This is a genomic window from Pseudomonas sp. GW821-FHT01A09 (assembly GCF_058986725.1).
In genome coordinates this window covers 264,101-379,016 of sequence record NZ_JBYSWB010000001.1, presented here as the reverse complement: position 1 = coordinate 379,016, position 114,916 = coordinate 264,101, and the positions used below count along the sequence as shown (strand labels likewise).

At 61.4% G+C, this 114,916-nt stretch carries 101 protein-coding genes, 2 tRNA genes and 7 pseudogenes (2 of these 110 cut by a window edge); 43 read left to right on the top strand and 67 right to left on the bottom strand.

Features of this window, described 5'->3' with window-relative positions; all coding sequences use genetic code 11:
- Positions 1-337, bottom strand: partial view of a DNA-binding protein gene (locus AC3WJP_RS01695; protein WP_493719493.1) — the 5' end (the start) only. Its footprint begins 731 nt before the window's first position; the window shows 337 of its 1,068 coding nt (coding positions 1-337); it begins with the start codon at positions 335-337; its stop codon lies off the left edge, out of view.
- Between the two features lie 196 nt (positions 338-533).
- Between AC3WJP_RS01695 and AC3WJP_RS01690 the strand changes: the two genes are divergently transcribed.
- Together AC3WJP_RS01690 and AC3WJP_RS01685 are read left to right on the top strand one after the other, a co-directional pair.
- Positions 534-1,487: a tyrosine-type recombinase/integrase gene (locus AC3WJP_RS01690; protein ID WP_493719492.1), complete on the top strand. Its 954-nt coding sequence runs from the start codon at positions 534-536 to the stop codon at positions 1,485-1,487.
- 85 nt (positions 1,488-1,572) lie between these two features.
- The gene (locus AC3WJP_RS01685; protein WP_493719491.1) at positions 1,573-2,466 is read left to right on the top strand and encodes an alpha/beta fold hydrolase; all 894 of its coding nucleotides are present in this window, start codon (positions 1,573-1,575) and stop codon (positions 2,464-2,466) included.
- 239 nt (positions 2,467-2,705) lie between these two features.
- Here the strand turns inward: AC3WJP_RS01685 and AC3WJP_RS01680 are convergent.
- Positions 2,706-3,480 (bottom strand): annotated as a pseudogene (locus tag AC3WJP_RS01680) (L-iditol 2-dehydrogenase).
- 28 nt (positions 3,481-3,508) lie between these two features.
- Positions 3,509-4,180 (bottom strand): annotated as a pseudogene (locus AC3WJP_RS01675) (extracellular solute-binding protein); the annotation flags it as partial.
- On the opposite strand from AC3WJP_RS01675, the pseudogene AC3WJP_RS01670 reads away from it, so the two are divergent.
- Positions 4,178-4,780 (top strand): annotated as a pseudogene (locus tag AC3WJP_RS01670) (helix-turn-helix domain-containing protein); the annotation flags it as partial. The pseudogenes AC3WJP_RS01675 and AC3WJP_RS01670 overlap by 3 nt on opposite strands.
- A 76-nt stretch (positions 4,781-4,856) precedes the next feature.
- On the opposite strand, the gene AC3WJP_RS01665 reads toward AC3WJP_RS01670, so the two are convergent.
- From AC3WJP_RS01665 to AC3WJP_RS01585, 17 genes and pseudogenes are all read right to left on the bottom strand, one after another.
- A complete protein-coding gene (locus tag AC3WJP_RS01665) occupies positions 4,857-6,215 on the bottom strand; it encodes a carbohydrate porin (RefSeq protein WP_493719490.1) in 1,359 nt (452 codons plus the stop codon).
- 332 nt (positions 6,216-6,547) lie between these two features.
- Positions 6,548-8,251: an AMP-binding protein gene (locus tag AC3WJP_RS01660; RefSeq protein ID WP_493719489.1), complete on the bottom strand. Its 1,704-nt coding sequence runs from the start codon at positions 8,249-8,251 to the stop codon at positions 6,548-6,550.
- A 71-nt stretch (positions 8,252-8,322) separates the two neighbouring features.
- The gene (locus AC3WJP_RS01655) at positions 8,323-9,219 is read right to left on the bottom strand and encodes a hydroxymethylglutaryl-CoA lyase (RefSeq protein WP_493719488.1); all 897 of its coding nucleotides are present in this window, start codon (positions 9,217-9,219) and stop codon (positions 8,323-8,325) included.
- Entirely contained in the window at positions 9,206-11,131 is a 1,926-nt protein-coding gene (locus AC3WJP_RS01650; protein ID WP_493719487.1) for an acetyl/propionyl/methylcrotonyl-CoA carboxylase subunit alpha, read from the bottom strand. Before AC3WJP_RS01650 ends, AC3WJP_RS01655 begins: the two co-directional genes overlap by 14 nt.
- Complete coding sequence (locus AC3WJP_RS01645) at positions 11,128-11,928, bottom strand: enoyl-CoA hydratase-related protein (RefSeq protein WP_493719486.1); 801 nt, start codon at positions 11,926-11,928, stop codon at positions 11,128-11,130. Before AC3WJP_RS01645 ends, AC3WJP_RS01650 begins: the two co-directional genes overlap by 4 nt.
- 29 nt (positions 11,929-11,957) lie before the next feature.
- Positions 11,958-13,565 carry a carboxyl transferase domain-containing protein gene (locus AC3WJP_RS01640; protein WP_493719485.1) on the bottom strand — a complete coding sequence of 536 codons (1,608 nt, stop codon included), beginning with the start codon at positions 13,563-13,565 and terminating at the stop codon, positions 11,958-11,960.
- A 36-nt stretch (positions 13,566-13,601) separates the two neighbouring features.
- Positions 13,602-14,783: an isovaleryl-CoA dehydrogenase gene (locus AC3WJP_RS01635; RefSeq protein ID WP_493719484.1), complete on the bottom strand. Its 1,182-nt coding sequence runs from the start codon at positions 14,781-14,783 to the stop codon at positions 13,602-13,604.
- A 56-nt stretch (positions 14,784-14,839) separates the two neighbouring features.
- Positions 14,840-15,211 carry a MerR family transcriptional regulator gene (locus tag AC3WJP_RS01630; protein WP_296252810.1) on the bottom strand — a complete coding sequence of 124 codons (372 nt, stop codon included), beginning with the start codon at positions 15,209-15,211 and terminating at the stop codon, positions 14,840-14,842.
- 213 nt (positions 15,212-15,424) lie between these two features.
- Positions 15,425-16,648: an MFS transporter gene (locus tag AC3WJP_RS01625; RefSeq protein WP_493719483.1), complete on the bottom strand. Its 1,224-nt coding sequence runs from the start codon at positions 16,646-16,648 to the stop codon at positions 15,425-15,427.
- A gap of 74 nt (positions 16,649-16,722) precedes the next feature.
- Complete coding sequence (locus AC3WJP_RS01620) at positions 16,723-17,403, bottom strand: RraA family protein (protein ID WP_493719482.1); 681 nt, start codon at positions 17,401-17,403, stop codon at positions 16,723-16,725.
- Positions 17,404-17,569: 166 nt separating this feature from the next.
- Positions 17,570-17,953: pseudogene (locus AC3WJP_RS01615) on the bottom strand (OprD family outer membrane porin); the annotation flags it as partial.
- A gap of 181 nt (positions 17,954-18,134) precedes the next feature.
- Entirely contained in the window at positions 18,135-19,184 is a 1,050-nt protein-coding gene (locus AC3WJP_RS01610) for an amidohydrolase family protein (protein WP_493719481.1), read from the bottom strand.
- Positions 19,184-19,912 carry an amino acid ABC transporter ATP-binding protein gene (locus AC3WJP_RS01605; RefSeq protein ID WP_493719480.1) on the bottom strand — a complete coding sequence of 243 codons (729 nt, stop codon included), beginning with the start codon at positions 19,910-19,912 and terminating at the stop codon, positions 19,184-19,186. Before AC3WJP_RS01605 ends, AC3WJP_RS01610 begins: the two co-directional genes overlap by 1 nt.
- Positions 19,909-20,655: an amino acid ABC transporter permease gene (locus AC3WJP_RS01600; RefSeq protein ID WP_493719479.1), complete on the bottom strand. Its 747-nt coding sequence runs from the start codon at positions 20,653-20,655 to the stop codon at positions 19,909-19,911. Before AC3WJP_RS01600 ends, AC3WJP_RS01605 begins: the two co-directional genes overlap by 4 nt.
- Before the next feature lie 2 nt (positions 20,656-20,657).
- A complete protein-coding gene (locus tag AC3WJP_RS01595; RefSeq protein WP_493719478.1) occupies positions 20,658-21,359 on the bottom strand; it encodes an amino acid ABC transporter permease in 702 nt (233 codons plus the stop codon).
- 40 nt (positions 21,360-21,399) lie between these two features.
- Complete coding sequence (locus AC3WJP_RS01590; protein WP_493719477.1) at positions 21,400-22,206, bottom strand: ABC transporter substrate-binding protein; 807 nt, start codon at positions 22,204-22,206, stop codon at positions 21,400-21,402.
- A gap of 83 nt (positions 22,207-22,289) precedes the next feature.
- Positions 22,290-23,495 carry an aminotransferase class I/II-fold pyridoxal phosphate-dependent enzyme gene (locus AC3WJP_RS01585; protein ID WP_493719476.1) on the bottom strand — a complete coding sequence of 402 codons (1,206 nt, stop codon included), beginning with the start codon at positions 23,493-23,495 and terminating at the stop codon, positions 22,290-22,292.
- A gap of 131 nt (positions 23,496-23,626) precedes the next feature.
- On the opposite strand from AC3WJP_RS01585, the gene AC3WJP_RS01580 reads away from it, so the two are divergent.
- Positions 23,627-24,523 carry a LysR family transcriptional regulator gene (locus tag AC3WJP_RS01580; protein ID WP_493719475.1) on the top strand — a complete coding sequence of 299 codons (897 nt, stop codon included), beginning with the start codon at positions 23,627-23,629 and terminating at the stop codon, positions 24,521-24,523.
- 170 nt (positions 24,524-24,693) lie between these two features.
- On the opposite strand, the gene AC3WJP_RS01575 is transcribed toward AC3WJP_RS01580, so the two are convergent.
- The 6 genes from AC3WJP_RS01575 to AC3WJP_RS01550 form a co-directional block, all read right to left on the bottom strand.
- On the bottom strand, positions 24,694-25,371 hold the full coding sequence (locus AC3WJP_RS01575; protein ID WP_493735663.1) for a lipopolysaccharide kinase InaA family protein: 678 nt from the start codon (positions 25,369-25,371) through the stop codon (positions 24,694-24,696).
- Between the two features lie 226 nt (positions 25,372-25,597).
- Positions 25,598-25,837 carry a DUF1272 domain-containing protein gene (locus AC3WJP_RS01570; protein WP_493719473.1) on the bottom strand — a complete coding sequence of 80 codons (240 nt, stop codon included), beginning with the start codon at positions 25,835-25,837 and terminating at the stop codon, positions 25,598-25,600.
- Between the two features lie 52 nt (positions 25,838-25,889).
- Positions 25,890-27,947, bottom strand: coding sequence for a pyridoxamine 5'-phosphate oxidase family protein (locus AC3WJP_RS01565; RefSeq protein ID WP_493719472.1), 2,058 nt, complete (start codon positions 27,945-27,947; stop codon positions 25,890-25,892).
- A gap of 49 nt (positions 27,948-27,996) precedes the next feature.
- The gene (locus AC3WJP_RS01560; RefSeq protein ID WP_493719471.1) at positions 27,997-28,626 is read right to left on the bottom strand and encodes a glutathione S-transferase family protein; all 630 of its coding nucleotides are present in this window, start codon (positions 28,624-28,626) and stop codon (positions 27,997-27,999) included.
- Between the two features lie 170 nt (positions 28,627-28,796).
- A complete protein-coding gene (locus AC3WJP_RS01555) occupies positions 28,797-29,699 on the bottom strand; it encodes a LysR family transcriptional regulator (RefSeq protein ID WP_493719470.1) in 903 nt (300 codons plus the stop codon).
- Between the two features lie 3 nt (positions 29,700-29,702).
- The gene (locus tag AC3WJP_RS01550; RefSeq protein ID WP_493719469.1) at positions 29,703-30,599 is read right to left on the bottom strand and encodes a LysR family transcriptional regulator; all 897 of its coding nucleotides are present in this window, start codon (positions 30,597-30,599) and stop codon (positions 29,703-29,705) included.
- Positions 30,600-30,730: 131 nt separating this feature from the next.
- Between AC3WJP_RS01550 and AC3WJP_RS01545 the strand changes: the two genes are divergently transcribed.
- Positions 30,731-30,940, top strand: coding sequence for a hypervirulence associated TUDOR domain-containing protein (locus AC3WJP_RS01545; protein ID WP_493719468.1), 210 nt, complete (start codon positions 30,731-30,733; stop codon positions 30,938-30,940).
- Positions 30,941-31,001: 61 nt separating this feature from the next.
- Here AC3WJP_RS01545 and AC3WJP_RS01540 read toward each other — a convergent pair whose 3' ends face one another.
- The 6 genes from AC3WJP_RS01540 to AC3WJP_RS01515 are packed head-to-tail and all read right to left on the bottom strand — an operon-like array spanning position 31,002 to position 35,614.
- On the bottom strand, positions 31,002-31,895 hold the full coding sequence (locus AC3WJP_RS01540; RefSeq protein ID WP_493719467.1) for a dienelactone hydrolase family protein: 894 nt from the start codon (positions 31,893-31,895) through the stop codon (positions 31,002-31,004).
- 13 nt (positions 31,896-31,908) lie between these two features.
- Positions 31,909-32,592 (bottom strand): RraA family protein, encoded by a 684-nt coding sequence (locus AC3WJP_RS01535; protein ID WP_493719466.1) that lies wholly within the window; start codon positions 32,590-32,592, stop codon positions 31,909-31,911.
- 40 nt (positions 32,593-32,632) lie between these two features.
- Complete coding sequence (locus AC3WJP_RS01530) at positions 32,633-33,412, bottom strand: amino acid ABC transporter ATP-binding protein (protein WP_493719465.1); 780 nt, start codon at positions 33,410-33,412, stop codon at positions 32,633-32,635.
- Complete coding sequence (locus tag AC3WJP_RS01525; protein WP_493719464.1) at positions 33,409-34,086, bottom strand: amino acid ABC transporter permease; 678 nt, start codon at positions 34,084-34,086, stop codon at positions 33,409-33,411. Before AC3WJP_RS01525 ends, AC3WJP_RS01530 begins: the two co-directional genes overlap by 4 nt.
- A gap of 4 nt (positions 34,087-34,090) precedes the next feature.
- The gene (locus AC3WJP_RS01520; RefSeq protein ID WP_493719463.1) at positions 34,091-34,738 is read right to left on the bottom strand and encodes an amino acid ABC transporter permease; all 648 of its coding nucleotides are present in this window, start codon (positions 34,736-34,738) and stop codon (positions 34,091-34,093) included.
- A 24-nt stretch (positions 34,739-34,762) separates the two neighbouring features.
- Positions 34,763-35,614, bottom strand: coding sequence for a transporter substrate-binding domain-containing protein (locus AC3WJP_RS01515; RefSeq protein ID WP_493719462.1), 852 nt, complete (start codon positions 35,612-35,614; stop codon positions 34,763-34,765).
- 159 nt (positions 35,615-35,773) lie between these two features.
- On the opposite strand from AC3WJP_RS01515, the gene hutC reads away from it, so the two are divergent.
- On the top strand, positions 35,774-36,604 hold the full coding sequence (gene hutC, locus AC3WJP_RS01510; protein WP_493719461.1) for a histidine utilization transcriptional repressor HutC: 831 nt from the start codon (positions 35,774-35,776) through the stop codon (positions 36,602-36,604).
- Between the two features lie 57 nt (positions 36,605-36,661).
- Here the strand turns inward: hutC and nfsA are convergent, their stop codons facing one another.
- A complete protein-coding gene (nfsA, locus tag AC3WJP_RS01505) occupies positions 36,662-37,483 on the bottom strand; it encodes an oxygen-insensitive NADPH nitroreductase (RefSeq protein WP_493719460.1) in 822 nt (273 codons plus the stop codon).
- 320 nt (positions 37,484-37,803) lie between these two features.
- Between nfsA and AC3WJP_RS01500 the strand changes: the two genes are divergently transcribed.
- From AC3WJP_RS01500 to AC3WJP_RS01470, 7 genes are all read left to right on the top strand, one after another.
- Positions 37,804-39,021 (top strand): NAD(P)/FAD-dependent oxidoreductase, encoded by a 1,218-nt coding sequence (locus tag AC3WJP_RS01500; protein WP_493719459.1) that lies wholly within the window; start codon positions 37,804-37,806, stop codon positions 39,019-39,021.
- Positions 39,018-39,926, top strand: coding sequence for an ABC transporter permease (locus AC3WJP_RS01495; RefSeq protein ID WP_493719458.1), 909 nt, complete (start codon positions 39,018-39,020; stop codon positions 39,924-39,926). The genes AC3WJP_RS01500 and AC3WJP_RS01495 overlap by 4 nt, the downstream gene beginning before the upstream one ends.
- Positions 39,923-40,741 (top strand): ABC transporter permease, encoded by an 819-nt coding sequence (locus AC3WJP_RS01490; RefSeq protein WP_493719457.1) that lies wholly within the window; start codon positions 39,923-39,925, stop codon positions 40,739-40,741. Before AC3WJP_RS01495 ends, AC3WJP_RS01490 begins: the two co-directional genes overlap by 4 nt.
- Before the next feature lie 54 nt (positions 40,742-40,795).
- On the top strand, positions 40,796-41,872 hold the full coding sequence (locus tag AC3WJP_RS01485; RefSeq protein WP_493719456.1) for an ABC transporter substrate-binding protein: 1,077 nt from the start codon (positions 40,796-40,798) through the stop codon (positions 41,870-41,872).
- A 57-nt stretch (positions 41,873-41,929) separates the two neighbouring features.
- Positions 41,930-43,027: an ABC transporter ATP-binding protein gene (locus tag AC3WJP_RS01480; protein ID WP_493719455.1), complete on the top strand. Its 1,098-nt coding sequence runs from the start codon at positions 41,930-41,932 to the stop codon at positions 43,025-43,027.
- A 14-nt stretch (positions 43,028-43,041) separates the two neighbouring features.
- Entirely contained in the window at positions 43,042-44,565 is a 1,524-nt protein-coding gene (locus AC3WJP_RS01475) for an aldehyde dehydrogenase (RefSeq protein ID WP_493719454.1), read from the top strand.
- 102 nt (positions 44,566-44,667) lie between these two features.
- Entirely contained in the window at positions 44,668-45,465 is a 798-nt protein-coding gene (locus AC3WJP_RS01470) for an IclR family transcriptional regulator (RefSeq protein ID WP_493719453.1), read from the top strand.
- A 66-nt stretch (positions 45,466-45,531) separates the two neighbouring features.
- Here the strand turns inward: AC3WJP_RS01470 and AC3WJP_RS01465 are convergent, their stop codons facing one another.
- Positions 45,532-46,170 carry a dTMP kinase gene (locus AC3WJP_RS01465; RefSeq protein ID WP_493719452.1) on the bottom strand — a complete coding sequence of 213 codons (639 nt, stop codon included), beginning with the start codon at positions 46,168-46,170 and terminating at the stop codon, positions 45,532-45,534.
- Positions 46,171-46,452: 282 nt separating this feature from the next.
- On the opposite strand from AC3WJP_RS01465, the gene AC3WJP_RS01460 reads away from it, so the two are divergent.
- Entirely contained in the window at positions 46,453-46,707 is a 255-nt protein-coding gene (locus AC3WJP_RS01460) for a hypothetical protein (RefSeq protein WP_493719451.1), read from the top strand.
- Between the two features lie 111 nt (positions 46,708-46,818).
- Here AC3WJP_RS01460 and arnT read toward each other — a convergent pair whose 3' ends face one another.
- A complete protein-coding gene (gene arnT / locus AC3WJP_RS01455; RefSeq protein ID WP_493719450.1) occupies positions 46,819-48,465 on the bottom strand; it encodes a lipid IV(A) 4-amino-4-deoxy-L-arabinosyltransferase in 1,647 nt (548 codons plus the stop codon).
- A gap of 432 nt (positions 48,466-48,897) precedes the next feature.
- Between arnT and AC3WJP_RS01450 the strand changes: the two genes are divergently transcribed.
- Both AC3WJP_RS01450 and AC3WJP_RS01445 read left to right on the top strand, forming a co-directional pair.
- Positions 48,898-49,572 carry an HAD family hydrolase gene (locus AC3WJP_RS01450; protein WP_493719449.1) on the top strand — a complete coding sequence of 225 codons (675 nt, stop codon included), beginning with the start codon at positions 48,898-48,900 and terminating at the stop codon, positions 49,570-49,572.
- 98 nt (positions 49,573-49,670) lie between these two features.
- A complete protein-coding gene (locus AC3WJP_RS01445; RefSeq protein WP_493719448.1) occupies positions 49,671-50,132 on the top strand; it encodes a YbaK/EbsC family protein in 462 nt (153 codons plus the stop codon).
- 7 nt (positions 50,133-50,139) lie between these two features.
- Here the strand turns inward: AC3WJP_RS01445 and AC3WJP_RS01440 are convergent.
- Positions 50,140-50,466 (bottom strand): annotated as a pseudogene (locus AC3WJP_RS01440) (hypothetical protein); the annotation flags it as partial.
- Between the two features lie 187 nt (positions 50,467-50,653).
- On the opposite strand from AC3WJP_RS01440, the gene AC3WJP_RS01435 reads away from it, so the two are divergent.
- Positions 50,654-51,562: a LysR family transcriptional regulator gene (locus tag AC3WJP_RS01435; RefSeq protein WP_493719447.1), complete on the top strand. Its 909-nt coding sequence runs from the start codon at positions 50,654-50,656 to the stop codon at positions 51,560-51,562.
- Between the two features lie 9 nt (positions 51,563-51,571).
- Here the strand turns inward: AC3WJP_RS01435 and AC3WJP_RS01430 are convergent, their stop codons facing one another.
- Complete coding sequence (locus AC3WJP_RS01430; RefSeq protein ID WP_493719446.1) at positions 51,572-52,510, bottom strand: cupin; 939 nt, start codon at positions 52,508-52,510, stop codon at positions 51,572-51,574.
- A gap of 141 nt (positions 52,511-52,651) precedes the next feature.
- Entirely contained in the window at positions 52,652-54,370 is a 1,719-nt protein-coding gene (poxB, locus tag AC3WJP_RS01425) for a ubiquinone-dependent pyruvate dehydrogenase (protein WP_493719445.1), read from the bottom strand.
- A gap of 353 nt (positions 54,371-54,723) precedes the next feature.
- Here poxB and AC3WJP_RS01420 point away from each other — a divergent pair, with 353 nt between their 5' ends.
- Positions 54,724-56,298, top strand: a complete 1,575-nt coding sequence (locus AC3WJP_RS01420; RefSeq protein ID WP_493719444.1) for a hypothetical protein — start codon at positions 54,724-54,726, stop codon at positions 56,296-56,298.
- Positions 56,295-57,407, top strand: coding sequence for an HlyD family secretion protein (locus tag AC3WJP_RS01415; protein WP_493719443.1), 1,113 nt, complete (start codon positions 56,295-56,297; stop codon positions 57,405-57,407). Before AC3WJP_RS01420 ends, AC3WJP_RS01415 begins: the two co-directional genes overlap by 4 nt.
- Before the next feature lie 12 nt (positions 57,408-57,419).
- Here the strand turns inward: AC3WJP_RS01415 and AC3WJP_RS01410 are convergent, their stop codons facing one another.
- Positions 57,420-58,859, bottom strand: coding sequence for an alginate export family protein (locus AC3WJP_RS01410; RefSeq protein WP_493719442.1), 1,440 nt, complete (start codon positions 58,857-58,859; stop codon positions 57,420-57,422).
- A gap of 14 nt (positions 58,860-58,873) precedes the next feature.
- Entirely contained in the window at positions 58,874-59,773 is a 900-nt protein-coding gene (locus tag AC3WJP_RS01405; RefSeq protein ID WP_493719441.1) for a glyoxalase, read from the bottom strand.
- A gap of 227 nt (positions 59,774-60,000) precedes the next feature.
- Between AC3WJP_RS01405 and AC3WJP_RS01400 the strand changes: the two genes are divergently transcribed.
- The 6 genes from AC3WJP_RS01400 (at position 60,001) to AC3WJP_RS01375 (ending at position 69,169) form a co-directional block, all read left to right on the top strand.
- On the top strand, positions 60,001-60,507 hold the full coding sequence (locus tag AC3WJP_RS01400; RefSeq protein ID WP_493719440.1) for a DUF4142 domain-containing protein: 507 nt from the start codon (positions 60,001-60,003) through the stop codon (positions 60,505-60,507).
- 316 nt (positions 60,508-60,823) lie between these two features.
- Positions 60,824-61,783, top strand: coding sequence for a D-isomer specific 2-hydroxyacid dehydrogenase family protein (locus AC3WJP_RS01395; RefSeq protein WP_493719439.1), 960 nt, complete (start codon positions 60,824-60,826; stop codon positions 61,781-61,783).
- Positions 61,784-62,018: 235 nt separating this feature from the next.
- Positions 62,019-62,705 carry a peroxiredoxin-like family protein gene (locus AC3WJP_RS01390; protein WP_493719438.1) on the top strand — a complete coding sequence of 229 codons (687 nt, stop codon included), beginning with the start codon at positions 62,019-62,021 and terminating at the stop codon, positions 62,703-62,705.
- A gap of 566 nt (positions 62,706-63,271) precedes the next feature.
- The gene (locus tag AC3WJP_RS01385) at positions 63,272-65,719 is read left to right on the top strand and encodes a TonB-dependent receptor plug domain-containing protein (RefSeq protein ID WP_493719437.1); all 2,448 of its coding nucleotides are present in this window, start codon (positions 63,272-63,274) and stop codon (positions 65,717-65,719) included.
- Positions 65,720-65,876: 157 nt separating this feature from the next.
- Positions 65,877-67,877 carry a peptidase U32 family protein gene (locus AC3WJP_RS01380; protein ID WP_493719436.1) on the top strand — a complete coding sequence of 667 codons (2,001 nt, stop codon included), beginning with the start codon at positions 65,877-65,879 and terminating at the stop codon, positions 67,875-67,877.
- A gap of 320 nt (positions 67,878-68,197) precedes the next feature.
- Positions 68,198-69,169, top strand: coding sequence for an aliphatic sulfonate ABC transporter substrate-binding protein (locus tag AC3WJP_RS01375; RefSeq protein ID WP_493719435.1), 972 nt, complete (start codon positions 68,198-68,200; stop codon positions 69,167-69,169).
- Positions 69,170-69,276: 107 nt separating this feature from the next.
- Here the strand turns inward: AC3WJP_RS01375 and AC3WJP_RS01370 are convergent, their stop codons facing one another.
- Both AC3WJP_RS01370 and AC3WJP_RS01365 read right to left on the bottom strand, forming a co-directional pair.
- Positions 69,277-69,942, bottom strand: a complete 666-nt coding sequence (locus tag AC3WJP_RS01370; protein WP_493719434.1) for a polysaccharide lyase family 7 protein — start codon at positions 69,940-69,942, stop codon at positions 69,277-69,279.
- A 281-nt stretch (positions 69,943-70,223) separates the two neighbouring features.
- On the bottom strand, positions 70,224-71,081 hold the full coding sequence (locus AC3WJP_RS01365; RefSeq protein WP_493719433.1) for an SDR family oxidoreductase: 858 nt from the start codon (positions 71,079-71,081) through the stop codon (positions 70,224-70,226).
- 86 nt (positions 71,082-71,167) lie between these two features.
- On the opposite strand from AC3WJP_RS01365, the gene AC3WJP_RS01360 reads away from it, so the two are divergent.
- The 7 genes from AC3WJP_RS01360 (at position 71,168) to AC3WJP_RS01330 (ending at position 77,916) form a co-directional block, all read left to right on the top strand.
- The gene (locus AC3WJP_RS01360) at positions 71,168-71,575 is read left to right on the top strand and encodes a winged helix-turn-helix transcriptional regulator (protein ID WP_493719432.1); all 408 of its coding nucleotides are present in this window, start codon (positions 71,168-71,170) and stop codon (positions 71,573-71,575) included.
- Entirely contained in the window at positions 71,575-72,777 is a 1,203-nt protein-coding gene (locus AC3WJP_RS01355; RefSeq protein WP_493719431.1) for a DUF8534 domain-containing protein, read from the top strand. The genes AC3WJP_RS01360 and AC3WJP_RS01355 overlap by 1 nt, the downstream gene beginning before the upstream one ends.
- A gap of 162 nt (positions 72,778-72,939) precedes the next feature.
- Positions 72,940-73,581 (top strand): DUF1345 domain-containing protein, encoded by a 642-nt coding sequence (locus AC3WJP_RS01350; protein ID WP_493719604.1) that lies wholly within the window; start codon positions 72,940-72,942, stop codon positions 73,579-73,581.
- Between the two features lie 99 nt (positions 73,582-73,680).
- Positions 73,681-74,703 (top strand): LacI family DNA-binding transcriptional regulator, encoded by a 1,023-nt coding sequence (locus AC3WJP_RS01345; RefSeq protein WP_493719430.1) that lies wholly within the window; start codon positions 73,681-73,683, stop codon positions 74,701-74,703.
- 84 nt (positions 74,704-74,787) lie between these two features.
- Positions 74,788-75,585 (top strand): AP endonuclease, encoded by a 798-nt coding sequence (locus tag AC3WJP_RS01340; RefSeq protein ID WP_493719429.1) that lies wholly within the window; start codon positions 74,788-74,790, stop codon positions 75,583-75,585.
- Positions 75,578-76,531, top strand: a complete 954-nt coding sequence (locus AC3WJP_RS01335; protein WP_493719428.1) for a sugar kinase — start codon at positions 75,578-75,580, stop codon at positions 76,529-76,531. The genes AC3WJP_RS01340 and AC3WJP_RS01335 overlap by 8 nt, the downstream gene beginning before the upstream one ends.
- A gap of 83 nt (positions 76,532-76,614) precedes the next feature.
- Positions 76,615-77,916: an MFS transporter gene (locus AC3WJP_RS01330; RefSeq protein ID WP_493719427.1), complete on the top strand. Its 1,302-nt coding sequence runs from the start codon at positions 76,615-76,617 to the stop codon at positions 77,914-77,916.
- A gap of 9 nt (positions 77,917-77,925) precedes the next feature.
- On the opposite strand, the gene AC3WJP_RS01325 is transcribed toward AC3WJP_RS01330, so the two are convergent.
- The 3 genes from AC3WJP_RS01325 to AC3WJP_RS01315 all read right to left on the bottom strand — a co-directional run bounded on the left by AC3WJP_RS01325 (position 77,926) and on the right by AC3WJP_RS01315 (position 83,133).
- Positions 77,926-80,304 carry a response regulator gene (locus AC3WJP_RS01325; RefSeq protein WP_493719426.1) on the bottom strand — a complete coding sequence of 793 codons (2,379 nt, stop codon included), beginning with the start codon at positions 80,302-80,304 and terminating at the stop codon, positions 77,926-77,928.
- A 71-nt stretch (positions 80,305-80,375) separates the two neighbouring features.
- Complete coding sequence (locus AC3WJP_RS01320; protein ID WP_493719425.1) at positions 80,376-80,837, bottom strand: response regulator; 462 nt, start codon at positions 80,835-80,837, stop codon at positions 80,376-80,378.
- A gap of 49 nt (positions 80,838-80,886) precedes the next feature.
- Entirely contained in the window at positions 80,887-83,133 is a 2,247-nt protein-coding gene (locus tag AC3WJP_RS01315) for an ATP-binding protein (RefSeq protein ID WP_493719424.1), read from the bottom strand.
- Positions 83,134-83,339: 206 nt separating this feature from the next.
- Between AC3WJP_RS01315 and AC3WJP_RS01310 the strand changes: the two genes are divergently transcribed.
- From AC3WJP_RS01310 to AC3WJP_RS01290, 5 genes are all read left to right on the top strand, one after another.
- On the top strand, positions 83,340-83,573 hold the full coding sequence (locus AC3WJP_RS01310; protein ID WP_493719423.1) for a DUF6555 family protein: 234 nt from the start codon (positions 83,340-83,342) through the stop codon (positions 83,571-83,573).
- Positions 83,574-83,713: 140 nt separating this feature from the next.
- Positions 83,714-83,965, top strand: a complete 252-nt coding sequence (locus AC3WJP_RS01305) for a hypothetical protein (protein ID WP_493719422.1) — start codon at positions 83,714-83,716, stop codon at positions 83,963-83,965.
- 117 nt (positions 83,966-84,082) lie between these two features.
- Complete coding sequence (locus tag AC3WJP_RS01300) at positions 84,083-85,804, top strand: ATP-binding protein (protein ID WP_493719421.1); 1,722 nt, start codon at positions 84,083-84,085, stop codon at positions 85,802-85,804.
- A 309-nt stretch (positions 85,805-86,113) separates the two neighbouring features.
- A complete protein-coding gene (locus AC3WJP_RS01295; protein ID WP_493719420.1) occupies positions 86,114-86,443 on the top strand; it encodes a hypothetical protein in 330 nt (109 codons plus the stop codon).
- Positions 86,444-86,446: 3 nt separating this feature from the next.
- On the top strand, positions 86,447-87,142 hold the full coding sequence (locus tag AC3WJP_RS01290; RefSeq protein WP_493719419.1) for an SOS response-associated peptidase family protein: 696 nt from the start codon (positions 86,447-86,449) through the stop codon (positions 87,140-87,142).
- A gap of 457 nt (positions 87,143-87,599) precedes the next feature.
- Here AC3WJP_RS01290 and AC3WJP_RS01285 read toward each other — a convergent pair.
- A pseudogene (locus AC3WJP_RS01285) lies at positions 87,600-87,827 on the bottom strand (chemotaxis protein); the annotation flags it as partial.
- Between the two features lie 99 nt (positions 87,828-87,926).
- On the opposite strand from AC3WJP_RS01285, the gene AC3WJP_RS01280 reads away from it, so the two are divergent.
- Positions 87,927-88,244, top strand: coding sequence for a DUF6555 family protein (locus AC3WJP_RS01280; RefSeq protein WP_493719418.1), 318 nt, complete (start codon positions 87,927-87,929; stop codon positions 88,242-88,244).
- A 198-nt stretch (positions 88,245-88,442) separates the two neighbouring features.
- Here AC3WJP_RS01280 and AC3WJP_RS01275 read toward each other — a convergent pair.
- The 18 genes from AC3WJP_RS01275 to AC3WJP_RS01190 all read right to left on the bottom strand — a co-directional run bounded on the left by AC3WJP_RS01275 (position 88,443) and on the right by AC3WJP_RS01190 (position 106,592).
- A tRNA-Leu gene (locus AC3WJP_RS01275) sits at positions 88,443-88,529 on the bottom strand.
- 234 nt (positions 88,530-88,763) lie between these two features.
- The gene (locus AC3WJP_RS01270; RefSeq protein WP_493719417.1) at positions 88,764-89,150 is read right to left on the bottom strand and encodes a DUF4124 domain-containing protein; all 387 of its coding nucleotides are present in this window, start codon (positions 89,148-89,150) and stop codon (positions 88,764-88,766) included.
- A gap of 262 nt (positions 89,151-89,412) precedes the next feature.
- Positions 89,413-89,486 (bottom strand) — tRNA-Cys (locus AC3WJP_RS01265).
- A 408-nt stretch (positions 89,487-89,894) separates the two neighbouring features.
- Positions 89,895-90,752 (bottom strand): cache domain-containing protein, encoded by an 858-nt coding sequence (locus tag AC3WJP_RS01260; RefSeq protein WP_493719416.1) that lies wholly within the window; start codon positions 90,750-90,752, stop codon positions 89,895-89,897.
- Complete coding sequence (locus AC3WJP_RS01255) at positions 90,749-91,549, bottom strand: cyclase family protein (protein ID WP_493719415.1); 801 nt, start codon at positions 91,547-91,549, stop codon at positions 90,749-90,751. Before AC3WJP_RS01255 ends, AC3WJP_RS01260 begins: the two co-directional genes overlap by 4 nt.
- Positions 91,546-92,511 (bottom strand): NAD-dependent epimerase/dehydratase family protein, encoded by a 966-nt coding sequence (locus AC3WJP_RS01250; RefSeq protein ID WP_493719414.1) that lies wholly within the window; start codon positions 92,509-92,511, stop codon positions 91,546-91,548. Before AC3WJP_RS01250 ends, AC3WJP_RS01255 begins: the two co-directional genes overlap by 4 nt.
- Positions 92,512-92,520: 9 nt before the next feature.
- The gene (locus AC3WJP_RS01245) at positions 92,521-93,498 is read right to left on the bottom strand and encodes a fumarylacetoacetate hydrolase family protein (RefSeq protein WP_493719413.1); all 978 of its coding nucleotides are present in this window, start codon (positions 93,496-93,498) and stop codon (positions 92,521-92,523) included.
- Positions 93,495-94,058 carry a cupin domain-containing protein gene (locus AC3WJP_RS01240; RefSeq protein ID WP_493719412.1) on the bottom strand — a complete coding sequence of 188 codons (564 nt, stop codon included), beginning with the start codon at positions 94,056-94,058 and terminating at the stop codon, positions 93,495-93,497. Before AC3WJP_RS01240 ends, AC3WJP_RS01245 begins: the two co-directional genes overlap by 4 nt.
- A complete protein-coding gene (locus tag AC3WJP_RS01235; RefSeq protein ID WP_493719411.1) occupies positions 94,055-95,233 on the bottom strand; it encodes an MFS transporter in 1,179 nt (392 codons plus the stop codon). The genes AC3WJP_RS01240 and AC3WJP_RS01235 overlap by 4 nt, the downstream gene beginning before the upstream one ends.
- Positions 95,223-97,697 (bottom strand): efflux RND transporter permease subunit, encoded by a 2,475-nt coding sequence (locus tag AC3WJP_RS01230; protein ID WP_493719410.1) that lies wholly within the window; start codon positions 97,695-97,697, stop codon positions 95,223-95,225. The genes AC3WJP_RS01235 and AC3WJP_RS01230 overlap by 11 nt, the downstream gene beginning before the upstream one ends.
- Before the next feature lie 4 nt (positions 97,698-97,701).
- Complete coding sequence (locus tag AC3WJP_RS01225; RefSeq protein ID WP_493719409.1) at positions 97,702-98,748, bottom strand: WD40/YVTN/BNR-like repeat-containing protein; 1,047 nt, start codon at positions 98,746-98,748, stop codon at positions 97,702-97,704.
- Position 98,749: 1 nt separating this feature from the next.
- Positions 98,750-100,108, bottom strand: a complete 1,359-nt coding sequence (locus tag AC3WJP_RS01220; RefSeq protein ID WP_493719408.1) for a DUF1329 domain-containing protein — start codon at positions 100,106-100,108, stop codon at positions 98,750-98,752.
- Positions 100,109-100,143: 35 nt separating this feature from the next.
- The gene (locus tag AC3WJP_RS01215) at positions 100,144-101,832 is read right to left on the bottom strand and encodes a DUF1302 domain-containing protein (protein WP_493719407.1); all 1,689 of its coding nucleotides are present in this window, start codon (positions 101,830-101,832) and stop codon (positions 100,144-100,146) included.
- A 383-nt stretch (positions 101,833-102,215) separates the two neighbouring features.
- Complete coding sequence (locus AC3WJP_RS01210) at positions 102,216-102,653, bottom strand: GlcG/HbpS family heme-binding protein (RefSeq protein ID WP_493719406.1); 438 nt, start codon at positions 102,651-102,653, stop codon at positions 102,216-102,218.
- Positions 102,654-102,663: 10 nt separating this feature from the next.
- Complete coding sequence (locus AC3WJP_RS01205) at positions 102,664-104,031, bottom strand: metal-dependent hydrolase family protein (RefSeq protein WP_493719405.1); 1,368 nt, start codon at positions 104,029-104,031, stop codon at positions 102,664-102,666.
- An 18-nt stretch (positions 104,032-104,049) separates the two neighbouring features.
- Entirely contained in the window at positions 104,050-104,430 is a 381-nt protein-coding gene (locus AC3WJP_RS01200) for a Rieske (2Fe-2S) protein (protein WP_493719404.1), read from the bottom strand.
- Between the two features lie 15 nt (positions 104,431-104,445).
- On the bottom strand, positions 104,446-105,399 hold the full coding sequence (locus AC3WJP_RS01195; RefSeq protein WP_493719403.1) for a PDR/VanB family oxidoreductase: 954 nt from the start codon (positions 105,397-105,399) through the stop codon (positions 104,446-104,448).
- Between the two features lie 68 nt (positions 105,400-105,467).
- Positions 105,468-106,592, bottom strand: coding sequence for an FAD-dependent oxidoreductase (locus tag AC3WJP_RS01190; RefSeq protein WP_493719402.1), 1,125 nt, complete (start codon positions 106,590-106,592; stop codon positions 105,468-105,470).
- Between the two features lie 195 nt (positions 106,593-106,787).
- Here AC3WJP_RS01190 and AC3WJP_RS01185 point away from each other — a divergent pair, with 195 nt between their 5' ends.
- The 3 genes from AC3WJP_RS01185 (at position 106,788) to AC3WJP_RS01175 (ending at position 110,025) form a co-directional block, all read left to right on the top strand.
- Positions 106,788-107,711 carry a LysR family transcriptional regulator gene (locus AC3WJP_RS01185; protein ID WP_493719401.1) on the top strand — a complete coding sequence of 308 codons (924 nt, stop codon included), beginning with the start codon at positions 106,788-106,790 and terminating at the stop codon, positions 107,709-107,711.
- A 204-nt stretch (positions 107,712-107,915) separates the two neighbouring features.
- Positions 107,916-109,073: an alpha/beta hydrolase family protein gene (locus AC3WJP_RS01180; RefSeq protein WP_493719400.1), complete on the top strand. Its 1,158-nt coding sequence runs from the start codon at positions 107,916-107,918 to the stop codon at positions 109,071-109,073.
- A 22-nt stretch (positions 109,074-109,095) separates the two neighbouring features.
- Positions 109,096-110,025 carry a VOC family protein gene (locus tag AC3WJP_RS01175; RefSeq protein ID WP_493719399.1) on the top strand — a complete coding sequence of 310 codons (930 nt, stop codon included), beginning with the start codon at positions 109,096-109,098 and terminating at the stop codon, positions 110,023-110,025.
- 69 nt (positions 110,026-110,094) lie between these two features.
- Here AC3WJP_RS01175 and AC3WJP_RS01170 read toward each other — a convergent pair whose 3' ends face one another.
- Together AC3WJP_RS01170 and AC3WJP_RS01165 are read right to left on the bottom strand one after the other, a co-directional pair.
- Entirely contained in the window at positions 110,095-111,138 is a 1,044-nt protein-coding gene (locus AC3WJP_RS01170) for a Rieske 2Fe-2S domain-containing protein (protein WP_493719398.1), read from the bottom strand.
- A gap of 35 nt (positions 111,139-111,173) precedes the next feature.
- Entirely contained in the window at positions 111,174-112,247 is a 1,074-nt protein-coding gene (locus tag AC3WJP_RS01165; RefSeq protein WP_493719397.1) for a Rieske 2Fe-2S domain-containing protein, read from the bottom strand.
- A gap of 669 nt (positions 112,248-112,916) precedes the next feature.
- Between AC3WJP_RS01165 and AC3WJP_RS01160 the strand changes: the two genes are divergently transcribed.
- Together AC3WJP_RS01160 and AC3WJP_RS01155 are read left to right on the top strand one after the other, a co-directional pair.
- Positions 112,917-113,135 (top strand): hypothetical protein, encoded by a 219-nt coding sequence (locus AC3WJP_RS01160; protein WP_493719396.1) that lies wholly within the window; start codon positions 112,917-112,919, stop codon positions 113,133-113,135.
- A 119-nt stretch (positions 113,136-113,254) separates the two neighbouring features.
- Positions 113,255-113,813 (top strand): annotated as a pseudogene (locus AC3WJP_RS01155) (cation diffusion facilitator family transporter); the annotation flags it as partial.
- A gap of 44 nt (positions 113,814-113,857) precedes the next feature.
- On the opposite strand, the gene AC3WJP_RS01150 reads toward AC3WJP_RS01155, so the two are convergent.
- Positions 113,858-114,916, bottom strand: partial view of a CusA/CzcA family heavy metal efflux RND transporter gene (locus AC3WJP_RS01150; protein WP_493719395.1) — the final stretch only. Its footprint extends 2,085 nt past the window's final position; 1,059 of the gene's 3,144 nt are visible here — the last part of the coding sequence; the start codon falls outside the window, past its right edge — the gene reads right to left on this strand; its stop codon occupies positions 113,858-113,860.

The following is a 114,916-nucleotide window of genomic DNA, read 5'->3' as shown; positions in this document are numbered from 1 at the left end:
TCAGCTCGGATTGCAGACTGACGATCTGTGCTTCGAGAGCCACGCGCTGCAGATCGAAAGCTGATCGGGCCTGTTCGATCAACTCATCGCCCTCCTCCATCAGCCGATCCAGAAGGCTTCCAACCATAGCTGAAAGCTCTTCGCCCATACGCTCTCGCGACGATGGCGGACGCGGATCGAAAGATTCTATCTCCTTCAGATAGCGAGAAATGGTGGTTTTGGAGCCCGTATTTCCTAGCTCGACGCGTACCGCGTCGATGCTCGGGTACATGCCCTTGGAGAGCAAAGCCTGCCTCGCTTTTTGCACTACAGCCTTGTTTATACCGCCGCGGGCCATGGGATCTCCTACGATTTCGTGTTGTGTTACGTACCGTGTAATTACGTAATACGTTAGCACTAAAAATTAGGATAAAAAAGTAGGAACATGGAAAGCTATAATAGGTAGTTATGGCTTCTTGACTCCGAAAATCGCTTTTCAACGCCGCTTAAGGTGTGGAAAGCTGCAATCACGCAAATTTTGAAGGCAAAGGGCGATGGACAAGGCTGACCGGTACCTCAAGGCAGGCACGCGGGAGAACACCCGCAAAAGCTACCGAGCGGCTATCGAGCACTTCGAAGTGACCTGGGGCGGTTACCTGCCGACCACGGGCGACGGCATCGTTCGCTACCTGGCCGAGTACGCCGACAAGCACGCGATCAGTACGCTCAAGCAGCGGTTAGCGGCGCTGGCGCAGTGGCATATCACCCAGGGATTTCCAGATCCGACCAAGACGCCCAACGTGCGCCAGATGATCAAGGGCATCCGTGTCGTGCATCCCGCCCAGGTCAAGCAGGCTGCTCCCCTTCTGCTCCGGCATCTCGAGCAGGCCGTGAAATGGCTTGAGGCCGAAGCGGCGGCCGCGCTGGATCGCGGAGACTACAAAATGCTACTGCGCCACCGACGCTCCGTGGCAATGGTGCTGATCGGATTCTGGCGGGGCTTTCGCGGGGACGAGCTGGCCAGGCTCACGGTCGAGAACACGCAAGCCATCAGTGGTGAAGGCATCACGTTTTTCCTGTCTCACACCAAGGGGGATCGCCAGTATGAAGGGACAACCTTTCACACTCCGGCGCTGACGACGCTCTGCCCGGTCGAGGCCTACATCAACTGGATTACCGTAGCAGGTCTCGCGAAGGGCCCAGTGTTGCGACGCCTCGATCGATGGGGAAACCTTGGGGACAAGGCCATCCAACCTCACAGCCTGATCCCAATGCTGCGCCGCATCTTCAAGGAGGCCGGGCTGCCTGAAGAACTGTATAGCGCCCACTCGATGCGACGAGGCTTTGCAACCTGGGCGTCGGCCAATGGGTGGGACATCAAGGGGCTGATGAGCTATGTGGGATGGAAGGATATGAAGTCGGCGCTGCGTTATGTCGATGCGGGGATATCCTTCGGCGGGTTAGCAGCGAGCACTACCCCCACGCACTTGAAGACGATCGGCCGGTGATGCATACGAAACCGCCCAGTCCGTTGTCAGAGACGCATAGCTATTCCCGCTGTCACAACCTCATAAGTCCCAGGAGGCAGACCAGGTGAAAGAAATTCAAGCAGGTGTACTCAACGTTAAGTATTTGGACATCGGCCCCACCGATGGCCCTGTAGCCGTCCTTCTCCATGGCTTTCCGTATGACGTCCACGCCTACGACGAAGTTGCCGACGCCCTGGCCGCAGCTGGGTGCCGATGCATCATCCCTTACCTGCGTGGATATGGTGGCACGCGCTTCATTTCGCCGGACACCCCTCGCTCGGGCGAACAAGCGGCTTTGGGCGCAGACCTTTTGGCACTCCTCGATGCTCTGAAGATCCACAAAGCGGTGCTGGCTGGCTACGACTGGGGTGGCCGGGCAGCCTGTGTCGTAGCCGCCCTATGGCCAGAGCGCGTAACCGGTCTGGTCAGCTGTGAGCCGGGCTACAACATCCAGGACATCGCCAATGCGGGCAACCCTCTCGTGCCTGAGGCTGAGCACCGGTTGTGGTACCAGTACTACCTACACGGTGCTCGCGGCTATGCAGGGTTGGAGGCGAATCGTGATGCCTTTTGCCGGCTTTTATGGAAACAATGGTCGCCCACCTGGGGCTTCACTGATCAAGCATTCCAGGTGTCAGCGCAGTCCTTCAAAAATTCTGACTTCGTGGACGTGGTTACCCACTCCTATCGCCATCGCTTCGGTCTGGTCGACGGCGACCCTCAGTATGCGCACATTCAAAATCAGCTAGCACTTCGGCCTGTTATTTCGGTGCCTACGGTCATCTTGTCAGGCTCGAACGACGGCGTTGCACCCCCTCAGGATGAACAGCAGGCACTGCACCACTTCGCTGGTCCTGCCTACCGATTGGTCCTTGATGGAATCGGGCACAACGTACCGCAAGAGGCGCCGGCTGAGTTTGCGCAGGCAGTCCTGAGCCTTTTGCATCCTCAACCGTGATTGAGTTAGTTCGGCGGTGGCTGAGCCGACGTAAACCAGCGCCATATGGCCGCCTGCATTCAGATGCTGACGATCTACAGGCCTAGGTCGTCTGCAAAATAGTTGTCACGCATCGCACCAGTTGCGTGCTGCCCCTGGATTATGCAGCCGATAGCCCCACCCTGAGTTGCGTGGTCGCGGTCGTGGAGACTCATGGTCGACCTCCACGATCGCTGCACTGCTGATGCGGGCCGCGTTCACTAGCTCATCCAATTTCCGCCATCAACGTTGTAGGTCTGCGCGACGATGTAATCGCTCTCTGGGCCCGCCAGAAAGACGGCCATGCCCACCAGATCCTCCGCCGTACCCATCCGCCCGTAGGGGACTTCCAGCCCGACCAGTTTTTTCTTCTCGCCCAGTGGACGGTTTTCGTGCTTCGCGAACAGCGCGTCGACGCCATCCCAATGCTCCCCATCCACGACGCCGGGAGCGATCGCATTCACATTGATCCTGTTCTTGATGAGGTTCAGGCCGGCGGATTGAGTCAAGCTGATAACCGCGGCCTTGGTCGCGCAGTAGACGCCCACCAGGGCTTCCCCGCGGCGACCGGCCTGGCTGGCCATATTGATGATCTTCCCCCCCATGACCTTGTGCGATCATCTGCCTGGCTGCCGCCTGAAGCGTAAACAGCGTACCACCGACATTGATCGCAAAAAGCTTGTCATAGCTCTCCCGCGTGATCTCCGTGATCGGGGCAAGATCGAACAACGCGGCATTGTTCACCAGGATGTCGAGCTTCCCGGCATGGGCAACGACTGCCGCCATAGCAGAGTCAATGGAAGCCTGGCTAGTCACGTCCATTTCCACAGCATAAGCTTGCTCACCCAACTCGGCCGCCGTGGCCTGGGCGCGTTCCAGGTTGATGTCGGCGATTGCAACCGTTGCGCCCTCGCGAATGTAGGCTTGAGCGAACGAGCGGCCGATACCCCGCGCGGAGCCCGTGATCAGCGCGCTTTTTCCTTCGAGACGTTTCATATCATTTACCTCTGGTGTCGTGGGCCTGCTACTTTTTGGGGTAGCCCGCCCGCTTCATCTCGCGTTCGGTGGTGGACTGCGCAGATGCCAGGGCCTGATCCACGGACATTTGGCCGGTGAGGGCTGCGCAGAACAGCTTGCCTACAGAGGTGCCGATCGACTGAAACTCAGGGATCACCACGTACTGAATACCCACATACGGGACTGGCTTGGCAGACGGCTGGGAGGGATCGGCATGCTTCATCATCTGCAAGGTAACCTGGGCGAACGGGGCCGCCTTCAGGTAGGCATCGCTGTAGGTGGAGATGCGCGTACCTGGTGGAACGTTGGTGATGCCGTCCTTGTCGGTGACCAGCTGGATGTATTCTTTGAAGGTCGCCCAGGTGACGAAGGATTTGGCAGCATCTTTGTGCTTGGACGTCGCTGGAATCGCCAATGACCAGGCGTACAACCAGGACGAGCCCTTGTCAGTGACTTCAGTCGGCGCAGGCGCAAAGCCCACACTATCAACCACCCTGCTCTGCTCCTTGTCCGTGGTGAATGATCCAGCCACGCTGGCATCGACCCAGATGGCGCATTTCCCGCTATTGAACAGCGCAAGCGTTTCATTGAAACCATTACTTGAGACGCCTGGCAGGCCGTACTTTTTGAGGGTATCGACATAGAAGGTGGCAGCCGCCTTCCACTCGGGGCTATTGAGCTATCGGAGTTGAAAACGCTGTTCGAACTGGCCCAACGTGGGATCGAGTTCACCGGCACAACCGCTAGAGACGCCGCATTGCTGCTTGAAAGCATTGGCCAGGCTCAGGGACTACAGCGCCTGATTCAGTTTCTGGATCTTCTCGGTACGCTGGCCAGAGCCCCAAAACGTGACATTCGCGTGTTGGCCAGCGCCTACTACTCGCCCTCACTGGACGCGCGCAGTTCCGAGCGCATCAATCAGGCTTTCGACTATCTGATCAACGAACTCACATCCGACCTGCGGCTATCGGTCATCGCCGAGCGTGTGGGGATGAGTGAGGCTGGCTTCTCGCGCTTCTTCAAACGCATCACCGGCCACGGATTCATCGATCTGATGCGCAAGCTGCGCATCCAGCGCGCTTGCCGGCTTCTCGTCCAAACCCAGCTCTCGGTGGCGGCGATCTGCTTTGAAGTCGGCTACGAGAACGTCTCCAACTTCAACCGGCACTTTCGGAATGAGATGGGTCAGACGCCCAGTGACTACCGGCGCACGAGGGCCATTACGCTCTTCAATCGCGACGGTGTTCACCAAGCGCTACCCACTGCGCGGGTGCGCTGAGCAAGGTTACGACTTCGGCCACGCGTCAACACGAATCCAATAGAGAGATTGAATATGCATTGCCGCCCACCGCCTCTTAGAACTGCGACTGCACTTGCAGCCCCAGCACCAGCGCATTATCCACCTGGCGTACCCCATCCGGATTCTTGACGAACTGCACGTTAGGCATGATGTTCAGCCACTTCGTCGCCTGGATACCGTAGTTCAGCTCTGCCGCATATTCGGTGTGCTGCTCAGGCACATAGCCTGCATCGTCATAGCTCAACCCGCTCTGATCGTTCGCAGTTTCAGCATTTCGCAGGAACCGCGAACTCGCGTGAATGCGCGCGATACCCAGGCCCAAAGTATCAGTCGGGCGAGCATCAAACGGCCCTTTGTAGGTCAACGCGACCTTCTGGTAGCTGTCCACCGGCGTTGTGGCCTTGTCCTGGAACGTAGCGCTCGCCGACAACGTCAAGCCGCGGGAAGTATCACCGCCTACCGAAGTCAGTTGCTGTTTGCCGATCAACCAGAAACCATGCCGGCTCGAGTCGCTGCGATACGCGTCGCCGGTGATGGCCGCCACACGGTTGTTCTCGTCCTTGTAGACATCGGTGCCATTGGCAGAACTGTGGTAATAACCCAGGCGATATTCCCCAGGCAGTTGATTGACCTTGGGCGTCCAGATCAGCTCGACTGGCACGAAGGTGCCGGAAGTCCCGGAGCCATTGAGTTTGAAGCCATTGTCATTGTCCAGGTCGGACGGATTGACGTTGAATGCGCCGATCTGTGCATAAACCTGGTCGACCAGGCGATAGCGAATGCGTGCCGCCCATTGGCTGATGGGCGAGTTATAAATGCTGTCGACATAGTTGCCCGGCTGCGACCCGCAGAACGCCAGGCTCTGAAACACGCAATCCTCGACTGCGAACTCGTCACTGACCGCGAACCGACCCGCCTTGATATTGATACGGTCGTCGAACCAGCCTTTGCTCAACCATAGCTCGCTTAACCGGGTCACACTACCGCGCCCCTGAATTTGCTGGGTCGAGCTCATGCCCGACGCGCGAGGATCGGCAATCTTCTCATTGATGTTGTCGCCGTTTCGATTGGTCAGCGAGATACTGAAGGCGGTGTCGCTCCACCCCAGGAGTTTCTGCAGGTCGATATTCGCGCCCAGATTGAACTGGTCCGCATAGCGGGTCACTTTGTCGTGCTTGCGGTAGCCGCCGTGGACGTTGGAGGCCGACTCGCCAAGGTAGCCCATCTGAATATCGATACCCTTGTTCAGCCACTCAGTACGCAGCCCGCCCCAATCCCCAGTCATCCATGGAGAGTCGGTAGCGAATGCATCCGCCGCCCGGGCGTCAACCGAGCAAGCGGCAACGGCGCACAGTGAAAAAATCGCCAGAAATGCGGGGCGCGGACTGACGGCGGCGCGGGAGCCATATGGCATAAAAGATCCATCCTTCTTTTTTGGGTAATCAACCGGCGGGTGAAACTCACCATAAACACTAGTGGCCTAGTGCGAAGGGCCGAATTAAAAGTCCGAGGGGCGCTCTATGTCAACGTTAATCTGGGCATGCCGATAAAAACGCAAGCGTTAAGATTACGTCAACTTCGAAAATCAACTCTTTCGATTGTTGCACATCTGGTAAATAACTATTGCAGATCCGGCGATATAACTATCTGCATTACGCTGCTATGGCGAATCTCCGTTACACCAGCCTATCTGCCCCAATTGAGGTTGGATAGATCAAGGCGCAACGGTTCATCCCGGTAGGGACTTCAGAGTCGTTGCTCTGGCTGCTCTTCGATCCCTTCACCCCCCAGCTCCTGAATGCTCATTTCACGCATTCTGAATTTCTGGATCTTCCCGGTTACCGTCATTGGAAAAGCATCTACAAATTTAAAATGCTTCGGGATCTTGTAATGGGCGATCCGGTCTTTGGCCCACAGTCTCAGTTGCTCATCGGTCACCGTCTCGTTTGCATGAATTCGCGCCCATGCAACCAGCTCTTCCCCGTATTTCGGATGGGGAATACCAACGATGTAAATATCGGCAACGGCGGGATGAGCTCTGTAGAACTCCTCGACCTCGCAGGGGTAGATGTTCTCCCCTCCCCGGATGATCATGTCTTTGATCCGACCCACCACGGTGACGAACCCCGCTTCGTCCATAGTTGCGAGATCTCCCGTGTGCATCCAGCGGCTAGCGTCTATGACTTGTGCCGTTTCTTGCGCATTATTCCAGTAGCCCAGCATCACGCTGTAGCCGCGGGTACACAGCTCACCGACCTGGCCTCTGGGAACGATTCTGCCATCCGCGTCGATGATCTTGTTCTCCAGGTGCGGTTGCGTGCGCCCCACAGTCGAAACCCTTTGCTCGACAGCGTCGTGCGGCCCGGTCTGCAAGGACACGGGACTGGTTTCGGTCATACCGTAGGCGATCTGTATCTGCGACATATGCATCTCGGTCATGACACGCTTCATGACCTCGATTGGACAGGATGCGCCTGCCATGATGCCCGTGCGCAAGCTGGACAGATCAAAGGCTTCGCGCTGCGGATGGTCGAGCTCGGCGATGAACATTGTCGGCACACCGAATAGCGCAGTGGCGCGTTCCTGCGATACCGCTTGCAGCACTTTGAGGGGATCGAATGCCGCGCTTGGATAGACCATGGCGCTACCGTGAGTCAGGCAACCCAGATTACCCATGACCATGCCAAAACAGTGGTAAAGCGGCACTGGAATAACGACGCTGTCCTGCTCCGTCAGACCAAGGCTCTCGGCTACCAGAAAACCATTGTTCAAAATGTTGTAGTGGCTGAGCGTCGCGCCTTTGGGGAAGCCAGTCGTTCCAGACGTGTACTGGATGTTGATGGGGTCATCGAACTGAAGTGATGCTTGGCGAGTATTCAGGTGCTCGGGCGGCACGCGGTCGGCCATGCTTTGTAGACGCGCCCAGCTCAAGAAACCTGGTGGCGGTGAGCTCGACAGGCTGATGACGCCCCGCAGGCTCGGCAGTCGATCGATTGCCAGTTCGCCGGGCTCGCTTGATGGCAGCGCAGGAATGACTTCGTTGATCATCGCGTGGTAATCAGAGCCCTTGAATGCCTCATCGCAGATGATCCAACTGCATTGGGATTGAGCAACGACGTACTCGAACTCGCTGGTGCGGTAAGCGGGATTGATGTTGACTAAAATGGCACCGATTTTTGCCGTTGCAAACTGGGTCAGGCACCATTCAGCCCGGTTAGGAGCCCATATGCCAATCCGATCTCCTGCCTGCACGCCAATAGCCATGAGCGCACGAGCGTGTTGCTCGACATTGGTTTTCAGATCGTCCCACGACCAACGGATGCCCTGATCGTGAATCACCAATGCCAACCGCTTGCCAAACCTGGATACGGTCATGTCGAGCACCTCACCGATCGTCTGCGCGATCAGCGGGGGGTGTTTGGAGCCTTGCGAGTAACTCAGCTGGTTCATGGATTAGCCTTTCTTATGCTTGTTGTGCAGCCAACTGGTGTGTTGCCTTATCAAACCGTGGCACCTGAAATTCAGACCGCTTTCGCACGTGCAACCCGAGAGCCTGGCTGCTTGCCCAGCACGCCCATGATGCGCCGGCTGACCTGAAGCAATTTATTCAGATCGATACCTGTCGCTATACCAAGCCCATCGAGCAGGTAGAGCACATCTTCAGTCGACACGTTGCCGCTGGCGCCCATGGCATAGGGGCAGCCGCCCAGCCCGCCGATGGAGCTGTCGAACACCGCGACGCCCTCGAGCAGGCAAGCGTAGATATTGGCGATGGCCTGGCCATAGGTGTCGTGGAAGTGCCCGGCGAGGTGCTCACGGGCGACATCGCGGCTGACGGTGTCGATCAGGCGCCGCGCCAGGCCTGGCGTACCGACCCCGATGGTGTCACCCAGGGAAATCTCATAGCAGCCCATCTGCCACATGGCTGAGCTCACTTCGCGCACCTTGTCGGGATCGACTGCCCCTTCGTAGGGGCAGCCGAGCACGCAGGAGACATAGCCGCGAACGCGAATGCCCTGTTGGTTGGCCTTGTCCATCAACGGCTCAAAGCGCTTCAAGCTGTCGGCGATCGAGCAGTTGATGTTTTTTTGCGAGAAGGCTTCGGACGCGGCGGCGAACACCGCGACCTCCGACGCGCCCGCCGCCACTGCGGCCTCGAAGCCTTGCAGATTAGGGGTCAGGGCTGCATAGACCACGCCCGGTTGGCGCGCGATGCCGGCTAAGACCGCACTGGAGTCGGCCATTTGCGGCACCCATTTGGGCGACACGAAACTGCCGACTTCAACGTAGCCCAGGCCGGCGTCTACCAGGCCGTTGACCAGGGCGATCTTGTCCTCGGCGCTGACGATGCCCTGCTCATTTTGCAGCCCGTCCCGGGGGCCAACCTCGACGATGCGAACTCGCTCAGGCAGCGTCATTACTCAGCTCCTCCAGTTCGACCAGCATGACTCCTTCAGCAACCATTTCGCCCTCGCTGCAGAACACCGCCGAGACCCGCCCGGCGTGAGGCGCGCGAATGCTGTGTTCCATCTTCATCGCCTCCACCACGATCAACGCATCACCGGTCTGCACAGGCTGCCCCGGCGCCACCAGCACGCGAACGATGCTGCCGTTCATGGGCGCCGCCAGGCCACCGTCGCCGGCCTGGGTGCCAGCGGCTTCGGCCAAGGGATCGACCTTCTTGACCTCGTAGCGGTCGCCCAGCCAATCGAGGTACAGCTGCTCCCCACGGCGCGCCAGCAGCTGAAATCCGTGATGCGGCGTGGAGGAAGCCGGCGTGATGACGCACAGCCGGTCTTCAGCCCCACAGCGCAGATGCAGCAGGGCCTGGGGCGCCGCCAGCATCCGCCAGCCGGTTGTCTGGTTCCAGGGTGAACCCGGATCGTCGGGGCGCTCGAGCTTGGTCGAAGTGTTCAGATAAGTCTGGGCCGCCTGCGTCCAGAACGCGTCGGTCAGCGCTGGACGATCCGGCAACAGTGCCGTGGCATGGCGGTCGATAAACCCGGTGTCGAGCTGCGCATTAGCGAACGCAGGGGTCGAGAGGATGCGCCGCAGAAACGCCAGGTTGGTCTTCACGCCACCCACTGCCGTCTCCTTGAGCATGGCCAGCAGGCGCAGCCGGGCTTCTTCCCGGGTGTCGCCCCAGGCAATGACCTTGGCAATCATCGGATCGTAGAATGGCGAGATCGTGTCCCCTTCCACCACCCCACTGTCCACCCGGCGCCCGGGGCCCGCAGCGGCTTCGCGGTACAGCGACAGCTGGCCGCTGGCGGGCAGGAAGCCGCCCTCAGGGTCTTCCGCGTAGAGCCGCACTTCGATGGCATGTGCCAACAGTGGTACCTCGTCCTGTTGAATCGGCAGCGGCTCGCCCCCCGCGACACGCAGCTGCCAGGTCACCAGATCGAGACCAGTGATTGCCTCGGTGACCGGGTGCTCGACCTGCAAGCGGGTGTTCATCTCCATGAAGAAAAATTCGCCCCTGGCGTCGAGCAGAAACTCGACGGTGCCGGCGCCCACATAGCCGATGGCTTGGGCCGCACGCACAGCGGCTTCACCCATTTCCTTGCGCAGTTGCGCAGACAAACCGGGAGCCGGGGCCTCTTCCACCACCTTCTGGTGACGCCGTTGAATGGAGCAATCGCGCTCATGCAGGTACAGGCAGTTGCCGTGCTGATCGGCGAATACCTGGATCTCCACATGACGGGGCGCGAGCAGGTACTTTTCCACCAGCATCTGCTGGTCGCCAAAGGCCGACAGCGCCTCACGCTTGGCCGAATCCAGCGCCTCGGCCAGGTCTTGCGCGCGCTCGGCGACCTTCATGCCTTTGCCGCCGCCACCCGCCGCAGCTTTGAGCAGCACCGGGTAACCGATGCGCGCGGCGGCGCTCCTGAAGGTGTCCAGATCCTGCGCCTGGCCGTGGTAGCCCGGCACCAGCGGCACCCCGGCGTTTTCCATCAGGCTTTTGGCCGCGGACTTGCTGCCCATCGCGTCAATCGCCGCAGGCGGTGGGCCGACGAACACGATCCCCTCTTCCTCCAGGCGACGGGCGAAGCCGGCGTTTTCGGAAAGAAAGCCGTATCCCGGATGCACCGCGTCGGCGCCGGCCGACTTCGCCGCAGCAATGATCTTTTCTATATGCAGGTAGCTGTCTGCGGGCTTGGTGCCCCCCAGCGCAACGGCAAAATCGGCCTCCCGGGTGTGGCGCGCTTGAGCGTCGGCATCGCTGTACACCGCGACCGTGACGATCCCTAGAGCCTTGGCGGTGCGGATAACCCGGCAGGCGATTTCGCCGCGGTTGGCAATCAACAAAGTGCTGATGGGCTTGCTCATGTCGATGCTCCTGGCCAGACCGGGCTGCGTTTTTCCAGGAAGGCCTTCATGCCCTCCTGGCCTTCGGCGCTGGTGCGCAGACGGGCGATGGTGGCTTGGGTGTGGGCCTGTAGCTCGGCGGTCAACGCACCGCCGCCGACCTCCAGCAGCAGGGTCTTGCAGGCCTTCAAGGCCTGCGGGCCGTTCTGCAGCAGGTTGCGAGTCCAGGTGCGCACGGTCAGTTCCAGTTCGTCGCGCGGGTACACCTCCGCCAGCAGCCCCATCTCGCGGGCACGGGCGGCGTCGAAGCGATCGGCGGTCATGGTGTAGCGGGTGGTGGCGCGCTGGCCGATGGCCTTGACCACGTAGGGGCTGATGACCGCCGGCGCCATGCCCAGGCGCACCTCCGACAGGCTGAACTGGGCGTCATCGCTCCCGATGGCCATGTCGCAGCAACTCACCAGGCCCATGGCACCGGCGAAGGCAGCGCCCTGCACGATCGCCAGAGTCGGCAACGGCAGGTGATGCAGCTGCTCCAGCAATTGCGCCAGCTTGCCGGCCTCCAGCAGGTTGTCGTCGTAACTCAAGGAGGCACTGGCCTGCATCCAGGCAAGGTCGGCGCCAGCGCTGAAATGCTTGCCGCGGCCGCGCAGCAGCACAAAGCGCGTGGCTGGGCGTGCGGCCAGCTCGGTGAGCGCCTGGCGCAGCTCGTCGATCATCGTGCCATTGAAGGCGTTGTTCTTGTCGGGCCGATTGAGCCAGAGCGTGGCCACGCCTTGCTCGGAAAACTCCACTTCGATAGTCGAAAAAGCCTGCATATTCGCGAACTCCAGATTTGCCCGAGGGCCTACATGCGAAAGACGCCGAAGCGGCTGTCGGCCAATGGCGCATTCAGCGCAGCCGACAGGGCCAGCGCGAGGACGGTGCGGGTCTGGGCAGGGTCGATCACGCCGTCGTCCCACAACCGCGCGGAGGAGTAGAAGGCGTGGGCCTGTTGCTCGTACTGCTGCACCAGCGGCCGGCGCAGGTCGTCGGCCTGCTGCTCGGTGAATGCTTCACCGGCCCGCTGCGCCTGTTCCTGCTTGACCTGCACCAGCACGCCCGCGGCTTGCTGCGCGCCCATCACGCCGATCTTGGCGTTCGGCCACATCCACAAGAACCGCGGATCATAGGCGCGGCCGCACATGCCGTAGTTGCCGGCACCGAAGCTGCCACCGATGATCACCGTGAACTTCGGCACCTGGGCGCAGGCCACGGCGGTCACCAGCTTGGCGCCGTGCTTGGCGATACCGCCGGCTTCGTACTTCTGCCCGACCATGAAGCCGGTGATGTTTTGCAGGAACACCAAGGGAATCTTGCGTTGGCAGGCGAGTTCGATGAAGTGCGCGCCCTTCTGCGCCGCTTCGGCGAACAGCACGCCATTGTTGGCGAGGATGGCCACGGGGTAGCCGTCGACGTGGGCGAAGCCGCAGACCAGGGTGGCGCCGAACAGCGCCTTGAATTCATCGAAACTGGAATCGTCGACCAGCCGCGCGATGATCTCGCGAATGTCGAACGGCTGTTTGGGATCGGCCGGCACCAGCCCGTAGATCTCCTCGACCGGATAGCGCGGCTCGACCGATTCGGCGCGACAGAGCACGCCCTCTTTGCGCCAATTGAGGTTCGCCACGCAGCGGCGGGCGATGGCCAGCGCGTGCTCATCATTCTCCGCGTAGTGGTCGGCGACGCCGGAGAGCTTGCAGTGCACGTCGGCGCCACCGAGGTCTTCGGCCGTAACCACCTCGCCCGTGGCAGCCTTGACTAGGGGTGGACCGGCCAGAAAGATGGTCGCCTGGTTACGCACCATGATGGTTTCATCGCTCATCGCCGGCACGTAGGCGCCGCCAGCGGTGCAGGAGCCCAGGACCACGGCGATCTGGGCAATGCCCAGGGCGCTCATGTTGGCCTGGTTGAAGAAGATCCGGCCAAAATGCTCCCGGTCTGGAAACACCTCGTCCTGGCGCGGCAAGTTGGCGCCGCCGGAGTCCACCAGGTACAAGCAGGGCAAGCGGTTCTGCCGGGCGATCTCCTGGGCGCGCAAGTGTTTCTTGACGGTCAGGGGGTAGTAGCTGCCGCCTTTGACGGTGGCGTCGTTGGCGATGATCATGCATTCGACGCCGCTGACCCTGCCGATGCCAGCGATCAGGCCGGCGGCGGCGACTTTTTCGCCATACACATCATGGGCGGCGAGCAGCCCGATCTCCAGGAACGGCGAGCCGGGATCCAGCAGCAAATCGATGCGTTGGCGGGGCAGCAGCTTGCCGCGCGCCAGGTGACGATCCTGGGCGGTTCTGCCTCCACCTTCGTGGATGTCCGCCGCCAGTTTTTTGAGGGCGTCGAGTTGGTTCAGCATCGCTTCGCGGTTGCATTCAAAAGACGCAGAGCGAGCGTTGACCTGACTGTTCAGAATGGCCATGAAGGGTTCCTGCTGTGAGGGAAGGCGGCAACGGACTCAGCGCGTTTCGTCGAACAGCTCGCGGCCGATCAGCATGCGGCGCACCTCGCTGGTGCCCGCGCCGATCTCGTAAAGCTTGGCATCGCGCCAGATGCGCCCCACCGCATACTCATTGATGTAGCCATTGCCGCCCAGGATCTGGATGGCTTCACCCGCGAGCCAGGTAGCCTTCTCCGCGGCATATAGGATGACGCCGGCGCAATCCTTGCGCACTTGGCGCACGTGATCCGTCCCCAGCGCGTCCAAGTGTTTGCCTACCGAATAGAGGTAGGCGCGGCAGGCCTGCTGCGTGGTGTACATGTCCGCGATCTTGCCCTGGATCAACTGGAACTCGCCGATGCTCTGGCCGAACTGCTTGCGGTCGTGGATGTAGGGCACCACCACGTCCATCGCTGCCTGCATCAGCCCCAGTGGGCCGCCGGACAGCACCGCGCGCTCGTAGTCGAGGCCACTCATCAGCACCTTGGCGCCCTGTCCGACGCTGCCGAGCACGTTCTCGACCGGTATCTCGACATTGTCGAACACCAGCTCGCCGGTGTGGGAACCACGCATGCCGAGCTTGTCGAGTTTCTGCGCCACCGAAAACCCGCGGGTGCCCTTTTCCAGAATGAACGCTGTAATGCCCTTGGAGCCGGCGCTGGTGTCGGTCTTGGCGTAGACCACCAGCACATCGCAATCTGGCCCGTTGGTGATCCACATCTTGGTGCCGTTGAGCACGTAGTGGTCGCCCTTGAGGTCGGCGCGCAGGCGCATCGAGACCACGTCCGAGCCGGCGTTCGCTTCGCTCATCGCCAGGGCGCCGATGTGCTCGCCGGAAATCAGCTTGGGCAGGTATTCGCGCTTCTGCGCCTCGCTGCCGTTGCGGTTGATCTGGTTCACGCACAGATTGGAGTGGGCGCCGTAGGACAAGCCGATGCCGCCCGCGCCACGGGAGATTTCCTCCATGGCGACCATGTGCGCCAGGTAGCCCATGCCGGCGCCGCCGTATTCTTCGGAAACCGTCAGACCGAGCAGGCCCATGTCGCCGAACTTGCGCCAGAGGTCATTGGGGAATTGATCGGTGCGATCGGCATGTTCTGCGCGCGGAGTGATCTCGGCGGCCACGAAGGCGGCGACCGAATCGCGCAGCATGTTGATTTCTTCGCCGAGGAAGAAGTTGAGTCCAGGTACCAAAGTCATATCCACCACTCACATACTTGTCGTTATTGGTGCGGGAGTAGATAACGGTAGAGCCTTTAGAACGCCTCGAGCGCCGTGCGGCAGCGCTCCTCGGCGGTGTCCAGTTCCACCTGCATCTGTTCGATGTCAAGCATCTGCTGTTGCAGTTGCTCACGGCGTTGCGTGATTTTTTCCAGGAAACGGTCGAGCTGCTTCTTGTTGCCGGTCGGGTCGTACATGTCGATCAGCTCTTTGCACTCGGCCAGGGAGAAACCGATGCGCTTGCCGCGCAGGATCAGCTTCATGGCCACCATGTCGCGCCCGGAGTAGATGCGCTCCTGGCCGCGGCGGGTGGGCGCAACCATGCCCTGCTCTTCGTAGAACCTGATCGTCCTGGGGGTGACGTCCAACAATCGGGATAGATCCGAAATGCTATAGGTGGTGCTCACAGTGAAGCTTCCTGATTGTGTTGACGTTAACGTAAACGTTAGCCTCGGTGGCTGTCAAGCTTGGTGTGCTGGCGACGATGCACTCGAGCAGCTGCGCTCCTCCTTGATCACTCAGTACGTTCGATATGTAAGCAACAGGTATCGCTGGCGTCGACCTCGGAAAAATCAACGCCTGACCTGCCTGCTTACCTCACCGCGCGCGGCAGCCATCGCTCACAAAAGCAGACGTGCCCTGCGGCGCAAGATCAGCACCCCCGCAACGGTCAACAAAATTCCTTCAACGATCAGCGCGGCTTGTGTACCACTCGCTGCGACAAGCCATCCTGCCAGGAGCCCGCCAATGGCTTCGAAGCCAAATCGAATAGAGATATAGAACGACACGATTCGCCCGCGTAGTTCTTCGGCAGCCAGGCTTTGCAGAAGAATATTGGTGCTCACATTGGTGGCGCTGATACCAAAACCCACCAACACCAGGAAGAAGATGCAGGGCGCTATCTGGGTACTGAGCGCAGAACCGACCAGCCCCACCGCGCTGATAAAAATGCTGCACATCACAATCCAGGGATGCCGGCGAATACCCGACTGAAACGACAGAAATATCGTTGCGCCAAAAGCACCAATCCCAGCCGCGCCCCAAAGGTAGCCCAAGGTTTTCGCATCACCGAGAAAAACGTTTTTGGCCAGGATCGGCAAGAGCACTACGTAGCTGGACGCCGTGATGTTGACGGCTATCACGCATAGCATCAGCAGCTTGATGGTGGGATTGCGAGTGACGTATACAAACCCTTCTTGAAAGATATCCCCCAACGGCCGCATTACCCTCACCCCTGGACGACCGGGAATGACGAATAGCGTGATCAGCGGCGCTACGAAAGCGAGCGAATTTATTGCAAAACACGCCGCCTCCCCTACCGTCGCTACAAGTAATCCAGCCAGCGGTGGGCCAGCGAAGCGTGATCCGTTCAGCAGCATCGCATTGAGGGCCAAGCCGTTCGGCAAGTCTTGCTTGTTGCCAATGAAGCTACTGATCATTGCTTGGCGCAGCGGATTCTCAAAGGAATTGAGCACCCCCAAAATCAGCGACATGACGATGATGATGGTGGGAGTGATCACATGTGAGGCTGTCATGGCCGACAGCGCCAGCGATTGGATGCCCAATACCGCCAGCACAATGATCAACAACCGACGCTTGTCATGTTTGTCCGTCCAGGCGCCCGCCACCGGCCCCAATACCAACTGAGGAATGAGCGCGGCGAAGGTAGCTACCCCGAGCAGCGATGCCGAACCCGTGAGGTGATAGATCAACCAGGACAGTGCGACCTGCTGTATCCACTTTCCAAGATGCGAAACCGCCTGGCCAAAAAAGTAAAAGCGGAAATCCTTGTTGGCCAGCGCTCGTACAGGTTTCGGCCAAGACGAAACTGCCTGTGTACTCAAGTGATGTCTCTCAATCGTTGATGAGGGTACCGGTCATAGGCGACTTATGACTGATCCTGTAACTGTGCAGCTACCTAGTGTTTTGGCAGTACACAGCCCTTGGCCAGGAGCGCTGCAATGACCCAGTCTCTCTCGTTCGTGCCGTCCGCGATCGCCCGCAACTGGGTCTGCTCTGCGTCGAACTTGGCTTTAGCCTTGGTGTAGACGTCTTCGACTTCCAGGAATGGAACGCATACCAGTCCGTCATCGTCACCCAAGATGAGATCACCGGCTTCGATGACCATACCGCTCAGGGCGATAGGGGTGTTGATTTCACCGGGGCCATCCTTGTACGGCCCACGATGGGTGATCCCGGCTGCAAAAACAGGAAACGCACTTTCACGGATGACTTTGGAATCGCGAATCGCGCCATTGATGACTATGCCGCCAAGGCTTTTCTTTTGCGCATAGGCCGTCATCATTTCGCCGATGAGCGCATTGGTCAGATCACCCCCTGCGTCCACCACGATCACATCACCGGCCTGGGCAATATCCAAAGCGTAATGCAGCATCAGGTTGTCCCCCGGGCGACATTTGACCGTTATCGCCGGGCCGGCGAGTACGCCTTCCAGGTGCATAGGGCGCAAGCTGGCGCCACCGGCCGTCATGCGGTTCATGGAATCGCTCACGTTGGCAACTGGAAGTTCGCGAAAGCGTGCAACCTGCTCGGCGGTGACACAACGGGTACGATTGACAACTTTGAATCCGATAGACATATACATCCCTTCAAAGGTTGAGCTGGCTACGGCTCGCCGTAGCCAGCGATCAGTGGGCTACAGCAGTGGCAAGGTGTAGCTGACGATCACACGGTTCTGGTCGATGTCCGTGCTCGCCTCGCTTCGCAATGCAGCGTTCTTGATGGCGAATCCGAGATTCTTGAAGGCGCGCTTCTGTCCTGGACTGTCGTGCCTTGCCGGTGAGCCCGAGGCTTGAATACTCGCTGACAGGAGAATTATCCGAATCGGCCGGGAACAGATTGCCGGCGCCCGCATTGGCACTCGGGTTACGCGAACTGGTATTGGTACCGGCCTTGCCGCCCCCATCCAGGCGCAGGCCCAGCATGCCGACGGCATCCACGCCAAAACCCACAGTTCCTTGGGTAAACCCGGATTGCAGATTCAGCAGGAAACCCTGCCCCCATTCCTCTTGGCGAGGATTGGTGGCGTGGCTGCGGTTGTCGCCATTGAAATAGAAATTGCGTAGCGCCAACGACGCCTTGGCGTCGTCGACAAAGCCTTCGGCGTGAACGCTGCCGCCAGCGCTCATCGCGATGAACGCACTGGACAAGGCCACAGTCTTTTTGAACATACAACTTTTCCCCGATTTCAAAATATCAAGCAAGCCAAAGGCGCCACCTGATCAATTCAGGTGCTGAACGGCTTGCAGTTAATGGCAGGAAGTTGTGCGGTGTATTGTTATGTAAGGCTTCACCCTGGCCTGCCTATCGCTATTGCCCGAGTTGTATGCGATAGGTGTTTGCCGCTGTAAGTCTGAACAGCGCACTTTTCTCATCGTCTGAGAAGTCCGCGGTGATACGTTTGAATGCATTCCACAGAACACCGTAGGAATACATGCCCTTGTCCACCGGAAAGTTGCTCTCGAACATGCAGCGTTCAACGCCGAAACAGTCAATACAGTGGAGGATGTACGGGCGCCACAAACCCGCCAACTCTTCAGAGGTAGGCGGTAATGGCCGTTTATGCAGGTCAAAACCGGCAACGCTCATGCCCAGCCCGCCCAGCTTGATCAATACGTTCGGGCATTGCGCCAACTGCTGAATCAGTTTCATCCACTCGGGAAACACGTCGTTCCTCGTATAGCCACCGATCCCGAGCGGGCCGCCGAAATGATCGACGATGATGCGCTGATCCGGGAATGCGCGAGCGAGCTGAAGGATTTCGGGTATCTGGGTGTGGTAGCCCCAAACATCCAATGCCAGGTCAAAGTCGCGCAAGCACCCTACGCCTCGATGAAACTCGGCACTTCCCAAAATACCGGCCGCCGGTGGGTTGGGATTGGTGACGATCGCGGGATTGGAGTGCCACGCAGTGGTGTTACGCACGCCCTGCAAGCGGGCACCCGCGCGTTCGCGCATTTCCTCCAGAACAGGCACAACGCCTTGGCCTAGGGTCAAATCCGCACCACAGACGATGGCAGCGCACAACCTGAGGGGCCCGTAGTCGCCACTGGCGCTGCGCGCAGCTACGCCATTGGCAAACTCGACTTCACCGACACTTTGGAATCCCTCTGGCCTGTCCGCATCGAACATTGATCGGCACTGCACATACACCGACGCGACGATCCGATGGCCCGAATGGATATCATCCAGGTAATCATCCATCAGGTAGCGACCTGTGGGACGATCCCAAAGATGATGATGCGCATCGACGATGGCTAGATCGGACTCGAGCGCGCGCTCGTTCACCAGCGCCAGCCAGCTGCGCTGAATACTCAGGTGCGGCGAGCCCGTCGTGGCGGCAGTTGCAGTGGGAATCATCAGTGAGCCCGAATATCGGAGATGAATTTTGCCGCGCGTGGATGGGCTGGCGCCGTAAAGAATTGCTCAGGCGCCGAACGCTCCAGCACCTTGCCAGCGTCCATGAACCAGATGCGATCCGCTACTTCGCGGGCAAAGCCCATCTCATGGGTCACGCAGATCATCGTCATGCCTTCTGCGGCAAGGTCTTTCATGACCTGCAGCACCTCACCGACCATTTCCGGATCAAGGGCGCTGGTCGGCTCGTCAAACAGCATCACGGGCGGCTCCATCGCCAACGCTCGGGCAATCGCCACCCGTTGCTGCTGACCACCGGACAGTTGCAACGGCATAGCGTCGGCTTTATGGGCCAGGCCAACTTTGCCCAGCAACTCCCGCGCCTTCTTGGCGGATTGGGTTTTATCCCGACCCAACACGGTGACTGGGCCGATCATGACGTTGTCCAGCACGCTCATGTGGGGAAACAGGTTGAACTGCTGGAACACGAAACCAATGCGGCTGCGCAATGCGTTCAGATTCTTTTTGGCCCCGTGCACGTCCTGTCCGGAGACCAGAATGCTGCCCTTCTGGATCTCTTCGAGTCGATTGACCGTGCGGATCAAGGTCGATTTGCCCGAGCCCGAAGGGCCGCACACCACAACGACTTCACCTGCGGTAATGTGCTCATTGACGTCGGTGAGCGCCTGATACTCGCCATACCACTTGTTTACGTTCTTGAATTCGATCATTTGGGCTGCCCCACCAAAACTTGATTGTCGTTAACGCTGTCGTCATTGCGGTTGGGCGCGCCGAGCCGCTTGCGGTTGATGGAGTCTTCCAGCCATTTGGCCAGGCGGCTGAGGGAGAAACAGAGCACAAAGTAAAACCCTGCCAGCAACGCATAGACCTGGAACGGCTGAGTGAGCAGCTGGTTGTTGATCTGATACGCCGCGAAGGTAATTTCTTGCGTGCCGATCAGATACGCCAGCGATGTGTTCTTGGTGATCATGATGAACTGGTTGAGGATACTGGGCAGCATGTTGAACAAGGCCTGCGGCAAGACCACCTTGCGCATGCACTGCCAATAGCTCATGCCGATGGCGCGTCCTGCTTCAACCTGTCCCTTGGGCACCGCGTTGATGCCCGCACGCACCACCTCGCCAAGGTACGCGCCCTCGTAAACCACCAACGCGACCACCATGGTGACGGTGCCGGAGATGTTGAAGCCGGTGACCAGTGGGATGACAAAGTAAGTCCAGAAAATCAACAGCAACAAAGGTATGGCGCGAACCACATAGGTGTAGGCCATGGCTGCGTTACGTACCGGCGCTATCGAAGACGTGCGCGCCAGGCCGATCAGGATGGCCAGCGGGAATGAAGCCACCAGCGAAACCAGAGCCAGGATGACCGTCAACGCCAACCCACCGAGCGGGCCCTGTGGATACTGCCCGATCAGCAGCATGACGCCATAATCGTGAAGGATATCGAACATGCTTACCTCGCCATCCGCGATGCAATACGGCGCTGCCAAGCACCACCCAAGGCCATGATCGACCAGGAACCCACCAGGTAGAAAAGACTCGCCACTGCAAAGGTCTGGAATGTCATGTAGGTCTCGCCCTCGATCTGACGAGTGATGTACATCATCTCTGCGGTGCCGATCGCCATGGCCAGCGCGGTCGCCTTGAACAGCGCCAGCGCCTGGTTCACCAGCGACGGGGCGGACGCCCGGATAGCCTGAGGAATGAGTACTTTACCAAGCGTCTGCAGGTAGCTCATGCCAAGCGCAGTGCAGGCTTCGGTCTGCCCGTGGGCCAAGGAGCGAAAGCCACTGCGCAGGTCTTCGGAGGCGTAGGCGGCGCTGTTCAGGGTCAAGGCGATGATCGCGAAAATCATCTCGCCGCCACGCGCGTTGATCCAGTCCTGGACGAACTCCGGAAGCAGTTGCGGGACGCCGAAGTACCACACGAACAGCTGCACGAGGCTGGGCACGTTCCGGTGATACTCGACGAACGCCGTGACGCATAAACTGCCCACTTTGCCCGGGATCAGACGCACGCCCATGAGAACGCAGGCCAGTGCAAACGCCAGAACGCCAGAGATCACGAACAGCTGCAGCGTTACGCCGATTCCACTGAGGAAGGACTGCAGGTACTCGCCCTGCAGCAGCGATGAAAAACCATTGAAAATCGACACAGACACCTCGATCAGGCCGCTGCGCGCGGCCTGCTTTCAATCACTGGAAATCGGAAATCGCAGTGAGCTTTTTCTCGCGAACCAGCTTGTACTCGGTCTGGTCGCCATACCAGTGATCCCACAGGGCTTGCAGCTCGCCGCTGCTCTCCATGTCGGAAAGCGCCTTGTCGATGGCTGCGGTCAGAGCGGTTTCGCCTTTCTTGACCCCTACGCAGTTCGGCTCGTAATGCAGCGCTTGATCCAGGAAGTGCATGTTCTCGCTTCGCACATGGAAGCGGATTGCGGCGGGCTCGGTCATGGCCATGCCCTGCACTTTGCCTTGCTGCAACGCCAGGAACGCGGATGGGGCGTCCTCGAAGCCGACGATCTTGGCTTGCGGGATTTGTTGGCGAGCGTACAACTCCGGCGTAGAACTTTTGATCGCACTGATGCGCTTGTCTTCAAAGTCTGCGAAGGTCTTGATGCCGCTGCTTTCCTTCACCAGGATCTTGATCGGCACCTGATAGTAGGCCGCCGAGAAATCGATCTGCTCGGATCGCTCTTTGGTGTAGCCCAGCGCGGCGGCTACAACGTCGGCTCGGCCCGAAACCAGAGTAGGGATCCGCGCGCTTACCGCGACGCCCTGAAGCTCCGGCTTCACGCCTAGATGTGTGGCCAGCGCTTTGCACAGATCAACATCCAGTCCGATGATCTCGCGGGTTTTCGGATCCTGAAATCCAAGCGGCACGCTGTCTGTCAGAGTGGCGCACCGCAGGGTGCCCCGATCCTTTACATCTTGCAGCCCGTCGGCCATTACCACCGTGGACGCAACCAGACCTACAAAAGCCAACAAAGCCCTTTTCATCATCAGTATCTCTATCGAGTGAGGGCAGAATTTTCAACCAGTGCTACAGCTAGAATTATTATGGGTGACTCGGCGTTTCGTGCAGATCAGACGAGCGCTTGGCACGCTTCCTTGATCCGTCGGCAACCTTCAGCAATCACATCGTTGCCCGTGGCGAACGACAGACGCAGGTAGGGTGACAAGCCGTAGGCTGCGCCGTCCAGTACGGCCACATTGGCTGCCTCGAGCAGATAGTTTCGGACGTCCAGGTCGCTCGCCAGAACGTTGCCCTGCGCAGTGCGCTTGCCGATCAGCCCCGAGCAATTGGGGTAAGCGTAAAACGCGCCTTCGATGGCGACACAGGTCAACCCCGGGACATCGTTGAGCATTTCCATCATCAGATTTCGCCGCTCGCCGAAGACCTGGGCAGCGTGCCCGACAAAAGCCCCACCCTGCTCCAGCGCGGCGACCGCGGCAGCCTGGCTGACCGACGATGCACCACCGATGCTCTGGGACATGAGCTTGTCCATTCCCTTGAGCAAAAGCTGAGGGCCGCCGGCATACCCGATGCGCCATCCGGTCATCGCATAGGCCTTGGAGACGCCATTGATCACCAGTGTCCGGGCCTTGAGTTCCGGCGCCAATACGGCCGGGGCGGCCAGAGATTGCCCCAGATAGTTGAAATGCTCGTAGATCTCATCCGTCATCAGCCACACGTGAGGATGACGAAGCAGCACCTCGACCAGACCTTGCATTTCTTCTTTGCTGTAAATCGCGCCACTGGGGTTGTTGGGGGTGTTGAGTACCAGCCACTTGGTTTTGGGCGTGATTGCCGCTTCAAGCTGTTCGGGGGTGACCTTGAAGCCTTGGCTGTCCGGGCACTGGAGAACCACAGGGACGCCGCCGTTGAGCTTGACGATGTCAGGATAGGAAACCCAATACGGCGCGGGAATGATGACTTCGTCACCCTTATCGACGGTGCAGGTGAAGGCCGTGTAGATCAGCTGCTTGGCGCCAGAGCCAACGATGACTTCAGCAGCCGTGTAGTCCAGGCCGTTGTCGCGCTTGAACTTCGCTTGGATCGCAGCTTTGAGCGCTTTGGTGCCGGTGACTGGCGTGTAGTGGGTCTGGCCCGCCAGCGCCGCCGCGTGAGCCGCCTGGATGACTACGTCGGGCGTTACGAAGTCTGGTTCTCCGACCGTGAAATCCAGAATCTTCTTGCCCGCGGCCTCCAGCTCCATCACCCGTGCTTTGGCAGTGACGCTGGCCGATGGAGAGAAACGATCCAGTCTGTTCGAAAGGGGGTACGACATTGCGCATAACCTATGGTGTGAGGCTCAAGTGCAACCAAGGTTACCGATGGTGAATTTACAAAAAAAGCGACTTTTATTTGGATTTAATCATCGCATTAGGGCATGTTTACACCCGCCAAAGGAGTAGGTTCATGATCACCATCAAGCAAGTCGAGGCCGTTTACTGGGTCTCGCGCCTGGGCAGCTTCGACGCCGCCGCTGACCACCTCAACACCACACAATCCGCGGTGTCCAAGCGGATTCAGGATCTCGAGACACGCTACGGGCAACCTTTGTTTGACCGTTCACGTCGCAGCGCGCAACTGACGCCCATGGGTGAAGAGGTCGCGGCCCTGGCCCTCACGCTATTGAATCAGCGGGACGCTATCCAGCAGCGACTGGAACGCCCTGAGAACCTGCAGCGCAAGCTACGCCTGGGCGTGACCGAACTCACGGCGCTGACATGGTTGCCCGACCTTGTGAATGGAATTCGCAGCGCTTACCCGCTGGTTGAAATCATTCCCGAAGTCGATCTGAGCCCGGTTCTTTTCGACCGGCTATCCAGCAACTCAATCGATCTGATCATCGTTCCCGACATCTTCCAGGACAACCGCTTTCCCGCCGAGAAATTGAGCTCGGTCGAAAACGCCTGGATGTGCGCGCCGTCGCTGGCCGGTGACAAGGATCACCTGACATTGGAGGATCTATCGGCCCGCACCTTGATCGTCCAAGGCTCCCTGTCTGGCATGGGGCAGGCGTATGGACAGTGGTTCAAGATGAAGGGTATCGACATTTCCAAATCGGTCACCTGCAACAATCTGCTGGCCCAGATCGGGCTGGCTGTCTCGGGCTTGGCGACGGCCTACCTGCCCTACCACTGCCTGGGCCACTTGTTGGACCAGAAGCTCCTCCATCATCTCAAGGTCACACCCAGCCTACCCCAGATTTCCTACAAGGCTATCTACCGCAGCGCCGAGGATAAATTCATGGTCGACATCATCGACATCACGAAAAGAAGTTGCGACTTCACCAAGTTCATTATTCATTGACCCGCCCGCCCCAGACATCGGGCAATCTATCCGCCAGGTCAATATGCCAGACGCCGGCCGAAGTCGTCTTTGGTCGCGGCGTTGGCATAGGTTGCAAATCCAAGAAGACGGGTGCTCGCGCTGACACGCCTTGGCGTCATTACAGAGTGCGGGCCTTGAGGTAGATCGTTTCAAGCCACGACTTGCCGCCCTAGTCTCTTCTCATATTGCTCCATGAAAAACGACCACTGCGCATCGCTCCAGGGTGAGTGTCTGCGAAGCTGGGGAATATCATGCCTCGCCGCTCGCAGCGTCGACTTCCTCCCGCGCGACTTTTCCAGATCCAGCAGAGCCAGGCTGTAATCAGTACCCTGGCCAAGATCCCCTGCACTGATGAAAATATGCTTCGACCGCATACACCCATGTTGCTGACGACCTCGGTGCATTGTCGATAGCAAGGCCGCGAGCTTCTCCAGAACTGCCAAGTGGTCACTCTCGCAAAGATCGGCCTGGGCACGGTCGGCGAACCAGGTATCAAGATCTTGATAGCCCTGCAAGTCTCTGGTCACCAACAGCCCTTGCCACGTCCCACCCACCTTGCGTGCACCATAGTAAATAGGCTTTGGCGCCATCACCCCAAGCTGATCAAGACGCGAAAGCGCTTTACCCTCACGTAGTACCGTAGGTCTGCCCAACGGATAACGCAGACTGCGGAAAGTATGGCCGGTCTGACGTTTCACATACACAGTAGCTCCATCATGGATGACCCTTTGGACACCACTTGTACCTTTGCGGCGAACATTCGGCTCCTCAACCCACGGCCCAACGGTATTCCACCAATGCTCAAAGTCGTCGCCAGCCGCGCGCATCATCTTGTTACAGCCCTGTAAATAAAAATTCATACTATGCAAAAACTTCCCCTGCTGCCAGACCGCCAGTCGTATAAACAGGGAGGCGCTTTAAAGCATGAGTGCCGTTGTGGGACTGCAATTTTTCGGACCACTCACAGCCTGCACTGCCCCGAATAAACTGCAATGGGTAGACTGCGGCCATTCCATCGAGGCTCAACGGCGAGGGCTAATAACAACCCCCACCTCAGCGCCCTGCCAACGGCTTGAAAACCCGCACCGTCGACGCCGGGTTGTTCGGCAATTTATTCGCCGGGCGTACCGGCCGGGCAACCAACTCTCCCCCGCAATTCGGGCACTTGCCCTGCAACAGATCGTCCGCACATGACGCGCAGAACGTGCATTCAAACGAGCATATACGCGCCACCACCGATTCCGGCGGCAGGTCGGTGTCACAGTTTTCACAACCGGGTCGCAGTTCGAGCACTAGGTTCATCCTTGTGTACAGAGAGTTATTTCACCCGGAATATAAAGCACAACTAAAGCTCGAGCACCAACGGCTGAATACCTTCTGCAGTTTGCGCCGGTACCGCGCAGCAGATAAGGACCTTGTCAGGGTCGGGCATTTGCGCCGGCGGTTTGGGATAGTGGACGTTCCCGCTGACCAGGCGCGTCGCGCAGGTTCCGCATGATCCCCCACGACAGCTGAACTCGGGGCTCAGGCCGTTGTTTTCTGCCAGCTCCAGCAGGGTTCCACTTCCAGGCGTCCAGCGTGCATCCTTGACCGACGCTGAAAAATAGACCGGCACTGGCACGCTGGCGGCGGGCAGTTGAACCCGGTCAGTGCTGCGTTCTAGCGTCGCTCGCTGCAGTGCGGAGGGCCCAAAGGCCTCGGCGTGGATACGCTCATCGCTGATGCGCAGCTCATGCAGACCGTCGTACATGGCCTGCAGAAAGCCGGCAGGCCCGCACAGATAGAAATCGTAGTCATCCAGCGGTAGCCGCGCCTTGACCTGGGCGAAATCGAGTCGCCCCGATATATGAAAGTCGCGGCCGACGACCGCGTGGTCTTCGGGGCCGCTCAGCGCACGGTAAATATGTACGCAGCCTGGGTAACGCTGTTGCAAATCATCGAGCTCTGCCTGAAACGGCAGGTCTGCGAGCGTCCTTGCACTTTGAAACAGATGGATCGGCCGTTGACGCCGGTGCTCTCGGTTCTGGGCGATCAGCTCGCGAAACATGGAGACCAGCGGGGTGACGCCGACTCCTGCGCCAATCAACACCACCGGGCGTTCGGATTCCTCTACAAGCACAAAGCTGCCCAATGGCGGGCGAACGTCCAGGAAGTCACCTGCGCGCACCTGCTCATGCAGGCGTCGAGACCCTGGCCCCTGCGCCTTGACGCTGATGCGTAGGTGCCCATCCGATGGGGCGCTTGACACACTGAAGGTCCGGATCAGCGCAGGCTCATCGGCGCCCGCAATCCGCACCGGGATGTGCTGCCCTGGGACGAACGCTAGAGCCGCACCGTCTGCCGGCTGCAGATAGTACGACCGAATGTCCTTGCTCTCCTGCTCTATGCGCGTGACCAGCCAAGACTGCCATTGCTGACGCTGCTGTCTCTGACGCAGCAATTGATCTGCCTCTGCCCAGGTGCCGGTGGCGAGGCTGGTCGGCGCGTAGTCGTTGAACTGCCAACGCAGCGATACCGCACCCGTGCGCAGCACCACGTGCTCGACGTCAAGCGTCCAGAGCCGTTCGGCACCTTCGAACGCCTTGATCACGGGGCTGTCCAGGATAATTTCCGTACGCCCGAAGAGTTGCAGGACGTCACCGTTGTTGAAGTCGACGAACAGCAACCCGGCGAGGCCATTGATCTTGAGGTTACCCAAGGTATTGAAGAACAGATTGCCGGCGTAGTCGGGAATGGTAAGGCGGTTCCCTTCCACTTTGACGAACCCCGCCCGCCCTCCTCGATGCGACACGTCCACCGAGCGATGCTGCGGATCATGATCGAAGTAACTGGCGACAAAAAAAGTATCAGCCGCACGAATCAACGCTGCGGCGCGCTCGGTCAGTGCGGGGGAATCCTCGCGCTGTGAGTGGCCCTTCAGCAGCTCCGGGAAGCGTTGGCAGGTTCTTGCCTGTATGTACTTGGGGCAATTGCCATAGGAGTGCTCGACCCTGACCTCAAGCCCCCTCGCACAAACCTGTGCAATCACCCCATTGATCCGATTACGCCGGCGGGTGTGCAGTTCGATCCCCAGCAAGCCGACGGCATGGCCCGGTTGCAGCCCTGCGAGCGCGGGGTCCTGGCCTTCGGGTTGTGCCTTGAGCAGCAACCGTTGAGGGTCGGGTGAGCTGACGAATCCTTCCGGGCCTTCAAGCAGCGTGGCCCAAGGCCTGTTGTCCCGGTCGACCGCGCCGACGACCATAAAGGGCAATTGCGAGTAGAACTCCCGGTGCTGGTCGGGCATATAGTCACGAATGACCTTTTGCCCTATCACTTCCATCCGCTCCGATACGCTGTGCAGCTCCTGGAGCATTTTCTCTCCGGCGTGCCAGGGAGAGCGGCGGTGCTTGGGCAAAACTTGCATGGCGCGATCCTCGATAGAGCTCTGGCGAACCAGGCAGCGAGCTGCTGGTTCAGTTGCTTTGCAGGCCCGCGGCCGTGGGTTGCATAGGCACGAAGCCGGGCAGCGCTTCTATCCTCTTCAGCCAGCCACGCACGTTCGGATACGTCTCTAACGATACGTTGCCCTCCGGGGCATGAGCGATATAGGTGTAGCAGGAAACATCCGCGATGGTCGGCGTCTCGCCGACCAGATAAGCCGTTTCAGCCAGTTCGCCGTCCATCAATTCGAGCAATGCGTGAGATTTTGCTATGAGATCTTCAGCGTTGTATGCCGCGCCGAACACCGTGATCAGGCGCGCTGCAGCCGGTCCGTTGGCTATCTGCCCGGCCGCCACCGAGAGCCAGCGCTGAATGCGCGCAGCGGTCAAGGGGTCATCAGGGAGCCAGCTGCCATCACCATACTTCTTTGCCAGATAGACCAGGATGGCGTTGGAATCGGTAAGGATGGTGCCGCCATCATCAAGGGCCGGCACCTGTGCGAAGGGGTTGATGGCAAGAAATCCGGGCTGCTTGTGTGCACCTTTGGCCAGATCGACGAAAACCAGCTCCGTGGGCAACTTCAACAGTGCGAGCATTAGCTCGACGCGATGGGAGTGGCCGGAAAGCGAGTGTCGATAGAGCTTGATCTCTGGCTCAGACATGGGGTGGCTCCTGCGCTGGTCAAGGGGTTGCGCGCAGCACTCCGAGAGGATTTCTGTGCGACGGGTGGTGATGCTGCACGCGCTGGGCGCCAAGCGGAATCACCAGGTTTTGCAATCCACAATTTCGTTCGACAAAAGAATGGCAGCCGCTGGACACGCCCGCCCTGCCCTCAGGACAGAAACGCCGGATGACTGCGCAGTCTCGGGGTGGCGAAGGCGATGAAACTGCGAACCTTGGCTTCGGCCCGACGACCATCGCGGTAAATCAACTGCACAGGCAGCGGCTGGTTAACGAAGCCGTCCAATACCGTTTCGAGCAGCCCTTGCTGCAATTCCTGGTGCACCTCGTAGCGCAGACAGCGGATCAATCCCAAGCCAAGGGTGGCCGCGTGTATGGCAGCGCGCTGAGTGGTGCAAGTCAGCACCGGTTGAGGCTTGAACGGGCACCTCCGCCCTTCGCGGCGCAAGCGCCATTCGTCGTCCGCAACCGAGGTAGTGGTCGCCACCATACGGTGCGCGATGAGGTCATTGGGCGTCTGCGGACGCCCCCTCTGCGTCAGATAGCCAGGGGAGCCACAGAACACGGGGCTCGCCATGCCTACCTGCACGGCGAAATCGGAGGAGTTCGGCAAATGACCGATGACCATCGCTACATCGATGCCTTCCTCGAGCAGTCTTGGCACGCCGTGGCAAGCCCTGATCGATAATTGCACCTGCGCAAATTCGTTCAGGTAGGCCAACAACAACGGTGTGAGCACGTGCTGGTCCATAAGCGCTGGCAGCGACACCGTCAGGTGTCCTGCGGGGCGAGCCGGTGTACCCGCGGCGCAGCGTTCGGCAATTTCGGTCTGTTCCAGGATGTGCCGACAATGCACCGCGAATTGTTCGCCAACCGGGCTGAGATTGACGCCCCTGGCGCCGCGGATCAACAGCCTACTGTTGAGGCGTGACTCCAAGGCTGCGATCGCGCGCATGATAGTCGCTGGAGATCGCTGCAACTGCCGGGCCGCTCCAGCGAGGCTACGGGCCTGCATCACCGCCTCGAAAATCTGCATTTGACGATAGCGGTTCATTGGCTAGCGCTCCGTGCCGACATGCAGCGCCGGGTTTTGCAGAAACCGGCTCGCACAGAAGTCGACAAAGGTGCGTACCTTTGCCGACACCCGCTTGCCCCCTTGATAAAGCACATGCACCGGCAATGTAGCGGTGGCGAATTCGTCGAGTACGAGCTCCAACTCGCCATTGGCTACAAGCTCGGCGACCTGATAGGACAATACTCGCGTGAAGCCCCAGCCCAAGCGCGCAGCATTGATCGCGGCCTGATTGGAGCTGACCACCAGACGTGGCGTGGGGTGCAGCGTAACGAGTTTGTCCTCTACTTCGAACTGCCAGTCAGTCAGCAGCTCACTGGCCGAAGACATGACAATGGGCCCTGCCAATACATCCGTGGGCACAGCAGGCCGGCCGAAGCGGTCGAGGAAGGCCGGAGAAGCGCAGACCACCGGGCGAATTTGCCCGACGTGGATGGCCTGCAGGCCCTGGTCCGGTAAATGACCGATGCGTATGGCGACGTCCAGCGCCTCTTCAGCCATGTTCGCCACCCGATCCATCAACAGCGCATGGAGGGTGACCTCAGCATGCACATCCAGGTATTGGGTTACCACCGGAATCAGGAACAGCTCGCCGAACATCACCGGTGCGGTGACGATCAGGCTTCCCCGTGCACGAACGCTGGTGCCCGTCGCCAGTTCTTCAGCCTCTTCCAGATCCAGCAAAATACGCCGGCAGTCATCGGCATAACGCCGACCCGCCTCGGTCAGGCGCAACCTGCGCGTGCTACGGGCGAGCAGCAGCGTGCCCAGACGCTCCTCAAGCCCGGCGATGACTCGCGTCACGCTGGGTGCCGACATGCCCACCCGCTTCGCCCCAGCCGCGAAACTGGCCGCATCGGCAACGGCCAGCAGTACTTTCATCTCCTGAAACCTGTCCACCATCACCGCCCGCCTTCGCTACTCCATCCAGAAGCAATAGCCTAGCGCTTGAATGCAGTATCATCGGACCGATCACGCACTTTCCTACAGGCGTATTCTCGGGGGCTCAGATAATGGCGAATGCATACAAGGTCGGCGATGCCGTGCGTTGGAATTCCGAAGCGGGCGAAATACACGGCAAGGTGACCAAGGTTCATACGAAGGATGTCGATTTCATGGGCAAACACCGCCCGGCGTCGAAAGAAGAACCTCAATACGAAGTCCGCAGCGCCAAGACAGGTCATCTGGCGATGCACCATGAAAATGCGCTGAAGCGAGGTTGAGGCTCGCCAGTTGCTGGCAGTGCCTGGGCGAGCCAGGGCTGCGCTCAGGGTACCGCCGCCGTCAGCCGTTCAGTAGCCGCCTGATTGCATCGATGACGGCTCCTGACGCTTTGGCCTCATAGGCGGCGGTTGTCCCTCTCACGACACAGGCATCGTCATAACTGAACGCCAGCCCGGTATCCTGGTTGATCAATACACCTTCAGGCGACTCTGCAATACGGCATTGGCGTGTCGATTGATTGTCGGGCGCCCAATGGGGCTCGGCAAATCCGTCCCAATCGAAAACATGATGAGCGCCGGGATACACCGTCAGCTCCACATTGGCTCCGGCGGCGGCTAACCGTGCTGCGTAATGCTGACAGGGCGCGACGCTATTGAAATCATCCAGTGCGCCATGAAAAATGTGCACCGGTCGATCGACCAGTTGCTCATCGTTCTGGTATCGCGTCGAGCAGTTGGGGTACAACGCGATAAACCTTGAGAACTGCAATCCAGGGCGCAAGTAGTCCTTCTGAAAACGCCGCATTGCCGCATATAAAGCCCCCTGCCCACCTCGTGAAAAGCCCATCAACGTCACCTGTTCGGGGTCGATCAGCGGATGCGCCGCCAAGCTCTCCAGCGCCCTGTAGGCATCCAGCGTTCCCGCCAGCCGGCCTAAGGCGGCCTGATCATCAGCGACCTTGCGCAGGCCGCGGCCACTGAGGCTGTCGACCACGAAGGTGGCGATTCCCCAGGCATTCAGGCGCAGGACCCAGGCATCGATATAGGCACTGTAGCCTCCCGAGCCGTGCAGCAGGATCACCGCAGGTACCGCCCCGGCGGTCGTCAGCGGCAAGCGCAGGACACCGGCGATGATGCTCGCGCCTGAGGCTGTGCCCCGCAGAAATTGCTCATCGGTGAGCGTTTGCGTCGCGAATGGAATGATTTCCGTGCGGGCGATAGGCAGGTTGCTCAAGGTCGTTCTCGATTCAAGAGGGCCACTGCTCGAAGGTGCAGCCTTGACGGTGAAGCGTGTCGTCGATCCAGCTGCGGTCGGATGTGCCGCTGACGATGCTTGCCATTAATTGAGCTTCGTCCTTGCATTTTCGGGTTGCGGCGGCGTGGACGGCGACCACGTTGGCAAACGGAATCGCCAGCACACCATCGGCGTCGCCACACACCAAATCCCCGGGACTGATTACCATACCGTTGATGGCGATCGGCACGTTGACCTCACCAGGGCCATCTTTGTACGGCCCGCGGTGGGTGACGCCCATGGCAAAAACCGGCATGTTGCCTTTGCTTAACTCAGCACTGTCGCGAATCGCCCCGAAAATCACCAACCCACCCAGTTGACGCTGCGCCGCGTGGGCCACCATCAGCTCGCCAATGATCGCGTTGGTCAGCTCACCACCGGCATCGACCACCACGATGTCGCCGGGCTGCGCCATGTCCATGGCTTTGTGCACCATCAGGTTGTCACCCGGGCGGGTCTTGACCGTGACGGCCGTGCCTACCATTCTCGCGCCGGTATAAAACGGCCGCAGCGATGTGCCGCCAGCGCTCATGCGTGACATCGAGTCGCTCAGCGTTGCTACCGGCAAAATCCGAAAGGCATCGACCCAGGTTTCATCGACGCGACGGGACCGCTCACAGACCTTGAATCCGATCATCGGATGTACCTTCTCCAGTTGCTGCAGTCAGGTAGTGCGCCTAGAAGTCGTTCCTGGCGTGATAGGTTTTCAGAAACTGTTGAACACGCGTTTCGGTGCTTTCTTTCAACACCTGTTGCGGATGCCCGAACTGCAGGATGCGGCCGCCGTCCAGAAACGCGACCTTGTCCGCCGCCTTGGCGGCAAAGCCCATTTCGTGGGTGACGACCACCATGGTCATGCCCTCCCCGGCCAGATCGCGCATGACCTGCAGGACTTCGCCCACCAATTCAGGATCCAGCGCTGAAGTCGGCTCGTCGAACAGCATCAAGGCTGGGTCCATGGACAGCGCGCGAGCGATAGCGACACGCTGCTGCTGGCCGCCTGACAGCGCCGAGGGATAGTTGTCCGCTTTGCGCTCGAGACCGACACGGGTCAGCATGCCCCGCGCCTTGGCCAGCGCATCGGTAGAGTTCATGCGCTGCACACGCAGCAGCGGTTCAGCGACGTTTTCCAGTGCGGTCATGTGCGGCCAGAGATTGAATTGCTGGAACACCATGCCGATGCCTTTGCGCATTTCTCGCAAGGAGCCAGCGTTCATCAGCCGACGCTTGCCGCCTTTGTCCTCATAACCGATCAGCTTGCCGCCAACCAGGATTTCGCCGCTGTCATAGCTTTCCAGAAAGTTGACGCAGCGCAGCAATGTGCTTTTCCCCGAGCCGCTAGGGCCGATGAGGCAGACGACCTCGGATCGCCCGACCTGCAGGTTGATGTCCTTCAATACTTCAAGATCGCCGAAGCGCTTGCGCACGTTCGTGATCGTTACCAAAGAGTCGCTCATAACCCGCCCTTCTCTGTGCGGAGGATCAAATGCCCGTTGATATGACGTTCAGCACGTTGTCCCAGGCGTGAAAAGATCTCGATCAGCAGCCAGTAACCCAGGGCCAGCGCAAGGATCGACTGAAACGCTGCGAAGGTTTCGACGGCCATGTTCTGTACCGCGAACGTGAGGTCGCCCACGGTAATGATCGACAGCAGTGCGGTTTCCTTGCAGACGTTGATGACCATGTTGACAAGCGACGGCATGGCGGCAGTCAGTGCGCCGGGCAGGAGCACTCTGCCCACTATGGCCAAAGGGCCCATGCCCAGGCTGTTGGCCGCCTCGATCTGCCCCGCCGGGACCGCCTCAAAGCCACCGCGAAAGATTTCCGCAAAGTAGGCGCTACCGTGCAGCACCAGCACCAGAATGCCTGCGGGCAACGGATCGAGCAGCAAGCCCACCGACGGCCCGCCGTCATAGACAATGAACAGCAGTACGATCAAGGGTGTGCAGCGCATGGCTTCGATATAGAACTTGATCAGGTAACCAAGTGGCGGCGCCGCGCTGCGCCGCACCAGGGCGAGGAGCAACCCCAGGAACACGCCGCCAATCGACGCGATAACCCAGCAAAGCAAGGTGATCCACAGCCCTTGAGCAATCGCGGGCAGGTAGGACAGCATGGTTTTCATATCCATTTTTTCACCTGCGCGTCATCTTGCGTTCCAGGCATGAGCCGCAGTACGCCAGGAATAAATTGGTGATCAGATAAAACGTGCCAGCCGCCAGATAGAATTCCATCGGCCGCAAGGTGCTGGCGGCGAAGGTCTGGCTAACCCTTGTCACTTCGGCCAGCCCCACCACTGAGACCAATGACGACGCCTTGACCAGCAGGATCAGTTCGTTAGTCATCGCCGGCGTGGCCAGCCGCAACATCTGCGGCAGCAAGACTCGTCTGCCGATACTGAGCGGCGAAAACCCCAAGGCGACCCCGGCCTCCACCTGCCCTTGGGGAATGGCCGCCAGCGCGCCGCGCAACAGCTCCGCCATGTAGGCGCCGCCTACCATGCCCAGGGCGCAGATGGCTGCGACGATAGGCGTCAGATCGATGCCCGCATACGGCAAGAAGTTATAGAACACGAGCAATTGCACCAACAAAGGCACACCGCGGAAATAGCTGATGTAGAGGGCTGCCAGCCTTGAAAGTACGGCGATGCGTGTCCAGCGCATCGCGCAGATCGCCAGGCCGAGCACGGTCCCCAGCACGGTGCCCATGACCGACACCAATAGGGTCAGGCCAAAGCCTTTGAACAGGAACGGCAACGCATTGACGAGCACGTCCGATTGCATGGGCAAGCCCTCCGCCGCGCGTCGTTAAATCAATGGTTCAGGCATGACGGCAGGCAGCGCTTCGGTGCGGCCAAACCATTTCTTCTGAATCGCATCCATACGGCCGTCGGCCTTGATTTTCTGCAGCGCATCCGAGATCGCCGTGATGAAACTGGCGTCTTCAGGCTCCTTGCGACCAATGAAGCCGTAATAGGTCGAAGCACCAAAGATCGGCAGCACCACTTCGAGTGCGTCAGGCCGTTGCAATGCCGCATAGGAGACATTCGGCAACGACGTCGCGCCGGCATCCAGGCGACCGTTGGCGACGTCGGCGAAGATCTGATTCAGGTCCGCGTACTGACGCACCTGAACAGGCTTGGGCAGCGTGGCCGAATACGCCTCCACTTGCTGCTGAACGTAACTGGCCTGCACCACGCCGACTTTCTTGCCGCTCAGATCGGCAGGCTGGGTGATGTCGGCGTTGCCTTTCCTCTTGATGAAGGCGTTGCCTGAACCTGCGATCGGGCTGGTGAATGCATACTTGTGCATTCGTACTTTGGTGGCATTGATCGGCGCGCCGACGAAGTCGAACTTTTTCGCATCGAGCCCGCTCAGGACGCTAGTCCAGGGCAGGTCCTGGTAAACCATCTTGACGCCCAGTTCCTTGCCGACTTCATCGAGCAGGTCCTTGTCGACACCGGCATAGGTGCCGTTTTCCATGAAATCGAACGGCGGATAGGCCATTTGCGTGGCGACCACCATTGAACCCTCGGCTTTGATTTTCGACAGGGTGTCCGCCTGTGCGGCAGTGGCGGCGAGAAGCGCGGTGCTCAACAGCGTAATGCCGAAAACCACCGAAGAAACCTGAGAAGCGATACGACCTACCAATCCAGACATGGATCTATCCTTGCGGGAAAATGACGGCAGGTTCAGTAAGATGCAGAGCGTTCGCGGCTTCTGTGGCAGCGATGCGGTGGAGCATTTGCGGGACGACACGGCCTGTGGAGAAACCGCTTGAGGTGGCTCGAATGCCACTCGATTGGGTGGAACGAGGCCATGTCCGACGCCCCAGAATCTATCCACATCGAATTAATATGTCTATACCTATTCAATAATTTTACTGCGTGCGAGACTCTCCCGCAGGCTGTCACCGCATTGGAGTTCTTCTTGACGACCCTACATCAGCGCATCTTCAACGACATCCAGGCATCCATCCTGGACGGCACCTGGCCCCCTGGCCATCGGATCCCCTTCGAGACGGAACTGAGCGAGCGATACCAGTGCTCGCGCATGACCGTCAGCAAGGCGTTGGCGGCGCTGGCAGAGCGCGGAATGATCATCAGGCGCCGTCGTGCGGGAACCTTCGTAGCCACCCCGCTCAACCGAACGGTGATGGAAATTCAGGACATCGGGACGCAGGATCTGCTGGCGAGCCAGGTGCACAGCTACAAGATTCTGACCAATACAGTCAGCGAGTTGAGCGAAGAAGAAGCGCGAATAGCGGGGGAATCGAGCGGTGCCCGGATCAAGCGAATTCGCTGCCTGCATCGGGTCGACAATCAGCCTTATGCCCTGGAACACCGGATCATCATGCTGGACATCGTCCCGCAGGCATTGGACGAGCATTTCGAAACGCTGCCTCCAGGACAATGGATGATCGCTCAAATGCCGTGGTCCGAGGCTCGGCACGTCATCCAGGCGTTGTCTGCGGATGCCGGCACGGCGCGCTTGCTGGAAACGCGCCGACATGCAGCCTGCCTCAAATTGATACGCCAGACATTCATCAATCAGAGCACGATCAATTACACGGAAATCATTTACGTAGGCGACCGATACCAGTTCTCGGGCTCGTTCATCTCAGGGGGCCAGAGCGCAGACATCGAATGATGACAATGGCCGACGCCAGCGCCTATGGGAGCAGCTCTCAGGCTATGCGCGTCAGCTTTAGCGCAACCCGAACCCCATCTGCTTGAGCTCCTCGACCAGCGCCTCACGCCCATGCAGACTCGAAACACTGCGAAGCCGGCTGATCACCTGTTCCGACCATCCGGAAGCCTTGAGCCCCTCACGCTGATAGAACGCGCCCAAATGCTGGTCATATTCCGCGATGGCTTCGGGCTCGGTAGTGGCCGAATAGGTTTCGTGGTGAAGGACAGCGCGCTGCGGCAGTCTCGGTTTCACCTTGGCGGGTCGCTCGGTCGACGGGTATCCGACGCAGAGGCCGAACACCGGGTACACCTGAGCAGGCAACTGCAACTCTTTGGCGACCCCGTCGATGTCATTACGGATGGCGCCGATATACACGCTACCCAGGCCAAGGGACTCCAGCGCCACCACAGCGTTTTGCGCAGCCAGCGCGGCGTCGATCGTGCCGAGCAACAGGCTTTCGAGATAAGGCAGAGCCTCCAGCGCCACCTCTTGCTGCTCGGCGATCCGCGTCACCCTGGACAGGTCGGCCAGCCAGACGAAAAACAGCGGCGCCTGGTGAATGTACGCCTGATTGCCCGCGAGCGCCGACAGGCGGCTCTTTCGCTCGGTATCCTGGACCGCCACGACGCTCCACACCTGCAGGTTTGACGAGGTGGACGCTGACTGCGCTGCAGCGATCAAGGTCTCTACGGTGCCCTCAGGTAGAGGCTGATCGGTGAACGCCCGCACACTGCGGTGGTCGAGCAACTGGTCGATGGTCTCGTTCCAGGACTTGAGCGCCGCGGCGTGCGGGTTACCGTAACGAGCGGCCAATTTGGACTGGGCGTCGACTGTCATGGGGGATCTCCAAAAAGAGGTCGAGGCTAACAAATCGTCGGCGGTGCGGCACGCTTTGCCTGAAAGGTTTCATATACCGAGGGTACCAGCGCCTGCGCTGCAGCCATTCCCGCCATACCAATTACGACACCACCATCCTGCCCACGACAGGGCTGTTTGCGTCACCTCATTCATCAACCTATAAATATAGATATGGTTATATCGTTTATCGATACGGGTGATTCGTGATCGTCAGTCCTCCTCGCTTCGAATGCTTTTGGCGCCAAGGGCTGGATAGCCCGGCCGCACCAACGCCCGCGCTGCCCGGCAAGGCACGGTGCGTGATCATCGGTGCGGGCTACACCGGCCTCAACACCGCTCTGGAGCTGGCCTGCGGGGTGGGGGGTGAAGGTATCGTGGTCATCGACAGCCTGCGGGTAGGCGACGGCGCCTCGGGGCGTAATGGCGGCCAGGTGATTCCGGGGCTGAAGCTGGATCCTGATCAGCTGGTCGAGCGATTCGGGGTCGACGCTGGTGCCACCTTGATCGAAGCCGTCGGCGGCGCCGCCGACTACACCTTCAACCTGATCGAGCGCCTGGGCATCGAGTGTGAAGCGCGCCAAAGTGGCTGGGTGCAGGCCGCGCACACCGAGGGCACCCTGCGCCTGCTGAGCCAGCGCGCGCACCAATGGCAACAGGTGGGCAGCGACGTGCGCATGCTCGACCGTCGGCAAATCCAGGCCATGCTCGGCACCTCGATCTATCACGGCGCCCTGCTCGACACCCGCGCCGGGCAATTGCAACCCTACCGATACGCCTTGGGCCTTGCCGCCGCCGCCAGGGCCTGCGGCGTGATCATCGCCGAACAGACGCAAGCTTTGACGCTGCGGGCGGATGCCGGTGGATGGTTGCTGAGCACCTCGCGCGGCAACATCCGCGCCGAGCAAGTGGTCATCGCCACCAACGCCTATTCTCCGGCGCTGCTTCCCGGCCTGCCGCAAACCTATGTCACCCTGTGGAGCCTGCAGGCCGCCACCGAACCCTTGCCAGACGACCTCGCCCAGCAGGTTCTGCCGGGCGACATCGCGGTGTCGGACACCTTTCGAGTGCTGCGCTACTATCGCCGCAGCAACGACGGACGCTTGCTGCTGGGCACCCGCGGGGCCTTTCGCGACGAGCTGGGCGCGAGCGATGCGCGACGGGTGCGCGAGGAGATGCTCAGCATCTATCCGCAACTCGACCGCGTGCCGCTCAGCCACTGCTGGTGCGGCCGGGTGGCGGTACCCGCCTCGACCATCCCGTTCCTCAGCCAGCCGGCGCCGGGCGTCACTGTCGCGCTGGGCTATTACGGCCGTGGGGTGGCGATGGCCACACGCATGGGCGGCTTCGTCGCGGCCTTGGTCAATGGCTTGCCCGCCGAACAGAGCGCGTACCCCGTGCTGCCTTACAAGCCATATCCCATCGCGCCCCTGCACCGCACCGCTGCCCGCCTGACGGCCAATGTGATGCGCATGCGCGATCTGCTCGAGCGCCGACTGCGTGCGGGAGGCGGCTCATGATCCCGGCCAGCTCTCATACCAGCTCCGCAAAGATCAACGCCGCCATACCGGTGCGGCGCGCCAGCCGTGGCTTCGACCTGTTCCTCAACCTGCCGGGCGGGCTGATCACCAGCACCCTGATTCTGTTCACCATGGGCCTGCTGGTGTACCTGAGCCTGCGGGTCAATGACGGGCAGGTCATCGGCAGCGCCTTCACGGCAGACAATCTGCTGCGTGCGCTAAGCGACCCACTCACCCGCACGGTGCTGCTGCGCTCCATCCTGTTGTCGGCGATCGTTACCGTGGTCACTGTGGTACTCGCCTACCCGGTGGCCTGGTACCTGGCCTTTCATGCCGGCAAGCGGCGCAACCTGTTGCTGTTTTTGATCAGCCTGCCGTTCTGGACCAGCTATCTGCTGCGCGTGTTCGCCTGGAAAATCGTGCTGGCCTACAACGGCGTGCTCAACTCCAGCCTCATGGCAACGGGGCTGACCGACGCGCCGTTGACCGGCTTGCTCAACACACCCACGGCGGTGGTGGTGGTACTTGCCCACGCCTATGCCGCCTTCGCGGTGCTGCCGATCTACATCTGCCTCAACGGTCTGGCGCGCAACCTGCTGGAAGCCGCCGCCGACCTCGGCGCGCGGCCGCGGCAGAGCTTCGTGCGAGTGGTGTTGCCGTTATCGATGCCCGGCGTGCTGTCGGCGGCATTGGTGGTGTTCGTGCCGACCGTCGGCGACTACGTCACCCCGGCGCTGGTGGGTGGCCCCGCCAGCTCGATGATCGGCACGCTGATTCAGGCGCAGTTCGGCAAGGCCAACGACTGGACCGCCGGCGCTGCGCTGGCGGTGGTCAGCATGGTGGCAATTGCCCTGGTGGTGTTGCTGACAAGGGCGCTGGTGCAGCGCTGGGTGGAGCCAAGATGAACCTGACACTACCCCGCCCCGCGCGTCGTGGCCGCTGGCTCGGCCTTTACGTGCTGCTGTACCTGGCGTTCCTGTATTTGCCGACGCTGTTGATTCCAGTGTTTTCGTTCAATGACTCGATCGCTCCGGTTTTCCCGTTGAAGGGTTTTACCCTGCAGTGGTACGCCAGCTTGTTCGACAACCCGCGCCTGGGCGAAGCGGCGTTGAACAGCCTGATCGTGGCGTGCGCCGCGGCGGCCATCAGCACCCTGGTCGGCAGCCTGATCGCCTACGCCGACTTGCGCCGCAGCGGCCCGCTCAGCAACGCCATCTCACTGCTCGCGCGCCTGCCGATCTTGCTGCCGGGGGTGGTGCTGGGCATCGCCCTGCTGGTGGGTGTGAATCTGATCGGCCCGGGTCCTTCCCTGGGCGCGATCATCATCGGCCATGTGTGTTTTTGCCTGCCCACCGCCGTGGTGGTGATGCGCAGTCGCTTTGCCGCCTTCCCGCGCAGCCTCGAAGAAGCCGCCATGGACCTGGGTGCCGATGAGTGGACCACCCTGCGCCGCATCGCCCTGCCCCTGGCGCTGCCCGGGCTGGTGTCGAGTTTCATGCTGGCGTTCATCACCTCGTTCGACGAGTTCATCGTGGCGTTCTTTCTGGTGGGTACCGAACCGACACTGCCGATCTACATCTGGAGCCAGTTGCGTTTTCCCAAACAACTGCCCTCGGTCATGGCCCTGGGCAGCCTGATTCTGCTGGTCTCGGTGGTACTTGCCGCCGCAGCCGAAGCACTGCGTCGTCGCGGCATTGCGCCGCCTGCCAAAGCTCGCTGATTCACCCAACGCGTTCAACCGGTCAGACCCTTTGCCGAATCCTCTGGAGGTCACATGAAAATCCGCACAATCGCTACACGCTCGTGGGTCGTGGGGCTGGCGGCGTTCGCCTTGAACGCCGCCGTGTTGCAGGGGGCGCTGGCCGACGACAGCGGCAACCTGAGTTATTTCACCTGGTCGGGGTATGAACTGCCGGAGTTTCATCCCGCGTTCGAGGCGGCACATCCCAAAAAGGTCGACATCACCGTGTTCGGAGACGATGACGATGCCCTGTCCAAGGCGCGTGCGGGCTTTCACCCCGATCTCGCTCACCCGTGCTACGACAAGCTGGAGCGCTGGAAGCAGGCCGGCCTGATCCAGCCGCTGGACAAGTCGCGGCTGAAGAACTTCGACCAGATCTTCCCGGTCCTGCAAAAGCTGCCGGGCATCGTCGACGCCGACGGCAAGGTGTGGATGGTGCCGTGGGACTGGGGCAATACCTCGATCCTGTACCGTACCGACCTGGTGAAAAACCCCGAAGCCAGCTGGAAGATGCTGTTCGACAAGCAATACGCCGGCCGCATCGCCACCATCGACGCGGTGCACGACACACCGCTTGTGGCCGCCCTGCTCGCCGGTGTCGACCCGTTCAGCAAGCTGACCCCGGAGCAACTGGACAAGGTCGGCGCGGTGCTGCGCCAGCAACGTCCGCTGGTGACCACCTACACCACCGACATGACCTCGATGGAACAGTCGCTGGCCAGCGGCGAACTGGTCGCGGCCATGGCCTGGAACGCGTCGGCCACGGCGCTTAAAAAGCAGAACGTGCCGGTGGCGTTCATGAAGCCCAAGGAAGGCATGCTGACCTGGGTGTGCGGCATGGTCATGCTCAAGGACGCCAAGCATGTCGATCTCGCCTATGACTTCATCAATGCCCGCCTGGCGCCGGAATCGGGTGAAAAACTGATCAACGAATACGGCTACGGCAGTGCCAGTCAGGCGGCGTTTGCCCGCGTGCCCGCCGCCAAGCTTGAAGAGCTGCAATTGCCCAACGACCCCGAAACCATGCTCAAGGACACTGTGCTGACCAGGCCGATCCCGAGCAATGACGAACTCGCCAAGCTGTTCGAGCGGGTCAAGGCCGGTGGTTGAGTCGCGCCTGAATCCACAACACCGCATCGACGAGGCAGTGCACAGGAGAACCGGGTCATGAGCTATCCATCCGTGGTCAGTCTCAAGGGTGTCAGCAAGCGCTACAGCGAAAAGGTGCTGAGCGTCGATGCCATCGACATGGATATCGCCCCCGGCGAGTTCATCAGCCTGCTTGGCCCCTCGGGGTGCGGCAAGACCACCACCCTGCGAATGATCGCGGGCTTCGAGCAACCCACGGCCGGCCGGGTGCTGATCGATGGCCAGGACCTGACCGAGGCGCCGCCCTACGGCCGGCCGGTGAACACGGTGTTTCAGGATTACGCGCTGTTTCCCCACCTCAACGTCAGCGACAACGTCGGTTTCGGCCTGAGCCTGACCAAGGTGCCGGCGGCCCAGGCACGCAAGCGCATTGCCGACATGCTCGAACTGGTGGGCCTGGCCGACAAGGCCCGGGCCCGCATCCACGAGCTTTCCGGCGGTCAGAAGCAACGCATCGCCATGGCTCGGGCGCTGGTATGCCAACCCCGCGTGCTATTGCTCGACGAGCCCTTGTCGGCGCTGGATGCGCATCTGCGCCAGCACATGCAGGTGGAGCTCAAGCGCCTGCAATCCAGCCTGGGCACCACGTTCGTGATGGTCACCCACGACCAGATCGAGGCGTTGTCGATTTCCGATCGTATCGCGGTGATGCACAAGGGCCGCATCGAACAGATCGCCAGCCCTGATGCGTTGTACGACTCGCCCGAGTCGGCCTTCGTCGCCGGTTTCATCGGTGCCAGCAACCTGCTGCACGGCCAGGTGCTGCACAGCAGTGGCTACCAGGCCACCGTCGGTATCGGTGCCTTGCAATTGGTAGCCCGCACCCGTGGACCGCTGGCGTGCGGCAGTGCCGTGACGGTGTCGTTGCGCCCTGAGGACCTGCGCCTGCAAGCACCTGGCGCCGATGCATCGGCGCTGGGCACCGGGCGTGTCCTGCAACGGCTGTTTCATGGTCGTGCCCTGCGCCTGCACATCAGCTTGCCCGGCATCGACAGCCTGACCCTCGACGTGTCCCGCGAGTCGGCGACGGGGCAAGCGCTCTACCCCGGCGACGAGATCGCCCTGTCTATCCAGCCCGGCGCCGCGTGCGCGTTCGCCGCCCTTGAATCCCTTTGACGGAGCAACCTGGCATGTCTCATCTGGACCCAAACCTGGCGCAACTGAGCGCCGCCGATTGGCAGCAACGCGCCGAGCGTCTTGAATACCACGTCGACAACCTGATCGACGGGCAACGCCGGCCAGCCTTGTCGGGCGCGACGTTCGAGGTCCTCAACCCGGCCACCGGGCACGGCCACACCCATGCCCCGCGCAGTGCCGTGGAAGACGTCGACCTGGCGGTCAAGGCGGCCCGGCGCGCCTATCGCAGTGGCGGCTGGTCGCGCCTGGCGCCCCGTGAGCGCATGGCCGTGCTGTACCGGTTCGCCGACCTGATCGAAGCCCATACCGAGCAGTTGGCCCTGCTCGATACCCTCGACGTGGGCAAGCCGATCAGTGACATGCTCAACGTCGACGTGCCCGGCTCGGTGTTGTCGTTTCGCTTCTTCGCCGAAACCATCGACAAGCTCGAAGGCGCGGTCACCAGCACCACCCCCGAGGCACTGCACTACATTCTTCGCCAGCCGCTGGGCGTGGTGGGGCTCATCGTGCCGTGGAACTACCCCTTGCTGATGGCCGCCTGGAAGCTCGCTCCAGCCCTGGCCATGGGTAACGCCGTGGTGCTCAAGCCCGCCGAGCAATCTCCGAGCAGCGCGGTGCTGCTGGCCGAACTGTTTTTGCAGGCAGGCGGACCGCCGGGCATCTTCAACGTGGTGCAGGGCTTTGGCGCCGAAGCCGGCGCCGCACTGGCGCTGCACATGGACGTCGACAAGATCGGCTTCACCGGCTCGGTGGAGATCGGCAAGTTGATGCTGGTGTATGCCGGGCAGTCGAACATGAAGCGCGTGACCACCGAATGCGGGGGCAAGAGCCCGCAGATCATCCTCGAAGACGTCAGCGACTTCGACCGAGCCGTGACCTACGCCATCAACGGCATCTATGCCAATCAGGGCGAAGTGTGCAACGCCGGCTCGCGGATTCTGGTGCAGGAGTCGATCTACGACCGCTTCGTCGAGCGCTTCAGCGAACTGGCGCCCAGCCTGTACGTGCCCGGCAATCCACTCGACCCGGCCACGCGCATGGGCTCGCTGGTGTCGTTCGAGCAGCAACAGCGCGTGCTCGGCTATGTCGAGCAGGCTCGCAGTGAAGGGGCGCGATTGATGTTCGGCGGCGACATCCCGACGGCGCTGGCCCATGGCGCCTACGTCAACCCGGCTCTGTACGCCGATGTCACGCCTGGCATGACCCTGGCCCGCGAAGAGGTGTTCGGCCCGGTGGCCGCCGCCATACGGGTCAAGGACCTGGAGCAGGCATTGGCCATCGCCAACGATTCGATCTACGGCCTGGCCGCTTCGGTCTGGACCCGCGACATCGACCGCGCGCTGACCTTTGCCCGCGATATCGAGGCAGGCATCGTCTGGGTCAACTGCTTCGACCATGGCGACATGACCCAACCCTGGGGCGGTTTCAAGCAGTCGGGTAACGGCCGTGACCGCTGCCTGGAAGCCCTGACCCAATACTCGCAGACCAAATCGGTGTGGGTGCACCTGGGCGGCTGAGCCGCGTTAAACTGCGCCCCACGCAGCATCCCGTGCGGCCCGCTATCTGTCGGCGCGTGCTAGCCTCTGCGGCTCGCGCGCCCCTATCTGCTCAGAGGACTCATGACTTCACCCGAGAAATCCCCGTTGTTCGCCAGCACCCTGGCGCGCGGCCTGGAAGTGATCAACGCCTTCCGCGCCGGCCGCCCGAGCATGAACCTGCCGGAGCTGGCTGCAGCCACCAACATGACCAAAAGCGCCGCCCAGCGCTTTGCCTATACCCTCGAAACCCTCGGCTACTTGCGCAAGGACCCGCAAAGCAAGCGCTACCAATTGACCCCGCGCGCGCTCTCGCTCGGCTTCGGCTTTTTGCAGACCGACAGCCTGATCGACCGTGCGACGCCCTACCTGCACCAGCTCAATCGCGAATGCCATGAGAGCTGCAACCTCTCGGAGCCCGACGCCAACGACATGATTTTCGTGGCGCGCTTTCCCAGCCACAACCAGGTGATGATCCCCATGCCTCTGGGGCTGAGCCTGCCGATGTATTGCACGGCGTCAGGGCGTGCCTGGCTGTCGCACATCGACCCCTTGGCCGCACAGGAGAGGCTGGAACGGATGCCGCGACCGGCCCATACCAGCAGCACCCTGACCGAGCTGGCGCCGTTACTGGAGGAAGTGGCCAAGGCGCGGGAACAGGGCTACGCGATCATCGACGGCGAATACTTTCCGGGAGATATCAGCCTCGCCGCACCGATCGTCGATGCCGCGGGCGTTGCCTTGGGCGCCGTGAATATCTCCGTGCCTGCCAGCCGCTGGCGCTTCGAGGATGCCCGCGAGCAACTGGTGCCGGCCTTGATCGAGACCGCCCGAGCAATCTCCGCCGCCGGCGTGAGCCAGCGGGCCGGGGGTTATCGCTGAGCAATCAGGACGCTTCCCGCGTGCCATCCCTCGAACGGCAATAGCCGCACTGCATCAAGGTGCAAGTCAGAGGCTGCGAATGTCAGCCTCGGGCAGTCGAAGCACCTGATGAATCTCGGCAACCACCTGTTTCGCCGCCTCATCGACCGAACCTTCGTTGCGGCACAGGACCCAGCCCTGTTCGGCGACCGCTTGTTCGAACGCCTCGGTACAAGCCGCTTGCTCTTGCAGACTATGCAGCACGGTACTCCCCAGCCCCCGGTTGCGTGCCGCCGCCCTTGCCCAGGAAATTTGCGCTGCGGTGACCACTCCGACATGCAGGTCTGGCACTCGCACGTTGTGTTCAATGTTCAACTGGAGAATCCGGGCAAATGGGATTGTCCGGCGAAATGCGGCATCGGACGGGTACCAGCGATCGATCAAGATAATGCTGCCGGGTGGCTGTGCGGGCAGCACGTGCTGGGAGATCCAATGACGGCTTTGGGCAAAACGCTCACACACCAGCCACTCCAGGTCGGGGTCGGGGTCGCGCACCAGCCGGTTGACCAGCGCCATGGTTTCACCCCGGAAGGGATCGCTTTTCCTCTCGCAGAGGCGGACCACTTTCTTGCCATCCGCCCGCAATGCTTTGGTGACGGCCTCCAGCAGTGTGGTTTTGCCAGTGCCTTTTGGCCCATCCAGAGAAACGAACAGCGGACGATTCATCGTTCAGATAACCTGCTTCACGTCTGGGGTAGAAGCCCCAGCAACAATCCGGCGCATTATTGCATCGCAATGTGTGCTTTCGGCAGCGCTGCCGGGTGATCAGCGCGAAGGTGCTGCATTTACTGGGTGATCGATGACCAGATCGAACAGCGAATTTTTGCGCATGACGGGTGCCGGGATCACCCGCATCAATATCCCCTATGTCCCCGAGTGGTTTTTCCTGGCCGGTCGAGGCCCGTAGAGTGAGCCCCATGCACTTAACCACTGTTCTGGAGCTCAACCATGAAATCGATCCTCGCCCTCAGCCTCGCCCTTAGCGCAGTCGCCGCCACCAGCGCTTTCGCCACGCCTCAGCAAGTTGCCAGCCACGCGCAAGTCGCAGTGGTTCAGGACGGCACGCAGTTCGTTCGCGATCTCAAACAACCTGTGGCCGCCGACGGCAGCGAACGCGTCATAGCCCGCCAGCATGATGATCAGGCGCCTGTCTATGTCGCCGAAGTCCGTCACGAGTTCGGTTCGCGCTATCAGCGTTATTGATTCATGCGGCAATCCATACGCCCGGCCCCTGAATCCGGGCTTTTTCATGTCTGCAGAGGCTGGTGGCCCTATTGCGGCGCCGCGGGATGGATGTGCCTGCAGCGCCAGCGATCAAGGCTTCTGATCATAGATCAGAATGACCACCGAGCCCTTTTGGTAGCGTTTGCCATCGGTGGGCAGCAAGTCCAGTTCCCGCTGCTCGTCGGCTCCCTTGATGCGCATCGCTACCCCCACGCTGCCTTGCCTGCGCGCGTCGCTTAGCCAATCCAGCACCTGGTCCATGGTGACGGAGCGCCCCGCGGCGTCGGGATAACTCAAGCCGTACTTGGTCTCGCCGGCGGTGTTGTAGAGCGTGATATCAGGATCGCGCATGTGCCACGCCAACGCTGACGCAGTGCCCAATTCGTTGCTCAGCAGACTGTGAACACCTTTGAGTTCGGCAGTGTGCTCGGCGATGAACACATCAGGCGTCTTGTTCACTACCACGCGTCCAGGCAGCGCCGCTGGCGCCAACGCGAGCATGGTGCACATCGCCACGGCCGGTGCGGCCCAGAGGCGTACAGGTCGCCAGATCGCCAGCGCGTTGAGGGCCACCCAAGCGCCCAGCGCGAGCACCAGCAGCGCCAATTGACCAGGCTCGTCTACATAGATCGGGCGCGTGATCTGCAGCCACCCGAGGACCGCCAGTCCGACCATGCCCAACGAAACATTGAGCGCGGCGTTGATGCGCAGAGCCTTCGGCCTGCCCTCGCGCACTGCCATGATCAAACGATGACCCAGCAATAACCCCAGCGGCAGCATGCACGGCATGATGTAGGACGGCAGCTTGCCCTTGGCAACGCTGAAGAACACCAGCGGCAGCAAGAACCACAACCACAGGAACACCATGGCTGGATTGGCCCGTGCCCTGAGGCCCTGGCTGAACGTACCTGGCAGCAAAGCGATCCAGGGCAGACTGCTGACCAGCACTAAGGGCAGGTAATACCACCAGCCTTCGGCATGCTGGGCATCTTCGCCGGCGAAGCGACGGATGTGCTCATCCCAGAAGAAGTACCGCCAGAAATCCGCTTCCTGCGCATGGATGGTCAAGGCCCACGGCAACGAAATCAGCCCCGCGACCACCACCGCGACGCAACCAAATCGCAGCAGCTCGACAAAGCGCCGTTGCCAGATCATATAGGGCACGGCCACCAGCACCGGCAGCAACAGGGCGAGGAACCCCTTGGTCATGAAGCCCATGCCGCAGGCAACGCCAAGCAATGCCCAGGCACCCAGCCGCCCACCCTTGCTGCGGTGATCGAAGGCCAACCACAAGGCCACGCCTGCCAGGTTCATCCACAGCGTGAACTGCGGATCGAGATTGGCATAACCCGAACCGGCCGCGATCAGCGCCAGGCTCATGTACACCACCGCGCACGCGAAGCTGGTGCGCCAGTCGTTCCACAGGCGACCCGCCACCGCATAGGCGAGCCACACGCTGATACCCAGGCTCAACGCGGAGGCGATCCGCACACCGAACAGATTCTGGCCGAAGATGGCTTGGCCCACGGCGATCATCCAGTATCCGGCAGCAGGCTTTTCGAAATAGCGCAGGCCCATGAAGTGCGGCGTCGCCCAGTGCCCGCTCAAGAGCATTTCCTGGCTGATCTGTGCATAGCGTGTTTCGTCGGGTATCCACAGCCCATGGAACGCCAGTGGGGTCAGATAGAACACGACGCACGCGAGCAGCAGCAAAGGCAGTACCCAGCGTTGTTTCATGCCTGGCATCGTGGGACCCCACCTTGCAAATGGACAGGATCGAGTTTTATGCAACGGTCTACAGACATGGCTATCCCTAACGTTTTTTATCAAGTGGCAGTGGGCACGAAGGTGCCGCCGGACAGCCTATCCAGAACCAATTCCAGTTCAACTAAATTGTTGAATATTAAACGTTTTCTTACATTTATTATGCGCAATACCCTGCGTGCCGCCCGGGGAAATAGACAACGCCCACGGTCAATGCCGAGCATGCTCTGCAGGCGTGCGAGGCGTCGTCCAGGGCGGCCGGAAGATAGAAACAACCGGATGGAGCCTCGGTGAAAGCCGTGTCAAAGATTTGTATGGAAGTGCATGGCATGCCATCGCGTTGGAACCTACTCGCCTGGCGCTTTCTCTAGATGAACACCCTCGCTAGATAACGGATAAGCCCCCATGCGCGAAAAAACCTCGTTCATCTTCGATCTCGACGGCACCTTGACCGACAGCGTCTACCAGAACGTTGCCGCCTGGAAAGAAGCCCTCGATGCCGAAAACATCCCGCTGGCCATGTGGCGCATTCACCGCAAGATCGGCATGAGCGGCGGCCTGATGCTGAAAAACCTGTCCCGGGAAACCGGTCTCGACTTGACCGACGCTCAGGCCCAGCGGCTGAGCGAGCGTCACAGCGAAGCCTACGAGCGGCTGCAGAGCCAGATCATCGCCTTGCCGGGTGCCACCGACCTGTTGCGCACCCTCACCCAGGAGAATCTCCAATGGTGCATCGCCACCAGCGGCGAGATGGCCACCGCGCAAATCAACCTCAAGGCCCTCGGCCTGAACGCCAAGGACATCACCCTTGTCACCCGCGATGACGTCAAGCAAGGCAAGCCTGATCCTGCCCTGTTCATGGCCGGCGCCGACAAGATGGGCGTGGCCATCGAAGAGTGTCTGGTGATAGGTGATGCGATCTGGGACATGCTCGCGGCCCGGCGCGCCAAGGCAACCGGGATCGGTCTGTTGTCCGGTGGCTACGATGTCAGCGAACTGGAACGCGCCGGTGCGTTGCGGGTATACGACGACCCGTTGGACCTGCTGAACCATCTCGACGAGGTCGCTTCATACGCGTGACGCCGCTCGGTGCAGCCCGTTTCAGGTGCCCACTGCGCCAATAGGCAAATGGCCATGTTATGGTATCCGCGTTTTGGCTACCCCTACATGGAGATGCAATGAGCCTGGAAACCGTCAAATCCTTCCTCGCGGCAAATGCCCCGGAGCTTTCGGTCATCGAACTGCCCGAGAGCACCGCCACCGTTGCCCTGGCCGCTGCCGCCCATAACGTCGAACCCGGGCAGATCGCCAAGTCGCTGTCGCTGCGGGTCAACGACCGGATCATCCTGATCGTGACCCGCGGCGATGCGCGCCTGGACAACAAGAAGTTCAAGGCGTACTTCGGGGTCAAGGCGAAGATGCTCGACACCAGTGACGTGGAAGAGCACACCAGTCACCCCGTGGGTGGCGTCTGCCCGTTCGGCCTGCCGGCATCGGTGGCGGTGTATTGCGATGTGTCGCTGCAGGCCTACGACGAGGTGTTGCCCGCCGGTGGCGCGATCAATGCCGCGGTGCGTGTGCCCCCGCAACGTATGGCTGAGCTGGTGAATGCGCAGTGGATTGATGTGGCGCAGGCTTGAGCGTCTCCTTGCGCGCCACTCGGTAGTGGATGCAGCCATCGTAGAAGGTGTCGTGCACCACCACCGGCTTGGCCCGCGAAGCGCTGTCGAAGGTCTGTTCGGTGATGCCCAGCGCCATGCTGCGCATCCAGCTTTTGCTGAACGAGAGGGTCTGGATCTTTTGCGCCGCGGCGTAACGGGACACCCCGGACAATTTCAGCTCCTGAGCCCTGGCGGCGGTGCCGGCGCCCCAACTGCACATGAAGCGATCATCGGGCCGAACATCTCTGGCTTGAGCGCACAGGCTGACGCCGGTCAGTGCGAAACCCGCTAGCGTAATCATGACACTTCGCATTTAATCCCTGCTCCAACCGACTGAAAGTGCGGCGATTTTGTCTGCATGGAAACGCCTTGGGGGCCAGCATTTTGCCTGCTATCGCCAATAAACCAGGCGCGGCCGCCATGATCGCGATGGATCCCGGTTATGCGATAGTGGCACTCCCGCCTCCTGTGGAGGCACCGCACTAGGTGAAGGAACTGGCATGGATTACTTCGCGGTGCTTACGGCTTTCGTCGAGGCTGCCCGCCTGAACAACTTCTCTCGAGCCGCCGAGCGCCTCGGGATGAAGGCCTCTACCGTCTCGCGCTACGTCAAGGATCTCGAAGCCGATCTGGGTATTGCGCTGTTCAACCGCTCGACCCGGGCGCTGAACCTGACCGAGGGCGGCCAGACCTTTCTGCTGCATGCGGTCAAGGTGCTGCAGGCGCTCGAGGAGGCCAGATTCGCTGCCGCCTCGCTCAATCACCAACCGCGCGGCGTGCTGCAACTCAACGCGCCGCCGGCTTTCACCCGCCACCATATCGTGCCGGCGCTGGAGGATTTCCGTGTTCAGTGCCCCCAGGTACAGGTTCGGATCAGCTGCGAGGAAAGCCAGGTCAACCTGATCGATGCCGGGGTCGATCTGGCCATCAGGATCGGCAGCCTGGCGGATTCGACCCTCAAGGCGCGCAAGATTGCCGATGTGCAATGGCTGTTGTGCGCGTCTCCCGAGTACCTGCAACGTGCAGGACGCGCCGATCACCCCCAACAGCTGCGGGGCCACCGCTTCATCGCGGGCAAGGCCGATCCCCTCACCCTCCTCTGCAACGGGCAACACGAATCCGTCAGCGAGCATTACGCCCCCGATGTGGTGATCAACGATATCGAGGCGAGGCTCATCGCCGCCAGCACCGGTGCCGGCGTGGCGTTATTGCCCTCCTGGCTGGTGGGCCCGGCGTTGCGCGACGGGGTGCTGGTTCAGGTAATGGAAGACTGGCAGTGCGCACCCGCGAGTGAACCCGCCGCGCTGTGGTTCGTCTATCCGCCCAAGCGCATCGTCTCCTCGAAGGTGCGCAGCTTTATCGACTTCATGGCGGCGCGCATCGGCACGCCACCGTACTGGACGCTGTAAGCCGGGTGTTCAGGTGAAGCGAATGTCCAGCGAACGCAGATACGTCTGCAGCCCGGCATCCTGGATCGGGATGAGAAAGGCCTCCTCGTTCGATTCGTTGAAATGCGCGTGCCAGTAGCCCGGCGGGGTCACGAACGCCAGCCCCGGCTGCCAATCCACCCGGGTAGGGTTCTTGATGTTGCCTTGTTCATCGACCTGCGTACCGACCAAGGTGTAGCAGCCGGCCGGGCAGTCGATGATGAAATCCAGCGCGATGGACTGGTGCCGATGGGGCTTCTGTACCGCCCCGGCCGGAACTATCCCGTACATCGCCCACAGCACGTGGGTCACAGTGCGGGTCTGGGGGAAGTTGCGGTTGCCCAACAGGATGCTCACGCGGCTGCGATCCTTGGCGCGCGGATCCTCGGCGGCTTCGCGCAGCTTGGCGTTGGCCACCTCCGCGGGATAGAGCGTCGGCTGGAAGCGATCCTCGGTCGGTGCCACCCCCAGGTAGCGCAGCAGCGGCTCGTCATGCACGTAATAGAAACGCGCATCGGCGCTGGCCTCGAGTTGCGTGATCAGCCGTCCTGGCAAGGCAATGAAACAGCCTTTGCTCCACTCCAAAGACGTGTCGCCGTAAGCCAGGGTTCCGGCGCCTTCGATCACATAGAGCACCTGCGAGGTCGCATTGGGTTGCAGCGCCAGTCGATCGCCGGCGTTGAGGCGGATGAAGTTGGCAATCAGACCCGGCCCCGTCGCCGGCCCTTCACAGCCCAGTTCCTCGCTCAAATCCAGAGGGATCACCCGCGACTCGCCCTGCGCGCACAACATCGCCGGGAAGGTTTTATACGGGATTGGCGAGATGATTTTCGCAGCGATGGGGTTGGCCGCTTTGCTGTACTCGAAGTACTCGGCTTCGGCTTCATAGAGCGGACTGTCGATGGCGATCGCTTGCAGGGATGCGTTCACGGTGAGGACCTCAGGGCTGTCATGGGTGTGAGCCCACTGTAGGTAAACAGCCCGGTGCGATTAAGCCCCCCAATGGCACAAGAGTTGTGCGCATTGGGGAGGATGGGGTGGCACCCGCCCCTTTATCGCGGTTGGGAAGTCCTAGCGCAAGAAGTTGTTCTTGGCCAGGCTCACCAGCTCCTTGGCCCGGCCATCGAGCACCGCGCGCAGCATGAACAGGCCGAAGCCCTTGACGTTGGCGGCGGTGATCTCGGGCGGCATGATCAGCTCCTGGCGTTCGCTGACCACGTCCACCAGCACCGGACCGTCATGGGCGAACGCTTGCGCGAGCGCGGCCCTTAGATCCTGCGGGCGCTCGACGCGAATGCCCTTGATGCCCATGCCTTCGGCCATCTGGGCAAAGTTGGGATTATGCAGATCGCAGCCCACATCGACGAAGCCGCTGGCCTTCATCTCCATTTCGACGAAACCCAAGGTGCCGTTGTTGAGCACTATCACCTTGACCGGCAGATTGGCCTGACTGAGGGTCAGAAAGTCGCCCATCATCATGCTGAAGCCGCCGTCACCGGACATCGACACCACCTGACGCCCCGGAAAACTGGCCTGGGCGCCAATGGCCTGGAGCATGGCGTTGGCCATCGAGCCATGGTTGAACGAGCCGATCAGGCGACGTTTGCCGTTCATTTTCAGATAGCGCGCGGCCCAGGCCGTCGGCGTGCCGACATCGCAGGTGAACACGGCATCGTCGGCCGCCAGTTCGCTGACCAGCCGGCTGAGGTACTGGGGATGAATGATCGAGCTGTCCGGGCCACTTTCGGCCAGGGCGTCGAGGTCCTTGCGAGCGCTGGCATAGTCGGCCAGGGCCTTGTTCAGGTGGCTGCTGTCGGCGTGCTCGTGCAGGCGTGGCAGCAGTTGCTCGAGGCTGTGCTTGATGTCACCGATCAGCCCCAGGGCCAGCGAGCAGCGGTTGCCCAAGGCCTCCGGTTGCAAGTCGATCTGGGCGATACGCGCGTGTTCAGGGAAGAACTGCCGGTACGGGAAGTTGCTGCCCAGTATCAGCAGCGTGTCGCATTCCTTCATCGCCTTGAACCCCGAGGCGAAGCCGATCAGACCGGTCATGCCGACGTCATAGGGGTTGTCGTACTCCAGGTGTTCCTTGCCACGCAACGCGTGGACGATCGGCGCCTTGAGCTGCTTGGCCAAGGCCAGCACTTGGGCATGGGCACCGGCACAGCCAGCGCCGCAGAACAGCGTGATGCGTTGCCCGGCATCGAGGAACGCGGCCAGTTCGTCGAGTTGCGCGGGCGCCGGCACCACCACCGGCGGTTGCGGCGCCAGCCACTGGCTGACCGTCGCATCCAGCGGCGCCAGGGCCACATCGCCAGGGATCACCACCACCGCCACGCCGCAGCGGCTGATGGCCACGCGCATGGCGCGTTCGAGTATCTGCGGCAATTGCTCGGCGTTGGACACCAGCTCGACGTAGTGACTGCAGTCCTTGAACAGCGATTCCGGGTGGGTCGCCTGGAAATAATCGATGCCGATTTCGGTGCTGGGAATATGCGCGGCGATCGCCAGCACCGGTACACCACTGCGGTGGCAATCGAACAGCCCGTTGATCAAGTGCAGGTTGCCCGGCCCGCAACTGCCTGCACACACCGCCAGTTCCCCGGTCAGGTGCGCTTCGGCACCGGCCGCAAAGGCGCCGGCCTCTTCGTTGCGCATGTGCACCCAATCCAGGCCGCCGAGGCGACGCATGCTGTCGGTGAAGCCGTTGAGTGAATCGCCAACTACCCCGTACACCCGTTTTACCCCGGCGTGCTTGAGCGTGTTGACCATGAAATCGGCAGCGGTAGCCATTGCGGCCTCCTTGAGTGCGTGAGTGAGTTCAAGACTCTGAGTACCGCAGGCGCACGGTGTTCCGGCTTTGTCATTAACAAGTGTTCATTAAAAGCCTGTTCGTTAAAGAAATCCCGGCGACCGCTCTAGACTGCGGCTTTTTGCCTCATGACGATGGACGAATAAACGCACAAGGCGGCGAACTTTACCCGCGGGCCGTTCCTCAAAGGTGCACTTCGGCATCGCTCAGACCGTGGGTGGCAGGTTCATAGGTGGCGTCGTCAAGACTGACCCCATGCCGCCGGGCTGAAACAGTTGTGCTGATTTCCCATCGATCATTGCCACGCGGCTGCTCGACACCTACAGGAGGCGGATTGCAAGACAGGGCTTACCACTACCGCGAAAGCGAGCGCCCGATGGTACCCGGCGCGCCGTATCTGCCGCCGCACAGCCGCAGTCGGCGCCTGCGCTACGCCTTGGTGGCGATACTGATGAGCACCTTCGGCATCTTCGGCAACAGCCTGGTCAGCGAAAACCTGCAGCAGGTCGCCGGAGGCTACTCGTCCTACTCCGCCGAACTGGTGTGGTTGACCGCCGCTTATGTAGGCGTCGGCGCCAGCAGCAATATCTTCATGATCAAGGGCCGCATGCAGCTCGGTCTGCCGTTGATGCTGTACGGCTCATTGCTGCTGTACGCCGCCGCGGCCGCCGCCGACGCGATATGGGGCACGCTGTTCACGGCGATCCTGTCCCGCGCCGCCAATGGCCTGTCGACCTCCACGGGCGTGGCCACCAGTGTCTACTGCCTGATGCAGGCGCTGCCCAAGAGCAAGCGAATCCTCGCGGTCGCCACCCCCATCGCCTGCGTGCAACTGGCCCTGCCGCTGGCACGCCTGGTACCGGTCGACTTCCTGACCCTGGACGGCAACGTCACGCTGCACCTGCTGACCTTGCTGATTCCGCTGTTGCAGATCCTGCTGCTGGCGCTCAACCCGCTGCCGCGCACCTACACGCAAAAAGTCTTCGAACCCGTGGATATCATCACCGGCGTGCTGGTCGCCAGCGGCGCGATGATGCTCGCCTGCGCCCTGGCGGCGGGTCAGACCTACTGGTGGAACGACGCGCCCTTCCTCGGCGAGTTGTTCATCGGCGCGATAATTGCCCTGGGCCTGGCGCTGATGGTCGAAGCGCGGCGCAAGCGCCCGGAGATCGATCTGCAATGGCTGAGTCGCCGGCATATCGTCGGGATCATGGCCGTCGCCTTGGTCGAGCGGGTGTCGCTGAGCGTGCAGACCAGCAGCGTGCCCGGCCTGCTGGCGCTGCGCAGCCTCAATAACGATCAATATCACCACCTGTTCGCCATGGTGGCATTGGCCATGTTGGTCGGCATTGTGGTGATGCTCAAGACCCTGGGGCCCAAAGCGTTGCTGTTCCAGATGGTCGCGGCGCTGGGCTGCATCGCCATGGGGGCGCTGATCGCCTGCGCCAACAACAGCCTGGTGCGCCCCGACGACCTGATCCTGTCGCAATGCCTGATCGGCTTTGGCGCCACGCTGTTTGCCGGCCCCGCCCTGCTGGCCTGCATTTCCCAGGTGCTGCAGCGCGGCGCCGAGGTGCTGGTGCCGACCGTGCTGGTGTTTGCCGCGGTGCAGAACTTCGGCACCCTGATCGGCACCGCGCTGCTGAGCAGCGTGCAGTACATCTCCCAGCAGACCGCCATCGCCGGCTATGCCAACCGTTTCTCCTCGACCAGCCCGCTGATCGCGCAATGGAGCGCGAACCTCTCCGACCTGTCCAGCAGCGCCCAGCAGCAAGCCGCCGTGATTGGCTACCTGAACAGTTTTCGGCTGGTCGTGGTCATCGCGCTGGTCGCCATGGTGGCGGTGCTGGCGACCGCCCTGTATTGCGTTTACACCACCCGCACCGCCGCTGAAGGAAACCCGAATTGACTGATGACACCAAACCCGACTCCGCGGCCCCTGCCGTACCCGCGCACCACGCCGAGCATGTGTGGACGCCATCCAGGGCCGGTATCCTGCAGGTTGGCGCGATTGCCATGATCGCGCTGCTGGCGGTACTCGTGGTGCTGTACGTGTGGCGCTTGCCGCCTTTCAGCGATAACGGTCCCTACACCGACAACGCCTATGTACGCGGTTACGTCACCACCCTGGCGCCGGAGGTGTCCGGGCATTTGACCGGCGTCTATGTGCACGACTACGAGACGGTTCATCAGGGTCAACTGCTGGCCCAGATCGACCCTTCCAGCTACGCCGCCAGCGTCGAGCAGGCCAAGGCCGATGTGCTCGCCGCGCAAAGCGATCTGGACAACAACGCGCAGACTCAAGCCTCCGCGCTCGCGACCCTGGCGGCGCGCCGGTCGGACCTTGGCAGTGCCATGGCGGACCTGCAGCGCACTCAGGCGACGTACGCGCGCAACCAGGATCTGGTCAAGGACGGCAGCGTCTCCAGGCAGGATTTCGACACGGCAAAGAGCACGTTCCTGACCGCCCAAGCCTCGGTCAAGTCGGCGCAGGCCAATATCCACGTCGCCCAGGCCTCGGTGCGCACCGCCCAGGTGGCCGCCGGCGGCCTGGCGGCCAAGGTCCAGCAAGCCCAGGCCGCGCTGGACTCCGCCAACATCGATCTGACCCGCACACGCCTGCTGGCTCCCGCTGACGGTCAACTCGGCCAGGTGCAATCCCAACCCGGGCGCTATGTCAGCGCCGGCACCGCGCTGTTCAGCCTGGTCGCGCCGCAACGCTGGGTGATCGCCAATTACAAGGAAGCGCAAACCCATGACGTGCGCGTCGGCCAGACCGCGCACTTTGCCGTGGACGCGATCCCGGACCATGACTTCCATGGCACCGTTGAACGCATCGCACCGGCCACCGGCTCGGAGTTCTCCGCGGTGACCGCCGACAACGGCACCGGCAATTTCGTCAAGGTGCCGCAGCGGATCGGCATCCGCGTGGCGATACCCGCCGACCAGCAGTGGTTTGAAAGACTGCGCCCCGGCATGTCGGTGGAAATTTCCATCGACACGGTCGGGGCGCGCTAGTACAGGCGGCCCCTACCACATGAACTTGGTTTCTACCCCCAGGTAGTCGCTGTTATGGGCGCCGGCATCGCGCAGTGCTCCGCCGGCGCTGTAGTGCACCGCCTCGACGGCCCCGGAGAGGTTGCGGGTAAAGGCATAGTCGACGCGCAACTGATCGTAGTAACCCGTCCACCGACCGCCCTGCCCCGCAGTTCCGGCCACGGGCAGATTGGGTTGGGTGTACACGGCATCCTCGGTGGTCTGGCGCCAGAGCAGGCCGACGCCGGCCATGACCGACAGGCCGGTGGCGGGCTTGACGGTGATGGTCGGTTTGACGTGATAGAGGTTGCTGTAGCCGGTGTAGCCCGACAGCGAAAAGTAATAGCCGTTGGGGAACAGCGGATTGAACGTCCCCAGGTTGCCATCGCCACGGCGCCGGTCCCCGGAAGCCGCATCCAGTTGCAAGCCGAGGCGCGGGCTCCAGGTGGTGTCGGCCCAGGTGTACCCGAGTCGGCTGCCCCCGGCCCAGGCGCGAATGTCCTTGGCCCCGACGGCGCCCCGTTGCAGCATGCCCTCCACGTCCCAGTCGTAACCCAGGGCGCTGCCGCCCAGGCGGGCGTCGAAGATATTGCGATGCTCGTCGCCCTGGGCGTCGACATAGCTGGCGTCTTTTTCCTCATAGAGGCCGTAGTACGCCGACAGCTCGTTCTTGCCGCCGATCAGGCGTTCCAGGCGGATCATGTGAAAGGCCACGTCCGAGTTGGACTTGTCATCGAAGTTGTGCACGTCCTGGTACTGCACCGGATGGCTGGCAATCCCGATCAAGCGCCACTGCGAGGTTTCCCAGTCGGCCCACAGGGCGTCGAACGACTGGCGCACATTGGGCCCGTCGCGGCTGGAGATGAAGCGCTGCAAGTCGAAGGCGAAATCCTGCCGGCCGACCCGCGCCTTGAAGGTGTTGTCGCCCAGCGCCGTGACGTACTCGGCGAACGCCAGACGCAGGTCCAGGTGATTCTGGTCGGCGCCGCCGATGCTGTCCTTGCCGAACGCGCGGGCGTCTTCGAGCTGGGTGAACAGCCGCCAGTGCTCGTTGAAGTGCAGATCCGCGTGAATCTGCAAGCGCTGGATCAGCCAGCTGTCGCGTGCGCCGCGGGTGCCGATGGCGGGGGCGTCGTTGATCTCGTAGCGCTCCCGTGCAGTGGCGCCCAGCGACAGATAGCGCTGGGCGTCGTCGCTGGATAACGGCATGTACTTGAGGTTATCCAGCGGCGCGGTGCGCAACGAAGGATCCTGCAGCACCGACCAATCCTCCTGCCAGCGATTGGTCTTCAGGGTCGGTCGGTCGACGCTGGCGCTCGAGTCGGCCGCGTAGACGTTGGTCAGCCCCAATGGCCCCAGTGCAGCCAAGGCCCACGCCCAGGCTCTCAGCTGCTTGCCGGGCATCGGGTTGCTGCGCGTCAGGCGCCGGTACATAGGCATTCTCCCGGTCAGGACTGCTTGGCGGTGAGCTGGTGGATCTCGGCCACATAGCCGCCCGGGAACTCGACCATCGCCGCGCTGCGATCAGCCTGTTGCGCGGCAGGGACCAGTACCTTGGCGCCGCTGGCCTGGGCCTTGGCCAGGGTGGCGGTCAGATCGGCGACTTCATAGCCAGTGGTGTCGTGGCCATAGGGGAACGGCAGGTGGCCGTCGGTGACCAGCACGGTCATCTTGCCGAATTCGGACGTCAGCGCGACGCGGCGAAAGGTCTTGCCGGGCTGGCCGATCTGCTCGCCGGCAGCGTGACGGTCGTCACTCACCACCTTGCCATGGGAAAAGCCGAGGAAGGCTTTGACGAAGGCATCCGCGCGTTCGGGAGAAACGTACACACGGTTTTCCGGGATGCGCTCGAAGGCCGGGTAGTTGGGCACCCTGGTGTGCCAGTACAGCTGCAGATTGATACCTCCCGGCCACTGCACCACTGCATCACGACCGATCGGATCCGGGAAGTCGTGCACGATGACGTCCGCACCATTGGCTTTGGCGGCGGCGAGGGCGGCGTCCAGATCCTTCACCAGGTAGCCGTTGCGCTCGTCACCGAAGGGGTGCGGAATCGGCGTGGTGAAGCCAAACAACGACACGGTGCCGACCGGCGTCTGCAGCAGCTGCGAGGTGGTGCTGCTCGGTACCGGCAGGACGTTGACGACTACCTGCGGGGCGCTCTTGCCACCGAAGGTTGCCAGGAAGCTTTTCACAAAGGCATCGACGTCCGCCGGGGCGACATATACATGGCTGGTGTCGTATTGCGGGGCAACGGCGACAGGCGTGGTGGCCGCCGATGCGCCAACGCTGAACAGGGAAGCAAAGGCCAGTGCAACGGCGAGGCGTTTGAAAGGTAGATTGAGCATGGAAGGATGACCCGGCAAGTTCATGATGCCCCTGCAAGCGGGGCGACGAAAGAGACAGGGCATACTGGCCGCGGGTGCCGCACCGGGGATTGTAGGTTTGTGCTGTTAATGCAGTGCCAGAGCGATGGCGAGTGCCGACGGATCGGCGCCAGCAAATGAAATTTTCCTCATACGGCCCGGATTTGCGATGCTTTGCCTACACTGCGCCATTTTTACGAGGGAATTCCATGCCTGCCATCCGTATCACCCGCCTGGCCCTGACCTGCCTGCTGAGCCTCGGGGCCTTGGGCGCTGCCAACGCCGCCAGCGCCGACCCCTTCATCGACCAGCTTGCCGTGGCCAACGCCGCGGAAATTCAGGCCGCTCAGGTAGCGCTGACGAAAGCCACCTTCGAGGACACCCGCAACCTGGCGCGGCGGCTGATCGACAACCACACAACTCTTGGCCAGCAACTGACCGCGCTGGCCGCGCAGCTCGACATCAGCCTGCCGGACGACGCAACGGTCCAGGCCAAGGCCGCCAAGCTGCAGGTTGCCCCTGCCAAGGGCCAGAGCTTCGACACCAGCTACGCGACGGCGCAGGTCAAGGCCCACGAGGGTGCGGTCAAGCTGTTCGAGGACGAGGCGCAAAACGCGACCGTGCCGGAACTGAAGGCGTTTGCCGAAGCGAATTTGCCGATGATGAAAAAACACCTGCAGATGGCTCAGCGGTTGCTCAAGACCCATCGTAAATAAGTGCCATACCTCGTTTGTCGGCCGCAATGCCCCTTAGCAGATTCGGCCTCTCCTGCGTGCAAAGCGTTGCGGCGCAAAAGCTCAACACTCAACGCTCAGTTCACCGCGCAACCCCACCCCATGCAAGCCTATGTTGCATAAAATTGCTGGCAAAACATTACTTGAATTCATAATTAGCATAGATCGAAAAATAATTTCACAGCCGTTTCTTATCACCATATTCTCGCCTCCCCGATCCCCGATCCCCGATCCCCGATCCTCGATCGCAGCGTCGGCAGTGCCATGGCTGCAGGGGGTTACCCAAGGAGCACACCCTATGAGCGAACTGGTGATTGCCAGCCAGATGGACGCCTCTTTCAATCAGGCCTTGCGCGAGCAATTGGCCCAGCGCTACCCCGGTGCCCAACTGATCGACGTGCCCACGGGCGTGCCCAGTGACCTGCCCGCGACCGCCAGTGTGCTGCTGGGCCGGCCGATCAATGTGCGCGGCTATCAGGCCGGCGACACGGCGCCGCCCGGCTGGCCCTACAACCTGCGCTGGATTCAGGTGGTGTCATCAGGCCTCGACGCCTATCCGGACTGGTTCTTCACCGGCCCGCCGGTGAGTACCGCACGCGGCAGCGCCAGCGACCCGATCGCCGAATACGTGCTGGCGGCGATCTTCGCCTACAACAAGCATCTGCCCGACATCTGGGTGCAGGACGCCCACTGGCAATTCACCGCACTGACGCCGGTGCAGGGCCAGACGCTGGGTATCCTCGGCTTCGGCTCTATCGGCAGCAGTCTGGCGCGCAAGGCCCTGGCGCTAGGCCTGAAGGTCATTACCTTGCGCCAGAGCGCTACACCGCCGGATGTGGAGGGCGTGCAGACGGCCCGGGACATTCACCACCTGTTCAGTGAAGCCGATCACCTGGTCGTGGCCGCGCCCCTTACCCCCGAGACACGTCACCTGATCGCTGCCGACGTGCTGGCCAGCGCCAAGCCAGGTCAACACCTGATCAATATCGCCCGCGGTGGCCTGCTGGATCAGGACGCCCTGCTCGCTGCGCTGGACCAGGGCACATTGGCGTTCGCCACCCTGGACGTCACCGAGCCCGAGCCCTTGCCTGAGGGGCACCGGTTGTACAGCCATCCAAAAGTGCGGCTGTCCCCGCACACGTCGGCCATCTCCACCCAGACGGGCGAAGCGATCAGAGCGATCTTCCTCGACAATCTGCAGCGTTTTCTCGATCGGCAACCGCTGGTGAATCTGGCGGATCGCAGTCGCGGGTACTGATGGTGCTGGCGGTTAACCATCTTGGCCAGGCTGCAACGCCAACCAGGACGGGTAACCAACTCAGGCGCAAAAAATAGAAATAGCTGATTTAGCGACGCCCGCTTAATACCAGAAAAACATAATTACCTTAGACCCAAAAAGCCTTTCACAGCCGATTTCCGTTGGCATATCGTCCTCTCAGACCGACCCCATTCCTGGCGGAGGCCCTCACTTCCCTCTCTACCAGGAGACCTTCATGAGCGAATCCCTCAACCAACAGCTGGCCGAACTGCACGCCGAGCGCGTGCGGACATGGGCCCCCGAGGCGCTGAAAATCAATGTAGATCAGCGCCAGCATCTGGTCGATCAGGCGCGAGTACAGAACTTCGTCAAGGCCGGTGACAGCGTCGAGCCTTTTGAACTGCTGAAGGTCGAGGGCGGCACCCTGACCCTGCAGCAGTTGATCGCCAATGGCCCGGCGGTGCTGGTGTTCTTCCGCTTTGCCGGCTGTCCGGCCTGCAACATCGCCATCCCGTCCTACGAACGCACCCTGCAACCGGCGCTGCGCGAACGCGGTGTGCCGCTGGTAGCCGTCAGCCCTCAGGTGCCTGAGCGCCTGGTGGAGATACGCGACAAACACGCGCTGACCCTGCAAGTCGCCAGCGACAAGGACAACGCATTGGGCCGGCGCCTGGGCATCCTCTACAGCTTCGATGAGGCTTCGCGGCAAGCCTCGTTGGCCAAGGGCAAGGGCATCGGCGAGGTCACGGGCACCGGAACCTGGGAGTTGCCGCAACCGACCGTGGTGGTGATCGGCAGCGACCGCCGCGTGCATTTCGCCGACGTCAGCCCCGACTGGCTGGTGCGCACCGAAGCTCAACCGATCATCGACGCCGTGGATGCGCTGCTCGCGTCGACCGACCCGCAGGCGCGCCGAGCCTGACGCGCAGCAGCCACCATCCTCCGCCCAAGCGGCGCGGTATCCACTTTCATTCGCAGCCCAAAAGCAATTGAACCCATGACTCACCGTCAGTTGCACCTGAGCGCCATCCTCACCGGCGTCGGCACCGACCCGCAGGATTGGCTGCACCCCGAGATCCCCGGCGATGCCAGCGTCGACATCGACTGATGCGTCAGGCAGCTCTGCGATTCGCCCGGCCATTCGCCGGATTCGTCGGCTCGGTGTTGGCGGTGGCCTGATGCGGGTTTATTCGATAGGTCGATAAATCCCAAGCTGCCCCTCACCGGGCGGCTTTTTCAGCTGCCTGAGAATTGTCCATGCACAGGGCAACTCGCCGCACGCCCAAAACCCTTACAAACAATACAGTTCATGCATAACCAAAGCCTGTAATCATGCATTTAAATAATGATAACCATATTCTAAAATAGAATTTACCTTCCATTTTTTATGCCCGTACTATCCCTCCCCAGACGACACCGTTACCGCTCCCATCCCACTAATCAAGGCTATCGAACCTGCACCCGGACAACGGGCCAGTGCCCGTTTGAATGGAAACGCCTGCCATGCGTATCAGTTCCACCCCTCGCCCGACCCCGAACGTCCCGCTGTCGGCCCTCACTGCTTCCTTGCTGCTGAGCGCCTTTGCGCCAGTGGCCGATGCGGCCACCGACGATGCTCAGCTGAGTACTGTCACGGTGATCTCCACCGGTGTGCGCGGACAACAACGCACCGTCGCCGACAGCCCGGCACCGATCGATATCATCAACAGCGACCAACTGCTCAAGACCGGTCGCGCCGAGTTGTCCGAAGCCATCTCCAGGCTGCTGCCGTCGTTCAACTTCGGCACCAACATCGCCGGCTACAACTCGGTGACCCGGCCCCTGAGCAACCGCAGCCTGGGCCCGGCCTACACCCTGGTGCTGGTCAATGGCAAACGCCGCCACAACGGCGCCGTGGGCCAGCGCGGCAGCATCGACAACAGCGGCGCCAATGCCGTGGACATCGACCTGATCCCGGTCAGCGCGGTGGACCATATCGAAGTGCTCAAGGACAGCGCCGCGGCGCAATACGGCTCCGATGCGGTGGCCGGGGTGATCAACATCATTCTCAAGGCCAGTGATTCCGGCGGCCACGTCGAGAGCAGCTACGGCAAGCTGTTCTCCGGCGAAGGCGAGACCACCAAGTTGGCCGGCGACCAAGGCTTCAAGCTCGGTGAGAGCGGCTTCCTGCACCTGTCGGCCGATGCCCGCCACCGCGGTGACGCCTCGTGGAACGGCAAAGCCGACAGCAGCGTCAAAGCATTCAACGACCCGGCCAAGGAAGCGGCCTGGGACCGCGTCGCGATCAAGAACGGCGACCCTGACCTCAAGGCCTTCAACCTCGCCTACAACGCCGAGCTGCCGCTGGATGACCTGACCCTTTATTCCTACTCCACCTACGGCGAGCGCAAGGCCGAGGCCGCCAACTACTTCCGCCTGCCCACCGGCACGGCGTCGGTCCCCGAGGTGTTCCCGGATGGCTACTTCCCCCTCAACAACATCATGGACCGTGACTACCAGTTCCTGTTTGGCGGCAAGGGCCAAGTCGCCGACTGGAACTGGGACCTGAGCACCACCTACGGGCGCAACAACGTCCATCACTCCAGCGACTTGAACATCAACCCATCGCTGGGCACGGCCTCGCCAACCAAGTTCGACAACCTGGCGACCTTCCGCTTCGAGCAGTGGGTCAACAATCTCGACTTCACCCGCCATTACGACGGCCTGTTCAACCTCACGCCGCCGGTGCAGGTGTCCGCAGGGCTGGAGCATCGCTGGGAGCGCTTCAGCACCTTTGCCGGCGAAGCCGACGCCTACATCACCGGCACCTATCCCGCGGCGACCGGTGCCCAGGCGGCGGTGACCATTCGCCCGGAAGATGAAGTCAGCCTGATCCGCAACAACTACGCAGGCTACCTGGACCTGGGCTTCGACCTTACCGACCGCTGGTTCTTCGACGTCGCCGGCCGCGTCGAGCACTACGACGACAACTCGGGCAACACCTTCGGCCTGAAGGTCAACTCGCGCTATGAACTGACCGACACCGTCGCCGTGCGCGGCACCGTCGGTACCGGGTTCCGCGCACCATCGCTGACTCAGATCGGCTACACCGTGGCGGACAACCGGGTCAACACCGACGTCAACGGCAACGTGGTGCCCGCCGTGACCCGCCTGACGCCGTCCGGCAGCAATCTGGCCAAGGCCCTGGGTGGCGACGACCTCAAGCCGGAGAAGTCGCGCAACCTCGGGCTGGGCCTGACCTGGCAGCCGGCGCCGCGCACCAGCGTCACCGCCGACTCGTACCTGATCGACATCGACAACCGCATCACCCTGACCAGCAACATCTACGACCAGGGCAACGGCGTCATCAACGACATCCTGCAGTCCCAAGGCGTGGCCCGCGGCACCTGGGTGAACTATTACACCAACGCCTACGACACCCGTACCGCCGGCCTGGACATCGTTGCCGACCACACCACCCTGTTCGGCCCTTGGGGCGAGGTGCGCTGGAGCTCGGCACTGAACTGGAACCGCACCACCATTAAAGGCGTGCGCGACACTCCGGCTTCCCTGGCCAGTTCTGGCGTAACCCTGGTGGGCCGCGACCGTGAGGGCGACCTGACCGAGGCATCGCCCAAGACCAAGATCATCCTGGGCGCCAACTGGAAGCTCGACGACCTTGCGGTCAACCTGCAGACCACCCGCTACGGCGCGGTCAAGACCCTGGCCGTCAACCCCAGCGGCGACCGCAGTTTCGGCGCCAAATGGATCAGCGACCTGGATATCAGCTACACCTTCTTCGACAAGCTGACCGCCAGCATCGGCGGCACCAACATCTTCAATGTGCGGCCGGACAAGAACGCCGTGTACAGCAGCCTCGGCCTGGCGCCCTACGGCAATCCACCGTTCTATCCGGGCGGTGGGTACTGGTACACCAAGCTGGCTTACGATTTCTGATCGTGCCGGGCGTACCGCTGCCAAGTGGTACGCCCTTGCAAGTCCCGGCGCTGCCCGCTGACGAGGTTATTTGTCCGCCCGCCCGACCATGGATGCCCAAGACGCATTTCACCGCTACAATGCACGCCTTGACCGTGACAGACCTGACTAAAAAAACATGTCCCTACCCAAGCATCACCTGGAACTCCTGAGCCCGGCGCGTGACGTCGCCATTGCGCGGGAAGCCATCCTGCATGGCGCCGATGCCATCTACATCGGTGGCCCGAGCTTCGGCGCGCGCCACAACGCCTGCAACGAATTGCGCGATATCGCCGAGCTGGTGGAGTTCGCCCATCGCTACCACGCGCGGGTCTTCACCACCCTCAACACCATCCTCCACGACAACGAGCTGGAGCCCGCACGTACGCTGATCCATCAGCTCTACGACGCTGGGGTCGATGCCCTGATCGTGCAGGACCTCGGGGTGCTGGAGCTGGACATCCCGCCGATCGAGCTGCATGCCAGCACCCAGACCGACATCCGCACCCTGGCGCGCGCGAAGTTTCTCGACCAGGCCGGGTTCTCCCAGCTGGTACTGGCCCGCGAGTTGAACCTGCAGGAAATCCGCGCCATCAGCGAAGAGACCGATGCCGCCATCGAGTTCTTCATCCATGGCGCCCTGTGCGTGGCGTTCTCCGGCCAGTGCAACATCTCCCATGCCCATAACGGCCGCAGCGCCAACCGCGGCGATTGCTCCCAGGCCTGCCGCCTGCCTTACACCCTCAAGGATGACCAGGGCCGCGTCGTCGCGTTCGAGAAACACCTGCTGTCGATGAAAGACAACAACCAGAGCGCCAACCTGCGCGCCCTGGTCGAGGCCGGCGTGCGTTCGTTCAAGATCGAAGGCCGCTACAAGGACATGGGCTATGTGAAGAACATCACTGCCTATTACCGCCAGCGTCTGGACGACATCCTCGAAGACCGCCCTGACCTGGCACGCGCCTCCAGCGGCCGTACCGCGCACTTCTTCGTGCCCGATCCGGAGAAGACCTTCCACCGCGGCAGCACCGACTACTTCGTCAGCGATCGCAAGATCGACATCGGCGCCTTCGATACCCCGACCTTCACCGGCGTGCCGGTGGGCGTGGTCGAAAAAGTCGGCAAGCGTGACCTGATCGTCAACACCTTCGAGCCGCTGTCCAACGGCGATGGCCTCAACGTGATGGTCAAGCGTGAAGTGCTGGGCTTTCGTGCCAATATCGCCGAGCCCAAGGGCGAGTTCGAGGAGGATGGGCAAAAACGCTATCGCTACCGCGTCGAGCCCAACGAGATGCCCAAGGGCCTGAACCTCAAGCCCAACCACCCGCTGAGCCGCAATCTGGACCATAACTGGCAGCAGGCGCTGCTCAAGACCTCGGCCGAGCGTCGTATCGGCATTGCCTGGGGCGCGCGGCTGAGCGAAGCGCGTCTGGAGCTGACCGCCACCAGCGAAGAAGGCGCCAGCGCCAGCGTTGCGCTTGAGGGCCCTTTCGGGCTCGCCAACAAGCCGGAACAGGCACTCGAGCAACTGCATGACCTGCTCGGCCAATTGGGGACCACCCAGTACCACGCCACGGACATCAAGCTCGATGCACCGCAGGCATATTTCATCCCCAATTCGCAGCTCAAGGCCTTGCGCCGTGAAGTCATCGAGGCCTTGACTGCGGCCCGCATCGCCATTCATCCCCGAGGTGGGCGCAAGGCCGAAACCACCCCGCCGCCGGTGTACCCGGAGTCGCACTTGTCGTTCCTGGCCAACGTCTACAACCAGAAGGCCCGGGACTTCTATCATCGCCACGGGGTCAAGCTGATCGACGCCGCCTACGAGGCCCATGAAGAAACTGGCGAAGTGCCGGTGATGATCACCAAGCACTGCCTGCGCTTCTCGTTCAACCTGTGTCCCAAGCAGGCCAAAGGCGTCACCGGCGTGCGCACCAAGGTCGCGCCGATGCAGCTGATTCATGGTGACGAGGTGCTGACCCTGAAGTTCGATTGCAAGCCTTGCGAGATGCATGTGATCGGCAAGATGAAGGGCCACATCCTCGACTTGCCGCTGCCGGGCAGTGGCGGCGTCAAGCAGATCGTCGGGCATATCAGCCCCGAAGACCTGCTCAAGACCATCCCACGCGCGGCGCATTGACCGAACACTGTAGCGAGGGGGCTTGCCCCCGATTCGGCGTATCGGCTGCCCCCCCGTAGTTGATGCGTTTTTCGGGGGCAAGCCCCCCCGCTACAGGGTTGGCGTCGGCACAGCCATATTCCTTTTCTCCCTCCTAGGTTCGACCAGCTGCGCAGCGGTGCCTGAATGTGAAGATCCAGGGCACTTAGCCTGCAATCGTCTCGATAAAAATCATCCCCATCGCGAATAACCTAATAGCGAAATGATATTTATCGAAAATTTCTTACAACCATATGATCTTTATAAATGCAGTTTTATCTCCCCTGACACCGAGTACCTCCATGCCAGCCTTCATCAGACGCGCTACCACCCGCCGTTCCGCCGCCCTGGCCGGGCTGTTCCTGGCCGTCGCCTGGACGCTCGCCGTACCCGCCCAGGCCGCCGAAACCATCCGCATCGGCTATCAGAAATCGTCGACCCTGATCACCTTGCTGAAAAGCCAGGGCACGCTGGAGAAGGCCCTGCAGGACAAGAACATCCAGGTCAGCTGGCATGAATTCCCCAGCGGCCTGCCGCTGCTGGAAGCGCTGAACATCGGCAACGTCGACATCAGCGCCGACGTCGCCGACACCGTGCCGATCTTCGCCCAGGCTGCGCAGGCCAAGCTCACCTACTTCGCTGAAGAGGCACCCTCGCCTTCGGCCCAGGCCATCGTCGTACGTAACGATTCGCCGATTCAGCAACTGGCGGACCTCAAGGGCAAGAAGATCGCCGTGACCAAGGCCGCGGGCACCCACTATCTGTTGATCGCCGCGCTGGCCAAGGCCGGCCTGAAGTTTTCCGACATCGACCCGGCCTACCTGTCCCCGGCCGATGGCCGCGCCGCGTTCGAGAACGACAAGGTCGACGCCTGGGTGACCTGGGAACCCTTCCTCACCAGCGTTCAGCGCCAGTTGCCGACCCGCGTGCTGGCCGACGGTACCGGCCTTGCCAACTACAAGCGCTATTACCTGACCAGCACCCCGTACGCCAAGGCTCATCCTGAAGTGCTCAAGCTGGTGTACGCGCAACTGCAGCAGGCCGGCCAATGGATCAAGGCTCACCCGCAAGACGCCGCCAAGGTACTGGGGCCGCTGTGGGGCAATCTGGACGAAGCAACCGTAGAGGCCGCCAACGCCCACCGCAGCTACCTGGTCGAGCCGGTCCAGGCTGACCAACTGGGCGAACAACAGAAAATCGCCGATGCCTTCTTCGCCGCCAAACTGCTGCCCAAGGCCGTGGATGCCCGCGACGTGGAAATCTGGAAGCCCTGATCGATTTTGCCGCGCGAGGCCGTGAACTGTCCTCAAATGCCGGGCCGTGCCGAGCGGGCGCCGGTTCGGACCCAGGTCGATCCCGAGTGCGCGGCGGCGCGCTAGGTTCAGCCCTTGTTGGGGTGAGTGGCCTTGAGGGCGTAATAGGTGACCTTGCCGCCTTCGCTGGCATAGCCGGTGTTGTCCAAGGTGTAGTTGCCCGCCTTGAAGTAGAACTGATACGGCTTCCAGTTGCCGTGGAGCTTGGTCTTCACGCCTTGGCCGTTGATCATCATGATCACCTCGCCCTCTTTGTTGATGCGCATCGAGTAGTTGAAGGCCTGGCCCAGGGGCATGTTGGTGCGGGTGTAGACGATCGGACTGTTGGCGTCGCCCGGCTTGGTGCGGTAGGTGATGTCGACGTTGCCGCTGCCGTTTTGCCAGCGGTACTGGATCTTGACCAGCGGGGATGGCGAGTTGATCGCGTGTATCTGCGCGACCACCACTTTGCCTTCGGACGGCACCTGATTGACGGCGACCTTGCCGGTCAGGGTGTTGCTGCCACTGTTGTAGCGCCAGCTCAACGGGCTGCCGGCCTCGTCGGTTTCGCGCAATTCGCTGCGGGGGAAATGGCTGCTGCCGAAGTGCGCCCCCGTCACTGGGGCCCAGAACACCAGGGTGCTGCCGACGCGCTTGAAGTAGGAGTCGGTCCAGGTCTGCAGGCGAACGGTGGCGACTGTCAGCGCGGGGGACCCTTGGGGAATGGTGAGATTCCAGGTGGATAGATCGATCATGGGGTGGATAGGCTCCGGATTCACAATGACGTGAGATAACCCGTCATACGGGCAGAGGCCGGGAAGTATCCTGTTTGAAATAATGCACTTGGGCCACTATTGGGCAAAGTTCCGAGAAATCAGTCGAAAAATTGACGAACGGTCCAAATCACGGCCGGGAATGTTCTGGTTGCCCCCTGTAGCGAGGGGGCTTGCCCCCGATACGATAGATCAGCCCCAACAGTGCTAACTGACCCACCGCCTCGGGAGCAAGCCCCCTCACCACAGAGCTGTCCCGCCAATCAAAGTGCAGCAAGTGCCTGTTTGAGCGAATCGGCGATCGGTGTCGTGGGCCGCCCGATCAGCTTGCTGAGTCGTTTATCGTCATCGAACAGCGCGCCTTTTGCGGCTGCGGCGTCCGAGTCGGCCAGCAGGTCGGCGACGGCTTCCGGCAGGCCGACCTCGATCAGCACTTTCTTGTACTCGGCCTGGGGCAGGTCCTTGTAAGCCACCTGAGTACCCGATTGCCGGGTAATCAGCGCCGCCAATTCGGTCAGGGTATAGCTGTCGTCGCCTGCCAGTTCGTAAACCTTGCCTTCATGACCGGCGCTGGTGAGCACCACGGCAGCCGCCACGGCATAGTCGGCGCGGCTGGCGGAAGAAACGCGGCCCTCCCCGGCGCTACCCAGCAAGGCATTGTGGGCCAGCGCGCCGCCGACACCGGCCAGATAGTTCTCGCTGTACCAGCCGTTGCGCAAGAGCACATGCGCCACCCCGCTGGCTTGCAGCGCCCGCTCGGTCTGGCGATGCTCCTCGGCCAGACCCAAGGCTGAGGTATCGGCATGCAGCACGCTGGTATAAGCCACCAACCTGACGCCCGCCGCCTTGGCCGCATCGATCACGGCCTGGTGCTGGGCCGCGCGCTGGCCGAGTTCGTTGGAGGAGATCAACAGCAGTTTCTCGACCCCCGCCAATGCGGCGCTCAAGGTGCTCGGCTGGCTGTAATCGGCATGACGAACATCGACGCCCAGTTCGGCGATGTCCTCGGCTTTTTGCGGGTCGCGCACCAGGGCGACCACCTGGTCTGCCGATACACGTTGCAGCAATGCGGTGATGACCAGGCGGCCGAGTTGGCCAGTGGCTCCAGTAATCGCGATCATGAAATAGTCCTTGCGGGCAGTGAGAAGAGTCGTCACCCTACCCCTCTAGCTAACTTTTAGTAAGTACGTACAAAAAGGTAAGTGTGATGAGTATTTCCGAGACCTTCGCCGTGCCCTTTTCCGTCGCCGCGCGGCGTGGCGAGCTACTCGACGCCCAATGCCCCTCGCGCGAAGTGCTCAAGCACATGACCAGCCGCTGGGGCGTGCTGGTGCTGGTGATCCTGCTGGGCGGCATGCACCGCTTCAGCGACCTGCGGCGCAAAATCGGCGGCGTCAGCGAAAAGATGCTCGCGCAGACCCTGCAGGGCCTCGAGGCCGACGGGCTGCTGAATCGCAAATCGCTGCCGGTGGTGCCGCCCCATGTCGAATACAGCCTCACGCCTTTGGGCGTGGAAGCGGCAAAGCATCTGGAAGCCATCGTGGACTGGATCGAAGCCAGCATGCCGCGGATCATGGCACACCGCGAACGCCGTGAAGAAGAGTCTGCCGACTGATGCGCATCATCGAAAAAAGCGGCGGCCTGGTCCGCACCCTCACCCCCGCCGAACAGCAACTGCTCGAAGGCTTCGTGACCGCGCGCCTTGAAGGCGTGGCCCAACTGCAAGCCAATCAATGGCTGATGCGCATCCGCGCCGCTGGGCAGTGGCTGGCGTGCGATTGCCAGGCCAATGTGCTGCCGGTGATGAACGTCACCCTCAACAGCAATACCGGCACGCTGTTCCTCAAGAACAACCCCGGCACCGCCGAACATGCCAGCGGCTGCCCCTTCACCAAGGATGAGCGCGAGCCTGGCAGCGCCGAGCCCGACGAGGCGATCACAGCGGCCTCCTGGCTGCCACCGGACACGGCGCTGAAGCTGATCGGCGACTTTCGCGCGTCCGGCGGCGATGCCGCCGGCCAGGCAACAGCCTCCAGCCCGCAGGCGCGCAAGGAACATCACCGGTTGCTGTCGCTGGCCTTGACCCTGATCGAGGCCTCGGGCTTGAACGTCTACGCTACCCACGCCAGGTCGAGCCTGACCGAACAGTTCGCGCGGCTGCGTAGCGTGGCGGCGCGCTACCCGTTGATCGAGCGGGTACCGGCCAGCCACTACCTGGAAACCCGCATCGACATGAAGCACATGATGATGCTCAAGAGCCGTCTCAAGGACTCGACGGCGTTCGCCGGACATCGGCGCTACGGGTTGCTGCTCGACTGCGTCAGCGAGGTACGCGGGCGCAAGGTGTTCAACGAACGCAATCAGGACGGCTTCGACTTTCAAGGCCATCACCTGTTATGGGGCGGCGCGCGCACCGGCGGGCCATTGCTGGCGCTGGCGATCTACTCGACCGCCACGTCCGGCAGCCAGTTCTACCAGCTGATCAACGTCGCCACCGTACCGGTACTTTCGCGCGGCCAGCTGTTTCCGGTATTTCGCGATGAAGAGCGCGAGCCCTTGAAGGCGCTGGTCAAGCTGATCGACTGGATGGCCAGCAAGGGCGTGGCGGTGACCATGCGCCGGCCGGTGATCGGCGCCGCAGTGATGGACGAACTGGTGCTCAGTGCCGAGGGCGATCGGGTGTTGTCGGTGTCGCTGGTCAAGCAGCCGCTGGGGCCGGAACCGAGCTCGGATACCTTCAAGCGCTACGCCGATTTCAAGAGCCTGGAGACCTTCAGCAAGTACGTGGCGGGATTCTTCATGCGCGAGCGTAGCTGACCCTGTAGCGAGGGGGCTCGCCCCCGAAAAGGGTGGCAGCAAGATCCAGGGCCTCACGCCCGGCAAGCCCGGGCGATCCCCCGCAACAGGGTCTGCGTATCGTTTTTGAGCCGACTGGGTAATAATCGCCGCTTTCCCGCCCAGTGAAAGGCTTCCATGGCCCTGCCCCGCCTCGCCCACACCCATCCGCGCCTCACCGCTTGCGTGCTGCTCGGAATCGTCGCCGCCGTTTTGATACCTGCGTCTTCGCTGATCGCCAAAATCCTCATCGGCTGGAACACCGGCACCTGGTGTTATCTGGCGTTGATGCTGTGGCTGGCGGCTCGCTCGCCCTTCGCGCGGGTCAAGCAGATTGCCGAGGTCGAGGACGAGAACGCCGGGCTGGTGCTGGTCACCGTGTGCGTTGCGGCAATCGCCAGCCTGGTCGCCATCGGCCTGGAGCTGGCTGCCAGCCAAGGCCCGGCCAACAGCGCGCATACGCTGGACTACCTGTACACGGGCCTGACCGTGGTTGGCTCCTGGCTGCTGATCGGGGTGATTTTCGCCCTGCACTATGCGCGGCTGTTCTATACCAGCACCGGCAAGGAACCGACCCTGCGCTTCGCCGACGGTGAAACCAATCCTGACTACTGGGACTTTCTGTATTTCTCCTACACCCTGAGCGTGGCCGTGCAGACCTCCGATGTCGGCGTCGCCTCGCGCCCGTTACGCAAGACGGTCCTGGCCCACTCGCTGATCGGCTTCGTCTTCAACACCGTGATACTGGGGTTTTCCATCAACGTCGCCGCAGGGCTGATGCATTGACCGACCAACGGCCACTTGACGTGGTGGCCGAACAGGTGTTTCCTGAAACCGGTTTCAAATGCCTTTCGCCTGGCAATAACACCCATAAAGGAATCAGGCATGAGCAGTATTTCCATCGCCCAGCGTAACCGCGTCACCATGCTCGACGTGGCCGAACGCGCCGGGGTCTCCAAGGCCAGCGTGTCGCGCTTTATCGGTGACGATCGCGCCTTGCTGTCCGAGCTCACCGCCGAACGCATCGAACGCGCCATTGCCGAGCTCGGCTACCGCCCCAATCAAATGGCCCGTGGCCTCAAGCGCGGTCGTACACGCCTGATCGGCATGCTCATCGCCGATATCCGCAACCCCTATTCCATTGCCGTGATGCACGGCGTCGAAAGCGCCTGCCGCCGCCACGGCTACAGCCTGGTGATGTGCAATACCGACCGCGACCAAGTGCAGGAAGGCGAGCAGCTGGCGGCGGTGCGCGCCTACAACGTCGAAGGCTTGATCGTTAACACTCTCGGCCATCAGCTGGGTGAATTGCGCGAGCTGCACCGCGAGATGCCCATGGTGCTGGTGGACCGCAAGGTCGATCAGCTCGACAGTGATCTGGTCGGGCTGGACAACCCGGCGGCCGTCGCCACCGCCATCGATCACTTGCGTGCGCAGGGTTACCGCGACCTGCTGCTGGTCAGCGAACCCCAGGACGGCACCAGCTCGCGGACCGAGCGCGCTGCCGCCTTCAACACCCAGCTCCAGGCCCATGCCGACCTGCAAGGCGCGGTGATCTACACCGCGGATGACCTGGATGGGCAGCTGCAAGCTTTTCTGCAGCGCCCGGGCCCCGGTCCCAAGGCATTCTTCTGCGCCAATGGCGTGGCTACGCTGGCGACTACCCTCGCCTTGCACCGGCTGGGCCACAGCCTGTTCGACGACTTCGGGCTGCTGGCCCTCGATGAGCTCGATTGGTACCCCTTGGTAGGCGGTGGCATCACTTCTTTGGCGCAGCCCACTCACGAGATCGGCGTGCGCGCTTTCGAATGCCTGCTGGAACGTCTGCAGGGCAGCCAGAGTCCTACAAGAAGGGTGGACTTTGGCGTGGAATTGATCGTTCGTGGTTCGACCCGTTTGCGTCTGTAGCGCACGAGGCTGACACGGCATTGGGGGTAATGACCCCATGTTTCGCACTGCACAAAATGAAACCGGTTACAGAGGATAATAATAATGACTCTTCATCCCGTCTCCATCAGCTTGTCCAGCTACGGCGCCGATCTGGTCCGCGAGCGCGGTCAGGCGTGGTTCATCGATCTGCTGGCCGATGCCGACGTCAGCACCATCGAACTGCGCGAAGAACTCGGCCTGCCTGACGACAAGCATGCGCTGGCAACGGCCATCAAGGCTCGCGGGCTTGACTGCGTGTATTCCTCGCCGATCGAACTCTGGGCGGCCGACGGCAGCTTGCAGGCGTCCATGCTGGCCGCTGCCCAGGCTCAGGCGCATGCCTGCGGCGCGCAGTCCCTCAAGGTGTCTTTGGGGTTTTTCCCCGAGCACGGGGAACTGGCAACGCTCCATTCATTACTGAATGACCATCCGGTGCGCCTGCTGGTCGAGAACGACCAGACCCCACAAGGCGGCCAGATCGACCGGCTGGCACGGTTCTTCAGCGCCGCGCGCGCGGTACAAGTGCCGGTCGGTATGACCTTCGATATCGGCAACTGGCAATGGCAGGCGCAATCGCTGTTCGATGCCCTCGAACGGCTCGGCCAGTACGTCGAATACGTGCACTGCAAAGGCGTGCAACGCACCGCCGGCGGCAAGTTGGTCGCCACCCCGCCCACGCCACGTGACTTGCATCTGTGGGAGCAAGTGCTGCGCCATGTGACCCCTGGCGTGCTGCGCGCTGCCGAGTTCCCGTTGCAGGGTGAGGATCTGGCCCGCGTCACTCGCACCCAGGTCGCCGCCCTCGCCCGCCTAGGTCAGCCCCATCAGAGCCCGCTGCATGAGGTGACCGCTCATGTCTGAATTCGACGTGTTGTGCTTCGGTGAAACCATGGCCATGTTCGTGGCCGAACAGACCGGCGACCTGGCCGGCGTCGAGGTGTTTCGCAAGCGTATCGCCGGCGCCGACAACAACGTGGCGATCGGCCTGGCGCGCCTGGGTTTCGATGTCGCCTGGCTGAGCCGGGTCGGCGACGACGCCCTGGGGCGCTTCGTGGTCGCCACCCTCGAGCGCGAGGGCCTGGACTGCAGCCATGTGACCGTGGACGCTCGCTACCCCACCGGCATTCAATTCAAGTCTCGGCAAGACGACGGCAGCGATCCGGCCGTCGAGTATTTTCGCAAGGGCTCGGCGGCCAGCCACTTGAGCATTGCCGACCTCAGCCAGCGCTTGCTCGCCGCCAGCCATGTACACGCCACCGGCATCCCCCCGGCCTTGTCCCCGGACACTCACGAACTGTCTCGACATGTGATGCACGAGATGCGCAGCCGTGGCCGCAGCGTGTCGTTCGACCCCAATCTGCGACCGTCGCTATGGCCGTCGCAGGCGCAGATGATCGCCAGCATCAATGCCTTGGCCGCGCAGGCGGACTGGGTGTTGCCCGGGCTGGCCGAGGGGCAACTGCTGACCGGCTACCAGACGCCCGAAGACATCGCCGCGTTTTATCTCGACCAAGGCAGTGAAATGGTCGCGATCAAGCTGGGCCCGGAGGGTGCCTATTACCGTACGGCGCAGGAGCAAGGCTACGTTGCCGGGTTTGCGGTGGCCAAGGTGGTCGACACCGTGGGTGCCGGCGACGGCTTCGCGGTCGGGGTCATCAGCGCGCTGCTCGAGACCCACGGCGTGGCGCAGGCAGTGACCCGCGGCAACTGGATCGGCAGCCGCGCAGTGCAAACCCAGGGCGACATGGAGGGCTTGCCGCTACGTGCCGAACTGGAAGCCGACAGCCACTGGCAACGAAGCGCCTGAATCCGGGTGCTGCTACATCTGATGGTCCATTTCAATTGCCGCAGAGCGCTCGCGACAACAACAAAAAGCTCAGGAGTCGAACCATGGAAAAGCTCAAACTGGCAAGCCGCCGCTGGTGGTATCTCATGCCAATCGTCTTCATCACCTACAGCCTGGCCTATCTGGACCGCGCCAACTATGGCTTTGCCGCGGCCTCGGGCATGGCCCACGACCTGCAGATCACGCCGGGGCTGTCCTCGATGCTGGGGGCGCTGTTCTTTCTCGGGTACTTCTTCTTTCAGGTGCCGGGGGCGATCTATGCCGAGAAGCAGAGCGTCAAGAAGCTGATATTCGTCAGCCTGATTCTCTGGGGCGGCCTGGCGTCGCTCACAGGTGTGGTGGACAACGCCTATTGGCTGATCGTCATTCGCTTTTTGCTCGGCGTGGTCGAGGCCGTGGTCATGCCGGCGATGCTGGTGTACCTGTGCCACTGGTTCACCCGAGCCGAACGCTCGCGGGCCAATACCTTCCTGATCCTGGGCAATCCGGTGACCATGTTGTGGATGTCGGTGGTCTCGGGTTATCTGGTGCAGCATTTCAGCTGGCGCTGGATGTTTATCGTCGAGGGCATGCCGGCGGTGATCTGGGCGTTTATCTGGTGGCGCCTGGCCGATGATCGGCCGCAGCAGGCCAAGTGGCTGAGCGATGCGGACAAGCAGGCCCTGCAAAGCGCTTTGGAAGCCGAGCAGCAAGGCATCAAGCCGGTGAAGAACTACGCCGAAGCCTTCCGCTCGCCCAAAGTGATACTGCTGTCGGTGCAGTATTTCTGCTGGAGCATCGGCGTCTATGGCTTCGTGCTATGGCTGCCGTCGATCCTCAAGGCCGGCCAGGAGATGGACATGGTTGAGGCCGGCTGGCTGTCGGCGCTGCCCTACCTGGCAGCGGTGATCGCCATGGTCGTGGTGTCGTGGGGCTCCGACAAGCTGCAGAAGCGCAAGCGTTTCGTCTGGCCACCGCTGCTGCTCGCCGCCGTGGCGTTCTATGCCTCTTACGCGCTGGGCAGCCAGCACTTCTGGTGGTCGTACAGCCTGTTGGTGCTGGCCGGCGCCTGCATGTATGCGCCCTACGGGCCGTTTTTCGCCATCGTTCCGGAGATCCTGCCGGGCAACGTGGCGGGTGGCGCCATGGCGCTGATCAACAGCATGGGCGCGCTAGGGTCTTTCGCCGGGTCCTATCTGGTCGGTTACCTCAACGCCACGACTGGCAATCCCGGTGCGTCCTATCTGTTGATGAGCGGCGCGCTGTTGATTTCAGCCGTGTTGACCATGGCCCTGAAGACCCGCGATGCGCAGCAAGTCGCCCCACAGGCGTCGCTTGTGGGGCATGCATCGGTCAGAAGTCACTGACTGCGACGCTTACGGCTGCAACGCCCGTTGCAGCTTGAGCGCCAGTTCATCACCGCGAAAGGGTTTCTGCACGATGATGTGTTGCAACGGATCGAGCCCGCCGGGTTCGGCGAAGCCGGTGATGAACACGATCGGCATGTGCGGCAAGCGCGAATGCACGTGCAACGCCAGCTCGGCGCCGGTCATGCCGGGCATGGCGTAGTCGGTCAGGACCAGGTCGATGCCGTCTTCCAACAGTTGCATGGCAACTGCGCCGCTGTTGGCTTCGATCACCCGGTAGCCCAGGCCCTCGACCACGGCGCAGGTGACGTTGCGCACCGTGTCGTCGTCATCGACCAGCAGGATGGTGCGCTGGGGTTGTTCGCTCACGGCCTGGAAAGATTCCAGCAGCGGCGGCGCATCCTGCGGCGCGGCATCGCGAATGGCCGGCAGATACACGCGCACCGTGGTGCCCTTGCCCAACTCGGTATCGATACTCACCCCGCCGCCCGACTGCTTGGCGAAGCCGAATACCTGGGCAAGCCCCAGGCCGGAGCCCTTGCCCACCTCTTTGGTGGTGAAAAACGGCTCGAACGCCTTGGCCACTACCGCTGCGCTCATGCCGCTGCCGGAGTCGGCGATCGACAACACCACATAGCGGCCCGGCTCGGGTTCTTCTGGGCGTTGCGGCGCCAGGCTGACCGTCTCGTTGCGCGTCTGCAGCTTCAACAGGCCGCCATTGGGCATGGCATCCCGGGCGTTGATGGCGAGGTTGAGAATGATCATTTCGGTCTGGGTCGGGTCCACCAAGGCGTTCCATAGGTCCGCCGCAGTATCGGTCTCGACCCAGATGCTGCCGCCCAGCGAGCGCTGCAGCAGCTCGAACATGCCCAGCAAGGTGTCGTTGAGGTTGACCGGCAATGGCTCCAGGCGCTGGCGCCGCGAGAACGACAGCAATTGCCCGGTCAATTTGGCGCCCCGCTCGCCGGCCTCCTGAATGCTTTGCAGACGACTGCGGAACTTGTCGAACTGGCCTTTCTCCAGGTCGCGGCTGAGGAAGCTCGAACTGGCGAGGATGACCGTCAGCAGGTTGTTGAAGTCGTGTGCCACACCGGCCGTCAGCTGGCCCACCGCCTCCAGGCGTTGCATCTGGTGCAGCGCCGCCTCGACGCGCTCGCGCTGATTGATCTGATCGCGCAGACGCTGGTTGGTCGCCGCCAGCTCATCGACGATGGCGCGCTCGCCGGTGATGTCGCGCACGGCGGCATACATCAAGCCTTCGTCCGGCACCATGGTCCAGGACAACCAGCGAAAATCCCCGGCGGCGTGACGCATGCGATTGACGAAGCGGCTGGATACATTGCCCTTGGCGATGTTGTCGATTTCCTGCACCGTGGCGTCGATATCGTCCGCGTGGATCAGATCCAGCAGACAACCATCGAGCAGCTGCTGACGGGTCCAGCCCAGCGTCACCTCCCACGCTGGATTGAGTGCGATGGGCTGCATGCCGAAGGTCATCACCGCCAGCAACTCGCGGGACAGCTCCCAGGTGCGATCGCGTTCGCGGGTACGCTTCTGCACGCGATCGCCCAGCAGTTCGTTGAGCCGCTCTAGCGCTTCGGTGCTCTGCTTGCGCTCGCTGATGTCCTGAATCACCCCGGTAAAGCGCACACATTGACCGTTCACGAAGGCCGAACGGCCGCTGGTCGACAACCAGCGTTCGCTGCCATCGGGCAGCAGGATACGGTACTCCACCTGATAGCCACGGTCGTCGGGGCCGGCCAATGCCTCGTGGATTCTTGCCTCGAGGAGCTGCAAGTCGTCGGGGTGGGTACGGGAGAGAGAGTAGTCGAAAGTGACATCGCAGCCGGGTTCGAGGGCATAGAGCGTCTTGCAGCGCTCGTCCCAGATCAAGTTGCCACTGCGGGGATCGTAATCCCAGGTGCCCATTTGCGCGGCATCGATGGCCAGGCGCGCCCGTGCTTCGACTTCGTGCAGGTTCTGTTCGGCGACCTGCCGCTGCTGGCGCTCACGCACCTCGGCCAAGGCACGGTTGACCGCCTTGGGCAGCAGCGACAGGTTCTGTTTGAGGACATAGTCGACCGCGCCTTGACGCATCATGGCCACGGCGTGTTCTTCGCCGAAGATCCCGGACAGGAAGATAAACGGCGTCTGCGGCGCGCATCGGCGCGCGCACTCCAGCACCTGACCGCCGGAAGAGCCCGGCAGCATGTAATCGCTGAGAATCAAATCGAAGGGTTGTGCCAGCAAGGCCTGTTCGGCGCCAAGGTGGTCATGCACCACCAGCGTGTCGATTTCGAGTCCGCTGCGTTCGAGGGTCAGCACGGTCAACTCGGCGTCACGGGGGCTGTCTTCGACGAACAGCAGTTTCAGCGGCTTTGCGGGCATCAAGGATCGTCTTTCAGGTCATGGGCAATCAGCCGGGGCGTGAGTCCGGGCTGCGATTCGAGGTTCGTGAATCAGGAATCGGAACGGCGAATCAGCCGCGCCGAACCGGGCGGCGGCTCGTTAAGCACCGCCCAGAACACGCCGAGATCGGAGATGGCCGCCACGAATTCCTTGAATTCGACCGGTTTGACCACGTAAGCGTTCACTCCCAATTCATACGCGCGCTGCAAATCCGGTTCTTCGCGCGAAGACGTCAGCATCACCACCGGGATACTGCGCAAGTCGGTCGATTCGCGGACCGATTTCAGCACTTCCAGGCCATCGACTTTGGGTAGCTTGAGGTCCAGCAACATCACCGCCGGATTGCCTTCGAACCGATCACTGTGGGCACCGCGACGCAGCAGGTAGTCGAGCGCCTCGGCACCGTCGCGCAGGACGATGACTTCGTTGGCCAATTGGCTGCGCTCGAGCGCTACCAGGGTCAGTTCCAGGTCATGGGGATTGTCTTCGACCAGAACGATGGGTTTGAGCATAGGGGCCTCATTTGTTTCCGCTTGCGAGCTTCGCAGGTGCTGCAAGCGATCAGTCATGTTTAGGGAGAGCAAAAAAGAAGGTTGCGCCTTTGTCCAGAGCACTTTCGGCCCAGACGCGGCCGTCATGGCGTTCAATGATACGCCTTACGCTGGCAAGGCCGATGCCGGTGCCCTCGAACTCTTCCATGCGATGCATACGTTGAAACACGCCAAACAGTTTACTGGCGTACTCCATATCGAAGCCCACGCCATTGTCGCGCACGAAAATCACCACCTCGCGGGCTCGCTCGTAGGAGCCGACCTCGATCACCGCGTGCTCGCGCTTGCGGCTGTATTTGATCGCGTTGGACATCAGGTTGCGCAGCGCCAGATGAATGAACGCGGCATCGGCAAAGATGATCGGCAATGGATCGATCTTCCAGGTCAGGTCGCGCCCTTCATAGTCCGGAAGCATCTCGGTACGAATGGATTCGACCAGCACGCCCAGGTTGACGTCGGAAAACCGCAGCGCCGCGCGGCCCATCTGGGAAAAGCTCAGCAGATTGTCGACCAGAGTGCCCGCAAAGCGCGCGGACTCGCCGATATGTTCGAGGAAACGCACCCCGCGCTCTGAAAGCTTGGCGGCTTCTGTGTCACTGAGCAATTCGGCGTAACCGGCGATATGCCGCAGGGGGGCGCGCAGGTCGTGGGAAACGCTGTAGGAAAAGGCTTCGAGCTCCTTGTTGGATTTTTTCAGCTCACCCGCCAGTTGCGCCATTTCTTCGGCCTTGCGCAACACGATACCCAGGGTCGCGGTACGCAACTCGGCGACACCTTCGATATCCAGCGCATGCCAAGGCGTGGAATAGCCGCTGACGCTTTCTTGCCAGCGTTCGAAACTGTGGCGCGGGTTCAACGCGCCGGCGTCGTTGAGGCTCTTTTCGGGGCGACCAGCCCACTCCACGGTGCGGGTCTGTTCGGGCTTGAACCAGATCAGGTAGTGCGAGTGGATTTCCGAAATCGCCACCGCCAGCACGCCACCGATGTGGGCGGCCAGGTTGGGCAATTGCGGGATATCGCGGCTGACGTTGTCACTCTGGAATACTTCGGCGCCGGCCTGATGGTTCGCCAACCAACCGATCAAGGCATCGACCTGAGCCTGCGGCGGCGTGTTGCCGACCAGTTCGCAGCGCGAATCGGAAACGATTGCCGCGCCACTGGCGCCGGTAAAGTTGACGAATACCTGCGGCACGCTGAGCAAACCATCCCGGACGCTGTCGCGATCGGCCATGGCCGACAGCATCTGCACGATCTGGTGCCGCAAGTTGAGCATGCGCTCCGCTGAAGCCTGGGCTTCACGGGTCTCGATCTGCAACGACAACACGCTGCCCAGCAACTCGCACGCAGTGCGGGTCTGGAAACCCACCGGCCGGGGGCTGTCGTGGTGGCAGGAGATCAGCCCCCACAACTCGCCGCGAACCACGATCGAGATCGACATGGACGCCAGGGTGCCCATATTCAGCATGTACTGCACGTGCACCGGCGAAACACTGCGCAGCGCGGCAAATCCGAGGTCCAGCGGCAACCCGGTGCGCGGGTTGTTGACCGGAACCAGCGGCGACGGCCGGTAATGGGCGTCTTCGATCACGCGGATGCGGTTGGCGCAGTACAGGCGCCGGGCCTGTTGCGGAATATCGCTGGCCGGAAAACACAGGCCCATGTAGTTGGGATATCCCTCGTCGGCGATTTCCGCATTGACCAGGCCATTGCCCTCGCCATCGAAGCGGTAGGACTTGACCCGGCCGAAACCGGTCATGCCCTTGACCTCCTGCACCGCGCGCTCGCACAGCTCGTCGATGCTCTGGGCATCTTGCAACTGCCCGATGAAAGCACGCACGAGGGGGTAGATAGTGCCGTAGGCGCTCACCACGTCGTTGGCGGGCTCGAACTCGGCGATCAACACGCCGTCGTTACGGTGCACCATCATGGCAACCGGTTTGTCCGCACGACTGCCCTGATTGAAGCGCACGTCACCCACGTGAAAGGGATGCTGCTCGTCGACCGGCAGGGCCTTGAGCCGTGCAGCCAGCGAAGCGCTATCGATGAGCAGTTTGTGCAGGCTGTTGCCGACCACCCGATCGGTATCCAGCCCCAGCCAGTCCGAGACATTGGCGCTGGCCTGCAAGACCTCGAGGCTGTGTTCGTCGAGCACCAGCAAGAACCCGTGAGGCTGAATGCTCCCCGGGATATGAATAGGCTCTTTGGCGCAATTCTGCGCAGCGAGCGCGTAATCGGAGCCTGTCAAACTAGATGTCAAAGAAAATCTCCTCGTTGCCCCGCAGGTGCCCTGGTAGCGGGCAAAGCCGGGCATGGAAGACAAAGATATCGCAAAAACTGTACATAGGGTGCCCTTTTGCACAGCTTTCGTCCCGTTCAGCAGTTGTTTCAAGGTTTTTTCGGCCCGGCGGGAACTGGCCTATTGCCACATGGTCATACTCCGCTCAAAAGGGAGATGTGGCGCACATGAGCATCCAGAAACACTACCTGATCAGCTATCTGTTCAAGGGTGAACACAAGCAGTTCTCGCAGCGGGACTCGCGCATGTCGGATGCCGATGCCTGGTATTACTCGGCCCTGCACAGTGGCGCGGGCCGAGTCTACGGGGTGACCATGACCAAGGGCTGCGCCAGGGAAGTGCAGCTGCACGCCCAGCAATGTGGGGTGACCGGTGTGACCTGGAGGCGTATGCCAGGATGATGGCAATTGCTACCTCTTTCGGAACCTTAGGAGCAATTTGCTATCACAGGGTAATGCGCGCAGGAGTCGCCATCTCACTCAACCTTACGAGTAGTGCCCTTCACATGGACCTATCAATCGGAAACACGTACGGACAGTTGATGCGCAAACTCAGAGCGCCGCCCACTATCGATCAAGACCTGCGTGCCGTTGCCAGCCATCTGGAAGGCTCGATCGAGACCTTGCTGGCCATTTCACTGCGCCTGGCCAAGGTCGATGATCAGGTGCAACGCATGGAACTGGCGAAACTGATCCTGGCATTCCAGGATGATGCCGACCTGCTCCACTCCCATGCCGACCGATTGCGCGAGCGCGGCCTGGGCCGCGGACGACGTTCTACCGATATTGCCTAGCCAGTTGCTGCCCGGCTGTGCGGCTTTTTGTGCCACTGTCCTGCTGCTGGCAACTTTTCCCCGTGGCAGTGATAATGATGGCCACCTCGCCCAACTATCCAGCTCAGAGAACTGCGCATGTCCTATCGTGCCCCCCAGGACATCGCCCTCGACCTGGCCCTAGGCGCCCTGCTCGATACCCAGGTACGCGAAGGCCATTACTCCAACACTGACGACGCCCGTCGTGCCGCCTTTTCGATCCTTGAGAGCCGTGTCACCGGACAGCGCGACGTCACCGCCGAAAAGGCCGGCGAAACCGCTCTTCACGACTCGATGGACTTTGCCCGCCTTGCCCTTTCCGCCGTCAGCGGCGTAGGCGTCTGGACCTATGAAGTCTCCAACGACTGCTTCTACTGCGATGCCGGTATCAGCGAGCTGTACGGCATCGATCCGGTGCAGGCTGCCGCCGGTATCAAGCGCACGGAGTTTCTCGCCAATGTCCACCCCGACGATCTGATTGCCTTGCGCAGGACCATGGCCGGCGGCCTGGTGAACAGTGGCGACCTGGAGCTCGAATACCGCATCGTCCACCCCGACGGCTCCGTGCGCTGGGTCCTGTCCCGCGGCCATACCTACTTCAGCGCCGCAGGCGAGCCCGTCCGCCGCACCGGGGTGGGCGTGGAAATGACCGCCCAACGCTTGCTGGAACAGCAATTGCGCCAGAGCCAGAAAATGGAAGCCGTCGGGCAGCTCACCGGCGGGCTGGCGCACGACTTCAACAATTTGCTGACGGGCATAATGGGCAGCCTGGAGATGCTTCGGCTGCGCGTCGCTCAGGAGCGCTTCACCGATGTCGAGCGTTATCTGGATGCCGCTCAAGGCGCCTCCCGCCGTGCGGCGGCCCTGACCCACCGCCTGCTGGCGTTCTCCCGCCGGCAGACCCTCGAGGCCAGCCCGACCGACATCAACCGCCTGGTAAAGGGCATGCTCGAACTGATACGCAGCACCCTCGGGCCGAGTGTGCACATCCAAACCAAGGGCGAATCCAGTCTTTGGCTCACCCAGGTCGACGCCAACCAGTTGGAAAACGCCCTGCTCAACCTGTGCATCAACGCGCGTGACGCCATGCCGGCAGGCGGCACACTGACCATCAGCACCGCCAACTGCACCCTGAACGCCAAAACGGCGGCGGAACGCGAACTGCCGCCCGGCGAATACCTGACCCTGAGCGTCAGCGACACCGGCAGCGGCATGAGCAGCGACGTGATCGCTCACGCCTTCGACCCCTTCTTCACCACCAAGCCGACAGGCGAAGGCACCGGTCTGGGCCTCTCGATGATCTACGGCTTCGTGCGCCAGTCCGGCGGCAGCGTGCAGATCAACTCGCAGTTGGAGGTGGGCACCACGATGACCTTGTACCTGCCCAGGTCGCGTGCCGAAACCGCTCCCTCCTCTGGGCCTTCCGCCGCCGCGCTGCCGGCCTCGCCAGGCCAGGGCGAAACAGTACTGGTGATCGACGACGAGCCAACTGTGCGCATGCTCATTACCGAGGTGCTCGTGGACCTCGGCTACACCGCACTCCAAGCGGCGGACGGTGCCAGTGGCCTGGAAGTCCTGCAGAGCAATCCGCAGATCGACCTGCTTGTCACCGACGTCGGCCTGCCCGGCGGCATCAACGGCCGCCAGGTCGCCGATGCCGGCCGCGCCCTGCGGCCCGATCTGAAGGTGCTGTTCATTACCGGCTATGCGCACAACGCGGCGACCTGGGAAGACCAACTGGCGCCGGGGATGCATCTGCTGACCAAGCCGTTTTCGATGGATGACCTGACGGGGCGGATCAAGAGTGTGATTGGAGAATAAGGGGCGGATATTCTCTAAATCACTTTAGAATTAATAGTTATTTATTTGATTTAATTAGAATTTATATCTTAGAACTGGTATTCGGTATTTCCATCCCGGGGCCGCGTAGGTGGGATTAAATTGCCTCCACATAACCCCTACCGATGTCCATGACCAACTGCAAACTCGTGCCTCGGACCGATCGCTGGGTTATAGCCCCAAGCATGATCAATGCACTGAATGCCATGCGTCTCAGTTCATCCAGTCCTACTTGAGAATCTCTTGCCACTCGAATACTGTACGCACATACAGTATCAGCCGAGCAGTAGCATGGAAATCGACGACAGTGACTTCGGATGCCTGGGCATCCCTACCCCTCTGCAAATGTGGAAGCAGCAGTGCGTGCTGCTGGCCGCAGAGATCGAGGAGCACCAGGCCGATCTGCGCCGGTGCCGGGGCAATGTCGCGAAGCTGGTCGAGATCAATGCAACCCTGAGCACGGAGCGAGATCAACTCAAGACAGAGCTCAGCTACGCCAAGACAAAATTGTCTAATGCATATCTTGAGCTTTCAACGGTAAAAAACACGCTGAATGGCTATCAGGCATGGCAGGCGACGCTAAGCCAGGCCGACGCCGCCAAGCAGCGATCAGGGGAATAACCTATGTGTGGACGCCTCGCGCAAGTCGTGCGGATGGACCAGTTCCTCCTCGAGCTGAAGTTCCTGCGGGATATCGTCAGCTACTATGACCGGGAGCCGATCGAGCGCTACAACGTCGCACCCACAACCAGGGTGCAGATCCTGCGCGGTGCCAGGGATGGGCTGCACATCGACGCGGTGCGCTGGGGTTGGGCGCCGTTCTGGGCCAAAGGGAAGCGGCCAGATCCGATTAACGCGCGCGTTGAAACAGTCGCCACCGGCAGGTTCTTCAAGCAGATCTGGCCTATAGGCCGGGCACTGGTGCCAGCAAATGGATGGTTCGAGTGGGTCAAGGATGCAGACGACCCGAAGAAAAAGCAGCCCTACTTCATCAGGCTGAAGAGCCAGGCGCCGATGTTCTTTGCAGCGCTCGCTCAGGTGACGCCCGGACTCGAACCGCACGACGGCGATGGCTTTGTGATCATCACCGATGCCAGTGACGAGGGGATGGTCGATATTCATGATCGCCGGCCGGTGGTGCTGGGTCCGGAGCAGGCCTGCGAATGGATGCAGCCCGATCTGGAGCCTACTCGAGCAGAAGAACTGGCGCGCCATGGCGGCAGACCGGTCGCCGACTTCGAGTGGTACCGGGTGGGCAAGGCGGTGGGGAATGTGCGGAACCAGGGCTCTGAACTTATCAGTCCAATCGTCTTTACTTAATAGTTTGCGACATCTACTTAACATTGTATTTATAACCATGATACGCCCCCGCCGCCCGGGTTTGGCCATGGGGTACTCCGCGCCACGAAATGGCAGGTTTGAATTTGTGGCGCGTAACGCAGCGGCATTACGGATAAACCTTCCGACTTTAGGCCATAGCACCTTTGCCGATAAACGGGATGGGAATTTGTCTATCGTCAGCGTCAGGGCGCTCGCAAGCGAGACGACCAAAGGCGTCGAAATGCCGTACGACGGCAAAAAGTACGTCTTGCAATGCAATCCCACCTACAGCAGCGACAGGAAAGTTGAAATTGGTCGAGATTGTGAAAGGTACAGTTGACGGCCAGTTGCTAATAAGTGTCGAGTTCATATTCAAGTAACGTACGACCGGGCTGGCAATAGCATCAGGAGCTATTTATTAGCCCGATCCGCAGCTTCGTTCGCCTTGGTGGCGGCTTTGTCTGGCAAGCTGATCAGCTCGCGCCTCAGCGGCGTTTGCTCTCCTTCGCCTTATGTCTAGTAACTAGTTCAGCCGGCGGGCGGTGCCAATATCAGCGTTGTCCATAGCGCGATCCGTGGGGTCTTTCGCGAGGAACCGACGCAGCCACAGAAGGCCGCCGACGATGACGGTGCCGCTACCGGCCAGCCAGATGGCTGTACCTGGGCCGAGGTCGGAAGATTCCATCGTCACTCCAAAATTCAGGGGGTGCGGGTCTGTGGGAACGACATCAAGAGTTTTCGCTCTACTGCTCCACCAATCTCATTTTCCGGTTTCGGAGCAGTCATGGACTGGTATACCGATGGCAGCAACTGGTACGAGGTTTACTACGTACTGGATGGATCAAAAAAGCGTCTGGTCGTTGAGAAAAACAGCATGACCGAGCTTGAAGCATGGCTGTGCGCCATTCTTTACATATCGCCCGACGCCGGAGTTGTCAGTCGCGTGAAGAATTACGCGGAAGCGGTTTCGCTGGCGACCAAATACCAAATCGCGAGCGTCCGCTGGAATCGGCTGGAGGGGCAGAAGCCGAACAATCCTGGACTCCGGATCTTTGGTGACGATTTGGAGGGTGCCGTGTTTCAGTCGTTCCACTCTGAATAACGAATGGGATTTCAGAGCTTTTGCTAAGGTGGGCCGCCCTGGCGTCCATCCTGAATATGATTGCAGAGCAGTACATACGGGAGCGCGAAGGCAAGAAAGTGACACCGACAAAGTGAAGTGCGAACCAACTTCAAAATTGCGGACCCGAGAGAAGTTTGAAATTACTGGAGGAAAGCAGCCTAACTGCTTGATTTTGAATGGTGCCCGAAGCCGGAATCGAACCGGCACGCCCTTACGAGCGGGGGATTTTAAGTCCCATGCGTCTACCAGTTTCGCCATTCGGGCGGCAGCGCGGTGTTGCGGATCAGTTCGAGGCTTTGCTTTACCTGCGGCTAATAACCGGCAAGCGCTGCCTGGACACCTCGAACAGGCAGACGAATATATACATCCAGGCTGCCCTAGGCAAGCGGAAATCCACGATTCAGCGGCTGTATCCGCTTAATCCCCGTCAGACAAAGTGCTTTGGAATCAGCGCAATAGCGAAGGTTCTGAATGTACCGACAGAGCTGGAGCGCTGACTCAGGGGCCGTTGCCACCGCATGCGACTACCTGCCCGCCTCGGTTGCAGGTGTTGTAGTTGAAGCCTTGCTTGCCCTCGTACTTGAGCTTTTCGCCATTAGGGTCCGGGACCACGGTCACCGTGTATTTGATCCGCGTGTTATAGCCTTTGCGCAGGATCTCGGTAGCGCGCTCGTTGATCACCTGTGGCTTGGCATCCTCGGGGGATAAGCTTTTGAGCTTGGTGCGCACCGTGGTGCTTTCCCAGCTGGTGGCGCCCACTTCCGGCTTGCATGGCACTGACGCAAAGCTCACGGAGCCATCCAGGCGCGTGCACTTGAATACATCGGCCTGAGCGCTGGCGACGCCGCCCAGGAGCAGCGTCAGAAGGGTAAGGGATCGAATCATTGCGTACGTCCTTGTCGAGCAGTAATGCTGGCGACATGCGCCTGGGCTGAGAAATATATATTAAAGGGCCACTACTGTCGTAGCAATGCTCACTGCGGCATGGGACCTACTTCCTGGGACAGGATCGCCAGTCAGGCGTGCTTCATCCTTCACACCAAAAAACACGGCATTACCCGCGGCGCATGCAATTGCTAGATGACGCATTAATTGCCCACGCACAAAGAAAAACCCCGCAGACGCTAATCTGCGGGGCTTTCAAGGGTGGAGGCCGAGGTCGGAATCGAACCGGCATAGACGGATTTGCAATCCGCTGCATAACCATTTTGCTACTCGGCCCCAGATGTGAAGCACCCCTACCGGCTTGCTGCACACTTTAAACTGGAGAAACCGGAGCGGGAAACGAGATCAACATCCGATCGCTAACCATTTGATTAACCTAGGGTTTTTCTCATTCCTGCCTCAGGAATGGACGCAATTCTGGACTGGTTTCGAAGGGTTGTCAACACGCCGCACGAAAAACTTCCAGGCACGCCTGTAAATTACCACTCGGAGCCAGCACAAGACCGGATAGAGGTTTTACGCATTGGTCGGGAACCTCGATTGACACCTTGGCTCTCCTCGCGGGTCGAAGCGAGATACCTGGCATCTTCTGCGAGCATGCACATACTCCAATTCAATTGCACCACCGCCCACCTTTGAGAACGCGCGATGTTCGCCTTGCCAGCGCTGCCACGTACAGCCTGGTCAGGGCTGATGATCTTCCCCGGTAGAACCACGGTAATAGCCAACCACGGCCACGTAATCCCTTACCTTTTGAATCAAGGCATATTTATCCTCGACCCTGCCCGTCACCGGATTTTTCCAGCGATAGTCGTATTTGGCGGCGTCGCTTTTGCGCATCAATGCCATGATCGGCTCGCCCACAGGTTTGCCGGCAGGGTCATGGATACTGGCGAAATCAACGCCGACCAGGCGCAGGTTATAACCATGCGCGGCGTAGCGCCCCGTCCGCGAATCCACCACGAAGACATACAGGTCGTCTTCGCGAAAGTCCCCTGACAAATTGTTGATCGCCTTGATTGTTCCATCAGGGTCCTTGGCCAGCGCCGCTACAGCCCGGCCGAGCAGCTGCTGCGCCTGGGTGGCGCTAGCGTGAGGTACCGACTGAGTCGCGGCGATCACCCGGTCCCCGACTCTTTGAAAGTACACGCGCTTGAGCTCCACGCGCTGCTGAACGCTGTTGCTCCAGCGATATTCCACGCTTTGCACGCCCAGGTTATCGTTGGCGCTGAAGGCCTTGGCGAATGCGCTGTTCAGTTCCGCAGCCAGCACGTTGGACACTTCGCGGCCTATGAGCACGGCCGTAGGGCCGCCGCTGGCCAGCAGCGTACCGCGGTTGTCGATGACAAAGACAAAGCGATCACCATCAATGAATTCACCTTGTCGGCTAAATGCCGGCAGGGCCGCGTCACCTTGTAACCGATAGTAGTCGACGGCACGTTTGACCAGTGCACTGGCACGGACATCTTGTGCCCCATCATCGGCATGTGCCAGAGCGGTACAGAGCGCGAGACCAGCAGCCACAAACAAACGAAGATTCATAGCGAATCCACCGTCTCTGTGAAAATCGCCACGGCGCGAACGAAGCCGGCTGATGCGTGTTTGATCTTGTAGGGAAAGCACGACACTTCAAAACCATGGGCAGGCAATTGCTCAAGGTTGGCGAGTTTTTCCATCTGCCCGTAACCAATGTCCCGGCCCGCCTTGTGCCCTTCCCAGATGATTGCCGCGTCGCCACTCTGGGCGAACCGCTCGCGGGTGTATTTGAAGGGGGTATCCCAGCTCCACGCGTCGGTCCCGACCACCCTGACGCCACGATCGAGCAGATAAAGGGTGGCCTCGCGGCCCATGCCAACGCCGGCATCGAGGTAACCTGGCTGCCCGAACAATGCCCCTGCGCGGGTGTTGAGCAGCACAATATCCAAGGGCTGTAGCCTATGGCCGATGCGGGCCAGCTCCTGTTCGACCTCATGGGCGGTGACCACATGCCCGTCGGGCAAATGCCTGAAATCGAGCTTCACTCCGGGTTGCAGGCACCACTCCAACGGCAGCTCGTCAATTCCCCAGGCAGGCTGCCCGCCGTCAGTGGTCGATGCGTAGTGCCAGGGGGCGTCCATATGGGTCCCGCTGTGCGTTGTTATCTGCAGGCGCTCCGCCGCCCACGACTCGTTGCCAGGCATCTGGTCCATGCGCAGGCCAGGGAACATTGCAGCCATCTCGGGCCAGCCCTGCTGGTGGTCCATGTACTCGATCCTGGGGAGCAATGGCGGTGGATCGGTATACGGGTTGTTCTCGAGCGTGACCGACAAATCCACGAGACGACGTTTCGAGCTGTTCATAGGGCTTTCCTCCCGGCAGGCAATTTAAGGGCGTTGCGGACCAGCGTATTGGCGTTGCCGTCGTGACAAAAACCAGCGGCTTGTGCCCGTGAAGCCTTGAGCAGTGGCATCGCGCCGAACAGCGACTGAAGATGCGCGTCGGGCTCGAAGCTGATCGCGGCTCGCCCGGCGTCGCCGAAACGATTGGCCAAGGCGTCAAGTACCCGCGCCATCGACAAGCGCAGCACGGGCAGTTGCCACACGCGTTCGGTGCTGGCCTGCAGCGCGGGCAGCTCGGCGGCATGGATAAGGTTGTTGACGCAACACAGCGCCGACATCCACCAGGCGGTTGCCTCAGGGGCCACTGGGCAGACATAGGATTGCCCCGCCGCATAGGCATGCAACAGATCGCTCATGAAGGCACTGCGCAGCCCATTGGCCTGAGGCTGACGCGCCACGATACCCGGCAGCCTGAGCGCCCGGCCATCAACCTCGCCACGCCGGGCCAGGTCGCACAACGCCGTCTCGACCATCAGCTTGTGCGCGCCATAGGACAGCTGAGGGCACGTGGGGGCAGATTCATCCATGCGTGCGGGCAACGCCGCGCCATAGACCGCGACGCTGCTGGCATACACCAATACCGGCGGCCGGGCTTGCTGGCGCAGTTGATCGAACAGCTCCAGGCTGGCCAGCAGATTGACCTGGTAGCCCAGGCCGTAGTCCTGCTCCGCGGCGCCGCCTGGCACGCTGACCAGATGGAAGACCACATCGATACCATCGGCGAGCACTCGGCGAATCAGCGCGGCATCGGTGATGCTGCCCTTGTGCAGGCGTAATCGCGGGTCCTGGGCAAAGCCGTCCAGTTGAGCGTCGAGCAATAACAGGTGGCTGATACGTCGGCTGGCAATGGCTCCTTTTTCAAGCAGGCGCAGGACCAATTGCCGCCCCACGAAACCATTCGCGCCAGTGATCAATATGCGCATGGAAACCCCTTAGCCATTGGCCTGAACCACACGTTGATCGATCGCACCGAACACTGACCGACCGGCGGCGTCGAACACCTCCATCCGCACCCGATCACCAAATTGCATGAACGCGGTCTGAGCGGCGCCCTGCTCGATCATCTCGATCGCCCGGCGCTCGGCGATGCAGGCCGAGCCCGCGCTGCGCTGACGATTGGACACCGTACCCGAGCCGACGATGGTCCCCGCCCCCAGCCTGCGGGTGAAGGCCGCGTGAGCGATCAACTGGCCAAAACTGAAATTCATTTCGCCGCCATGGGGGTGGCCGAACCACTGCTCGTTCCAGTGAATGTTCAGGGGTAACTGCACCCGCCCATCTTGCCAGGCCTCACCCAACTCGTCGGGGGTGACTGCCACCGGGGCGAAGGCCGATGACGGCTTGGCCTGCAGGAAACCAAAACCGGTTTTCATCTCCCGCGGGGCCAGGGCGCGCAGGCTGACGTCGTTTATCTGCAGCACCAGCTTGATATGGCCCAGCGCTTGCTCTGCCGAGCAGCCCAACGGCACGTCATCCACCAGCACGCCGAATTCGCCCTCGAAGTCGATGCCCTGAGCGATGCTGGGCAAGGCGATGTCCTGACGGGCACCGAGGAAATCGTCGCCGGCGCCCTGGTACATCAGCGGGGTCTGCTCCACGCCGTCGATAGGCTCAAGGTGGAAAGCCTTCTGCATCAAGGTGCCGTGGTTGAGAAACGCCGAGCCGTCGCACCATTGGTAGGCCCGCGGCAACGGCGCCATGGCCAGCGTCGGATCGAAGGCGAATGCGCCCGCTGCGGTACCGTCCTGGAGCGCCTGGAACAGCAACTGCAGCCGCGGCTCGCTGGTTGCCCAGGTTTCGATGGCCTCGCGCAGGGTCGCGATCGGTGCCAGCGCGGTGCGTTGCAAGTCGCGCGAGACCACCACCAACTGGCCGTCGCGAGTGCCGTTATTCAAGGTTGCCAATTTCATGCTTGCAGCTCCTGGGCAAAGCGACCGTCGAGAAGGATGAAGACCATGCGCGCCATCGATTCGGTGCGGTTGCTCCAGGCATGGTTGGTACCGCGCTGGACCACCACGTCGCCGCGGGTCAGGCGCACTTCTTCGTCGTCCAGTACCAGCCACACTTCGCCTTCGGTGACGATGCCGTAGTCGAGGGTCTCGGTGCGGTGCATCAGCTTATGGCGCGAGCCAGGCTGGCCTGTGCCAGCATGGGCCTGGCCGATTTCGGCGAACGCGGCCGCCGCGTCCTCGGCGCTGACGTTGTTCTGTACGCTGTCCGGGGGAATGTCGACCACGCGAATCAGGCTGCCCATTGCCGCCGGGCTCAGGCACAAGGCGCGGGTGCTGGGATCGTCGCCATTGTCGATGGGCACCGGGCTGGCGCTGGTGTTCCAGATTTCATGGAACACCGTGCCGGGCACCGCCTGCAGGGCGAAGCTGTTGGGGGTGGGGCCGCAATGGGCCAAGGTCGCGCGCCCGTCACGGCTGTGGCCGGTGACGACGCGTTTGAAACCAGGCAACGCCTTCATGCATGTTCTCCCGAAGCAACGGAATGAGGTATACGCAGGCAGCTCAAAGCCACCAACCATTGCAGGCCACCGACCACCGCCAGCGCGGTGGGCAGCGCCGAGCTGGCGCCCTTGGTGAGCATGAGCACCACCAGCGGGCTCACGAACTCGCCTGCAAAAATGGCCGCGGTGAACAGGCCGCTGGCCCTACCGCGCTGGCTGAAATCGACCAAAGCCATGATGCGAGTGATCAGCGTGGGCAGCATCAGGCCAATGCCCAGGCCGTTGATGAACACCGCCAGCGATACTGCGCCATGGGATTTAGCCACGGCCATCAACAGCCCGCCGCTGCCGGCCATGGCGAACGCCAGCAGCAACAGCCAAGCCGGCCGTGCGCGGCCGATCAGGCGGAAACTCAGAGCGCCGAGGACCACACCCAGCTGGTTGCCCCCCATGGTCATGCCGATGTGCTGGGGGCCGTCGACGCCCAGCAGGTTGAGCAGGTAGCCGGCCTGTACCGGCACGATGAACAGGCCCAAGCCAGCCAGCAGCGCCAGGCCCAGCAAGGGGGACAACCCCCGCCACGGCATGGACCTGCGCGTTGCAGCCTTTGCCGGCGGCGCGGCGGGCTCCCAGAGCAGGCCGGCCATCAGCGGCAAGAACAGCAAGCCCACCGCATACAGGGTGAACGGTGTACGCCAGCTGTCTTGGCCGAGGTAGCCGCCAACGCCCATGAACACCGCCGCCGACAACGAGGTCACGACCATCTGCAGGGCAAACAGCCGCTCCCGCCGGCCACCGCTGTAATAATCGCCCATCAGGGTGGTACAGCAGGTCATGATCCCGGCTTCGGCCAGCCCGATGCCTGCGCGGCTCAATACGATGGCTTGCAGGGACTCGAGCCACAGCGGCAGCGTTCCGCACACCGTGTACAGCAACATCGCCAGCAACAGCAGCGGCTTGCGCCCGACGCGGTCAGCGATGATGCCCGCGAACGGCGCAAGGATCGCGACGACCAAAGCGGGCAAGGTCAACGCCACGGGCACAAGTACGGCGGCGCCCGCGGTCTCGGCGAAATGCTGCTGCATGCGCGGTAGCACAGGCGCCAGCAGCACCGCACCCAGCACCGGCAGGCAACTGCCGAGTAGCAACAGCAGGGCCTGCGGTGCCCCGGCCGTACGTTGTTCAACTCTCATGGCGCACCTCCAGGTGGCGTGCCATCTTTTTTTGCCGCGCGCGCGACTGCGGCTTGAGCCCCGGCACCGGCGGTCTATCCGTCATCAAGCGGCGTTGCGGCAACAGGAAGTACGCCAGCGCCGGCAGCAACACCAGGGCCCCCACCATGTTCCAGACGAACATGAAGGCCAGCAGCACGCCCATATCGGCCTGAAACTTGATAGGCGAGAACATCCAGGTGCCGACACCAATGGCCAGGGTCACACCGGTGAGCATCACCACCTTGCCGGTGAACTGCAGCGCTCGGTAATAGGCGTGAGACAGCGTCGCGCCGCGGCGCATTTCGGCCAACACGATGCTCATCACATACAGCGCGTAGTCGACGCCGATCCCCACGCCCAGGGCGATCACGGGCAAGGTCGCGACCTTCACGCCAATCCCCAGCCAGACCATCAAGGCTTCACACAGAATCGACGTCAGCATCAGCGGCAGCACCGCACACAGCACCGCACGCCAGCTGCGGAAGGTCACCAGGCACAGCAGGCACACCGCTGCATAGACCCACCAGAGCATCTCGTGGCTGGCCTGCTTGACCACGATGTTGGTGGCGGCCTCGATGCCCGCACTGCCGGCCGCCAACAGGAACTGTGCCTGCTCGCTGTCATTGTCACGGGAGAAGGCCTGTACGCTGGCGACCACCTGATCGAGGGTGTCGGCCTTGTGGTCGGTCAGGAAGGCGTACAAGGTCAGCAGGCTGCAATCTTCGTTGTACAGGCCCCGTGGAGCCCCCGCCGTGACCATGTTGAGCGTCGCCTGATTGTTCAGCAGCTCGTACCACTTGGGGTTGCCTTCAGACAGGCCCACCAGGACGCGGCGGTTGAGCAGCGCCAGGGAGTTGGTGGAATCCACACCGGGCAGGCCGCGCAGTTGCCAATCGAGGTTATCAACGCGCTGCAGCGTGTCGTAGCTGGAGCAGCCGCCCGGCGGGGTCTTGACCATGACGGCGAATACGTCGCTGCTGGCGCCATAGTGCCGGGTCAGGTAGGCGTTGTCCTGGTTGTAGCGTGAATCGGCGCGCAGCTCAGGGGCGCCAGCGTCCAGGTCGCCGACCTTCAAATGCAGGCTCACCAGATAGCCGCCAACCGCCAACAGCCCGGCGATCACGACGCACGCCGCGGCCCAGCGGCGCTGGGTGAACAGATCGAGCAAACGCCAGGCCGGATGCCTGATCTCCCCCGCCGCCTCTGCCTCTTCACTACGCAGGCTACGCTTGGCCGCCTCGGCGCTGACGCCCAGATAAGACAGCAGTACCGGCAGCAGAATCAGGTTGGTGAAGATCAGCACGGCCACGCCGATACTGGCGATCACGGCCAGGTCCTGAATGACCTGGATCTTGATGATCATCAGCACCGCAAAGCCCACCGCATCGCAGAGCAGCGCCGTGAGGCCGGCCAGGAACAGCCGGCGGAAGGTAAAACGCGCCGCCACCAGCCGGTGCATGCCGCGGCCGATGTCCTGCATGATGCCGTTCATCTTTTGCGCGCCGTGGCTCATGCCGATGGCGAAGATGAGGAACGGCACCAGCACCGAATAGGGGTCCAGCTCGAAGCCCAGCACTGGCAACAGCCCTAGCTGCCAGACCACCGCGACCAGCGAACAGCTCATCACCAGCACCGTGCTGCGTACACAGCGGGTATACCAATACAGCACCGCCGCCGTGATGGCGATGGCAGCGCCGAAGAACAGCAGGATCTGCCTCAGGCCTTGGATCAGGTCGCCCACCACCTTGGCGAAGCCCATGATGCGAATCTCGATGGCAGGGTCTTGATACTGGGCCCGCAGCACTTCAAGTTGCGTGGACAGCGCGCTGTAATCCAACGGCTTGCCATCGGGCGTGGTGGCGAGCAGAGGCACATAGAGGATGCTCGATTGCTGGTCGAAGGCGACCAACTGGCCGATCTCGTTGGAGCGCTCGATATTGCGCTTGAGCGCTTCCAGGCTCGCCGGCGAACCATCATAGCCGTCGGGAATCACCGGACCGCCTTCCAGGCCCTCCTCGGTTACGCCGACCCAACGCGTGGCCGGCGTCCATAGCGACTTCATGTACGCCCGATCAACGCCCGGCAGCAGATACACCGCATCGTTGAGCTTTTGCAGGGTGTCCAGGTAATGCGGGTCGTAGAGACTGCCGCGCTTGTTGATCACCGCGATACGCACGGCGTTGCCGAGGCCGGACAACTCCTGGCGGTGCAAGAGATAGTTGGCAATGAAGGGATGATCCGTGGGGATCATCTTTTCGAAACTGGCGTTGAGTTGTACGCGCGTGGCCTGCCAGCCCAGCAGGGCCGTCATCAACAGGCACAGCAGCAGGACGATACGCCGATGGTTGAACAGCGCGCGCTCGAGCAGTGAGCCCGAACGCTGGTCAAAATCCTCGAGCTTGCCACTGAGGGGCGCTGCCCCGGGTTCGTTCACGACATGCATGGGCTTACTCCGCAGCGTTCAAGGACGTAGTGAGGCGCACCGGCCCGGCAAAACCGACGCCCACCAGGGCACCGTCGGCCGCCTGAGTGACCGCCGTCAGCGGGGCGCCAGGCGGGATCTCGATGGGGACCAGGCGGGAGCGATCCGCCGACGCTTGCAGCAAACCGCCGGCCTGATTGACCAGCAGCAGTTGCCGGCCGACGATGCGCATGTCGTTGATCGAGACGGGCATGGGGTTGTCGACCGCGGCGAAGGTTTGCCCCTCATCGCTGGAGCGCAACACCTTGCCTCTCAAGCCAGCGACCAGCACCGTGCCGTCTGCCTGCGCGACCAGGCTGAAATAGCTGCCCTCGTAGGGCGTGCTGATGGCTTCGAAGTGCTCGCCATGGTCGAGCGAGCGCAGGAACAGCCCCTGCTCGCCCGCGATGTAAAGGTGGGCGCCTGCCTGTGCCACGGCGTACAGATGCAGGCCTTGCGGGTTGGGCATCCGCCCCATCAGTGATGACCAGGTCTGGCCACCGTCGTGGGTGATGATCGCCAAGCCGTAGGCCCCCACCACGACGCCGTTATTGGCGTCGCTGAAACTCAGCGCCAGCAAGGGTTTGTCGGCGCCATCGGTGACTCCTTGGCGCGCCGCCGCGAGGCGGTGCTCATCGCCAGCGGCCTGGGCGGCGCTGAGTTCCATGGCGGCCAACTGGCGACCGTCGAGCTGGCGCTGCCAATGTTCGCCGCCGTCAGTGCTGTGCAGTACCACCCCGCCATGCCCCACTGCCCACCCTTGCCGATCAATGAATTGCACTGCCGTCAAGGTGGTGCTGACGGGCGTCGCGGCCTGGCGCCAATGGGCGCCATTGTCATCTGAGAGCACCACGGCACCCCGCTCGCCTACTGCGACCAGGCGGTCGCCGGAGCGTGTGATCGCCTGCATCACGCCGTGCAAAGCCTGTGGCGCCAGCACGGCCGGCGTATTGAGCACGTCGACCGCTGGGGCAGCCATCAGTAAGGGCGCCAGGGCAGCGAGGCCCAGCGCTAACCAGGTTGTACGGTTCATGTCAGCGCACACCTTCGCCAGCCAAGGCGTCCGGGGTGAACACCGAATCCTTGTAGGCAGGCACCAGGCGGTACTGCTCGGTCTTGCCGGCAAACATGTCACCGGTAAACCAGGTGCTGGAGAGCAAGTCATAGAAGCCGTTGGTCACGGTGACAACGCCCGGCAGGTCTGGCAGCACCACCGGGGTGGTCCAAAGCACCTTGGCCAATTGGTTTTGCGCGTCATAGCGCTCGCCCAGTACAGCGGCCCAAGTGTCCTCGTCCAGGTAGTAGGTGCTGCGTGGCATCACATGGCGCTTACCGGCTTTGAGTGTCGCCTCGACCACCCACACGCGGTGCAACTCCCAGCGCAGGACGTCGGGATTGAGGTGGTGGTCGGCCAGCAGATCGGTCGGGCTGGCGGCCGTGAACACTTTGTTGGAATTATAGGGAATGTACATTTCCTTCTTGCCGACCAGCTTCCAGTCGAAGCGATCGACCCGCCCGTTGAATACGTAGAGCTCGTCAAAGCTCATGACGCCCGCGGTCGCCGGCGTCGGCGTATCGCAGCAGGCATTGGGCAGGCGACGCACACGCCGTTGGCCCGGCAGATAGGTCCAGGCACCGGTGTTGTCGGCGTTGACGTTTTCACGCCCGGTGATGGCTTCGCCGGCACGCAGTGGCGGTCCGTCGTTGATCATGCGGATGCTCCAGAAGGTACCGTCCTTCTTGCCGGCATCCGGCTCATACCAGGGCATCTGGTAGTCGGCGCGGGAGTTGTTGGTCAGCACATGCTTGCCATCGCTGGTGGTCAGGTACTGGGTAAAGTCGGTGTGCCACGACGCCCCGCGCCAGCGCATCAGGTGGTTCCAGATGGCCTGCACGCCGTCCTTGGCCAGCGGAAACGGAATACCGCCCTCGCCGTCCTGCGGGATCAGGCCGGCCGAGCTGTCGACCAGCTTGGCCTTGCCGCCCGCGTTGGCGTAGGTGGCGTCATACACCGCTTGCGGCGCCGCAGCGGTCCGGTGGGTGGGGTAGACGTCCAACCGGTAGGTATCCGGGTACTTTTTCAGCATCGCCTGGATACCCGGCGTAACCTTGTCGGCGTATTGGCCAATGTTTTTGGCGGTAATGCTGAACAGCGGTTTCTCGCTGGCGAATGGGTCGGTGCGCTTGCCGCCGTCCTTGTAGCCGGGATCGACCTTGGTCAAGCCACCGGTCCAGGCGGGGATGCTGCCATCGGCGTTGCCGGCACGCTCGGCCCCCAGCGGCGTCAGCGTTGTCTTCAGATCCGCCGCATCGGCGGCCATCGCAGCGTGTGCAACCAGCAGTGCAGCCCCCAGTGAGGTCAGCAGGACGGTCATGTGCTTTCGAAGGGTCATGGTTTTACGCTCGTTCATGGCAGTTGATCCCAGGCTCAAAAGGTTCGGCTCACGCTGAAGGCGACGAAATCGCGGTCCTTCATCGATTGTTCGAAGGTGTAGTTGCTGCTGGCGTCGAGGAAGGTGTTAGCCGGGCCGTAGTAGTGGGTGTAGGTGAGGCCCAGGTTCCAGGTGTTGAGGTAGTTGCCCTTGAGACCTATGTTGATGTCGCCACCGCGATTGCTGCCGAACGCCGTGCCCAGCGATTCCGAGGCGCCGTGGGTGTAGCTCACGCCAAACGGCACGCTGATATCCATGCCGGAAAACGCCTGGCGGTACATCGGTTCGTACACCGTGCGAAAGCTCCAGGCGTCGCGGTCAGCGTTGTGGTCCACGGCATCGGGATTGCTGGTGACGCTCAGGGTGCGGTTCCAGGCGAACTCGCCGAGAAAGCTGGTTTCCTGCGCCAGGAAATTCGGGCTCAAGGTGGCGAGCCACGACAGGTTGGCGTGCAACGTGCGCCCCGTTGCATAGGTGGCATCACTGGCGTTGTTGGACACGGCCTCACCGGGCAGCAAGGTGCGCCCGTTGGTGGAGGCCAAAGGCTGGTCCCAGCGAGTGGAGAGTTCGCCGGCGATGTTGAACGAATCCACCGTGGTCGAGAAGCTGGCCCCCAGTGCCTTGATGCCCTCTGGGTAAGCCCAGCTGTAGGAGCCGGCTTCACCGGTCAACGGGTTGAGGTTGGCGAAGTTAGGCGTCACGACCAGCTGCGGGCTCTTGTCGTGAAAGCGAATCGCGTAGACACCGAAGTCGTAATTCTCGGTGCGCCATTTGATCTGTACGCCACCCTGCCCCGAATCCTTGGCTTGCTTGTCAGCACCGTGATAGAACGCCAGCGGCCCGGCACCGGGGAACAAGGGCGCGCCTACCAACAAGCGTTCATTGCCCGCGCCGATCGAATCGAAGGAAGAAAAGTAGCTGCCCGAACCTGGCAGGCGGTTAGCTTCCCATTCGAACTGGTAATAGGCGCCTACGGACAGATCCGGGGTGAGCTGCAGCTGCCCCGACATCTGGTTGACGGGGCGGATCAACTCCTTGAACTGGGTGTTGGGTACCGAAATACCTTTGACTACATCGATCGGCGCCATGCCGCCAGCGATACCGTTCATGCCGTAGAACAGGCTTTCGCCCCATTGCATCGCATACTGGCCCAGGCGCCCGGACACCGGCATGTCGCCCAGCTCGCCCTTGCCGTACACGAAGGCGTCGAGCAGTTCGCCCTGGCGCCCGTGCAGCTTGCGGGTGGCGTCGGTGAAGTGGTCATAGTCCACGGAGGTGCTGTTGACCGTGCCGGGCGAGGTGTTGTCGTTCTTCTTGTTGTAGACGTCGTCGTACCAGGCGGCGCCGCTGAGCCGCGCGCCGAAGTTCTGGTAGCTGATGTCGAACTCGGAGAGCAAGTCCAGTCGGCTCGAAATCAGGCCCTTGCCAAAATTGCGGTCGCCGTCATCACCGTTCAGCGCGCCGCCACCGGTAGTGGTGAGCTGGCTGGACGGGCTTTTGGTGCGCCACGCCGAGCTGTACTTGAGGGTGTTGTCCCAGCGCGTGCGGATGTCCGGGTTGCCGGTATCGAAATCGAACGCCTGCACGGTCGAGACGCCTGAGCACAATGCCGCCAGTGCAAAGACCAGCGGGTGACGAACAAACTGCGGGCGCAGGTTTACCGCTGCCCAATCGGAAGTGGCCATCGACTATCCCTCTTTTTTGTTTTTATCCGTAGGACCGAAGTTCTGTCTGGTAGTAACGAACAGCACTTTTGGTGGCACGCGTATTATCGCGACAGGGTGCCTGGATGCCCGCCGAACGCGAGCCGCGTAATCATGGAAATACCGGCGACTGACTGCCGATGAGGGGTCCTGCAACGGGGTGCAATGACGGGAGACGGTGTGTTCGAGATCATGGTGTACCTCAATATTTTCTTATTTTTGTAACCCGATGCCGACGGGGGCGCAGGGTGATGGCTACAGCTTCGGGCTTATCGGGACGTTTGACTAATCGACTCTTGAGATGCGATGTATCACAAAGCGACATACCTCAAAAGTGGAGCGGTTGCGCGTTCGATCAGGGTGAATCAGCAGTCGCCGGTATCGGCGCTCAGCCCAACCGCCGCGATGGCGGCCAGGGCGCAACATTCGTCGTTGTCAGAGGTGTCGCCGGTAATACCGATCGCGCCGAGGATCTCTCCACTTTCGTCACGGATGAGTACGCCGCCCGGCACCGGCACCATGTTGCCACCCGCCAGATCGCTCAGTGCGCCGAAGAAAGCCGGCATGCGCTCGGCGCGGCGGGCCAGTTCGCGACCGCCAAAGCCCATGTTCAGCACGGAACTGGCCTTGCCGTTGGCAACTTGCGGGCGCAGCAGGCTGGCGCGCTCATCGCGCTTGAGCACCAGCAGATGCCCGCCGGCGTCCAGCACCGCCACGCACAGGGGCGCAAAGCCTTGGCGGGCGCCTTCGCGCAACGCTTCGTCAGCCATGCGATCGGCAATCGCGAGGGTCAGTCGAGTCATGTGTGCAACCTCATTGCTGGTTGAGCTTGGAGAGCGAGCGTTTGCCCAGGTCGACGGCGCGTTGACGGGTATGCAGCTCCGACCATTTCACCGTATTGAAGTCAGTCACCCGATTGGGGTCGTATCCCGGCACCTGGGCTTCGATGCGTTTGCCGCCCAGATAGACGCCACAGATATGCTGACGGTCCTGGAGGATGCCAACGTTCTCCAGCGGTGACCCATCGACCCGGATGAAATCCGCGCGACGGCCCACCTCCAGCGCACCGACCTGCTGCGTGGCCGGCATCATTCTGGCCGACACCGAGGTCGCTGCCCGGAGTGCCTGCGCCGGAGTGAGGCCTATCCAGTCGACCAGAATCTCGATTTCCCGGGCATGCCATTCGCCGTAGGGCGTGATGGCGAAGCCGCTGTCGCTACCGGTCATGAACGGCACGCCCGCCTCAAAGGCGCGACGTAAGTTGCGACAGCCCGCCTCGATCACCCGCCGCTGCATGGCGGCATAACCCGACTTGGTCGACGCCTCGTACGGTTCGGCGAACTCGGTGTTGTTGGCCAGCATGGTCAGGGTGGGCGCCACGTGGCTGCCCGATTGCAGCATCGCCTCGATGCAGGCGTCATCCATGAAAAACCCATGGAAAATCACATCGACGCCAGCCTTCGCGGCATAGAGCACGGCCTCGCGGCCATAGGCGTGCACCGCGACCTTTTTGCCGAGGCGGTGGATCTCGTCGACCATGAAGCGCGTCTCGTCTTCGGTAAACGCCGCGATGTGCTCGCCGTTGGGACGAAAATGCGGGCCATCCATGGCGATCTTCATCAGATCGACGCCATCCTTGGCTTGCCGGCGAATTTCGGCCAGCTGCTGGTCACGGGTTTCACACAGCCGGCCGCTGAAATAGTCGGGCGTGCCGACCCAACTGGGGAACCAGTCGTTGAGGCTCTGGCGGTTGGAGATCACATTGCTGCTGGCCGCGATGCGAGGCCCGGTAAACATCCCGGCATTGATCGCGTTGCGTACCGAGATGCTGCACTGGCCGGCATCACCGGGCACCACCACCGAGGTGTAGCCGGCGGCCAGCACATGCTGGGTGAAGAACAGCCCGCGCAACGCTCGAAATTCGGGCGAGACATGCAGGTCGACGTCTTCCTCGCTCTTGGCGTTGCCGAAGACCAGATGGGTGTGAACGTCGACCAGGCCCGGCATGACGAAGTGCTCGCCGGTATCGACGATCTCCTCACCGGGCACGGGAACGGGCGCTGAGGTCTGCGGGCCGACGTAGGTAAACACGCCGTTCTCGATCACCAGGCGCTGCTGTTGCCGCGCGGTGTCCTCGAGGCCGGTGAACAGGGTCTTGCAGTTAACGTGGATACGGGGCATGGCGGGGTTCTCTTGTTGTTATGGCATGAGGTCGCGGGAAGAGGGTGTGCATAGCCAGACACCGCCCTGCTCATCCACGGTGATTGTCTGGCGTTGCAGGGATTGGCCCAGGCACGGCCCCAGCACGCACACCCCGCTGTCTGGCCGAAACAATGCGCCGTGGGCATAGCAGACGATGTGCTGACCGTCTGCGGACATGAAACGGTCCTTGCGGTATTGCATGGCGACGTCCAGGTGCGGACAAAGATTGCGCCACGCGCTGAACGCACCCTTGCAGCGGACCACCAACAGGGTGTCGCGCCCTTTGAGGTGCGGATCGAACCCCCGCGCACCGCCTTCCACAATCGAATCCTGCGGGCAGAGGTAGACCTTGTCGGCAGCCTGATTTGGCGAAAGCATCGACGTATTCATGAGCTAAAGGTCCAACACCAGCCGCGGGCTTTTGGACCGCGAACAGCAGGGCGTGAACTGGTCGTTCAACGCCTGCTCGGCGGCGGTCATGAACATGTCGCGGTGATCCGGTTCGCCTTCCAGCACTCGGGTCAGGCAAGTACCGCAGATGCCCGCCTCGCACGACAGCGGTAGATCGACTCCACCTTCGAGCAGTACCTCGGCCACCGTGCGGTCGGCAGGCACCCGCAGCGACCGACCGCTGCTGGCCAGCACCACCTCGAAACTGCCGGTCTCCATTTGACTCGCGCTGGGTGGCTGCGCAACGAAATACTCGCGGTGCAGGCTCTCTTCGGGCCATCCCGCTTGCCGGGCTTGCTCGAGCACGAACGCCATGAAACCGCCCGGCCCACACACGTACAAATGGTCGCCAGTGTTGTAGCCCGCCAAGGCGGCGGCTGCATCCAGACGGGTTGCCGGTTGATCATCGAAGTGCAGCTGAGCCTGCCCGGCAAAGCTCGAAGTGCGGATTCGCTCGGCGAAGGCGACACTTGACGCTGAACGACCGCAATAGTGCAGCTCGAAGGACGCGTTAATTTGGGCCAGGCGCTCAGCCATGCACAGAATCGGTGTAACACCGATGCCGCCGGCGAACAGCAGTGACCGGCTCGCTCCGTGAGCCAGGGCGAACAGGTTGCGAGGTTCACTGATCTGTAGCGTGCTGCCCTCTTCAAGCGCATGCATGGCCTCGGAGCCGCCACGTGTGGCGGGGTCCAGCAATACACCGATCTGATACCGATGCTGCTCGTCAGGGTGGTTGCACAACGAGTACTGGCGGATCAGGCCTGAATCCAGATGCACGTCAATGTGCGAGCCGGCGCTGAACGGCACCAGTGCCGAGCCGTCGGCGCGAGCGAGTTCGAAGCTGAAGATACCTTCGGCTTCACGGATTTTGCGGGTCACAATAACGTCGATCATTGCCGCTACCTTGCTGTTTTGCTCAGGGGGTCGCTCAGTCCGGCAGCAGAGACGCCGGCCCGCCGCGCTCAGATGGGCTCGGCGGTGAGCTTGAGCATTTGCTTGGTCAGGCCGATGCGGTCGAAGGTCTGATCCCGGGCCATTTCCCGATCCCCCGCCAGCACCGATTTTTCGCTGATGAACTTGCAGCGTTCGAACCGCCGCGCCATGAAGCGTTGCAGCTTGTCTGCCATGCTGCCGCCCCCGGCCAGTTCCATGCTCAGCAGCAGCGCATCCTCGATGGCCATGCCAGCGCCCTGCCCCAGGTGCGGCGTGGTGGCATGCGCGGCATCACCGATCAGCAGTACCCGGCCCTTGAACCAGGGTTCATCGACGAACACCACTTCCATCGGCTTGTACACCACCTGGCTGCTATCGGTGATCTGCTCGCGCAAGCTGCCGACCAGCCCGCCAATGTTGGCAATACGGTCGCGCATGAGCTGCGCCAGTTGCTCAGGCGCAAACCAGGGATTCTCAGGTTCATGGGAGGTGGAGAACATGTACATCAGGTCATTTGAAAGCGGCACCAGCCCGGCATTGCCGCCCGGCCCCATATAACTCGCCAGATGGTCGATCGAGGGGTCGCGGGGAAAGTTGTAGCGCCACACGGCCTGGCCTGTGAAGCGCGGTTTGTATTTGTCACCGAACAGCATCCCGCGGATTTTCGAGTAGACGCCATCGGCGCCGACCACCAGCGCGTAACGCTCGCGGGTACCGTCGGTGAGGGTAACGTCTACACCTGCATCATCCTGCTCGATGGACTCGACACTCATGCCCAAGCGAACGTTGGCCCCCAGCTCGATCGCTGTGCTGCTCAGCACCTTATGCAGGGCAAGACGAGAAATGCCGACATTGGCAGGGTATTGAGGACCTGCCAGACGCTGCCCGGGAATGCGCGCCAGTGGCTTGCCCTCCAGGTCGTAGATGCCGACGTCTTCGAAGCTGTAGGCCGCTTCGAGATAGCGGTCCAGCACGCCCAGGCGCGCCATTTCCCGCACCACATTGCTCTGCTGAATGATGCCGACCCCATAGACCGTCCAGTCCGATTTGATCTCGACCAGATCCACGAGTACCCCTTCGCGGCGCAGAGCGATGGCGGCACACAGGCCGCCGATACCCCCACCCACGACCAGAACCTTATTGATTTCGCTCATTAGGCGTTCCTTTTGTTTTTGTTATTCGGCATTCAGCAACAAGAAATCGACGCACTGAGCCAATTGCGAAACTGACACTGGCGAGCGAACCTCGCTGGCTACGAGGCAGACAATAAGCAGGAAAAGAAGCGTTGACTAATCGGGAGTTGGCATGGAAAGTATTTTAAAAATAAATACAACAATGAGCCTGATACCATGCGATTCAACCATCTGGACCTCAACTTGCTCGTGGCGCTCGATGTCTTGCTCGAAGAGCAGAACATCACCCGTGCAGCTGGACGCCTGCACATGACGCAATCGGCGTTGAGCGGCATTCTGCGCAGGCTGCGGGCGTATTTCGAGGATGAGTTGCTGGTGCAAGTCGGACGGACCATGACTCCCACATTGCTGGGCAAGGACCTGCAGATCCCGGTGCGCGAGGTCTTGTTGAAGATCCAGACCTCCATTGCCGCCAAGCCCGTGTTTGACGTTGGCCAAAGCAAGCGACACTTCCGCATCATGGCCTCCGACTACCTCATCAACGTGCTCTTCGCCGAAGTGATCCACCGCATCAACGCTGATGCCCCCTCTGTGACGTTCGAACTCATGAGCCCCGGAGAAACTGCGGTCGAAATGCTGATGCGCGGGGAAATCGATCTGATGATCGCGCCCGAGCAGCACATCAATGCCGAGCATCCTTCGCAGCTACTGTTCGAAGAGCAACACGTGTGCGTGGTCTGGGAGGGCAATACCAGCATCAAAGAGCCCTTCACCCTCGAAAACTACCTGGAACTCGGGCATGTCGCCGCCGCCTTCGGGCGCAGCCGCACGCCAGCAATCGAGGAATGGTTCATGCACCAGTACGCTTGCAAGCGCCGAGTCGAAGTCATCACGCACGACTTCAACACCATTCCGCACCTGCTGATCGGCTCACAGCGCATCGCCACGATGCACAGTCGCCTGGCATCGCTCTATGCGCAGTTGCTGCCGCTGCGGCTGTTGCCGCCACCGGTGAAGATCCCGGTCATGCGCGAGTACATGGCCTGGCATCGCAGCCTCGAAGGCGACGCCATGCTGGTGTGGCTGCGTGGCAAGCTCATGGAGACGGTCCGTACGTTCGAAACCCCTGCCCTGCAATGACCCCGATGCAGTCCTGATAACGCCATCCCCTTGCGGCCAACCGCCACCCATCGCGATTTGTGATGGCTAGCATCCGCACTCGCAATTTGTCGATTACCTGCTGGCGTGCGAGTTTCGCCCAGCGGCCCCAACAACTGTGCGCGTGCCGTTGTGCACTGTGCGATGCGGCCGCGCCTTGGGACAGTCAAAAGGACAATAAAAACTATGTTTCGCTATTTCCCTACCAATTACGTCTGGAATCTATCCGTAGACCTGGCCATCGAGATGGGCGCCCGCATCGGCGAAATCGAGGAGATGTGTGCGCCGTTGCAAGAAAGCGCCAAGCACCCTGACGCCACCGGCACACAGGCCTTTCGCGAAACCTGGTCGAAAATGGCCGACAAACTCTGCAGCCTGGCCGAGGAAGACGAAGCCCGCGGGCGGCTGTTCTCGGCCGGCGAGAAATACAACCGGGCGGCCACCTATTACATCACCTGCGAGCGTCTCCAGGCCCACGGCGCCCCCGCCCGCGAGGCCCTGTACCAGCGTTTTCTCGATACCTTCGCACGCGGCCTGGCGCTGTCGGCCGAGAACTGCGAACGGGTCGAAATCCCCTATGAGGGCACGCATCTCTCAGCCCTGTATACCCGCGCTGAAGGTGTCGATGGCCCCGCACCGATACTGTTGCAAGTCAACGGCCTGGACTCCACCAAAGAGATGAAATACCGCGTGGGGTTGCCGGCCTGGCTGGCCAAGCGCGGTATCGCCTCGCTGGTGGTCGACCAGCCCGGCACCGGCGAAGCCCTGCGCCTGCAAGGCCTGACCGCGCGCTACGACAGCGAGCATTGGGCCAGCCGCATTGTCGACTGGCTGGAAAGCCGAGATGACATCGATGCAAAACGCATCGGTATGGAAGGCGTGTCCCTGGGCGGCTACTACTGCCCTCGCGCCGTGGCTTTCGAACCGCGTTTCGCCTGCGGCGTGGTGTGGGGCGCCAACCATGATTGGCGTGACGTGCAGAAGCGCCGCCTGGCCAACGAAGGCAACCTGCCGGTGCCGCACTACTGGAAACACGTGTGCTGGGTGTGGGGCGCCAAGGACACCGACGAGTTCATGACCATCGCCGAAAACGTTCACCTGGACGGCGTGCTGGACCGCATCAAAGTGCCGTTCCTGGTGACCCACGGCGAGAAGGACAGCCAGATCCCGCTGAAGTGGGCGCAGCGCACCTATGAGCAACTGGTCAACAGCCCGCAACGGGAGTTGAAGATCTTCACCGAACGCGAAGGTGGCGTGCAGCACTCCAGCTTCGACAACAGCATCAACGCCGGCCAGTACATCGCTGACTGGGTCGCTGAAACCTTGGGCGGCCGTACAGCCTGAGCCATAACAAGAGAGAGAGCTGATGAATATAATCGGACCGGAATACCTGGTATTCGGCGTCGACGACGTCGCCGCCTGCGTGCAATACCTGATCGACTATGGCCTCAAGCCGCTCGACGTCGACGCCCAAGGTGGCTACCTGGAGGCACTGGATGGCACGGGCGTGATCATTCGCCCGCGCGACCACGCCAGCCTTCCCGCCGCCATGGGCACCGCCAGCAGCCTGCGGGAAACCGTGTACGGCGTGGCCGACGAAGCCACGCTGCAGGCCATCGAAGTGGAGTTGCGCAAGGACCGCGAAGTCAGTCGCAGTGACGACGGTGTGCTGCACGCGGTGGACGACATGGGCTTCGCTCTCGGCTTTCGCATCACCCAGCGCCGCGAACTGGCCTTGCCGGGTGAAATCAGCAACGCCCCGGGCTCGGCCACCTTGCGCGAGATCAACAGCCTGGGCGCCAGCAACGACATGCCCGCCCTGCCCCGCAGCCTGTCGCACGTGGTGTACTTCGTACCCGACGCCGACAAGGCCGAGGCCTTCTACGCGCGCCTGGGCTTCATCTGCACCGACCGTTTCATCGGCACCGGGCCGTTCCTGCGCCCTGCGGGCACGCTGGACCACCACACCTTGTTTTTCATTCAGACCCCGCCATTCATGAAGGGCATCGAGCACTTCACCTTCCACATGGCCGGGCCGACCGAAGTGATGCTGGCCGGCACCCGCTTCGTGGAAAAAGGCTACGAGTCGTTCTGGGGCCCGGGGCGGCACCAACTCGGTTCGAACTGGTTCTGGTACTTCAACAGCCCACTGGGCTGCCACGTGGAGTACGACGCCGACATGGACTTGCACGACGACAGTTGGGCGCCGCGTGTCGAACCCTCAAGTGCCGATACCTCCCAGTACTTCCTGTTCCAGCATCGGGAGAAGTGGATGCCAGGGGGCAAGCCGGAATAACCTCCAGTACCCCCAAAACCAGAGGGCCGCTGTGATTACAGCGGCCCTCTGGTTTGCAGCATTGCGGTTTTATTGCCGTGTCACTTCGAGTTCCTGTGCAATCAAGCCATCGAGTACCCGCCGTGCACGAACCGCACCGGCATCGCCCGGTAACAGGACAGGCTTGAGCGACCAGAAATCGCTGTCGCCCATGGCCAGTTGCTGCGCTTCCAGCATTGGCAGGTCCTCTTCGGTAAAAGGCACCGCCAATGCAGATGCTTGCCCTTCGGCAATCTGCTTGCCCATTTCGCCCATCTCTACCGGCATTGGAAACGAAAACCAGTAGTGGGTAGTCGTTTGAGTTTCGGGGGTAAACAGATGGGGCAACGCTGTTTCCCGACCTTCATTGCGAGGTCGCCCCGTGGGCACCGCGCCGGCCAAGAGGAGCATGCTCGCGGGCGCGTTCCAGCGCACGTCCGTCCAGCGGTCCACGGGTGTGTCGGGTGCTATGCCCATCGCATCGTAGAGAAACGCCGGCATGATCTCGTTCACCGTCTGGCGATAGGACCACACCGTAGCGCCCTCCTGCTCGACCTTGGTGATAGCACCGCTGACGTCGGCGCTGCCCAGCGTTGAGGGATGCAGGTACTGGATGTGAGACAGATCAAGGATGTTGTCGGACTCAAGCACGTAGTTAGCACGGGCATGGAGGTAGCGCTTGGCTACATGGAAGCGCTGTGGGTCCATGCAAGAAAAATCAGGAATCAGCGATTCGTCTGCCTTGGAAGCCTCGCCCATCCAGATCCAGATCACGCTGTACTTTTCCACGACGGGATACGCGCGGACCTGAGCAGCCTTGGGTATGGCGCCGTTACCGTGGGGATTGCGAGTGCATTGGCCGTTCCCGTCAAACTCCAGCCCGTGATAGGGGCAGCGCACCGCGTCATCGCACAGAATGCCTTTGGACAACGGCGCGAAACGATGAGGGCAGCGATCAGCCAGTGCTTTTACCTGGCCAGACTGCTCTCTAAAGAAAACCAGTGGTTCATCCAGCAAGCGCCGGCTGAACAGCTCTTGCCCCTTGATCTCTTCGTCCCAGGCGGCGACGTACCAAGTGTTTCGCAGATAAGCCATGTTGTTTTAATCCTCGCTTATTCGGGTGATACCACTTAGTCGACTGACCGAAGCCGCTCGATGATTCGGCGCGCACGGTTCGCGCCAACGTCTACATGTATGTCAACGGTCGGGGCCTGACCAAACTGGCGCATGTTGCGGTACTGCGCTTCGATCACGACTTTGTCTTCATCGAACGTCAGCGCAGTCTGCTCGATGACCTTGGCCTTTACGTCCTGCGCGTTGGTCGGGGGATTGGTGGCCATGGTCCAGAAATAGTGGCTGGACGTCTCGGTTTCCGGTGTCACCCCGTGAAAACCGCGCATGTGAAAACCTCCTCGCTCGGGTGCGTCGATCGGCTCGGAACCTGCGTCCACTGCGCCCGTCCAGATGAGCAGATGACTGATGTGAAATTCGATTTCCTGCCATCGGTCGACGTTGCCTGTGAAGGGATACGCTGCGGTATAGGTGGGAGGCGGTACAGAGTCGAGCATATGCCGCACTACAGTAACGCTGGTTTCATCACTGTCGACTTTCATCTCGGCGTTCATGTGGATACGCGCATTGCCACCAATGGTGCGCAGGTGCACGTAACCCAGATGGCTCAGGTCCAGCAGATTGTCGTGGATCAGTTGGTAGGGAGCATCGTAGTGGTAAACATCGCCCTCAAAGAGGTACTGCTCATCGTTGTGCACCGCATAAGAGGGCGGTTCACAGGTGGGTTGCGGATTGGCTTCACTGCCGTGCCAGATCCATACGATCTGATCCTGTTCTCGCAGCACATAAGCCGGTACCAGTGCCTTGCCCGGAACCCGCTCCCGACCTGGAACCTCGATGCACTTGCCCTGAGCATTGAACAACAGGCCGTGGTAACCGCACCGTAGCCCGCCTTGCTCCAATGTGCCATTGGAGAGCGGCAGCGCGCGGTGACAGCAACGGTCCTGCAAGGCCGCCACCGAGCCGTCAGCGCAACGAAACAGAACGATGGGGTTGCCCAGTAATGTTCGCGCCAGTGGTTTATCTTTCAGTTCCCAGGCCAATGCAGCTACATACCATTGATTGACCGGGAAAGCCGCGAGCGTGGGTGCAACAGGCGATTGGCCGCGGTCACTCACGATGGATACAGTCATGATGCCTGCACCGGTGAGCTTGCTTTTAGGTGGGTAAAAGCAGCTCCCGCCGCGATACCACCGGGGCCGGCGCCGATAATGGCGACGCCGCTCTCCATTGCACCTATAAACTCACTCATTCGCACATTCCTCGTTTTTGTAGTTATAAGGGCAGGTCGCTGCCAGGTATTTTCTGGAAAGACAGTAGACCTTAGCGCTCCTAGACCTCCGCGCACCAATCACATCCGGCGCTAGGAGGTATTGGCAAGTGCGATGGTTAAGTTTCTCGGAATGGATGAATGCGTGCCGTTAAAGAATGGCCTCAGGGAGGCTCGCATGAGTTGACATGAATGGTCATGCAATCAAGCTCCCCCACCGGAACTCAGTACGTTGACCACTCCAATTGGTTGAAGCCAGCACTCTATCCAGCTATGGCCCCGGGCAGCACATGTCTACTCACCAAGGGATACCTCTACGACGGCACTCCAGGCAGGTGCGAACGTGTAAGCACCTGCCAGGGCACAATTAGTCTTCATGGCCCAACATGCCTTTTTCGCTGCGGCAAAGATAACGGCATTGTAATGCTCGCATCATCCTCTCGTTAGCCGTGAAAAGTGATCATCTGGCTTACCCCCTGTGCTCAGCCCTTGGCTGAATCAGGCACTGCCACGTATCGAGAAGGTCACTGCCATGAACTATCTGAAATCGCTTACGTTTGCCGCTGCGATATTGTCATTTACCGCCGCCAATGCTCAGGACGGCAGCGATCGGTCACTGCAAGCTGCTGAAAAATTCAGACTGGCGCAGCAAGAGCTTCGCGAAAAAAACAGCCGAACTGAACAGTCCTCAGAACTGGTCGATGCCTCAGAATCGAAGCCGAAAAAAGAATCTGGAAAATCAGAGAGCTGATACCAACTGCGTCTACATCATTCACCTCTAGAAGCTCCAAAGCTCCTTTGGTTCGGGTGAATCTTTTAGCGTCCTTAGGGGCGCTTTTTTTTTGCCCACAAATACCAGACAGAGTCTGAACAGGCATGTTGGTCATCGCGGTACTGGGCCTGGTCGTGAACCTTATCTCGATGAGGATATTGGCATCAGCAAGCTCAGACAGTCTCAACATGAAAGGTGCCTATCTTGAGGTCTGGAGCGACATGCTCGGATCGATGGGCGTGATCATCGCCGCGATCCTCATTCGCATCACAGGCTGGACATGGATTGACTCACTGGTAGCAGCGGGAATCGGCCTGTGGGTGCTGCCGAGAACCTGGACGCTGCTGAGGGAAAGCCTGAATGTGCTGTTGGAAGGCGTCCCCGAGTGGAATTGACCTGGAGAAGGTCGAGCAAACCATTTTGGCAGTCGAAGGAGTCAAGGCAGTCCATGACCTGCATGTGTGGTCTGTCACCAGTGCCAAGAACATCATGAGCGTTCACGTGGTGATTCAGAGCAGCGCCGCAAATGGTCAAGAAATTCTCAATGTGGTCACGGAATCCGTCAGCCATAATTTCGAGATCGGCCATTGCACCATTCAGCTAGAACACGATGGCTTCCACGACGATGAGCATGATGAGGACAGTGATCACCATTGACGCGGATGCCTGCGGCGACATGCGCCGCAGGCAGTGCCAAGCCTTTACGCCATCTCTTCTTCCTTGCGATGGGCCCAATGGTAGAGCGCCGGCAACACTAGCAACGTAAGTGCAGTGGACGACAAGATGCCGCCGATCACCACCGTTGCCAAGGGACGCTGAACTTCGGCGCCGGTGCCGGTGGCCAACGCCATAGGGATGAAGCCCAGTGAGGCCACCAGCGCGGTCATCAACACCGGACGCAGTCGAGTCAAAGCCCCTTCATTGATCGCGTCGCTGAGCATGCGCCCTTCCTCGCGCAGTCCTCTGATGAAAGAAATCATGACCAGGCCGTTGAGCACCGCGACACCTGACAATGCGATGAACCCTACCCCAGCCGAGATGGACAGTGGGATATCCCGCAGCCACAGCGCCATGATGCCGCCCGTCAATGCGAAGGGTATCCCGGTGAAGACCAGCAGGCCGTCCTTGAGGTTGTTGAACATCATGAACAGCAGCGCCAACACCATCAACAAGGCGACAGGAACTACGATCTGCAAACGCTTGGCAGCCGATTGTAATTGCTCGAACTGCCCCCCCCACGTCGTCCAGTAGCCTGGCGGTATCTGCACGTTGCTCGCAATGCTGTTCCCGGCGTCTTGCACGAACGAGCCCAGGTCGCGACCACGAACGTTTGCACTGACGATCACCAACCGCTTGCCGTTTTCGCGGCTGATCTGATTCGGGCCAAGCACCAGATCAAGGTTTGCAACCTGAGACAGGGCGATGAAACTGATCTGCTGATTCGCGCTACCCGCGCTGGCCGGCACCGGAATCAACAAGCTTGAAAGGCCCGCAACATCGGTACGCAACGTTTCCGAGAGGCGCACGACCATGTCGAAACGTCGGTCGCCCTCGTACAACGTGCCTGCCTGGCGACCACCGACGGCGATTGCGATGGCGTCCTGAACATCGCCAACGTTCAGCCCGTATCGGGCCGCCTTGTCCCGATCAATGTTGATGGTCAGCACCGGCAGCCCGGTGGTCTGCTCAACCTTCACCTCCGAGGCACCTGGCACTTTCTGCAAGGTAGCGGCGATCTTGGCAGCGGTCTGGTTGAGAAC

Bases quoted from the DNA above. Each gene is read 5' to 3' on its own strand.
- AC3WJP_RS01690 (WP_493719492.1), top strand. From the start codon at position 534: ATGGACAAGGCTGACCGGTACCTCAAGGCAGGCACGCGGGAGAACACC.
- AC3WJP_RS01665 (WP_493719490.1), bottom strand. From the start codon at position 6,215: ATGCCATATGGCTCCCGCGCCGCCGTCAGTCCGCGCCCCGCATTTCTG.
- AC3WJP_RS01660 (WP_493719489.1), bottom strand. From the start codon at position 8,251: ATGAACCAGCTGAGTTACTCGCAAGGCTCCAAACACCCCCCGCTGATC.
- AC3WJP_RS01655 (WP_493719488.1), bottom strand. From the start codon at position 9,219: ATGACGCTGCCTGAGCGAGTTCGCATCGTCGAGGTTGGCCCCCGGGAC.
- AC3WJP_RS01650 (WP_493719487.1), bottom strand. From the start codon at position 11,131: ATGAGCAAGCCCATCAGCACTTTGTTGATTGCCAACCGCGGCGAAATC.
- AC3WJP_RS01645 (WP_493719486.1), bottom strand. From the start codon at position 11,928: ATGCAGGCTTTTTCGACTATCGAAGTGGAGTTTTCCGAGCAAGGCGTG.
- AC3WJP_RS01640 (WP_493719485.1), bottom strand. From the start codon at position 13,565: ATGGCCATTCTGAACAGTCAGGTCAACGCTCGCTCTGCGTCTTTTGAA.
- AC3WJP_RS01635 (WP_493719484.1), bottom strand. From the start codon at position 14,783: ATGACTTTGGTACCTGGACTCAACTTCTTCCTCGGCGAAGAAATCAAC.
- AC3WJP_RS01620 (WP_493719482.1), bottom strand. From the start codon at position 17,403: ATGTCTATCGGATTCAAAGTTGTCAATCGTACCCGTTGTGTCACCGCC.
- AC3WJP_RS01610 (WP_493719481.1), bottom strand. From the start codon at position 19,184: ATGATTCCCACTGCAACTGCCGCCACGACGGGCTCGCCGCACCTGAGT.
- AC3WJP_RS01605 (WP_493719480.1), bottom strand. From the start codon at position 19,912: ATGATCGAATTCAAGAACGTAAACAAGTGGTATGGCGAGTATCAGGCG.
- AC3WJP_RS01600 (WP_493719479.1), bottom strand. From the start codon at position 20,655: ATGTTCGATATCCTTCACGATTATGGCGTCATGCTGCTGATCGGGCAG.
- AC3WJP_RS01590 (WP_493719477.1), bottom strand. From the start codon at position 22,206: ATGATGAAAAGGGCTTTGTTGGCTTTTGTAGGTCTGGTTGCGTCCACG.
- AC3WJP_RS01585 (WP_493719476.1), bottom strand. From the start codon at position 23,495: ATGTCGTACCCCCTTTCGAACAGACTGGATCGTTTCTCTCCATCGGCC.
- AC3WJP_RS01580 (WP_493719475.1), top strand. From the start codon at position 23,627: ATGATCACCATCAAGCAAGTCGAGGCCGTTTACTGGGTCTCGCGCCTG.
- AC3WJP_RS01575 (WP_493735663.1), bottom strand. From the start codon at position 25,371: ATGCGCGCGGCTGGCGACGACTTTGAGCATTGGTGGAATACCGTTGGG.
- AC3WJP_RS01565 (WP_493719472.1), bottom strand. From the start codon at position 27,947: ATGCAAGTTTTGCCCAAGCACCGCCGCTCTCCCTGGCACGCCGGAGAG.
- AC3WJP_RS01560 (WP_493719471.1), bottom strand. From the start codon at position 28,626: ATGTCTGAGCCAGAGATCAAGCTCTATCGACACTCGCTTTCCGGCCAC.
- AC3WJP_RS01555 (WP_493719470.1), bottom strand. From the start codon at position 29,699: ATGAACCGCTATCGTCAAATGCAGATTTTCGAGGCGGTGATGCAGGCC.
- AC3WJP_RS01550 (WP_493719469.1), bottom strand. From the start codon at position 30,599: ATGAAAGTACTGCTGGCCGTTGCCGATGCGGCCAGTTTCGCGGCTGGG.
- AC3WJP_RS01545 (WP_493719468.1), top strand. From the start codon at position 30,731: ATGGCGAATGCATACAAGGTCGGCGATGCCGTGCGTTGGAATTCCGAA.
- AC3WJP_RS01535 (WP_493719466.1), bottom strand. From the start codon at position 32,592: ATGATCGGATTCAAGGTCTGTGAGCGGTCCCGTCGCGTCGATGAAACC.
- AC3WJP_RS01530 (WP_493719465.1), bottom strand. From the start codon at position 33,412: ATGAGCGACTCTTTGGTAACGATCACGAACGTGCGCAAGCGCTTCGGC.
- AC3WJP_RS01525 (WP_493719464.1), bottom strand. From the start codon at position 34,086: ATGGATATGAAAACCATGCTGTCCTACCTGCCCGCGATTGCTCAAGGG.
- AC3WJP_RS01520 (WP_493719463.1), bottom strand. From the start codon at position 34,738: ATGCAATCGGACGTGCTCGTCAATGCGTTGCCGTTCCTGTTCAAAGGC.
- AC3WJP_RS01515 (WP_493719462.1), bottom strand. From the start codon at position 35,614: ATGTCTGGATTGGTAGGTCGTATCGCTTCTCAGGTTTCTTCGGTGGTT.
- hutC (WP_493719461.1), top strand. From the start codon at position 35,774: ATGTCCGACGCCCCAGAATCTATCCACATCGAATTAATATGTCTATAC.
- nfsA (WP_493719460.1), bottom strand. From the start codon at position 37,483: ATGACAGTCGACGCCCAGTCCAAATTGGCCGCTCGTTACGGTAACCCG.
- AC3WJP_RS01495 (WP_493719458.1), top strand. From the start codon at position 39,018: ATGATCCCGGCCAGCTCTCATACCAGCTCCGCAAAGATCAACGCCGCC.
- AC3WJP_RS01490 (WP_493719457.1), top strand. From the start codon at position 39,923: ATGAACCTGACACTACCCCGCCCCGCGCGTCGTGGCCGCTGGCTCGGC.
- AC3WJP_RS01485 (WP_493719456.1), top strand. From the start codon at position 40,796: ATGAAAATCCGCACAATCGCTACACGCTCGTGGGTCGTGGGGCTGGCG.
- AC3WJP_RS01480 (WP_493719455.1), top strand. From the start codon at position 41,930: ATGAGCTATCCATCCGTGGTCAGTCTCAAGGGTGTCAGCAAGCGCTAC.
- AC3WJP_RS01475 (WP_493719454.1), top strand. From the start codon at position 43,042: ATGTCTCATCTGGACCCAAACCTGGCGCAACTGAGCGCCGCCGATTGG.
- AC3WJP_RS01470 (WP_493719453.1), top strand. From the start codon at position 44,668: ATGACTTCACCCGAGAAATCCCCGTTGTTCGCCAGCACCCTGGCGCGC.
- AC3WJP_RS01465 (WP_493719452.1), bottom strand. From the start codon at position 46,170: ATGAATCGTCCGCTGTTCGTTTCTCTGGATGGGCCAAAAGGCACTGGC.
- AC3WJP_RS01460 (WP_493719451.1), top strand. From the start codon at position 46,453: ATGAAATCGATCCTCGCCCTCAGCCTCGCCCTTAGCGCAGTCGCCGCC.
- arnT (WP_493719450.1), bottom strand. From the start codon at position 48,465: ATGAAACAACGCTGGGTACTGCCTTTGCTGCTGCTCGCGTGCGTCGTG.
- AC3WJP_RS01450 (WP_493719449.1), top strand. From the start codon at position 48,898: ATGCGCGAAAAAACCTCGTTCATCTTCGATCTCGACGGCACCTTGACC.
- AC3WJP_RS01445 (WP_493719448.1), top strand. From the start codon at position 49,671: ATGAGCCTGGAAACCGTCAAATCCTTCCTCGCGGCAAATGCCCCGGAG.
- AC3WJP_RS01435 (WP_493719447.1), top strand. From the start codon at position 50,654: ATGGATTACTTCGCGGTGCTTACGGCTTTCGTCGAGGCTGCCCGCCTG.
- poxB (WP_493719445.1), bottom strand. From the start codon at position 54,370: ATGGCTACCGCTGCCGATTTCATGGTCAACACGCTCAAGCACGCCGGG.
- AC3WJP_RS01410 (WP_493719442.1), bottom strand. From the start codon at position 58,859: ATGTACCGGCGCCTGACGCGCAGCAACCCGATGCCCGGCAAGCAGCTG.
- AC3WJP_RS01405 (WP_493719441.1), bottom strand. From the start codon at position 59,773: ATGCTCAATCTACCTTTCAAACGCCTCGCCGTTGCACTGGCCTTTGCT.
- AC3WJP_RS01400 (WP_493719440.1), top strand. From the start codon at position 60,001: ATGCCTGCCATCCGTATCACCCGCCTGGCCCTGACCTGCCTGCTGAGC.
- AC3WJP_RS01395 (WP_493719439.1), top strand. From the start codon at position 60,824: ATGAGCGAACTGGTGATTGCCAGCCAGATGGACGCCTCTTTCAATCAG.
- AC3WJP_RS01390 (WP_493719438.1), top strand. From the start codon at position 62,019: ATGAGCGAATCCCTCAACCAACAGCTGGCCGAACTGCACGCCGAGCGC.
- AC3WJP_RS01385 (WP_493719437.1), top strand. From the start codon at position 63,272: ATGGAAACGCCTGCCATGCGTATCAGTTCCACCCCTCGCCCGACCCCG.
- AC3WJP_RS01380 (WP_493719436.1), top strand. From the start codon at position 65,877: ATGTCCCTACCCAAGCATCACCTGGAACTCCTGAGCCCGGCGCGTGAC.
- AC3WJP_RS01375 (WP_493719435.1), top strand. From the start codon at position 68,198: ATGCCAGCCTTCATCAGACGCGCTACCACCCGCCGTTCCGCCGCCCTG.
- AC3WJP_RS01370 (WP_493719434.1), bottom strand. From the start codon at position 69,942: ATGATCGATCTATCCACCTGGAATCTCACCATTCCCCAAGGGTCCCCC.
- AC3WJP_RS01365 (WP_493719433.1), bottom strand. From the start codon at position 71,081: ATGATCGCGATTACTGGAGCCACTGGCCAACTCGGCCGCCTGGTCATC.
- AC3WJP_RS01360 (WP_493719432.1), top strand. From the start codon at position 71,168: ATGAGTATTTCCGAGACCTTCGCCGTGCCCTTTTCCGTCGCCGCGCGG.
- AC3WJP_RS01355 (WP_493719431.1), top strand. From the start codon at position 71,575: ATGCGCATCATCGAAAAAAGCGGCGGCCTGGTCCGCACCCTCACCCCC.
- AC3WJP_RS01345 (WP_493719430.1), top strand. From the start codon at position 73,681: ATGAGCAGTATTTCCATCGCCCAGCGTAACCGCGTCACCATGCTCGAC.
- AC3WJP_RS01340 (WP_493719429.1), top strand. From the start codon at position 74,788: ATGACTCTTCATCCCGTCTCCATCAGCTTGTCCAGCTACGGCGCCGAT.
- AC3WJP_RS01335 (WP_493719428.1), top strand. From the start codon at position 75,578: ATGTCTGAATTCGACGTGTTGTGCTTCGGTGAAACCATGGCCATGTTC.
- AC3WJP_RS01330 (WP_493719427.1), top strand. From the start codon at position 76,615: ATGGAAAAGCTCAAACTGGCAAGCCGCCGCTGGTGGTATCTCATGCCA.
- AC3WJP_RS01325 (WP_493719426.1), bottom strand. From the start codon at position 80,304: ATGCCCGCAAAGCCGCTGAAACTGCTGTTCGTCGAAGACAGCCCCCGT.
- AC3WJP_RS01320 (WP_493719425.1), bottom strand. From the start codon at position 80,837: ATGCTCAAACCCATCGTTCTGGTCGAAGACAATCCCCATGACCTGGAA.
- AC3WJP_RS01310 (WP_493719423.1), top strand. From the start codon at position 83,340: ATGAGCATCCAGAAACACTACCTGATCAGCTATCTGTTCAAGGGTGAA.
- AC3WJP_RS01305 (WP_493719422.1), top strand. From the start codon at position 83,714: ATGCGCAAACTCAGAGCGCCGCCCACTATCGATCAAGACCTGCGTGCC.
- AC3WJP_RS01300 (WP_493719421.1), top strand. From the start codon at position 84,083: ATGTCCTATCGTGCCCCCCAGGACATCGCCCTCGACCTGGCCCTAGGC.
- AC3WJP_RS01295 (WP_493719420.1), top strand. From the start codon at position 86,114: ATGGAAATCGACGACAGTGACTTCGGATGCCTGGGCATCCCTACCCCT.
- AC3WJP_RS01290 (WP_493719419.1), top strand. From the start codon at position 86,447: ATGTGTGGACGCCTCGCGCAAGTCGTGCGGATGGACCAGTTCCTCCTC.
- AC3WJP_RS01280 (WP_493719418.1), top strand. From the start codon at position 87,927: ATGGACTGGTATACCGATGGCAGCAACTGGTACGAGGTTTACTACGTA.
- AC3WJP_RS01270 (WP_493719417.1), bottom strand. From the start codon at position 89,150: ATGATTCGATCCCTTACCCTTCTGACGCTGCTCCTGGGCGGCGTCGCC.
- AC3WJP_RS01260 (WP_493719416.1), bottom strand. From the start codon at position 90,752: ATGAATCTTCGTTTGTTTGTGGCTGCTGGTCTCGCGCTCTGTACCGCT.
- AC3WJP_RS01255 (WP_493719415.1), bottom strand. From the start codon at position 91,549: ATGAACAGCTCGAAACGTCGTCTCGTGGATTTGTCGGTCACGCTCGAG.
- AC3WJP_RS01250 (WP_493719414.1), bottom strand. From the start codon at position 92,511: ATGCGCATATTGATCACTGGCGCGAATGGTTTCGTGGGGCGGCAATTG.
- AC3WJP_RS01245 (WP_493719413.1), bottom strand. From the start codon at position 93,498: ATGAAATTGGCAACCTTGAATAACGGCACTCGCGACGGCCAGTTGGTG.
- AC3WJP_RS01240 (WP_493719412.1), bottom strand. From the start codon at position 94,058: ATGAAGGCGTTGCCTGGTTTCAAACGCGTCGTCACCGGCCACAGCCGT.
- AC3WJP_RS01235 (WP_493719411.1), bottom strand. From the start codon at position 95,233: ATGAGAGTTGAACAACGTACGGCCGGGGCACCGCAGGCCCTGCTGTTG.
- AC3WJP_RS01230 (WP_493719410.1), bottom strand. From the start codon at position 97,697: ATGCATGTCGTGAACGAACCCGGGGCAGCGCCCCTCAGTGGCAAGCTC.
- AC3WJP_RS01225 (WP_493719409.1), bottom strand. From the start codon at position 98,748: ATGAACCGTACAACCTGGTTAGCGCTGGGCCTCGCTGCCCTGGCGCCC.
- AC3WJP_RS01220 (WP_493719408.1), bottom strand. From the start codon at position 100,108: ATGACCCTTCGAAAGCACATGACCGTCCTGCTGACCTCACTGGGGGCT.
- AC3WJP_RS01215 (WP_493719407.1), bottom strand. From the start codon at position 101,832: ATGGCCACTTCCGATTGGGCAGCGGTAAACCTGCGCCCGCAGTTTGTT.
- AC3WJP_RS01210 (WP_493719406.1), bottom strand. From the start codon at position 102,653: ATGACTCGACTGACCCTCGCGATTGCCGATCGCATGGCTGACGAAGCG.
- AC3WJP_RS01205 (WP_493719405.1), bottom strand. From the start codon at position 104,031: ATGCCCCGTATCCACGTTAACTGCAAGACCCTGTTCACCGGCCTCGAG.
- AC3WJP_RS01200 (WP_493719404.1), bottom strand. From the start codon at position 104,430: ATGCTTTCGCCAAATCAGGCTGCCGACAAGGTCTACCTCTGCCCGCAG.
- AC3WJP_RS01195 (WP_493719403.1), bottom strand. From the start codon at position 105,399: ATGATCGACGTTATTGTGACCCGCAAAATCCGTGAAGCCGAAGGTATC.
- AC3WJP_RS01190 (WP_493719402.1), bottom strand. From the start codon at position 106,592: ATGAGCGAAATCAATAAGGTTCTGGTCGTGGGTGGGGGTATCGGCGGC.
- AC3WJP_RS01185 (WP_493719401.1), top strand. From the start codon at position 106,788: ATGCGATTCAACCATCTGGACCTCAACTTGCTCGTGGCGCTCGATGTC.
- AC3WJP_RS01180 (WP_493719400.1), top strand. From the start codon at position 107,916: ATGTTTCGCTATTTCCCTACCAATTACGTCTGGAATCTATCCGTAGAC.
- AC3WJP_RS01175 (WP_493719399.1), top strand. From the start codon at position 109,096: ATGAATATAATCGGACCGGAATACCTGGTATTCGGCGTCGACGACGTC.
- AC3WJP_RS01170 (WP_493719398.1), bottom strand. From the start codon at position 111,138: ATGGCTTATCTGCGAAACACTTGGTACGTCGCCGCCTGGGACGAAGAG.
- AC3WJP_RS01165 (WP_493719397.1), bottom strand. From the start codon at position 112,247: ATGACTGTATCCATCGTGAGTGACCGCGGCCAATCGCCTGTTGCACCC.
- AC3WJP_RS01160 (WP_493719396.1), top strand. From the start codon at position 112,917: ATGAACTATCTGAAATCGCTTACGTTTGCCGCTGCGATATTGTCATTT.